Below are 113829 nucleotides of genomic sequence, written 5' to 3'. Positions count from 1 at the left end.
TTAAACCAGCAGGTGGCCAGGCCGGCATTCACGCCGCCGCGAATATCAGATTCCGCCGTATCACCCACCATCAGCACCCGTGAACGATCGGGGTTGCCCGCCTGCGCCAGGGCATAATCAAAGATGCGCGCATCCGGTTTAGCGACCCCAACCTCTTCAGAAATAATCAGTAAATCAAAATGATCGCGTAACCCGGTACGTTCAAGACGCGTCTGCTGTAGCGAGGTAAAACCGTTGGTGATGATGCCCATTTTCACCTTACCCTGCAGCGAATCCAGCAGCGACACCGCGCCCGGCAGCGGCGAGCAGATCTCCGCCATCGCGTTCATAAACGCGGCGTTCAGCTCACCAGGAGGGACGTTCAGGCGCTCCGCCCAACCGTCAAAGCGCTGATGCTGCAGTTGAAGAGAAGTGATAGCGCCGTTCTGATAATCCACCCACAGCGGCTTATTCACGGCCTGATAGTCCTGAAAATCCTCTGCGGAGAAGGTCACGCTATAGTCGAGAAACATCCGCTGTAGGCCGCTAAACGAGTCAAACGTAAATAACGTTTCATCGGCATCAAAGAAAATCCAGTCCCACTTCATCGTATCACCTTGTCTTACATACTGATTGGCAGTGCCATAATAATGGCGTCCTCACGTCCGTCGACCGTGGGGTAATAGTTGCGGCGAATCGTCGCCTCGTTAAAGCCTAAGCTTTCATAGAGCGCGATGGCGGCGACGTTAGACGCGCGCACCTCCAGCCACAGCGTGACGACGCCGCGTTTTTCTACTTCATCAATCACCTGCTCCAGCAGCGCTCTGCCCAGACCACGACGCTGAAAAGCGGGATCGACGGCGATATTAAACAACGTCGCCTCGTCGAGCACGATTTGCGTAATAGCAAAGGCCGCCATCTCCCCGTCTACGGACAGCTGAAGATTCAGATAGCGATCGCCCTGATTGCTGGCAAACGTCTGCTCGCTCCAGGGGAAAGCGTGGGCGCGCGTTTCAATTTGCCAGGCCCGAGGCAAATCAGCCGCGTTGAGGGTAGAAATCGTGTTCATGTGCGCAGATCTGTTGCCAGAGCGCCATGCGAGCAGGCGTACTGGTCTGAAGTTCATCGAAAGCGGGCGTGGATAGCTGCGCGCCCGCCAGCATCAGCGGCGTGTCCGTACCCAGCCGCCAGCTATTACAGCGTGCGTCCTGAGGCAACATCGCCACGCGCTCAGGCGTCAACTGCATTACCTGCTCCGGCGTCAGGGACAGCGTGCGCAGAATATCGCGGATAAGCGGTTCGGTCAGCGATGGCGGTTCTTCCGCCACCATCACCAGACGAATGTGTCCAGGAAGCGAGATAGCGATTTCACCCTGTAACGCCCCAGGACGACGCAGCGACCACTGGGTAATACCCAGCTGCTGTAATTGCCAGTCTCGTCGGGATGTCATAGCGAAACACTCCTGTTAATTAAGCGCGCAATATAGCAAATACGTCGTATTTGCGCCAACAAACTACGCGGCGGCCGGAGCGCATCCCGCCGCCAACAAAGAGGCAGGCTGAAAGATAACGTGTATAATCGGCGCCAGTCTTAATGAAGGAGTGTTTCATGTCCGCTTTTACCCCGGCAAGTGAAGTCTTGCTGCGCCACAGTGATGATTTCGAGTCCGCCCGCGTTCTGTTTGCCGGTGACCTGCAGGATGACCTGCCCGCTCGTCTGGATACGGCTGCCAGCCGCGCCCATACCCAGCAGTTTCACCACTGGCAGGTACTGAGCCGCCAGATGGCTGAAAACGCCCGTTTTAGCCTGGTCGCGGAAGCCAGCGATGTTGCCGATTGCGATACGCTGATCTACTACTGGCCAAAAAACAAACCCGAAGCTCAGTTTCAGCTGATGAATCTGCTTTCCCTGCTGCCGGTCGGTATTGATATTTTCGTGGTTGGCGAAAACCGCAGCGGCGTGCGCAGCGCCGAGCAGATGCTGGCGGAATATGCGCCGCTGACTAAAGTCGACAGCGCGCGCCGCTGTGGTCTCTATCACGGTCGTCTGGAAAAACAGCCGGCCTTCGATCCCGAGCAGTTCTGGGGCGAGTATCCGCTGGAAAATCTGTCGATTAAAACGCTGCCGGGCGTCTTCAGCCGCGATGGCCTGGATATTGGTAGCCAGCTGCTGCTTTCAACCCTGACGCCGCACACCAAAGGTAAAGTATTGGACGTCGGCTGCGGCGCCGGCGTACTGGCAACCGTGCTGGCCAGCCACTCGCCTAAAGTCCGCTTATCCTTATGCGACGTCAGCGCCCCGGCAGTTGAAGCCAGCCGCGCAACGCTCGCCGCTAACGGTATCGAAGGGGAAGTATTCGCCAGCAATGTATTTTCCGAAGTGAACGGCCGCTTCGATATGATTATCTCCAATCCGCCTTTCCACGATGGTCTGCAGACCAGCCTGGAAGCCGCTCAGACCCTGATTCGCGGCGCCGTTCGGCATTTGAACAGCGGCGGAGAGCTACGCATCGTCGCCAACGCCTTCTTGCCCTATCCGAATGTGCTGGATGAGATCTTCGGCTTCCATGAAGTGATTGCCCAGACGGGCCGCTTTAAGGTTTACCGGACGGTGATGACGCGTCAGGCCAGGAAATAGTCCCGCATTTTTTCGGCGACAGCAGACGCTCGTCGCCGAACTTTACCCTCTCAGTCGCCCATTTTTGCAACAATCAATCCAACTGATACAATTAACTATTGACGAATAGCTGAAAACCACTAGAATGCGCCTCCGTGGTAACGATACTTTTATAGTGTCGATGGTATGCGAAGGTGGCGGAATTGGTAGACGCGCTAGCTTCAGGTGTTAGTGTCCTTACGGACGTGGGGGTTCAAGTCCCCCCCCTCGCACCATAATCCACGTTGATATTGCTCGCACTGGGCGAAGGTGGCGGAATTGGTAGACGCGCTAGCTTCAGGTGTTAGTGTTCTTACGGACGTGGGGGTTCAAGTCCCCCCCCTCGCACCAACGAGGCGATATCAAAAATTAAGAATACTGTGCGAAGGTGGCGGAATTGGTAGACGCGCTAGCTTCAGGTGTTAGTGTCCTTACGGACGTGGGGGTTCAAGTCCCCCCCCTCGCACCAATATTCTTATCCTTCTGCTTTATCCCATCAGCCTCAAATTCAGCAATATCAGCATTATTCCACCGATCAGCGCCACGCATGATGGCAGCAAAACAAAATGCCGTAGCTGCCGGTGCCAAATCATCATCGCTGACATCAGCATTCCCAAAGTGACCAATCCACGCCAGGCATCTACCGACAAATCGGCAAACCCGAGGGCGGCAAGCACTACGCCAGGGATCAACACGCCCCATCCACTCCCTAAAGTTCGCTGCAACATGATTTCGCCTCTCACAACGATAATGATAACCAATACCATATGATAATTTTTATCATTTGTCATCCAGGGAAAATAGCGCATCCTTATTCTTTACGTTTACGGTAATGACATACATTCATGAAGGTGATAAATTAAACAAAATAATTTATATATTAAATTGTCTGATTATTTCGTAAAAACCTTATTTTACGCACTGTTTTTTATTATTCATTCCAACCTCACATCACTTTGAATTTTAACGATTAATAATGACAACTCCGACATGACTGCACAATCCTGGCGATCCCATTACGAACAGAAATATCAGTATTCCTTACGGCTATTTTTACTGCTTAATTTGGTTTCATCCTTTTTATCGCTGGTCAGCCCCCTCTTTACCGTCATTACATTTACCCCACCCTGCTTTTTGATCGTGGCCTGCAGCGCGGTTCTGCTGCTATGGCACTGGAAATTCGCCCAGCACAAAATAAATATTCCGCTTATTTCACTGATATTTGGTCTGCTGTGGGCATGGCATGTAGCCCTAAAAGCAATGGTGATGGGCCCCCCACATTTTAACTACCTGGTCATCGCGTTATTAAGCGTGTTATTTATCGGCACCATTGCTTTTTCCAGCAATATCATTGCCTTTACGTTGCACTCGTTACCCACCTATGTGACCTGCCTGTTCCTCGGCGGAGGCGAACAGTGGTTGCGCATGTCCTGGTGCTTTGTGTTGCCGATTGCAGGGATCGCCCTGCAAAGCCTGATGCAAAAACGCAGCGATGTTTTCACCCAGGGCCTCATGGATAAACTGTTGAAAGAACGTAATACCCTTAACGATCTCAGCATGTTGGATCCTCTCACCGGCTTGTATAACCGTCGGGGCTTACAAAATCGTCTGGACACCATTCTTTCTTTGGATAGTAGCGAGCATTACGTCCTGCTGCTGGATATTGATCATTTCAAAGCCTATAACGACCACTATGGGCATATGATGGGCGACCAGGCCTTAATTCAGGTCTCCGCAGCCATTCGTAACGCCGTGCGCTCGCGCGATATTGTGGCCCGCTTTGGCGGCGAAGAGTTTATGGTGCTCTTGACCAGCAGTAGTGCGGAAAACGCCCTTCAGGCCGCGGAGCGAATCAGGCAGCGGGTCTACGATCTGAAAATCCCGCATATGTTCAATGAAAGCGTCGCGACCAATGTCACCATTAGTATCGGCATGACGCCGCTCGTAGATGCCGATATCGATAGCGCCCTGAAACGAGCGGATAACGCGCTCTATGAAGCCAAAAATATGGGGCGAAACATTATTCTCGCCAGCTAACCCCTGTATCGCGCAGCGGGTGTCATCAGGCGGACAAATCGCTTGCCAAGCTGGCGCCCCGGCATTAACATCGGAAATCATTATCATTTAGATTTGTATCTGGCGCGCAATGGCTTACCGTTCACTTGCATTCAATAATGACCTCATCTGGCGGGCCCCGCTGCCTTCGGCTGAGCGCGAACTGGCGAATGCATTACATGACAAGATCGCTGCGCTACGTCCCCATCTGCTTGATTTTCTGAGACTAAATGAAGAAGCCCCCCATCATGCGCTGACGCTTACAGAGTGGTCGCAGCCCGCAATGCTAAGTTCCCTGTTGGCGACCTGGTCCGACCATATTTATCGTAACCAGCCGGGGAAACCCCGTGAGCAGAAACCGCTGCTTTCCCTGTGGGCACAGTGGTACATCGGTTTGCTGGTTCCGCCATTAATGCTGGCGCTGTTGAGTGAAGAGCGCGCCCTTAGCCTGGCGCCGGAGCATTTTCGCGTCGAGTTTCACGAAACCGGCCGTGCGGCCCGTTTCTGGATTGAGGTACATTCGGCGGGCGCCTCGCCGGAACAATCTGCGCAATCAAGGATGGAAAAGCTGATCGCTACGGCTCTCCAACCTGTCGTTCAGGCGCTTGAAGCCACGGGTGATATCAATGGCAAACTTATCTGGAGCAATACGGGTTACCTGATCAACTGGTATCTGGGTGAAATGAAAACCCTGCTCGGAGATGAAAAAATTGCCGCTCTGCGTCAGCACTGCTTCTTCGAAAAACAGTTTTCTGATGGCCAGGATAATCCGCTCTGGCGTACGGTCGTTTTGCGGGAAGGGCAGCTCGTCCGTCGAACCTGCTGCCAGCGCTATCGCCTGCCGGATGTTCAGCAGTGCGGGGACTGCACGTTGAAATAAACAATTGTTAAAAACGGGCGGCTAAAATAGCCGCCCGTTTTTTTATGCCGTTTGTTGACTCTCTTCCGCCATGCGCTGTGCCTCTTCGGCCTCCTGCGCCAGCAGCTGTTTCTCATACACCTTGAAGAACGGGAAGTAGATAATCGCGGAAACGCAGGCGAGAACGACGACCAGAATCGCCGCCCGGAAATCCCATCCCAGCGCCCACGCGCCGCCGATCGGCGCCGGAGCCGTCCACGGAACAACCGAAATCACCCGGCCGATAAGATCCAGCTTCATTGCCGCCCACGCCAGTACGGCGTTAACCATCGGCGCCAGCAGAAAGGGAATAAAGAACACCGGGTTCATCACGATAGGGGTGCCAAAGATAACCGGTTCGTTGATATTGAAAAGGCTTGGCACCACGCTAAGACGACCAATTGAACGCAGATGCGCCGAGCGGCTACGCAAATAGCAGAATACTAACCCCATCGTCGCCCCGGAACCGCCAATTACAATGAAGAATGTCCAGAACGCCTCCATAAAAATATGCGGCAGCGGAGCCCCCTGAGCCAGAGCCTGCTGGTTCATTCCAAGGTTAGTCAGCCAGAACATCTGCAGCATACCGGAAACAATAGCGGCACCGTGGATCCCCGCAAACCATAGCAGGTGCCCCACCAGTACCGCCAATAAAATCGCCGGCAGCGAATCCGCTGCGGAAACCAGCGGTTTAAAAATAGCCATAATGGCCTGGGGGATCAGCATATCGAAATGATGCTGAATAAGCAGACTCAAAGGATAAAGCGTCAGGACGACCACCAGTACCGGGATCAACAGATCAAAAGAGTTTTTGATCATCGGCGGCACCTGATCCGGCAGGCGAATACCAATATTATGTGCTTTAAGAAAGCGCATCATCTCAACGCAGTAAACGGCAACCAGAATCGCGGTAAAAATCCCCGTTCCGCCCAGGCTATCTACCGGCAGGTTACCGTTCGTTTTTGGCGCCGCCACCAGCAGGAAGGCCATAATCGACAGCATGGCGCACATGAAGGGATCGAGCTGGTTGCTTTTTTCGTAATGCTTTCCGAGGTTATAGGCGATCGCGGCGCAGATGTAGATAGACATGATGCCCATCGTCATATCGAACGGTGTCAGAATACGCCCTTCAAACTCTTTTGCCAGATCCAGCCAGGCGCGAGCAAATCCCCAGGTGGTATCCGGCGAAAACGGCGGGTAAGCAAATACCAGAAGAAATGAACCAACAATCATAAACGGCATCGCGGAGATGAAACCATCACGAATAGCCATCACGTGACGCTGGGACGAGATGCGTCCGGCGACAGGGCTGATGTAATTCTCTACAAAGCGAAATATCAGATTAAATGCAGCATGGTTAGCAGACATGGCAGCCCTCCTGACAGGCTAGATGAACAGGCCCAACAACGATTATTTTGCCGTTGTGATGAATGCGCTTCTGCGAAGTACCCATCCGTTTGGATAAGCTACCGCCTCTACAGCTCAAGACTTTTCGATTCATCCACGGCTCTTTTGTTATAGGTGAAGCAGGGAAGTTACCTTGTCAGTATTCATATCTAAATGAATAACCGCAACCGGTTACAGTAACCGGTTGCGGCGAATGTGAAGGAGATCCAGAAATTAGAAAGATTCTTGATTATCTATCAGGGATATTTACACTTTGCGAAGCTTGTGACAGATTTTTAACAAGCCTTAATCAGGAGATTCCAATGAGTCTGCAGTCCGTGCGGCAGTTTTTTGCTGACCGCGCCCCCGATATCGAAATCATCGAACTTAATCAGAGTACGGCCACGGTTGCGTTAGCCGCGGCGGCGCATAACGTTGAACCCGGACAAATAGCAAAAACCCTCTCTTTAAAAATAAAGGAAAGGGTCGTACTTGTTGTCGCAAAAGGCGATGCACGCCTGGATAATAAAAAACTCAAGGAAGCATTCGGCGCTAAAGCGCGCATGCTGAGTAGCGATGAGGTCATTACGTTAACCGGACACCCCATTGGCGGCGTTTGCCCTTTTGGCCTGGAAGTTCCGCTGGCAGTGTATTGCGATATTTCATTAAGACAGTATCCGGAAGTGCTTCCTGCAGCGGGATCAATTCATAGCGCCGTTCGCATTTCACCCGAGCGAATGGCGCAGCTGACGGATGCTACATGGGTTGACGTTTGTCTTTAATAGACAATTAGCACTACTGGGCAAGGCGCATTACCCTGGCATCATCATTGTTTGCCGATAAGCGCATTAATATATCAGCCGCGCTCAGTAGTCCCATATCAGAACTGACGCCCAGCTTGGTCATGGCATTAAATTTATGCGCTCGAATCGTTTTAATATTGCGCTCCAGCTGTGTCGCAATCTCAGGCAACGAATAGCCATAAGACATATAGCGCAGGATGGTATGTTCCGTCGGGCTCAGAATTTGACTACACATGCCCTGCTTTTGGTTTAGCGAGCTTTCATTTGCCGGGCCGCTGCGTTCGAGAAGCTGCAGCAGATGTTCCTGCAGCTGTAGCCGACAGGCTGATTTATTCAAAATGCCGTGCAGGCGTGAAGGCGTCAGATGGCTAACCAGACGCATTTCAGCTGCATCATTGGCTAAGACAATTCTTTGCATTTCAGGGCAGTAGCGTGCAATCTCATGAAGAAAGAGTAAGCTTTCAAGCCGGGATCGGCGGTTACCTGAAAGAGAAAAAATAATCGCCGAAAAATCTTTAGACTGGAACTCCCGCTTTAGTGCCTGAGTATCTTTAAAGAATTGAATGCGATAATTCTTACCACTTTCATTAATTAAAATGTGGCGAAGGGCCACTTCCGTCATCGCACATTTCTCTACGATAGCGACATATCGTGCTGTGAGGTCTTTTTCCATTCAGTTTGCTCTCCATAGGCTGAATAAATATTCAGCTCCTTCATTCCCTGTGCACTATTAATCCAGGCATACATCTCTGCATTGCTACGCAAAGACAAGCGGCGCATAGCACTATTTTTCTGCGCACTTATGGTTTTATTGCTCTTCTTCAATAAAGCAGCAATTTGATTAATTCCCCATCCTTTAGCGAGAAGCCGTAACACTTTTCGCTCAGAGAGCGTCAGAATGACCATTTTTTGCTGTTCGTCACCGATGTGTTCCACTTCAGGAGAGAACAATGTCTGGCTGATTCGCTCGGCGGCAAGCCCACCCGCACGAACCACCTCGATGAGACGTTTTACCGGCTCGCTGTCTGAAATTAATGTGCTTTCAGGCCGCATTAATAATTCAACCGCTAATGGGAAACAGGCGCTTCCGACCATAAAGACCCAGTGTATATCCCTGTATTGCGTCATTAAGGAGTAGTAGTGTTCACAAATATTTCTTGGATTCTCTATTTCGCCGGATAAATCTGCAATAACCAGTACTGCGCGCCGCAGTTGCAGCAGGGTGAGCTCATCCTGAGAACGGCAAAAACTCAGTTCATAATCGGGTAGATGCTCCCCAACAATGGCCTTCAAGCCGGACTGCATAACCGGTATTCTGCTGATAATAATGCCGAACTTACCCTGTCCTGGTAACATAAACCCTCCGCTTCCTGTCGAAGATTCACGACCGGCAGAAAAACAATTGGATGAATAACTTAATAGCCATCATATTATTTTGCCAAAATGAATCTTTATCGTCCCTGGCGAACACGCGGTACCGCGCTCTAAAGCCAATTAATATTATAGGGAGTAGCATATTGCTGTTATCCCCGCCAATGATTAACATTAACACAGGTAGTTGTCAGCAATAAATTAGAAATGATTAAAAGCTTCGTTAGATACGCTAACTTAAGATATATTTAACAAAGGTTTTTTCATTTTATTTTGTTCCTAAATACTTTGGGAGATTCACCGTTATAACGGCGAAAGAAACGAGAAAAATAGGCTGCATCAGTAAATCCTAAATAATCAGAAAGTTGTGCAATCGTCATGCTGGTGTATTGCAGATTACGACGCGCCTCAAGCATCAATCTTTGATGTAATACTCCCAGCGCGCTGCAGCCGTAGAATTCATGGCACAAATAATTCAGATGCGTTGCAGAAACGCCCGCCAGCTTTGCATAAGCGGCTAAGGGCATATGTTCGCGATAATGACTTTCTATTAGTCGAGAAAAATGACGCATAACGCTACGCTTGCGCTCAGCTTTGTCTGCCGTTATCGGCTGCGGGCGATGCTGCCGGTTCAACCACACTAGCAGCGCCCCCAGCAGGGAATGCAGCATCATTTCACGCGCGTCATACTCTTCGCGATACTCTTCGCGCAAAGCGGTGAACAGCGCCCGAATATGGCCCCGCGACGCCTTCACCGGCACGCATCGCGGCTGGCCGAGTACATCCAACTGACTGGCAAACTGACTTTCGAGACTTCCGAGCAGCGGCAGCGCCAGCGACAAGACGTAGCCTTCCGTACCCGGGGAAAAACGAAAACCATGAATACACAGCGCCGGAACGATCTGAATACAGGACTCCCTCATCACGGTCGTCGTACCTTCGATTTCAATTTCCGCCTCCCCTTTATGCAGATATAGCAACTGCACCAGCTCTGCGTGCTGATGCAGGCGGATATGCCATTCATAAAGATGGCTTCGCTGGAGTATCGACTCGCAGTGCAGCAGATCGGGCGTCGGCCAGCCCTGCTCTTCGCCATACAGTTTGAAAACGGGAATGCTACTCACTGCCTGCATCGGGACTCCTGAACGGTTTCTCTTTATGCCACTCGCTCCATCGGCAAACCGACATAGTTTTCAGCGATCGTGGTTAATCCGGCGCGTGAGCCAAGATAATAACGCCGATCCGCCGCCTGCATTTTTCTATCGAACTCGCTTTGTTGCGGGAAATCATGCAGCAGACGGGTCATAAACCAGCTGAATCTTTCGCCTTTCCATACCCTATCCAGCGCAAAACGAGAGTAGCTCGCCAGCAGGTCAACGCGACCATGGTGATAATATTCACGAAGGATGCGCCATAAATAGTTCACATCGGACGCCGCGAGATTCAATCCTTTTGCCCCGGTAGGCGGTACGATATGCGCCGCATCCCCCACCAGAAACAATCTGCCGTACTGCATCGGCTCCACCACATAGCTGCGCAGCGGCGCGATGCTCTTCTCGAGTGAGTGACCAGTCACTAACTTGCTGGACAGCTCTTCAGGGAGGCGGCGTTTGAGTTCATTCCAGAAACGCTCATCAGACCATGCCTCAACCTTTTCACTGAGCGGGACCTGGAGGTAATAACGGCTCCGAGTTAGTGAGCGCTGACTACAAAGAACAAACCCGCGTTCGTGGTGCGCGTAAATAAGCTCCGGGTTCACCGGCGGCGTATCGGCCAGCAGCCCCAGCCAGCCAAACGGCCAGACGCTTTCGTACTCTTTCAGCACACCCGGTGGAATACTTTGACGGGACACGCCGTGAAAGCCATCGCAGCCGGCGATAAAGTCGCACTCTAAGCGGCAGTGTTCGCCATTGCTGATAAAAGAGACCGATGGTCGATCGCTCTTTGCCTCATTAATAGTGACTTCGCTGACGCCATAAATCGTCGCCGCCCCGCATTCCGCCCGCGCGGCCATCAAATCCCGCGTCACTTCAGTCTGGCCATAAACCATCACGCTTTTGCCCGCCGTCAGTTCCGTCAGCGCAACCGGTACCCGCTTGCCCTCAAACAAAAATTCGACGCCATGGTGAACCAGGCCTTCAACCTCCATTCGCCGGGCGGCGCCGGCTTCGCGCAGCAGCTCTACCGTTCCGCTTTCCAGAATGCCCGCGCGGATCCTCCCCAGCACGTACTCAGGAGTCTGTCGCTCAAGGATGACGGTTTGAATCCCGGCGTAATGTAACAACTGCCCCAGCAGGAGTCCGGATGGGCCAGCCCCGATAATCGCCACCTGTGTTTTCATAGCATCGCCTCAGCATGGTTAATTATTTGTTTGTTTTTTGTTTATTAAAAGTTTGAATTTGCATTTTTGATAAGTCTGGCGGGAAAAAGAAGGGAGAAATTGGTGCAAAAATTGTACTTTTCACCAATGTTGCGGAAGTGTGGCGGAGTTCAAATTTCAGCGCCCCCCAGGATGCGACGGTTTTTTACACATTGTTTGATCCGGACCGCTCAGATAAAACGCAACTTCAGGTAAAAGTATCGCCAGACACTACGGCATCGGGCATCACGGACAGCAGGTATCTATGCAAGCAGATCGGGCAACTCAGCGCGCAATCACGCGATTGTGCATTCAATGTGGTCTTTTCTTATTACAACACGGAGCGGAAAGCGCGCTGGTAGAGGAGCTTTCAACCCGCCTGGGCCTGGCGCTGGGGATGGATAGCGTGGAAAGCGCCATCTCTTCTAATGCGATTGTTCTCACCACCATCAAAGATGGCGAGTGCCTGACTTCGACGCGGAAAAACAGCGATCGCGGCATCAACATGCACGTCGTCACGGAAGTTCAGCATATTGTGATTATGGCGGAACATAAGCTGCTGGATTATAAAGACGTCGAAAAACGCTTCGCCCAGATCAAGCCGCTGCGCTATCCACGCTGGCTGCTGGTTTTAATGGTCGGCCTCTCCTGCGCCTGCTTTTGCAAGCTTAACAACGGCGGCTGGGACGGCGCGCTGGTCACTTTCTGCGCCAGCACGGTAGCGATGTATATTCGCCAGGTCCTGACTCATCGCTCCATGCATCCGCAAATCAACTTCTGCCTCACCGCCTTTGTCGCAACCACCATCTCCGGGCTGATGCTGCGCCTGCCGGCTTTCGCCAGCACGCCGACGATCGCGATGGCCGCCAGCGTGCTGCTGCTGGTACCCGGCTTTCCGCTGATCAATGCGGTTGCCGACATGTTTAAGGGACATATCAACACCGGCCTGGCGCGCTGGGCAATCGCCAGCCTGTTAACCCTCGCGACCTGTATTGGCGTGGTGATGGCGATGACAATGTGGGGGCTACGCGGATGGGCATAATCATTTATCTCTACGAACTGGCGCTGGATATGGTGCTGGCCGCCATCCCTGCCGTTGGGTTTGCGATGGTATTCAACGTTCCGCAGCGAGCGCTGCGCTGGTGCGCCCTGTTGGGGGCTATCGGCCACGGCTCGCGCATGGTTATGATGACGGCAGGTTTTAATATTGAATGGGCGACGTTTATGGCCGCCCTGGTGGTTGGCAGCATCGGCATCCAGTGGTCGCGCTGGTATCTGGCTCATCCGAAGATTTTCACCGTTGCTGCGGTAATTCCGATGTTCCCGGGTATCTCCGCCTATACCGCGATGATCTCTGCGGTGAAAATCAGCCATTTTGGCTACTCGGAAGAGATGATGATTATGCTGTTAAGCAATTTTCTTAAGGCTTCGTCTATTGTTGGCGCATTATCCATCGGGCTTTCTATTCCGGGACTTTGGCTGTATCGCAAGCGTCCGCGCGTCTAGCTAACCGCGCCGCCGGTTCGCCCGCGGCGCTCCTTCCTGAGCGACCTCTATGCTACTATGTGTGCAGCTACCCCTCTCTTTTTAGTTGTTCAGAGTTGAGATTGATTTATGTCTTCACGAATATTAACTACCGATTTTAGCGGTCTGGATGACTTCATGCAGGATCACGCGGCGGTGCTGGCAAAATCCTCCGCCGGCGCCGTCGCCGTATTTGCCAACAACGCGCCCGCATTCTATGCGCTGACGCCGGAGCGTCTGGCGCAGCTGCTGGAGCTGGAAGCCAAATTATCGCGCCCTAATAGCGATATTGCGCTGGATGCGCAGTTTTTTGACGAGCCGACGGAGGCCCCCGTTGCGGTACCGATAGGTAAATTTCCGATGTATGCCGACTGGCAGCCGGATGCCGATTTTCAGCGTCTGGCCGCGCTGTGGGGCATCGCCCTCAGCCAGCCGGTCACGCCGGAAGAGCTGGCGGCATTTGTCGCTTACTGGCAGGCGGAAGGTAAAGTTTTTCATCATGTCCAGTGGCAGCAGAAGCTGGCACGCAGCGTGCAGATTGGCCGGGCCAGCAACGGCGGCCAGCCGCGACGGGATGTCAACGCGATTAGCGAACCCGATAACCATATTCCACGAGGATTCCGAGGATGAGCATGAAAAATGTCGGCGATTTAATGAAGCGCCTGCAAAAGATGATGCCAGCCCATGTCGAACCCGCGTTCAAGACAGGTGAAGAGCTGCTGGCGTGGCAAAAAGAACAGGGCAAGCTGCGCTCTGAGGCGCTGGAACGCGAAAACCGCGCCATGAAAATGCAGCGTACCTTTAACCGTTCCGGCATCCGCCCGCTGCACCAGAACTGTTCGCTGGATAACTACCGGGTTGAGTGCGAGGGCCAGATGATTGCGCTGTCCAGAGCGCGACAGTACGTTGAGGAGTTCGACGGCAATATCGCCAGCTTTATCTTCTCCGGAAAGCCGGGTACCGGAAAAAACCACCTTGCCGCCGCTATCTGCAACGAGCTGCTGCTGCGGGGGAAATCGGTATTGATTATCACCGTCGCCGATATTATGTCAGCGATGAAAGATACCTTCGGCAACCGGGAAACCAGCGAAGAGCAGCTACTCACCGATTTGAGCAAGGTCGACCTGCTGGTAATAGACGAAATCGGTATGCAAACGGAATCACGCTACGAGAAGGTCATCATTAATCAGATTGTCGATCGCCGCTCTTCGTCAAAGCGCCCAACCGGTATGCTGACGAACAGCACCATGGACGAGATGAACAAACTACTTGGCGAGCGCGTAATGGACCGTATGCGGCTGGGCAATAGCCTGTGGGTCAATTTTAACTGGGAAAGCTACCGCGATCGCGTAACCGGAAAAGAGTATTAAGATATTTCTGAACACCGCCAGCGTTATACTCTTTGCATGTTCAGCCACGGCGAAGAGTACGTCTATGAAATCTGCAAAAACGTTGTTCCGCACGGCGATGGTGGCCGGCGCTTTATTCACCTTCGGCGCCCACGCCACCTCCTGGCAGGATTCGCTCTCCAGCGCCGCAAACCAGCTCAGCAGCCAGAACGGTAGCCAGCAAAGCGGCGGGATGTCCCTCTCTTCGCTGACCGGTTTGCTCAACGGTGGCAACCAGTCGTTGACCTCCAGCAGCATGAATAATGCCGCAGGGATTATGTCTTATTGCGCGAAACAGAAGCTGGCTTCAGTCACCAATACTGAAAACATCAAAAATCAGGTGCTGGATAAACTGGGTCTCAGCACGCCGGAAAAACAAAAAGAAGACACCAGCTATCTTGAGGGTCTTCAGGGTTTGCTGACCAGCAAAGATGGCCAGCAGCTGAATCTGAACAACCTTGGCAGCAGCCCGCTGGCGGAAAAAGTCAAAACCAAAGCCTGCGACCTGGTCTTAAAACAGGGCGTGAGCTTCCTCTCCTGATTTATCCTCTTAATGCCGCGTTTGGCGGGTTACCCTGGCCAACGCGGCGGCAACGTCTGTTTTTTAACATCTTTGCCCGGAATCTCCTGTCTGACAGGATGTGAAGCAGCTCAAAAACGGCGATTTCTAAACCAATTCTGAACCACAGCACAAATTCATGACGTTACAATTGCGGCAATATTGCGCTGCAATTACAGTGTAGCGTGGAAAAAGATCTATCTGGCCAGCAGACAACTGGCGTGAATGAGGATGAGCTGTGTCAGAGTTGTTATCCATCGCCCTGTTTCTTGCTTCGGTGATGATTTATGCATTAAAAGCCGGTCGTAATACCTGGTGGTTCGCCGCCACGCTCACGGTGCTGGGCCTGTTCGTTATTCTGAATATTACCCTCTACGCCAGCAATTACTTCACCGGCGATGGTATCAATGACGCGGTACTTTATACGTTGACCAACAGCCTGACGGGCGCTGGCGTGGGCAAATATATCCTGCCTGGCGTTGGGCTGGTCGTGGCGCTGGTCGCGGTATTTGGCGCACTCGGCTGGGTGCTCCGCCGCCGCCGGCATCACCCTCATCACTTTGGCTACAGCCTCGTGGCGCTGGTTCTGGCGCTGGCTTCAGTGGATGCCAGCCCCGCTTTTCGCCAGATTAGCGAGTTGGTTAAATCCCAGTCCCGCGATGGCGATCCTGACTTCGTGGCTTACTACAAAGAGCCATCAAAAAGCATCACCAATCCGCAACTGAACCTGGTGTACATCTACGGCGAAAGTCTGGAGCGCACTTATTTTGATAACGACGCCTTCCCGGACCTGACGCCGGAGCTCGGTAAACTCAAAAGCGAGGGGCTGGATTTCAGCAATACCGCCCAGCTGCCCGGCACCGACTACACGATTGCCGGAATGGTCGCCTCTCAGTGCGGAATCCCGCTGTTTGCGCCGTTTGAAGGCAACGCCTCGGCCTCAGTTTCCAGCTTTTTCCCGCAGAATATCTGCCTTGGGGATATCCTGAAAAACTCGGGTTATGAGAACTACTTCGTACAGGGCGCGAATCTGCGCTTCGCCGGAAAAGATGTCTTCCTGAAGTCTCACGGCTTCGATCATCTGTACGGCGCGGAAGAGCTAAAAACCACGGTTGCCGATCCGGCCTATCGTAACGACTGGGGCTTCTACGATGATACGGTGCTTGATGAAACCTGGAAAAAATTCGAAGCGCTTTCGCAGTCCGGTAAACGCTTCTCGCTGTTTGCTTTGACGGTCGATACCCATCATCCGGATGGTTTCATCTCCCGAACCTGCCAGCGCAAAAGCTACGACATGGACGGCAAAAAGAACCTTTCCTTTAGCGCCGTCTCCTGCAGTCAGGAGCACATTGCGGCGTTAATCGAGAAGATTAAAGCTTCTCCGTGGTTCAAAAATACGGTCATCGTAGTGTCATCCGATCACCTGGCGATGAAAAACAGCGCCTGGGATTATCTGAATAAGCAGGATCGCAGCAATCTGTTTTTCGTCCTGCGCGGCGATCAACCCCAGCAGGATACGCTGGCCGTCAAACGTAATACCATGGATAACGGCGCGACGGTGCTCGATATTCTCGGCGGCGATAACTTTATTGGCCTTGGCCGCAGCAGCCTTTCCGGAGAATCGCTCTCCACTGTGTTCCTCAATATGAAAGAGAAAGTGCTGGCGTGGAAGCCGGATATCATCCGCCTGTGGAATTTCCCCAAAGAGATGAAGAACTTCACCGTTGATGCGCAGAAAAATATGATCTCCTTCTCCGGCAGCCATTTCCGCCTGCCGCTGCTGCTGCGCATCTCCGACAAACGCGTTGAGCCGCTGCCAGAAAGCGAATACTCCGCACCGTTGCGCTTCCAGCTGGCCGATTTCGCGCCGCGTGATAATTTCGTCTGGGTCGACCGCTGCTACAAGGTGGGTCAGCTGTGGTCGCCGGAAGTGGCGCTCTCCACCGACTGGTGCGTATCGCAGGGCCAGCTGGGAGGCGAACAGAAAGTCCAGCGCGTCGACAAAGCCCAGTGGCAGGGTAAAACCGCGTTCAAAGATACCCTTATCGATATGGAGCGTTATAAGGGCAACGTCGATACGCTGAAGATTGTCGATAACGACATTCGTTATAAAGCCGACAGCTTCCTGTTCAACGTTGCCGGCGCGCCGGAAGAGGTGAAGCAATTTAGCGGTATCTCTCGACCGGAAACATGGGGGCGATGGTCTAACGCTCAGCTCGGCAGCGAAGTGAAAATTGAATATAAGGAGCCGCTGCCGGAGAAATTCGATCTGGTGATTACCGCCAAAGCCTACGGGCCGAATGCCAATAAGCCGATTCCGGTACGGGTAGGCAACAGCGAACAAACGATCGTACTGGCTAATGATGTCACCACCACTACCCTGCATTTCGATAATCCGTCGCGTAGCAGTACGTTGACGATTGCGCCGCCGGACCCGCAGTCCACGAACGAGGGCAATATTCTCGGCCACTCCCCGCGTCAGTTGGGCATCGGTATGGTTGAAATCAAAGTGGTGAAAAACGAAGGGTAACCCCTTCCACCCGGCGACTTTTGCGCCGGGTCGCGGTGACTGGGTGCGGATATTAGCTATGCAGCGGCTTTAACTCATCCGCTGAGAGCCCCGTAATCCGCTGAACCGTCTCGGTATCTAAACCGTTTTGCAGCATACTGCCGGCAATGCGCAACGCTTCCCGCCGGCTACCTTCCTGCAGACCTTCCAGGCGCCCTTCCTGCCGGCCTTCCTGTATCCCTTCCTGCTTGAGTTTTTGAGCGATAGACATCAACCTCTCCTCATATTGTGGCAGACGGCGGGCCAACCGGCGGAGAAACACGCTCGGATCGGCGGTGTTGCCGTACTGCAGCATATAATGAAACAGCACTCTCAACTGCCTGCGGTTAGTGTATCCCAGCATGACAAGGGTCGCCAACGACTCCGTAATCCCGCTGAGATCGCGCTGGCGAATATGCTTTTGCATCAGTTCCAGCAGCGCGACCCGCCGGTGCTGAACAATTTCATCGTCCGGTATCACTGTCACATCAACCAGCGGAAACGGACAGGCATACAGCGTCCTCGCCATCTGCGGGTCGGCAAATTCGTCCAGCCAGTTCAGGGAAAAGGGATAGGGGCTGGTCGCTCCGTGATAAAAAAGCATCGGCACCACCAGCGGTAGCGTTTTGTGCCCGGCGTCGAGATGACGCTGCATGGCGGCAATCGCATAGCGCATCAGGCGAAAAGCCATATGGTTATCCGGCGAGCTCTGATGCTCTATCACCACATACACATATCCCAGGCCGCAGGGGGTTTGTACCGACCATAGTACGTCCGAGTACCAGGCGCGCAGATCTTCATCGACAAAGCTCGCCGGTTCCAGCCGCAGGGTAGAAAAATCACATCGCTGACGGATCGCTTCCGGCAGGTGCAGCGTGAGAAAATCATTCGCCGTTTCCGGGTGGCGAAGAAATCGCTTAAAAACCGCATCATGCGGCGTTGAGGTCATCCGTTTTTTCATGGCCGTCCGCTTGCCAGAAAGAGAAGGAAAGCCGGACTCTACCATCGGTTTTTGACCCGTTGGGTTTGACGATAATTTTCTGGGAAGCGCCTCGGAGAATAGCGCGGCGGCCAGCCGGGCTGGCCGCCATCAGCATAGCTTAGTAATCAAACTGACGATAATAACGACGGATATTAAGGTCGTGTCCGGTATGATGTTCGAAGTGGGCCGCCAGCCGGTCCACCAGCAGAGTAGAAACGACACACGGCGCCATGATCCAGCGGAAAGCATCATCAATACCGTTCAGCGGATAGTCACGCGGGTCGATAACCACCAGGTGGTCGGTGATCTTCTCAGCAAAGCGCTCAACGCGCTCATCCAGCGCCCGACATTTACCCTCGCCTTTCACCAGGAACAGGGGGACCTCTTTTTCCAGTAACTCCAGGGTGCCGTGGAAAAACTCAGCCGAACTCACCGACTTGGTCCGCTTCCACTGCATCTCTTCGAGAATACACATCGAGAACAGATAGACCTCGCCCCACATTTCCGCCCCGCCGATCCACATCATATAGTCGCAGCCGTGATACTGAGCGGCAATTTTATCCGCCTGCGGATCGAACTGGCGTTTGGCCTGCAGAAGATTTTCCGGCAGCAACTCCAGCTGGCTGGCAAAACGATCGTAATGGGCGAAATCGCCGTGACGATAAATGACGCGGAAGAATAACCAGTAGAGCAGCATATATTCATATTCCACACCGTTCTTGTGGCACATCGGAATATGCCAGCTCGCCGCCTCAGCTAATGGCGAATCGGCATTACGGGTAATGGCCACGACGCGAATCCCCTGTGCTTTGCACCATTCGGCAATGGCCACCGACTCTTTGGTATCGCCGGATTTGGATAACGTCACCACCACCGCATCTTTATTTAATTTTTTATGCCCGCGATGGATTAATTCCGCCGCCTGCTCAAGATAAACCGGCACGCCGGTTAATTCTTTAGCAAACTCATTAATTGCCATCATCGGAGCTAAAGAACCGCCTACCGAGGCGAAAAATAAGGCGCTGCAGCCGCTGTGATAAATATCGTCGGCGACGGCTTCCGCCTGTTTGCGCGCAGCGATGATTTCGCGAGCACTGGTCAGGTACTCGTCCTGATTAAAACCCAACATAGTTTTCTCCTGAATAATCAGATTTTACTTTTTAAGACGCGGTCAAAATCGTCAAAAATACGTTTAGCCAGATCGATGCCTTTCAGTCCGGCGGTATGCCAGGCCAGCATCTGGACGGGAACAATCAGCAGCAGCGGCGCCAGGTGATGTTCACACGGGCAGTTTAGCGCCAGCGTCTGCGCATCCTCTTCGTCGCTCAGCGTCAGCGTAAAGGCGCGGGCAATGGACGGCGCCATATAGTCCCGCAGCGCCCGGGTCCGCCCATCCGGTGCATCTTCAATAAACAGCATCACATGGCGGCAATTCGCCTCCAGATAGGGACCATGCATATAAGCTTCCAGCTCAAAGCCGCTGGAAGGCACGCGCACCGTTTCGGTAAATTTAGTTTCAAACTCTTTCGCGACCCCAACCAGAGCGCCATAGCCGGTGGCGACAAAGCGCTCGCCGCCCCGCAGCGCTTCGCCATGCCTGTCGATAAACCGCGAGGTGCGGTCAATGACATCCGGGATCGCCGCCGCCAGCCGCTGCAGTTCGGCAAGATAGCGCTGCTCCTCGGCCTCGCTGGCTTTTCCCTGGCTACGGGCGATGGTCAGCGCCATCAGCAGCAAATTCAGCACCGTCGCGCTAAACCCTCTGGTGACAAACCCCACGCTTTCAATCCCGGTGTTGATATCCAGTATCCCGTCGCAGGCCCGGGCTATCGGGCTTTGCGGATCGGAGGTCAGAGCAAAAACCGGCAGGCTCAATGCCTGCACCTTACGCATCGCCTCCAGCGTTGAGGCGCTTTTACCGCTCTGCGAAATCGCCACCACCAGATCGGTATGCGGATCGACCGCCTCGTAGTGCGTAAAGTTGTACGGCTCTTTAATCTCAACCAGGACGCCGAAGCGCTGCTCAAAGAAATAGCGCGCGCACAGGGCGGCATTCAGCGACGACCCGGTCGCCAACAGCAGAATGCGGCGCACCGGGTGCTGGCGGGCAAAAGTCTCAATCGCCGCCAGCTTTTGCCGGTAGTCGCGCAGGATCTGCGTCAGACAGGCCGACTCCTCACTGATATAGGTCATCATCGTTGCTACCATTTTCGACTCCTGTTAAAACAAGCCAATCCACGAACCCAGAATGCCCACCAGCGCCATCCCCCCGATAATAGAGAGCGGTTTAACCTTGCGCCCCAGCAGCCAGTAAACGATGCCGAAACTTACCAGCGGCAGCATGCAGGGCAGAATGTCGTTGATAATGTCCTGCACCTGGGTTTTCGCCTCTCCGGCGCCGAATGCGATGGGGATGGTGATATCAATCATTGAAGCGGTCATCGCCCCGACCACCATCAGGCCGATAATCGACGCGCCGTAGGTCAGACTCTCCATCATTCCGCTCTTCTGGATGCGCTGCAGTACCCCGGTGCCCAGCACATAGCCCCAGCGGGTAAAGAACCAGCGCACCAGGATGTGCGGCACGTTAAACACCAGCAGAAACAGGATGGGACCGAGAATGTTGCCTTTCAGGGCCAGGCTGGTGCCGATGCCGGTGGCGATCAGGCGCAGCGTGCCCCAGAAGAAGGAGTCCCCCAGCCCGGCCAGCGGCCCCATCAGCGACGCTTTGACGTTATCAATCGCGTTGGCGTCCATGTTCTTCTGCTGGCTATTCTTCTCCTCCATCGCCGCGGTGATCCCCAGCAGCAGGGTGACGATATGCGGCGTGGTATTGAAAAACACCAGATGTCGCTTTAACGCCCCGGCCAGCTCCTCTTTGCGCGGATAGAGCTTTTTCAGCACCGGAATCAAGGCGTAAACAAAGGCAAGATTCATCTGCCGCTCATAGTTCCAGGAGAACTCCATCTGGAAGGAGCGCCAGAAGACCCGGCGTAGATCGCGCGGCGTAATACGGGCCTCTTCCTGCGCCTGCGGCTGCAGAGTTTCTTCAGAAATCATCTTCGTCGTCATCGCTGACTCCTTGTTCTGTCGTCGTACGAGGTGAGCTCAACGCGGTGACGTTAACCATGACCACCGCCACAATAGCGCCGAGAATGGCGATGCCGGTTACCGGAATTTTCAGGTAGGCCATCAGCACGAAACCGAGGAAAAAGTACGGCGCAACTTTCTTATTAATCAGTAGCCTGGCGAGCATTGCGAAGCCGAGGGCCGGAATGATGCCGGTGGCGACGCTGAGCCCGTGTTTGATAAATTCCGGGATCGTGTCAAGCAGGGATTTCACCGCATTGCTGCCGACCAGGAATGACACGGTGACCACCGTGGCGAGCATCAGCGACAGCCCGAAGCCAGCAATCAAATGCATACGTTCAATGCCGCGGGTATCCGCCCGCTCCGCATAGCCGTCAGCCTTCTGGCTGAGCATCGGAATAAACATCCCCAGATAGACGTTTTTCAGGATCAGCGTCAGGGTGGCGATGGGCAGGCCAAGCAGCAGCGCCGTTTCCGTTCCCGCGCCGGAGGTAATGGCGAACGCCACGCCGAGAATACCGCCGGTTACTACATCAGGCGGAATCGATGCGCCGACCGAGAAAGAGCCAATAAAGGCCAGCTCAAGCGTCGCGCCCATGATGACGCCGGTTTGTACATCCCCCAGCACCAGCCCGGTCAGCAGCCCGGTCACGATAGGCCGCGAAATCAGCGACGTTCCTAATGCATATTCCGATTGCGCGATAAACGCCACCAGCCCCAGTAAGAGAGCCTCTACCATAATCTGTCCTCCGCGGAATTAAACGCATTCCGCAAAAAGCTGTTTGCGGTCGTTAGGGACCTGGCGAATCTCAACTTCGACGCCTTTCCCAACCAGTTGCTGCAGTTGCTCTATTTCTTCCGGGAGTAAATTAATCGCCTTAGAGATATTTTTACTGCCCTCTTTGGCTTTAATTCCGCCGAGATTAATACTTTTAATTTCCTCGACGGCGCTGGCAATCCGCCAGGCATCATTTACCGATTCCACGACGATAAACAGATTATATTTGTCGGTCACGCCGCTTTTTATCGATTCAATAGAGTCGTTAATATTTTTAATCACCAGTTTGACTGAAGGGGGTTTAGCGAGCTTAATCGTCGTTTTCCGTAGCTCATCATCAGGGACATTATCGTTGGCAATTAAAATGCAATCAGCGCCGACATACTGCGTCCAGGAAAAGGCAACCTGGCCGTGAAGTAATCGATGGTCAACCCTTAATAGCGTAATCATAGTGTTCCCTCATTTCAGAAGTCTTTATCAATAGTCATCGCACTGGCAATCGTCTGATTGCAGTACTGAATGCTCTCTTTGGCGCTTATTAATGCTTCAGAAATTAATTTTTCGGTATTCTCTTCGCCAGCTGAAATGAGCAAATCAATAATCAGCGGCAGATTTAAGCCGGACAATAAATGAAAGTGCGGGCGCGATAGAAAGCGCACAAATTCATTATTGACGCTACCGGCGAAAATATCCGTAATCACAATCAGCTCATCCTGGGCGGGAAAACGCGCCAGCAGCGTCTCCACCTGCTGCGTGAGGTCGGCCTCCTCCTCGACGTAGGCGCACAGGGTATGAATATCCGGCTGTTTACCGAGGATCAGCTCCACGGAGTTCAGCAAACCGTTAGCAAAGGTGCCATGGCTGGCAAAAATATAGTGTCGTTTCATCCTTACCTCGAAAGCGCATTCCACTGCTTTCTTGATTGCAACCGGCGTGCCAGAAACAGTGGCGCGCCGGCTAGCGCAAGGATCAACTAATGAAGGGGATTAAAACTCTTGATCTTCCTGAATAAATTCCGTTTCCCGCGTCAGAATATCGTGAATGTAGTACAGCTCTACGGCGGGGATTTTGACACTATATCCACTCTCTATGACACTAAAAGCCTCGCGGAGCGTCGCCAGCTCGCTCTGCGGACACTGCCTTCCGGAATAATGGGATGGCGAGGCGTTGCGGATCAGGCGCTCTATCAGACAGCTGATATGCACATACAGCGCTACCTTGCGATCGTTAGGCACATCGCAGCCGGCCAGATGCTCATAGCGCAGTAAAAACTGCTCAACCTGATTGATCACTTTACCGGTATCGAGGATCGTCACCGACTCGATCACCCGGCGCAGCGAGAAATTCTTCAGGATCAGGTTATTGATTTCGCTGACCTGCTCAGCGGTGGCCAGCTCGCCGAAGATGCGCATCAGCGGGCGGCTCCCTTCGCCGGAGATTAACGAATCCAGCGAAATCCACGGCAGATCGGCAAGCTGCGGGTCCAGGGTTCCGACGATCGCCAGCACCTCATAGCGGCTCAGCATCGGCTGCCGCCGCGCGGGATCGGCGAGCGTCTCCACATCGCATGCCACAATATCGATCCCCAGTGCTTCAGGGATGCTGGCTTTTAACAGCGCCGACAGATTCGCCGCCGCTCCCAGGCCGGTGGCGCAGGTCGTAAGAATCGCCCGCGGTTTGTCCGTTTGCGGGTAATAGAGCTGATGCTCGATCGCGAGGTCACCGCGGATCTCCCGGACGATATCTTCCAGCATGTCGCCCTGCAAAATTCGCTCGCCGACGTACATCGCCATCCCGGTCGAGACGTTATTAATTATCGCCATCGGCGTCGTCAGCCGACGGTTAAAATGGCTATGAATGGCGTTCAGCGAACCCATATCGACCAGGATGACCAGTCCGGAGGCCAGCGCGTGACTCTCAATATAGGCCATCACCTGGTTAGCAATAGCCTCCGGCGTGACATCAAGCGGCATATCGAATGACTCAAACAGCTGGCTTTTCAGCAACCGGTTCGCCACGTTAGCGATACTGCTGGCGGTGGCGTAACCGTGGGCGAGGATAATTGCCCGGGTCACCTGCTGCTGGCTAATGGCGCCATTTTTCTGTAACCACAGCACCAGCAACAGCAGGTCAATACGCCGGGGTTCAATGTCCAGCTTCAGCGCCAGCGCGGCGAGGATCTCTTCACAAAAGCGATACAGCAACGGATATTTTTGCGCCAGGAAATCCTCCAGCTGGCGGCTTTTCTCGTTGCTCATCGTCGACTGCGCCTGGCGGGAACGATGAATCAGGTAGTGGCTTAGAGCATAAATACAGTTGCCGTTAAACTGGATATTGAAGCGCTTTTCAAGGCGATAAAATTCCTCCCGCACCTGATGCGTTATCAGCAGCAGCATATGCGAACTCTGGGTATCGTGATTATCAAATATCAGCCGATCGAAGAGGGTTTCAATCTCCTCGCCCATGCTTTTTTGCGCTTCTTCCCAGAGCCTTTTTTTGCTCAGCACCGCCTCATACAGCGCGAGAACGCGGCACTGAGTATCATAAATCAGCCCCTGAACCGGGTCGCGCGCGCGCAGCAGCCAGACCAGGCTGGTTTGCGGTTCGATAAGCAGCGGCTCTTCATGGCCCATCGGTTCACTAAGCGCCGGCGTCGCGGCCATGATATTTTCCGGCAGATCGTGCAGCGTGACGTTCAGCTTCTCGCTGCCCGGAGCCCTGGCCCAGGCTGACGCAACGGCGTACTTAATCACGTTTTTTAGCTCACCGACGTTACCGCGATATACGTAGTGCGTCAGCACCTGCAAAAGCCGGGGCGTCAGCTGCAGCCGGGCGGCGAGCGTGCGCGCCTCCTGCCAGAAAAACTGCAGCGTGAGCGCTTCTTTCTCGTGGCGGCTGCGGGTCTGTAAATCAGGCAGGCTAACGAGGATCGGGATACGACGAATAAAGGTGGTCAGAAACGTGCTGTGAATATCTTCGGTGGTGGCAAACACCAGCCGCAGGGATATCGGCATCCCCTGCGCCGTTTCTCCCACCCGATAGATCTCTTTGCGATCCAGCCAGGTGAAGAGCTTCTCCTGTCCCTGCGCATCCAGACGGTGGACTTCATCGAGAAACAGCACGCCGCCGTTTGCCGCTTCAAACGCCCCGGCTTTATCGCCCTGCGCGCCGGTAAACGCGCCTTTCACGTAGCCAAACAGGTTGGCGGCCAGCAGCTCCGGGTTGCTGGCATACTGGGCGCAGTTGAAGCTGACAAAGGGCGCATCGGGCGGCAGCAGTCCCTGGGCGATGGCAAACTCATGCATCAGCTCCGCCATATAGCTTTTGCCAGTTCCGCTGTCGCCGACGATCAGTAGCGGCAGGCCACCGTTGGGATAAAACAGCGCGGTTTTCATCTGTTCGATCGGCTTGCGCAGGCTACCGTCATGGCCGGTAAGCAATGAAAAATGATCCGCCTGCTCCGGCTGTCGATCGCTCTCCGCGAGCAGCTCCGCCATGCTGGTGTACTCGCTGCGGGAAAGGGGGAAAAACTGCTGGCAGAAGGCGGCCTTATGCAGAAAATAGACCGGACGGGTATTAATCTTCACCAGCACATCCTGGGCCACCAGCTGATTCAGATAGTGGCTGGCGGTATTTCTTTGCATGGCAAAACGCCGGGCCAGGTAGCCGGCGGTGAAGACCTCGCTCAGGTTATCCGGATCAAAAAAATCGGTCTGATTTTGCAGAAAAGCCAATAGTTCCGTTTTACGCATCGCATCCCCCATCAATGCCATCATAGGTACTTAGAGCCTCTTCCAGTAGGCGTTATTGGCGCAGGCAGTTTGAACACGGCCAGCGCGGAAGAACCGGAGCGTACACGTAGTACGTGAGGATTCTGAGCACTGTCCAGGTTCAAAATGGCAAGCAAAATAGCCCTAATGGGATAGGCTCTTATGATGCGGGAAATCTGCCAACCATTGGCGCTTAATTTATTTTTTGCGGTTCAGAGCACAAAAAAAACGGCGTCCAAATCCGCGGACGCCGCACAACAAACCGACTACAGCCGCCTCAGGGCCTCCCGCATCCCCGCGCTCAAAATCATTTCCAGATACCGCGTGACCTGATCGGCAAGCCCCGGTATTGCCGTCAGATCTTCACCCCAGTGCGCTGCATCCTGCAGGACTTCCGTGACCAGTTCATGCAGCGGGCGGCCGCGCGCCACCTGCGCCCATCCTTCGGCAAAACGGGTTAGCCAGACGTCATCATCCTGCAACGGATAGGTCTGTCCGTCGCGCTGGCCGCGATAGAAGGCGATGAGCGCCGCCAGGGCAAACGTTAGCCGCGGCGGGATCGTGCCGTGCCGGCGAATATTCGTCAGCAGCTGCGGCAGGATCCGGGTACGAAACTTAGTCATGCCGTTCAGGGCGATGGAGAGTAGCTGATGGCGAATCCAGGGATTAAGAAAGCGCCCGGTCACGGCATCGGCAAACTGCCGTAGCTCATCGGCGGGTAAATCCAGCGCCGGGATAATCTCCTCGTCGATAGTTTGCTGCACATAATGGCGTATGGCCTGATCATGCATCGCTTCGCCAACGGTATCGACACCGCACAGCCACGCCACCGGCACCAGCGCGGTATGCGCGCCGTTAAGAATGGCAACCTTGCGCTCTTTGTAGGGCCGGATATCCTCTACGATACGGATATTGAGCGGGTAGCGATCTAGCCGCAGCGTCTCCGCCAGCGCCTGCGATCCCTGGATGACGAATAACCAATAGTATTCGGCGGTATCCAGGAAAGCATCATGGTAGCCCAGTTCCGCCTCCAGCTTTGCCGCTTCCTCGCGCGGATAACCGGTGACGATACGGTCAACCAGCGTTGAACAAAATGTATTGGCGGTCTCAACCCAGTCGCGAAAAGCCGCGGGCAGTTGCCACTCGTCGGCGTAGCGTAGCACCAGCGCCTTCAGCGCTTCGCCGTTGTAGTCGATCAGCTCACAGGGGATAATCGTCCACCCCTTATCCGCTGCGCCGTTGAAATGGCGGAAACGTTCGAGCAGCAGCTGGGTCAGCTTCGCCGGAAAGCTGACCGGCGGCTTATCGTCAGGCCGGTCCCCGGCATGATAGCTAATACCCGCTTCAGTGGTATTTGAAAATACGAACTCAATCGCCGGATTACGAGCCAGCGCCAGATAGCCAGCAAAATCATGCCAGGGGTTGATCTCGTTATTAACGGAGCGAATAATCCGCGCTTCGCTGACCGCCTCGCCACGTTCGTCCAGCCCGCGGATCACCGTGGTGTAAAGTCCATCCTGGGTATTGAGCGACGGCGGAAACTCGGTGTTGATCGGGCGAATAATGGTCACCCCTGCCGCCAGATCGGTTTGCTCATTCAGCCGATCCAGCTGCCAGTCGATAAACGCCCGCAGGAAGTTGCCCTCGCCGAACTGAATCACGCGCGTCGGGTAGTGCGGCCCGGGAAAATCTTGTCTGTTTAACGATTTCATAGCCTTTCCTGCTAAAAATGAATGACGCCTTTAATAAGCTGGCGATTGTTAATCACTTCGCTTTCGTAAATCTCGGCCAGCGACCTGAAATCGTAACGGTGGGTCAGCATCATTCTGGCGGTCACTTTTCCCTCAGCCATTAGACGTCCGACTTTGGCGAAATCCTCTTCCGTCGCATTACGGCTGCCCATCATGGTTGTCTCTTTCTTATGAAACTCCGGGTCCGGGAACTGCAGTTCACCTTTAAACAGGCCAACAAAAATGATGCTGCCGCCGTGACGGATTAAATTTACCGTGTTGTTCATCGCCTGCTGATTCCCCGTGGCGTCGATCACCTTCTGCGCCAGCGAACCACCAAACATGTCACACAGCTGCTCGGTGAATTGCGGGTCAGAAGGGTCGAGCGTGGCCAGACCAAGGTGCTGCGCCACATGGTCGCGCCGCGCCGGGCTGGTATCCGCCACCACCACCTGCGCCCCGTCGGCTTTAGCGATAGCCGCCGCCCCGAGACCAATGGGTCCCGCGCCGACCACCAGCACCTGCTCTCCCGGCTGGATAGCGGCGCGACGCACCGCGTGGGCGCTGATGGCGAAAGGCTCAATCAGCGCTGCGGCTTCCGGCTCGACGTCATCCACCACCAGCAGATTTTTTACCGGCACGCAGAGGTACTCGCTAAACCCGCCGTCCCGATGCACGCCGATCACCGAAATTTTCTCGCAGCAATTAGTCCTGCCGCTCAAACAGGCCGGACACTGACGGCAGGCAACGTAAGGTATGACGACTACCTGCTGTCCGCTTTTCAAGTTAAGAATATTTTTACCGAGACCGATAATCTCGCCGCATATTTCATGTCCGAGCACGCGTGGATAACTAAAAAAAGGTTGATTCCCTCCCCAGGCGTGAATATCCGTACCACAAATCCCCACCGTTTTTATTTTAATGAGCACTTCATCATCACCGGGAATGGGAATCTGGCGTTTTTCCCAGCGCAATATTTTAGGTTCCTGACAAACTAATGTATTCATCGACGTCATAATAATTGCCTCCGTATTTGTTGGCTTAGATATCGATGAAAAACAGAGGTGAGAATAAATTCATTGCAAAAATTGTGAAATCTCACGCACAAAACTGTTTTAAATCCGGCTTTAATAGCTAAAAAATGGAGATGTATAATGAGCCGCTCGCAAAACCTTCGTCACAACGTCATTAACCAGGTCATTAACGATATGGCGCGCGGCTTTCTTCCGTCGCCGCTGCCCTCACAAAGCGCGCTGGCGGAGATGTACAACATCAGCCGCACCACCGTGCGCCATATCCTCAGCCACCTGTGCGAGCGGGGCGTATTGCGTCAGAACGCTCGGGATTATCAGATCCTTCGCCAGCCGGAGATGCAGGACGGCTTCGATGGCTCCAGCGCCTCGCTGGCCGAGCAGAACCGTCTCTTTGAGCAGGCGTTTTTCACCATGATTAACCAGCGTCAGCTGCGCGCCGGAGAGATGTTTTCCGAGCTGCAGCTGGCGCGTGCTGCCGGCGTCAGTCCGGTCGTAGTGAGGGAATTTTTGTTGAAATTCAGCCGCTACAACCTGATTGAAAGCGAAAAGCGCGGCCAGTGGAACATGAAGAAATTTGAGCAATCCTGGGCTGAGCAGCTGTTCGAGCTGCGGGAAATGCTGGAAACCCACGCGCTTCAGCATTTTCTCAATCTCCCGGACAACGACGCCCGTTGGCTGCAGGCGAAAACCCTGCTTGAGCGCCATCGCGCACTGCGTGACAGCATCGGCGACAGCTTTCGTATGTTTTCCCAGCTCGATCGCGACTTTCACTCGCTGCTCCTGTCCGCGGCTGAGAATATATTTTTCAATCAATCGCTTGAGATTATTTCCGTGATTTTCCACTTTCACTATCAGTGGGATGAGAGTGACCTTAAACAGCGTAATATCATCGCCATTGATGAACATATGACCATCCTGAGCGCGCTTATCTGCCGCAGCGATCTGGACGCCAATCTGGCGCTGCGTAACCACCTGAACTCGGCGAAGCAATCGATGATTAACTCGCTCAGGCAGAGCGAATCCCTGGCTCATTAAGTACCGATTAAAAACAGAAAATGATTATCAGCAGCACAGTTCTCAAAACATAATCCAGTGCCAGAAAAAAGGTTATTTATGCTGAAAACAAGTCGACTTACTTTACTGTGAAATAGGTGGGTGGGTTTAAACCATTCGATGTCACTTGTCGTTCAAATAGAATAACCAGGAGTCAGGCGTGGAATCACGAAATATAACTATCGACCCGCAGACAACCTTTGATAAAGGAAAGGCGGAGACTGCCAGCGTTCCGTTAAATAATACGTTAACGCGCAGCGCGCGCATTAAAAAAATTCAGACAACGGCAATGATCCTGTTATTTCTGGCGGCGGTGATTAACTACCTCGACAGAAGTTCATTGTCCGTCGCGAACTTAACGATTCGCGAAGAGCTGGGGCTCAGCGCCACCGAAATCGGCGCATTGCTGTCCGTTTTCTCGTTGGCCTACGGCATCGCCCAGCTCCCCTGCGGGCCGCTGCTGGACCGTAAAGGCCCGCGCATCATGCTGGGGCTGGGCATGTTTTTCTGGTCGCTGTTCCAGGCGGTCTCCGGGATGGTACATAGCTTTACCCAGTTCGTGCTGGTGCGTATCGGCATGGGGATCGGCGAAGCGCCGATGAACCCGTGCGGCGTCAAGGTGATCAACGACTGGTTTAATATTAAAGAGCGCGGCCGCCCGATGGGCTTCTTTAACGCCGCCTCGACGATTGGCGTCGCGATCAGCCCGCCGATCCTTGCCGCGATGATGCTGATGATGGGCTGGCGCTGGATGTTCATTACCATCGGCGTGCTGGGGATCTTCGTCGCTATCGGCTGGTATATGCTCTATCGCAACCGGGAGGATATCCCCCTCACCGCCGATGAGCAGGCCTACCTTAATGCCGGAAGCGTCAACGTTCGCCGTGACCCGCTGAGCTTTGCCGAATGGCGCAGCCTGTTTAAAAACAAAACCATGTGGGGAATGATGCTGGGCTTCAGCGGCATCAACTATACCGCCTGGCTGTATCTGGCCTGGCTGCCGGGCTACCTGCAAACGGCGTATAACCTCGATCTGAAAAGTACCGGGTTTATGGCCGCCATTCCTTTTCTGTTCGGCGCCGCCGGTATGCTCATCAACGGTTACGTTACCGACTGGCTGGTTAAAGGCGGCATGGCGCCGATCAAAAGCCGTAAAATTTGTATTATTGCCGGGATGTTCTGCTCCGCCGCGTTTACGCTGATCGTGCCGCATGCCACCACCTCTATCGCTGCGGTGCTGTTAATCGGCATGGCGCTGTTCTGCATCCACTTTGCCGGTACTTCCTGCTGGGGTTTAATTCACGTCGCGGTGGCATCAAGAATGACCGCGTCCGTCGGCAGCATCCAGAACTTCGCCAGCTTTATCTGCGCCTCCTTCGCGCCGGTAGTGACCGGGTTTATTGTCGATACCACCCACTCATTCCAGCTGGCGCTGGTGATCTGCGGCTGCGTCACCGCCCTCGGCGCGCTGGCCTATATTTTCCTGGTCCGTCAGCCGATTAGCGACCCGCGTAACGGCTGAATCTTAACGCCCTGCTGATGGCAGGGCGCTCAGCGTTGCGCTCATTTCATACTGTTTTAATACCCCAGGCGTATAGCCGGCGGCCTGGAACAGGGGGGTAAAGCGTTCCGGGATGGTCACCGAGGTCCCGAGCCCCGGAAAGCGTTGGGCAAGCGCTATCAGCATTTCCCGCCCTAGCCCGCGCCCGCGTGCGGCGGGCTCGACCCATAAAAACTGCAGCTGCGGCCTGCTGGATAAGGTGGCCAGCACGGCGAAAGCCTGGTGATGGAAACTCATGGCCCGACACGGCAGGGTGCTGAAGGTAAACGGGTCCATGAGCCAGGGCAGCTGGCCATTAATCTCGGCGCCGGCCCTGCGCGCCAGCGCCAGTACATCATCATCCTGTAATACGGAGGGCCCGTCGCTCCCAGCCTGCGCGCTGAAATAGCCGCACAGCCCGCGCCGGATCTCAAAGCCCAGCGATCGATACAGCGCTACCGCAGCGTGGTTATCGCGAATAACCTCCAGCCACATCCGCCGTACGCCCTGCTCGCGCAATGCATCCAGCAGCGACCCCATCAGCCGGCGTCCGACGCCCTTTCCGCGATACGCGGGTCGCATCGCAAATGCCGCCAGCCTGGCTTCATCGCCGCGCCGGGCGACAACGGCCATCGCCGCAGGGACATCACCATCCAGCCAGACGCAGGAATCCAGCAGGCTCAGCCCTTCGGCGTTAAAACGCTGGACAAAAACCTCTACCGACAGCGTGACGGGAACCAGGTAATCTTCGAAACAGTCGCAAAGGATCGTCGTCAGCTGCGCGACGCTAAACTGAGTGGCGGAAACGGCGGTAAGCTCCATACATTTCTCCCGGAGGCTGCTATGCTGAGGTGATGAAAACTAACACTATAACCGCCGCCGCGACGTTACGCCTGACTGAGGAGAGAGACATCCCTCTTCTGCCCGCCATTGAGCGCTCGGCGGCCCAGGCTTTTCGCCAGATTCCGGCGCTGGCCTGGCTGGCGGAAAGCGAAGTGATAAGCCCCGAGCGCCACCGGCTGTTCCTTGAAACTGACCACAGCCTGCTGGCCGTGGCCGATGACCAACCGATAGGCTTCCTGCTGAGCGAACCGCTGGATGATGCGCTGTTTATCGTCGAGATCGCCGTTCATCAGGCATGGCAGGGGCGAGGCATTGGCCGCATGATGCTGGAGCAGGTCATTGAGACAGCCCGCCAGGCGGCTTATCCGGCGGTCACGCTCACCACCTTCCGCGATGTGCCCTGGAACGCGCCGTTTTACACGCGACTGGGGTTTTCAATGTTAAGTGAGCGAAGACTACTGGCGGGACTGGCGGCGAAAAGGGAGCTGGAAACGGAACACGGTCTGCCGCCGGAGACGCGCTGCGCCATGCGCCTAACGCTGTAGCCTCCGGCGCTGATTTCAGCGGCGGAATATGGTACAAAGTATCATTGATAACTTACCTGTTGATACCCGTATGTCCTGGTCAATCGATATCATTTCCTGCATAACCGATCGCTTTGTGGAACTCACGGCGACCGAAAAGCGCATCGCGCAGTTCATTCTCGATGATGTCGCGGCGGCGGCGGAGCTGCCCATCGCGGAGATGGCGCGTCTGACCCACACCAGCCAGGCCTCCGTTACCCGCTTTGCCCGGGCGCTCGGCTGTAAAGACGTCCGTGAGCTGAAGATGAGGCTCGCGCAATCTCTGGCGGTCGGACAGCGATTTATCCTCGATGTCCCGGACCTTGAGGGCGTACAGGGGATCTACGAGTCGATCATCGGCGTGCTGGAAACCAACCGCCGGGCGCTGGACATTGAAGCGCTGAAGCGTGCGGTGAGCTGGCTGAGCGACGCGCGGCAGATCCTGGCGCTCGGGATGGGCGGCGGCTCTACCATCTGCGCTCAGGAGATCCAGTATCGCCTGTTTCGCCTCGGCCTCCCGGTTGTCAGCCAGAACGACGGTCTGCTGGTGCGCATGATGAGCTCGGCGGTGACGCCAAAGGATGTGGTTATCGTGTTGTCGTTGGGCGGCTATACCCAGGAAATCATCGAGAGCGCGGCGATTGCCAGGCAGTACGGCGCAAAGGTCATTGCCATCACCCCCGGCGGAACGCCGCTGGCGGAGCAGGCGGATCTGGTGCTGCCGCTGCTGGTGCGCGAAAACGACTACATTTTCAAGCCCAGCACTTCACGCTATGCGATGCTGGCGATGGTTGACGTGCTGGCCACCGAACTGGCGATGGCCAACAAAACTCAGGCAAAAGGCAGATTGCGCCGGATTAAGCTGGCGCTCGACAGCCACCGCGGCGGCGTCGATCGCCAGCCGCTGGGCGATTAACCGCAGCGGGCGGCGGCGATAAACCTCTCCGCCTGCTGACGGGTACGTTCCACGGCCTGCCCGGCGCGATACAGATCGTTTCCCAGGCCAGCGCCGGCGCACCCGGCCTCTACCCAGCTTGCCAGATTCTCCGGCGTCACGCCGCCGACCGCCAGCACCGGCACCTCCGACGGCAGCACCGCTTTCAGCGCCCGAATGTAGTCCGGGCCAAAAGTGGAAGACGGGAAAATTTTCAACCACTGCGCCCCGGCATCCAGCGCGTTAAACGCCTCGGTCGCGGTGGCGCACCCGGCGCAAACCCGCATTCCGCGCGCCACCGCCCGGCGGATCGTCGTCGGCTCAGTATTCGGCGTCACGATAAGCTTCGCTCCGGCATCGGCCAGAAAATCGACCTGTTCCACCTTAAGTACCGTTCCCGCGCCAATCACCGCCTGCTCGCCAAAGCGCGCGACCATCTGCGGAATACTCTGCTGCCAGTCCGGCGAATTGAGCGGAATTTCGATATAGCGAAATCCTGCCTCTATCAGCGTCTCAATATGCTCCGCTGCCTCAGCGGGGCGAATACCGCGTAAAATCGCCACCAGTTTAATCTTGTCCATGCATTATCCTCGCCATGCCGCTCAGCAGCGCCTCATCGCCGCTGCAGCTGTTAACCGTCATTCCGCGCGCCTTCATCGCCCGACTGTAGCGGGTATTCAGCGCCGGGTCGCCAACCAGCGTGACGCCAGAGATACGGTAACGCTCCCCCAGGGTCGCCACTTCCGCGCCAATCAGCAGCCCGGAGAGATAGTCACTGACCGAGGTCGCGGCCAGACCTCCCAGCACCCGGGCGGCCCTGGCGACAAACAGTTCGCTAATCAGCGACGGCTGCGCCAGTCCTTTTTCCAGCCCCCGTTCAAACGCCGTCTCATCCGGCTGCTGGACCGGCAGCCCTTTGCCGATCAGCGATTGCGTCATCAGCAGATGATGCAGTTCACCGGTCATCGCCGTGGCAAAATGACGCACCGCGCCGTTCGCCACCTGTACCCATTTGCAGTGGGTGCCCGGCAGCACGTAACACTCCGCCGGCGCCAGCTGCCAGGCCCCCAGCAGCTGTGTCTCTTCGCCGCGCATCACGTTGAAATCCCCGTCCTGTTCAATCTTGAGGCCGGGAATAATCCACACGCCTTCAGCAACGGCGCATAGCTGCTGCCCTGGCGCGTCGATCGCTGCCGGACAGTCCAGATACGGTACCGCTTGCCAGCCCGCATCGCTGCCGATCATCCCGGCCATCAGCACCGGCAGCGCCTCCGCGCCGCGCCAGGGGGCCAAATGCTCCACGAATACGTCGGCAGGCGCTCGTCCGTTCAGGCGGGTGATACCCAGCGGCAGCTGCTTTGTTTCGACGCACTGGCCATTGCGAATCAGCCAGCCGCGCAGCTGGGTAGAGCCCCAGTCGACGGCAATATAGTCCTTCATTGTGCTTCTCCTGAGACCTGCACCGTCGTCTTCGCCGGCATCGCCTGACCTTCACGCTCCTGCGTGATCATTTCCAGCGCCTGCTCACGGCTAACTTTGCTGGCTGGCGTCAAGAGGGTGACAAAAATCGCGAAAACAAAGCTGCCGACGACCGACGGAATGCACGGGTTCCCCCAGTAAGCCAGCCAGTCGGCTTTCATCAGAACCACAAGAGAAACCAGCATGCCGCTCAGTAGCGCGGTAAACGCGCCCTGCCAGTTGAAGCGCAGCCAGAAGCGACCGAGAATCGAACAGACGAACAGACCGGACATCAGCATGGAGATCATTTTGGTGATATAGCTGATGATATCGTTCGAGGTCAGGGCGAAAATCATCGCCAGGCCGATAACGAACGCCAGCATCCAGCGGGAGAGCGTTATCGCTTTATCCGCAGGGGGCATTTTCCCGGTGATGAGGGTATAAACATCACGCATCATGATGGCCACGGCGGCTATCGCGTCAGAGCTGGCCGAGGACATGGTGGCCGAAAGCCCGGCAATCAGCACCACCAGCCCGAGGATCGCCGGTAAGAAGCTGGTGGCGAACAGGAAGGCGTAATTACTGTTCTCGAGATTGGGGTTCATGGTCCATGCCGCCATGCCGATAATCGCCGGCAGCACCGAGAAAAACAGATACAGCACGCCGGTATAGACAAACGAGCGGCGCACCGAAGAGACATCTTTCCCCGAGTAAATACGCTGGCGATAGGAAGGGGTCGCCAGCACGCCGACGCCGATGACCATCGCCAGCGATAGCGCCGGAATGGCCCCCAGTTTATCGACCGCAAACAGGCTCATCGCCTTGGGATCCATCGCCTGGACGATGGCATCCCATCCCCCGACGTGAACCACCGCCAGAATTGCCATCAGGATAAAACCGAAAAACAGAATTAATGCCTGAATGGTATCCGTCCACACCACCGCAGAATAACCGCCGATGATGACGTAAATCGCAAAGGCCAGAGCGATAATAATTTTCGCTAGCGTCAGATTTATTCCCGTCGCCCAGGATAAATACATGCTGCCGCCAAGAATATGCGCCCCCAGCCAGCCAATAGAGGCCACAAATATCATTATGCCGACGATATTTTTAATTAAATGACTACCGCCAGTATAATAAGAGAGCTCTTCGCTCATGGTCATAAAGCGCAGCTTGCGCACCGGGGCGAACAGCCAGGCGACCAGCAAAATACCGATGGCCCCGCCCACGCCGTACAGCATCCCGGCCCAGCCGTTGCTGTAGCCGAAGCCAACCGCGCCCATGCTTGAACCGGTGCCCACCATGGTCGCCACGGTAGAGCCCAGGGTCAGAAACAGCGGTAAGGAACGGCCGCCGAGTAAAAAATCTTCTCCGCTTTTTTGATTACGCGACACGTACCAGCCAAGCCAAATCATGGCCAGCGCGTAAATAATAAAGCCGACTAAAAAGATATGACTATTCATAATTCACATCCTGCCAGTTGAGTAGGTAAAAGGCTACGAAGCGCTGAATGAATTCAGCGCTCAAAAATCCTGTTTATATTTCTGGTTAATAAATTTTTATACGCGAGCCGCGTTATAACAGGTCACATCCACTTCAACTTTACAATCCACTACCAGGTCCGCTACGCAGCAGATACGGGCAGGCGGATTGTCGCCAAAGAACTCGCGGAATACTTTATTGAAAGACTGAAAATAGCGCGCATCGGTGAGGATCACCTTGACGTGCACCACGTCGGCCAGGGTGTAGCCCGCTTCGGTCATGATATCCACACAGTTCTGAATCGCCAGACGCGCCTGGTCAACGATGCCCCCTTCCACCACTTCACCCTCCTTCATCGGCGTCTGGCCGGAAACGTACAGCCAGCCCCCCGCCTCCACCGCGCGCGCGAACGGCAGATGCTGCCCACCGGTCCCGGTACCGCCCTCAACGCCATAACGTTTAATGCTCATTTTTCTCTCCTTAGTTCATTCGGCGGCGCAGGAAACGCCCTGCGCGCCCGGTAATCTTTTTATCGCTGCCGTAGCTCATCACGCCGTTAACCATCACTGCCTCGATACCGTCCGCCGGTTGTTTCGGGTCGGAGAAGCTGGCGACATCGCGCACCGTCTGCGGATCAAACAGCACCAGATCGGCAAAATAGCCCACTTTCACCAGCCCACGCTCTGCCAGCTGGAAACGCGCCGCCGACAGACCGGTCATTTTGTGGATAGCGGTGGTCAGCGGAAACAGCCGTTCATCTCGGCAGTAGTGGCCCAGGACCCGCGGGAACGCGCCCCATAGCCGCGGGTGCGGCATCGGGTCGTTCGGCAGACCGTCTGAGCCGATCATGGTCACCGGATAACGCAGTACCCGCCGCACGTCCTGCTCGTCCATGTTGTAGTAGATGGCACCTGCGGGCATCAGCCGCGCCGCCGCCTCGTGCAGGCTAACCTGCCAGCCGTCAGCAATCTGCTGCAGGGTTTTTCCGGCCTGCTCGGGCTGCGCCTCCGACCAGGTAATGACGATATCGAACTCATCGGTGACCTGCTTCATATCCAGCGTCGACGAGCTGGCAGAATAGGGGTAGCAGTCGCAGGCGATCTCCTGGCGCTGGCGCATCTCATCGAAGAAAGCCAGCGTCTCCTTCGTGCGACCCCAGTTTTTCGCGCCGGCGCACTTATGGTGCGATACCACCACCGGTACGTTACCGTGGCGGCCAATGCGGAACGCCTCGTCGAGCGCCTCCAGAATCGGTTCGAACTCCGAACGCAGGTGGGTGGTATAAATTCCCCCTTCTGCCGCCAGCTCCTCGGCCAGCGCCATCACCTCTTCAGTGGTGGACTGAAACGCGCTGGCGTAGGCCAGCCCGCTACTCAGCCCCAGCGCGCCCTGACGCAGCGCGTCGCGCAGCTGCACCCGCATTCCGGCAATCTCGATCTCCGTCGCCGGGCGGAACAGATCGTCCATATGGTTATTACGCAGCGCGGTATGGCCAATCAGCGTGCCGACGTTTAATGACGGCTTCGCAGCCGCCACCGCGTGGGCATAAACGTCAACGGTGGGATAAACAAAGTGCTCCGCCTCACCCAGAAGATTCATCGGGTCCGGTACGCCGTCGTGCATGGTCGCCGTCGCCGCGCTGATCCCGCAGTTGCCGACAATCACCGTCGTCACCCCCTGGCTCAGCTTCGGTAAATACTCCGGCATACGGATGACGTTGATATCGTCATGGGTATGCACATCGATAAATCCGGGAGCCAGCACGCGCCCCTGCCCGTCAATCACCTGCTCCGCCGCCAGGTTCAGCGCCGGGGCCATATCCACAATTCGATCGCCCTTCACCGCCACGTCGCCGCGAAACTGTGGTCCGCCGCTGCCGTCAATGACCGTGACGTTTTTGAAAAGCCAGTTAACTTTCATCGCAATTACTCCCTTTCAACTCTGCCGACAAGTAAACCATTTACAAGGCGGAAAAACAGTGGAAAACTACGCAAAAACCAGATCAAATTGTGATACTTTTATTCACAAAAAACAAAAACAAATTATATATTTCATATATTTCAATATATTAAGCTTGATACTTAGCTTTAATCCGATCATAAACCCTAAAAGGATAGTGTTATGAAATACCATTCCGATACGCTTATTCCGCACAAAGCCGCCATAATGTCCGCACCGGCCAATCTGCTGGCGGAGGAGGTTTGCCTTCCGGCCGCGCTGCTGAAAAAAACGGCGCTGGAAAATAACATCGCCTGGATGCAGCGTTACGCCGACGCGCGCGGCGTCTCGCTGGCCCCGCACGGTAAAACAACGATGACCCCGTGGATTTTTCAGGCGCAGCAGCGGGCGGGCGCATGGGGAATCGGCGTGGGCAGCGCCTGGCAGGCCAGCGCGGCGATGGCCAGCGGCGTTGAGCGCGTCCTGATGGTCAATCAGCTGGTCGGCAGGGCGAATATGCAGGCGGTATCGCGCCTGAAAGCGCATTACCGTACGGCGGAGTTTATCTGCTGCATCGATAGCCTTGCCAACGCCCGCGCGCTGTCGACTTTCTTCGACGAACGGCGGCAAACGCTGGACGTGCTGATTGAACTGGGCGTGGCCGGTGGGCGCTGCGGCTGCCGCAGCGTTGAGGATGCGCTGGCGCTGGCGCAGGCCGCGGCGGAACTTCCGGGCCTCAGGCTGCGCGGTCTCGAACTGTATGAAGGGGTGTTACACGGCGACGATCCGCAGCCGCAGGTGGAGGCTCTGCTGCGCCAGGCCGCCGATTTGGCCTGCCGGATGGAACATCTGGTTGAGGGGGAGTTTGTGCTGACCGGAGCCGGTACCGTCTGGTATGACGTGGTGTGCAATATCTGGCTGGCGGCGAAGAAACCGGCGCGCTGCCGAATCGTTATCCGCCCCGGGTGCTATATCACCCACGACCGTGGGATCTACGATATCGCGCAGAAAGCACTGGTGGCCCGCGATCCGATCGCCTGCGATCTGAGCGGTGATTTAACCTCAGCGCTGGAGCTGATGGCGATGGTCCAGTCGGTGCCGGAAGCCGATCGCGCGGTGGTGAACTTCGGCAAGCGCGACTGCGCCTTTGACGCCGGCCTGCCGCAGCCTGTGGCCCGCTATCGCAACGGCGCGCAGCTATCCGCGGAGGGGATCGAGAGCGTGGGGATTATGGACCAGCACTGTATGCTGCGCCTCGCGCCCGGCAGCGACGTGCAGGTCGGCGATATTCTGGTATTCGGTACCTCGCATCCGTGCCTGACGTTTGATAAATGGAAAACCCTGCTGCTGGTGGACGAGCAGTATAACGTGCTGGAAGAGCTCGATACCTTGTTCTGAAGGACGCTTTCTCCCGGAGGCGGCGCGCTGCGCCTGTCCGGGCTACCGTGCTGTGAACCCGTAGCCCGGACAGGTGCGCCAGCACCGCCTCCGGGATGTTTTTCGCGCGGACAATGTATTATTCCTCTCCCTCTCCCTGCGCTCCATTCCCCAGGGCGATAAACTCCTCCAGCAGCGCGGTAAGCTGACGCATTTTTTCGACGGTAAATTGGGCTTCGATCTGGCGATAGGCTTCTTCTACCTGGGCCTGGGCGCTTTCATAAAGCGTCGAACCCGCCGGCGTCAGCGAAACGTAGAGCTTGCGCTGGTCATTTACCGGTTTTAAACGCAGCACCAGGCCGTCGCGTTCCATACGGGTCAGGATGCCGGTCAGGCTCGGACGTAAAATACAGGCGCGAAAGGCCAGATCGTGAAAATCCATCGACGGATGTTCGGCGAGGATACGCACGATACGCCACTGCTGCTCGGTCAGATTGTGGCGTTTAACGATGGGCCGAAAGTGGGCCATCGCCGCTTCCCGCGCCTGCAGCAGCGCGATAGTTAACGAATCATGCATCACATACCTCTGAAGTAAATCCCCAATCTGTTAATAAGTTAATAATTAGCGCTAATTCCCTCCGAAGGCAACCGGTTTCTGCCTCTGAAAAGTACCAGATGGTACAACTGCTTTTGTTATCTAATTGATTAATAATAATTAAAATACAAATCTGTAAATTTATTGTTAATCCGATCACAAAACATTCACTTCTGTTTGCCAAACATTCCCGCAAAGCATAAAAGATGATCATTAACATATTAATGAATTAACTGACTTCCCAAATCCGTAGCAGAGGAGTGGTAAATGAAAGGTACCATCTTCGCCGTGGCGCTTAACCACCGCAGCCAGCTCGACGCCTGGCGCGAAGCGTTTCAACAGGCCCCCTATAAAACGCCGCCGAAGACCGCGGTCTGGTTTATCAAACCGCGCAACACCGTTATCGGCGATGGCGAGAGCATTCCCTACCCGCAAGGCGAAACCGTGCAGAGTGGCGCCACCGTGGCGCTGATCGTCGGTAAAACCGCGCGCAAAGTCGCTGCAGAAGACGCCGCGGCTTATATCGCCGGGTACGCGCTGGCGAACGACATCAGCCTGCCGGAAGAGAGCTTCTATCGTCCGGCCATAAAAGCCAAATGCCGCGACGGCTTCTGTCCGCTTGGCGCACTCGCGCCGCTCAGCGATGTCGATAACCTGACCATCATCACCGAAATCAACGGTCGCGAGGCGGACAGCTGGACTACCGCCGATCTCCAGCGCTCCGCCGCCGAGCTGCTGAGCGCCCTGAGCGAATTCGCCACCCTCAATCCCGGCGATGCGATTCTGATCGGTACGCCCCACTCCCGCGTTACGCTGCGCCCCGGCGATCGCGTACGTATTCTCGCCGAGGGCTTCCCGGCGCTGGAAAACCCGGTGATTGATGAAGGAGAGCTGGTATGAGGCAAGCACGTATTGAGTGGCAGGGACAGCGGCACGATGTCCAGGTGAATGAACGTGGTCAGGTCCAGCTCGCCAACGGCAGTCTGCTTAAGGAAGGCGAGTTTCGTTGGCTGCCGCCCGCCGACGGCACCCTATTCGCGCTGGGCCTGAACTACGCCGATCACGCCAGCGAGCTGGCGTTTACGCCGCCAACCGAACCGCTGGTGTTTATCAAAGCGCCCAACACCTTTATCGGCCATAGGCAAGAGTCGGTGCGCCCGGATAACGTCGAGTACATGCACTACGAGGCTGAACTGGTGGTGGTGATCGGCAAAACCGCGCGTAAGGTCGCCGAAGCCGACGCCATGGAGTACGTAGCCGGGTACACCGTCTGCAACGACTACGCCATCCGCGACTACCTGGAAAACTACTATCGCCCCAACCTGCGGGTCAAAAGCCGCGACACCCTGACGCCGATAGGCCCGTGGATCGTCAGCAAAGAGGCGATCCCCGATCCGCACAACCTGGCGCTGTGCACCTGGGTCAACGGCGAGCTGCGCCAGCAGGGCACTACCGCCGATCTGATCTTCAGCATTCCGTTCCTGATCGCTTACCTCAGCGAATTTATGACCCTGCAGCCGGGCGACATGATCGCCACCGGTACGCCGAAGGGGCTGTCGGACGTGGTGCCGGGCGATGAAGTGATCGTCGAAGTGGAAGGCGTCGGCCGTCTGGTCAACCACATCATTAGCCAGCAGGCATATGAGGAGAAGCTGTCATGAAAAAAATTAACCACTGGATCAACGGCAAAAACGTCGCCGCCGCGGAGTATTTCCATACCACTAACCCGGCCACCGGCGAAGTGCTGGCGGAGGTCGCCTCCGGCGGGGCTGACGAGGTGAATCAGGCGGTGGCGGCGGCAAAAGAGGCATTTCCGAAATGGGCCAATCTGCCGATGAAAGAGCGCGCGCGTCTGATGCGCCGGCTGGGCGATCTGATCGACCAGAACGTCCCGGAGATCGCCGCCATGGAGACCGCCGACACCGGCCTGCCGATCCACCAGACCAAAAACGTGCTGATCCCGCGCGCTTCGCACAACTTCGAGTTCTTTGCCGAGGTGTGCCAGCAAATGAACGGTAAGACCTATCCGGTTGATGACAAGATGCTCAACTACACCCTCGTGCAGCCGGTCGGCGTCTGCGCGCTGGTGTCGCCGTGGAACGTGCCGTTTATGACCGCGACCTGGAAGGTGGCGCCGTGCCTGGCCTTGGGGAATACCGCGGTGCTGAAAATGTCCGAACTGTCGCCGCTAACCGCTGACCGTCTTGGCGAACTGGCGCTGGAAGCGGGCATTCCAGCGGGGGTGCTGAACGTGGTTCAGGGCTATGGCGGGACGGCGGGCGATGCGCTGGTACGCCACCATGACGTACGCGCGGTATCGTTTACCGGCGGTACCGCCACCGGGCGCAACATCATGAAAAACGCCGGGCTGAAAAAGTACTCCATGGAGCTGGGCGGCAAATCGCCGGTGTTGATTTTCGAAGACGCCGATATTGAGCGCGCTCTCGACGCCGCGCTGTTCACCATTTTCTCGATCAACGGCGAACGCTGCACCGCCGGCTCGCGCATCTTCATTCAGCAGAGCATCTACCCCGAGTTCGTTAAACGCTTTGCCGAACGCGCGAATCGCCTGCGCGTCGGCGACCCTACCGACCCGAACACTCAGGTGGGCGCGCTGATTAGCCAGCAGCACTGGGAGAAAGTCTCCGGCTATATCCGCCTCGGCATTGAAGAAGGAGCGACCCTGCTGGCCGGCGGCGCGGATAAGCCCGCCGATCTGCCTGCCCATCTGAGAAACGGCAACTTCCTGCGGCCAACGGTGCTGGCGGACGTCGATAACCGCATGCGCGTGGCGCAGGAAGAGATTTTTGGCCCGGTAGCCTGTCTGCTGCCGTTTAAAGACGAGGCGGAAGGTCTGCGCCTGGCCAACGATGTGGAGTACGGCCTCGCCTCTTATATCTGGACCCAGGACGTCAGCAAAGTGCTGCGCCTGGCGCGCGGCATCGAAGCCGGAATGGTGTTCGTCAACACCCAGAACGTCCGCGACCTGCGTCAGCCGTTCGGCGGCGTGAAGGCCTCCGGTACCGGCCGTGAAGGCGGCGAATACAGCTTTGAAGTGTTCGCTGAAATGAAAAACGTCTGCATCTCGATGGGCGACCATCCGATCCCAAAATGGGGAGTCTGATATGGGAAAGTTAGCGTTAGCAGCAAAAATTACTCACGTACCGTCGATGTATCTCTCTGAACTGCCGGGTAAAAACCACGGCTGCCGCCAGGGAGCCATCGATGGGCATAAAGAAATCGGCAAGCGGTGCCGCGAGCTGGGTGTGGATACCATCATCGTCTTTGATACCCACTGGCTGGTCAACAGCGCCTACCACATCAACTGTGCCGACCATTTCCAGGGCGTCTACACCAGCAACGAGCTGCCGCATTTTATTCGCGACATGACCTATGACTATGACGGTAATCCGGAGCTCGGCCACCTGATCGCCGACGAAGCGGTCAAACTCGGGGTCCGCGCCAAAGCGCACAACATTCCAAGCCTGAAGCTGGAGTACGGCACCCTGGTGCCGATGCGCTACATGAACAGCGATAAGCATTTCAAAGTGGTCTCTATCTCGGCGTTCTGTACCGTCCATGACTTTGCCGACAGCCGCAAGCTGGGCGAAGCCATTCTTAAAGCGATTGAGAAATATGACGGCACCGTGGCGGTCTTTGCCAGCGGCTCGCTGTCGCACCGTTTTATCGACGACCAGCGCGCCGAAGAGGGAATGAACAGCTATACCCGCGAGTTCGATCACCAGATGGACGAACGGGTCGTGAAGCTGTGGCGCGAAGGCAAATTCAAAGAGTTCTGCACCATGCTGCCAGAGTACGCCGACTACTGCTTCGGTGAAGGCAATATGCACGACACGGTGATGCTGCTGGGCCTGCTGGGCTGGGACAAATATGACGGCAAAGTAGAGTTTATTACCGAACTCTTTGCCAGCTCCGGCACCGGTCAGGTCAACGCCGTCTTCCCGCTGCCGGAAACGGCGTAAGGAGCACGCAGAATGCCGCATTTTATCGCTGAATGTACCAACAACATCCGTGAGCAGGCTGATTTACCGGGTCTGTTCAGCAAAGTGAACGCCGCGCTGGCGGCAACCGGCATCTTTCCTATTGGCGGCATTCGCAGTCGCGCCATCTGGCTGGATACCTGGCAGATGGCCGATGGCCAGCATGACTACGCCTTCGTGCATATGACGCTAAAGATTGGTACCGGACGCAGCCTGGAGAGCCGTCAGGACGTGGGCGATATGCTGTTCACGCTGATCAAAGCCCATTTCGCCGCGCTGATGGAGAGCCGCTATCTGGCGCTGTCGTTTGAGATCGATGAACTGCACCCGACGCTGAACTACAAGCAGAACAACGTACACGCGTTGTTTAAATAGGTGCGGCCCACCCCTCTCCCGGTGGGAGAGGGTGAAAACAAGTACTGCCACAAACCCCAGGCCGGCTAAGACGCCTACGCGTCGCCACCCGGCGCAGCAGCACCGAATGACGTAACAGGAAGCAACTATGCTCGATAAACATACCCATAGCCTGATCGCCCAGCGGCTGAACCAGGCGGAAAAACAGCGTGAACAGATCCGCGCTATTTCGCTGGATCACCCGACGATCACCATCGAAGACGCCTACGCGGTACAGCGCGAATGGGTAAATATGAAGATCGCCGAAGGCCGCGTGCTGAAAGGGCATAAAATCGGCCTGACCTCGAAAGCGATGCAGGCCAGTTCGCAAATCAGCGAACCGGATTATGGCGCGCTGCTGGACGATATGTTTTTCCACGACGGCGGCGATATTCCTACCGACCGCTTTATCGTCCCGCGTATCGAAGTAGAGCTGGCTTTCGTGCTGGCCAAACCGCTGCGCGGCCCCAACTGCACCCTGTTCGACGTCTACAACGCCACCGACTACGTGATCCCGGCGCTGGAGCTGATTGACGCCCGCTGCCACAACATCGACCCGGAAACCCAGCGCCCGCGCAAAGTCTTCGACACCATTTCCGATAACGCCGCCAACGCCGGGGTGATCCTCGGCGGCCGTCCGATTAAACCCGACGAGCTGGATCTGCGCTGGATCTCCGCCCTGCTCTATCGCAACGGCGTGATTGAAGAGACCGGCGTCGCCGCAGGGGTGCTGAATCACCCGGCCAACGGCGTGGCCTGGCTGGCGAACAAGCTGGCGCCTTACGACGTCCAGCTGGAAGCCGGGCAGATTATTCTCGGCGGCTCCTTTACGCGTCCGGTACCGGCGCGCAAAGGCGACACCTTCCACGTTGATTACGGCACCATGGGCGCGATTAGCTGCCGGTTCGTCTAGGAGGAATATGATGAATAACGCCTTTAAAGACGCCATAAAAGCGGGTCGACCGCAGATTGGCCTGTGGCTGGGACTGACCAGCAGCTACAGCGCTGAGCTGCTGGCCGGGGCCGGGTTCGACTGGCTGCTGATCGACGGCGAGCACGCGCCAAACAGCGTGCAGACGATACTGACCCAGCTGCAGGCGATCGCCCCTTATCCCAGCCAGCCGGTGGTGCGCCCCTCGTGGAACGACCCGGTGCAGATTAAACAGCTGCTGGATATCGGCGCGCAAACCCTGCTGGTACCCATGGTGCAGAACGCCGACGAAGCGCGGCTGGCGGTGAAAGCCACCCGCTATCCGCCCGCGGGTATTCGCGGCGTCGGCAGCGCCCTCGCCCGGGCCTCGCGCTGGAACCGCGTCCCGGATTATCTCCATCAGGCTAACGACGCGATGTGCGTGCTGGTGCAAATCGAAACTCGCGAAGCGCTCAACAATCTGCCGCAGATCCTCGATGTCGAGGGCGTGGACGGCGTGTTTATCGGCCCGGCGGATCTGAGCGCCGACATGGGCTTCAGCGGCAACCCGCAGCACCCGGAAGTACAGGCCGCCATTGAGCACGCCATCGGGCAAATTCGCGCAGCGGGCAAAGCGCCAGGGATCCTGATGGCCAACGAACAGCTGGCGAAGCGTTACCTGCAGCTCGGCGCGCTGTTTGTCGCCGTCGGGGTCGATACCACCCTGCTGGCCCGCGGTGCGGAAGCGCTGGCGGCACGATTTGGCGCAGAAAAAACCGCCGAGGGTTCGTCAGGCGTCTATTAACGCCAGGTGGCGCAGCGCCACCCGGCAACCCGCAGTACCCTACAAAATTCCCATTAGAGGAAAATGATAATGAGCGATACATCATCTGCCATCCCGGAAAAGTTCGATCCGGCTAATCAGCACAAGCAGCTGACGGCGCAGCAGCAGTCGGTTATCAACAAGCTCTTTCGTCGCCTGATCGTATTTTTGTTCGTGCTGTTTATCTTTTCGTTTTTAGATCGCATCAATATCGGCTTTGCCGGGCTGACCATGGGGCAGGATCTGGGCCTTAACGCTACCATGTTCGGCCTTGCCACCACCCTGTTTTACGCGACCTACGTCATTTTCGGCATTCCGAGCAACGTGATGCTCAGCATCGTCGGCGCCCGCCGCTGGATCGCCACCATCATGGTGCTGTGGGGCATCGCCTCCACCGCCACCATGTTCGCGACCGGGCCGAATAGCCTCTATATCCTGCGCATGCTGGTGGGGATCACCGAGGCCGGTTTTCTGCCCGGCATTCTGCTCTATCTGACCTACTGGTTCCCGGCCTTTTTCCGCGCCCGCGCCAACGCGCTGTTTATGATCGCGATGCCGGTGACCACCGCGCTGGGGTCAATTGTTTCAGGCTATATCTTATCGATGGACGGCCTGTTGAATCTGCACGGCTGGCAGTGGCTGTTCCTGCTGGAAGGCTTCCCGTCGGTGCTGCTCGGTATTATGGTCTGGTTCTGGCTGGATGATTCGCCGTCGAAGGCCAAATGGCTGACCGCAGAAGATAAAAAATGCCTGCAAGAGATGATGGACAACGACCGCCTGACGCTGGTCCAGCCGGAAGGGGCGATCAGCCATCACGCCATGCAGCAGCGCAGCCTGTGGCGGGAAGTGTTCACGCCGATCGTGCTGATGTACACCCTGGCCTACTTCTGCCTGACCAATACGCTCAGCGCGATCAGCATCTGGACGCCGCAGATCCTCAAAAGCTTTAACGAAAGCAGCAGCAATATCACCATCGGCCTGCTGGCGGCGATCCCGCAGATTTGCACCATTCTGGGAATGATCTACTGGAGCCGGCACTCCGATAAGCACCAGGAGCGTAAGCACCACACCGCCCTGCCGTTCCTGTTCGCCGCCGCAGGCTGGCTGCTGGCGTCGGCGACCGATCATAACCTGATCCAGTTGCTCGGGATCGTGATGGCTTCGACCGGATCGTTTAGCGCGATGGCCATTTTCTGGACCACGCCGGATCAGTCGATCAGCCTGCGCGCCAGAGCGATTGGTATCGCGGTGATCAACGCGACCGGCAATATCGGATCGGCGCTCAGCCCCTTTATGATCGGCTGGCTGAAGGATATTACCGGCAGCTTCAGCAGCGGTCTTTGGTTCGTCGCCGCCCTGCTGATCATTGGCGCAGTCATTATCTGGGCGATTCCGATGAAAGGATCGCGTCCGCGCGCGACGCCGTAAGGAGCCGCTATGTGCCAGAGTCCTGTTGCCAATATCGATATTAATAAAGAGTACGATGAGAGTCTGGGAACGGAGGAGGTACATTACCAATCCTTTGCCCGGATGGCGGAGTTTTTTGGCCGCGATATGCAGGCGCACCGTCACGACCAGTATTTTCAGATGCACTTTCTCGATACCGGGCAGATTGAGCTGCAGCTCGACGATCATCGCTATTCGGTGCAGGCGCCGCTGTTTGTCCTGACGCCGCCCTCGGTGCCGCACGCTTTTATCACCGAGTCCGATAGCGACGGTCATGTGCTGACGGTGCGCGAGGATCTGGTCTGGCCGCTGCTGGAGGTGCTCTATCCCGGCACGCGGGAGGCTTTCGGTCTGCCGGGCATCTGCCTGTCGCTGGCCGATAAGCCCGAGGAGTTGGTGGCGCTGGCGCATTACTGGCGGCTGATTGAACGGGAATCGACGTCGCAGCTGCCGGGGCGGGAACATACCCTGACGCTGCTGGCGCAGGCGGTGTTCACCCTGCTGCTGCGCAACGCGAAACTTGACGATCATGCGGCCAGCGGAATACGCGGCGAGCTCAAGCTGTTCCAGCGGTTTAACCAGTTGATCGATAGCCACTATCACCAGCACTGGACGGTGCCGGATTACGCCAGCGAGCTGCATCTGACCGAATCAAGGCTAACCGATATCTGCCGCCGCTTCGCCAACCGGCCGCCCAAGCGGCTGATTTTCGACAGGCAGCTGCGCGAGGCCAAACGGCTGCTGCTATTTTCCGACAACGCGGTTAGCGAAATAGCCTGGCAGCTGGGCTTTAAAGATCCGGCCTATTTTGCCCGCTTTTTTAACCGCTTAGTCGGCTGCTCGCCGAGTGCCTATCGGGCGCAGAAAGTACCGGTGTCGTAAGATCTTTCCGGCGACGGCGCGGCGAGTTCGCAGCCGTCTGAGAGGCGGTAGCCCGGGCAAGGCGCGTCAAGCGCCGCCCCCGGGAGCAGAGCGTAGAGTCGCTGAATTTCCCGGAGGCGATGCTGCGCATCTGTCCGGGCTACAAATTCAAAACCCGCCCTGGCTTGTCGTCGGTTCACCGGAGAGCCAGGCCGGAAAATAGAAAAACCAACCCCCGATCACATAACCCAACCCCGCCTGAAAAGTACCGACCATTGACCTAAAAGTCTCTTCACGAAAGCCGCGTTAACCGCTTCAATTGAACAACAAAAACAAAACATAAATTTAACATCGCATTCCGATTAATACTGAAGAGGTCACCTATGAAACCTGAAAATTTCCGTGCAGACGCTAAACGCCCGTTAACTGGCGAAGAGTACCTGAAGAGCCTGCAGGACGGCCGCGAAATCTATATCTACGGCGAACGCGTTAAGGACGTGACCACCCACCCGGCGTTCCGCAACGCCGCCGCCTCCGTCGCCCAGATGTACGATGCGCTGCATAAACCCGAGCTGCAGGATACCCTGTGCTGGGGCACCGATACCGGCAGCGGCGGCTATACCCACAAGTTCTTCCGCGTCGCGAAAAGCGCCGACGATCTGCGCCAGCAGCGCGACGCCATCGCTGAATGGTCGCGCCTGAGCTACGGCTGGATGGGTCGTACCCCGGACTACAAAGCCGCATTCGGCTGCGCGCTCGGCGCAAACCCGGCGTTTTATGGTCAGTTTGAACAGAACGCCCGTAACTGGTACACCCGCATCCAGGAAACCGGCCTCTACTTTAACCACGCCATCGTCAACCCGCCGATCGACCGCCATAAGCCGGCCGACGAAGTGAAAGACGTCTATATCAAGCTGGAGAAAGAGACCGATGCCGGGATCATCGTCAGCGGCGCGAAAGTGGTGGCCACCAACTCGGCGCTGACCCACTACAATATGATTGGCTTCGGGTCGGCGCAGGTGATGGGCGAAAACCCGGACTTCGCGCTGATGTTTGTCGCGCCGATGGACGCCGAAGGGGTCAAGCTTATCTCCCGCGCCTCCTATGAACTGGTCGCCGGAGCAACCGGATCGCCCTACGACTATCCGCTCTCCAGCCGCTTCGACGAAAACGATGCGATCCTGGTGATGGATAATGTGCTGATCCCATGGGAAAACGTGCTGATCTATCGCGACTTCGATCGCTGCCGCCGCTGGACGATGGAAGGCGGTTTCGCCCGCATGTATCCGCTGCAGGCCTGCGTGCGTCTGGCCGTGAAGCTCGACTTTATCACCGCCCTGCTCAAGCGCTCGCTGGAGTGCACCGGCACCCTGGAGTTCCGCGGCGTACAGGCGGATCTCGGCGAAGTGGTAGCCTGGCGCAATATGTTCTGGGCGCTGAGCGACTCGATGTGCGCCGAAGCCACGCCGTGGGTTAACGGCGCGTATCTGCCGGATCACGCCGCGCTGCAAACCTATCGCGTGATGGCGCCGATGGCCTACGCCAAAATCAAAAACATTATTGAACGCAACGTCACCAGCGGCCTGATCTATCTGCCGTCCAGCGCCCGCGATCTCAACAATCCGCAGATCAACGAATATCTGGCGAAATACGTGCGCGGATCGAACGGCATGGATCACGTCGAGCGTATCAAGATCCTCAAATTGATGTGGGACGCCATCGGCAGCGAGTTTGGTGGGCGTCACGAACTGTATGAAATCAACTACTCAGGTAGCCAGGATGAAATTCGCCTGCAGTGCCTGCGTCAGGCGCAGAGCTCCGGCAACATGGACAAAATGATGGCGATGGTGGATCGCTGCCTGTCCGAGTACGACCAGAACGGCTGGACGGTGCCGCATCTGCACAACAATACCGATATCAACATGCTGGATAAGCTGCTGAAGTAAGCGGCAGCGGGAGGTCACAATGCAATTAGATGAACAACGTCTGCGTTTTCGCGATGCCATGGCCAGCCTGTCGGCCGCCGTTAACGTCATCACCACCGAAGGCGAGGCGGGCCGCTGCGGTATCACCGCCACCGCGGTCTGTTCGGTGACCGATACGCCGCCGTCGGTGATGGTCTGCATCAACGCTAACAGCGCGATGAATCCGGTGTTTCAGGGCAACGGCAAGCTATGCATCAACGTGCTGAACCACGAGCAAGAGGAGATGGCGCGCCACTTCGCCGGCATGACCGGGATGACGATGGACGACCGTTTCGGCCTCAGCTGCTGGCAAAAAGGCGAGCTCGGCCAGCCGGTGCTAAAAGGCTCACTGGCGAGTCTCGAAGGCGAGATTAGCCAGGTACAGACCATCGGCAGCCACCTGGTCTATCTGGTAGAAATCAGGAATATAACCCTGAGCCAGCAGGGCCACGGGCTGATCTACTTTAAGCGCCGCTTCCATCCGGTGATGATGGAGATGGAGGTCGTGGCGTAGTTTTCTATATTTATTCGCCCCCTGATGATCTCGTCAGGGGGTTCATGCCATCTGCTGCGTTGGTTGACAACATAATTTCGCTACGCAATTTTTATTTGATTTGGCGAAAGGGATTTTCTCCACGTTTTACGATGTCAAAAAATTTTCCTACGGAAAACACGGTGTCGCCATCGTTCTCTATAAATACCGCATTGGTAAGCAACCGGGCGGCATCATCAAAATAATTCCAGTTCCAACCCCATCCGCTACCATAGCTTTCACCGATACGTATATTCTTAGTTTCAGATAAGTCACCAACTTCTATATAAATAGATTCTCCAACGTCAGACTTCCTGGGCATGCAATGATCGTAGGCCAGTAAATAGGGTGTAGTAAGTATCCCCTTTACCTCCAGCGAACCATCATTATACGCACCGTAAATTCCGTATTTAATATACGCATCCCCCTGTATTAATGTATGGCCATCACCGGAATACAGACAATCGCAGGTGACATCGTTGACGACTGAAAGAATACATCGGTCGAGGGCGATATCGCCTTCTACAGTGAGATTGCCATCAATCAGGATGCCGAATAGATCATTTTGCCATGTGATATCTTCAAGCTGTTTTTCATACCATTCTTCATCGAGGTTTTGTTTAATATGCAGGTTACCCTTGTACAATAAAAAGCAATCATCATCGTCGTAAAAATTTTCGGTAAATGCGTATTTACCTCTTGCCTCCTTGATAAGAACGATTTGCTTTTCGGGGATCGACTCTTCCTTCAAGGGGGACTTTAACGGTTCTTTCGAAGTCAGTGATTTAAAATGAGTGGTAATTCTGGCTGCTTTTTGTAGAAACGCCATTTCCTGCTCAGAATATTCAATAGTTCCTGTATCGAAGTTATTTTTCCAGTCCTGATACTCCTTTTGTTTCTTGATATCAGAAAAATCAGAGAAGTCGGGAAATTGCTGCAGACAAGTAAAAACGATTTTAAAAGCTTCTTCTTTTCGGCCCAATTTAAGTAAGATACGGACTTTAGTATCGAAAGCGTAAAAGTAATCAGGGCTGTCAATATAATTACAGCCAAGAGATATGGTTTCCAGCGCGCGTTCTAGTTCATCGGTACTATCGGAGTGTTCGTATGCATACCATGCTATATTGTTTGTCGCATAGCGGATCACTTCCTCATAAAACCGCCCCATATCAGTATAATGAAATATCGCACCCGCACTTATGGTATCAGCCATCAACGCCATACACTGTTTAGCCAGAGGCAGCGCTTTTCCCGACTCACCTAAATTAGAGTAAATCCACATCGCCTGATAATTTGCATACAGAAAGTCGTATTCCTGATCTTGATTTAGATTATATGAATTTATCCCTGCCAAATATTTCTTCAGTGCTTCATCCGAAGCATCCCCTTCTTCCTGCTGTATAGCAAGCGCTTCTTTGATATAATTCTTTAACATTTTCGCATCCGTTCAAAGTTTTTGATCGTCCAGGAATCTCATATTACAAACTCACTGCAAGCCATGCACTTATTATTTAATTTACAGCATTTTTTGTTATAACCTATTGACGTGTCATATTATAAATCGCGATAAATAACCGAATCAATTAGGTTATATATTTGTATCGTTCTGTCTTATATTTTCAGTGTTTATATTCAAGAAATTAACTTCCCCCCCCGGGGGTGAATATCATTGAATGAAACCATGATGCAGACTGGAGAAAACGGTGCAGCATTGCTTATCCGTGAAGAATCCAATCTACTCCATCTTTTCCTGTGATCTCAATCACATAATTATCCCCTGTTAACTTCCCTCCCAACCGCTTACCCCGGCAAGTGACCGCTTAATCCCGAATATAACCACTCACAGATTTACCCAACTTTACGCGCGCGAAGTTCTGGCAAGATCGTCTCCAGCATAGCTAATCAATACCTCCACCAACCCTGACTCAAAACTAAACGGCTTCGGCCCATTATTCATCTCATTAACGCCAGGTTTTACTATGGATACTAAAAAGTTATTCAAGCACATACCCTGGGTGATTCTTGGAATCATCGGGGCATTTTGCCTCTCGGTCGTCGCTCTGCGCCGCGGTGAGCACGTCAGTGCGCTGTGGATCGTGGTGGCGTCGGTTTCCGTCTACCTCGTTGCCTACCGTTATTACAGCCTGTACATTGCGCAAAAGGTGATGAAGCTCGATCCTACGCGTTCGACGCCGGCGGTAATTAACAACGATGGCCTGAACTACGTTCCGACCAACCGCTACGTGCTGTTTGGCCACCACTTTGCCGCGATTGCCGGCGCCGGTCCGCTGGTGGGCCCGGTGCTCGCCGCGCAGATGGGCTACCTGCCGGGTACCCTGTGGCTGCTGGCGGGCGTCGTGCTGGCAGGCGCGGTACAGGACTTTATGGTGCTGTTTATCTCCTCGCGTCGTAACGGCGCCTCGCTGGGTGAGATGATCAAGCAGGAGATGGGGCCAGTACCGGGCTCCATCGCGCTGTTCGGCTGCTTCCTGATAATGATCATCATCCTCGCAGTGCTGGCGTTAATCGTGGTTAAAGCGCTGGCGGAAAGCCCATGGGGCGTGTTCACCGTCTGCTCGACCGTGCCAATTGCCCTGTTTATGGGGATCTACATGCGCTTCCTGCGCCCGGGTCGGGTAGGCGAAGTGTCGGTTATCGGCATCGTTCTGCTGGTGGCGTCTATTTACTTCGGCGGCGTGATTGCCCACGACCCTTACTGGGGCCCGGCGCTGACCTTTAAAGACACCACTATTACCTTTACCCTGATTGGCTACGCGTTTATCTCGGCTCTGCTGCCGGTATGGTTGATTCTGGCGCCGCGCGACTACCTGGCGACCTTCCTGAAAATCGGCGTAATCGTTGGCCTGGCGCTGGGTATCGTGATCCTTAACCCGGACCTGAAAATGCCGGCTGTGACCCAGTACATTGACGGTACCGGTCCGCTGTGGAAAGGCGCGCTGTTCCCGTTCCTGTTTATCACTATTGCCTGCGGCGCGGTCTCCGGCTTCCACGCCCTGATCGCTTCCGGCACCACGCCGAAGCTGCTGGCTAACGAAACCGACGCCCGTTTTATCGGCTACGGCGCGATGCTGATGGAGTCCTTCGTGGCGGTGATGGCGCTGGTGGCGGCATCAATTATCGAACCGGGTCTCTACTTCGCGATGAACACTCCGCCGGCGGGTCTGGGCATCACCATGCCGAACCTGCACGAAATGGGCGGTGAAAACGCCGCGCTGATTGCCGCCCAGCTGAGGGATGTCACCGCTCACGCGGCAGCGACCGTCAGCTCCTGGGGCTTCGTGATCTCTCCTGAACAAATCCTGCAAACCGCGAAAGATATCGGCGAACCGTCGGTCCTGAACCGCGCAGGCGGCGCGCCGACGCTGGCCGTGGGTATCGCTCACGTGTTCCACAAAATCATCCCGATGGCGGATATGGGCTTCTGGTACCACTTCGGTATTCTGTTTGAAGCGCTGTTTATCCTCACCGCACTGGATGCCGGTACCCGCGCAGGCCGCTTTATGCTGCAGGACCTGCTGGGCAACTTTGTACCGTTCCTCAAGAAAACCGACTCGCTGGTAGCAGGCATTATCGGTACTGCGGGCTGCGTTGGTCTGTGGGGCTACCTGCTGTATCAGGGCGTGGTCGACCCGCTGGGCGGCGTGAAGAGCCTGTGGCCGCTGTTCGGCATCTCTAACCAGATGCTGGCCGCCGTGGCGCTGGTGCTCGGTACCGTGGTGCTGGTCAAAATGCAGCGCACCAAATATATCTGGGTCACCGTGATCCCGGCTGCATGGCTGCTGCTGTGCACCACCTGGGCGTTGGGTCTGAAACTGTTTAGCACCAACCCGCAGATGGAAGGCTTCTTCTTCATGGCTCAGCAGTACAAAGAGAAGATCGCTTCCGGCGGAGAACTGACCGCACAGCAGATTGCCAATATGAACCATATCGTGGTGAATAACTACACCAACGCCGGTCTGAGCATTCTGTTCCTTGTCGTGGTCTACAGCATCATTTTCTACGGCATCAAAACCTGGCTCAACGTACGCAACAATAAAGTGCGTACCGACAAAGAGACACCGTACGTACCGGTACCGGAAGGCGGCGTGAAGACCTCTTCACATCACTAACCCCTAATGCCGGATGGCGCTACGCTTACCCGGCCTACACAAGCGAATGTTTGTAGGCCGGATAAGGCGCTAGCCGCCATCCGGCTTTATTCGTTCTCTGGAAAGCATAATGTTTGGTAACTTAGGTCAGGCAAAAAAATATCTCGGTCAGGCAGCGAAAATGCTGATTGGCATTCCGGATTACGATAATTACGTCGAGCATATGCAGACCAATCATCCGGACCAGCCGTACATGACCTATGATGAATTCTTTCGCGAACGCCAGCAGGCCCGCTACGGCGGCGACGGCAAAGGCGGCGTGCGCTGCTGCTAATGGAGGCAAATATGGCACCGATTGCAGTTACCCTATTAACCGGTTTTCTTGGCGCCGGTAAAACTACCCTACTGCGCCATATCCTGAACGAACGGCACGGCTTTAAAATTGCCGTTATCGAAAACGAATTTGGCGAAGTCGCCGTCGATGACCAGCTTATCGGCGACCGCGCGACGCAGATTAAAACCCTGACCAACGGCTGTATCTGCTGTACCCGCTCCAACGAACTGGAAGACGCTCTGCTCGATCTTCTCGACAGCCGCGATCGCGGAGAAATTGATTTTGACCGACTGGTCATTGAGTGTACCGGCATGGCCGATCCCGGCCCGATTATTCAGACCTTCTTCTCTCATGATGTACTGTGCGAACGTTACCTGCTGGATGGGGTGATTGCGCTGGTTGATGCGGCGCATGCTGACCAGCAGATGAACCAGTTCACCATTGCCCAGTCGCAGGTGGGGTACGCCGATCGTATCCTGCTCACCAAAACCGACGTGGCGGGCGACAGCGACAAGCTCCGCGAGCGGCTGACGCGCATCAACGTCCGCGCGCCCATTTACCGCGTCATCCACGGCGATATCGACCTGAATCTGCTGTTTAACACCAGCGGTTTTATGCTGGAGGAGAACGTGGTTAGCAGCAAACCGCGCTTCCACTTTATGGCCGACAAGCAGAACGACGTATCGTCAATCGTAGTGGAGCTGGATTATCCGGTAGATATCAGCGAAGTCTCCAGGGTGATGGAAAATCTGCTGCTCACTTTTGCCGAACAGCTGATGCGCTATAAAGGGATGCTGTGGATCGACGGCGAACCGAATCGCCTGCTGTTTCAGGGCGTTCAGCGCCTCTACAGCGCCGACTGGGACCGACCATGGGGCGATGAGCGGCCGCACAGTACCCTCGTCTTTATCGGCATCAATCTACCGGAAAAAGAAATTCGCGCGGCGTTTGCCAGCTTGCGCAAATAGCCGCATGGACGGTTCCCTCTCCCCTTGGGGGAGAGGGTCAGGATGAGCGAAGGAGGCGCAAAATTACCCTTCCCCTCCCTCTTCCTGAGGAAGAAACCCTCGCCAATCGATGTCTTCCGGGAGGGCCATTAGTCCGGTGGGGGAGTCAGAGCATCTGCGCGCTCGGTTGCTTAGCGGCGAACCACCACCAGCTTCTGATTCACAAACTCTTTAATCCCAAGATCGGAAAGCTCGCGGCCGAACCCGGAGCGCTTAACGCCGCCAAACGGCAGCTCCGGCGCGGTATCGGTTAACCAGTTGATATAGACCATCCCGGTTTCAATCCGCGAAGCCATGCGTTTCGCCCTGTCGATATCCTGGCTGAACACGGCTCCGCCGAGGCCGTAATGCGAATCGTTGGCCAGTTTCACCGCCTCATCGTCATCTTTCACCACGTAGATTTGCGCGACCGGACCGAAGAACTCTTCAAAATAAGCCGGATTATCGCGGGTAATGCCGGTCAGTATGGTGGGCTCGAAAAAGCTGCCTTCTCGCTGCGCAGGTTTGCCGCCCAGATGCAGTTTCGCGCCATTTTTCACCGCCTCGTCCACCTGTTTGGTCAACGTTTCCAGCGCGTCTTTTGAGGAGAGCGGGCCCAGCGTGGTACTTTCGTCCAGCGGATCGCCAATTTTCACCTCGCGGAAGGCTTGCGTAAACTGGCTGAGGAAAGCGTCGGCAATTTTTTCATGCAGGATAAAACGTTTCGCCGCGGTGCACACCTGCCCGGCATTATTGAGCCGCGCCTGCACGCCGGTCTTCACCGCTTTCTCCAGATCGGCATCGTCGAGAACGACAAATACATCGTTGCCGCCTAGTTCAAGCGTCGCTTTCTTAATGTGTTTAGCCGCCTGCGCCGCTACCACGCCACCGGCTTTTTCCGAGCCGGTCAGGGCCGCACCCTGTACGCGATCGTCGGCGATAATCTTCGCTACCTGATCCTGAGAAATGAACAGGTTAGTCCATGCGCCCTCTGGCGCGCCGGCCTCACGAACCAGCTGAGCGAAGGTTTCCGCACAGTGCGGGACGATGCTGGCATGTTTGGCGATCACCGGGTTCCCTGCCGCCAGGTTCGGCGCCAGCACGCGCATCAGCTGATAATAAGGGAAGTTCCACGGCTCTACCGCCATCAGTACGCCGATGGGATGGTGTTCGACCCAGGCTTCACCCAGTTCTGACGGATATTTTACCGGCGCCAGAAACTGTTTTGCGTTATCGGCGTAGTAGCGGGCAATTTGCGCGCACAGTTTGACCTCACCGCGGCTTTGCTCGATAAGCTTACCCATCTCCTGGCTGGCGATTTTGGCCAGCTCTTCAACCCGGCTGTCGATCAGGTCCGCCAGCTTGTGCAGGATCGGTAGCCGTTGGTCAATATTTCCCTTGGCCCACTGCGAATGATAAAGCGCATCCGCCTTTTGCAGCGCCGCTTCCACGTCAGCATCGCTGTGTGCCGGATACGCTTTGATAAGCTGATTATTGGCAGGATTCACCGTCTGATAAGCCATATCGCATGTCTCCTTGTTATCGCTGTTAACGCAGTCATAAATACCGCACAGGTTATTAAGGGTAGTCGAGATAGCTGAGGATGCGCTCCGGATCAGGTAGATACGGAATTTTCCAGGAATGAAATGGTGAACACCTGGAGGGCTAAACGGCTCCAGCTGCCCCCCGGCGCATCAGGGGCCTAATGATGCCTGACCGCAAGCGCCGCCTCCGGCAAACCGGTAATTCTTAGCACCGTCTCCAACGCCATACCTTCGGCGAGCATCGTTTGGGCGATACGCAGCGCTTCGGCGCGCTGCCCCTCTTCAACCCCCTCCAGACGACCTTTCTCAAGGCCTTCCCGCTTCCCCTGCCTGCGCCCTACTTCACGTAACCTTTCGGCGATAGTCATTAGCTTCTCCTTGTGCTGCGGTACCCGCTGGGCCACTTCGCGGATGAACTTACCTAATCGAAGCGCTTTGCCCGAGTGAATCAGATAATTAAACAGCGTTTTCAGCTGCCTGTCATTAGCGTATCCATTAAGCAAAATGGCCGTCAGATGCTCCACAATACCCAGCAGATCGCGCTGACGAATATGTTTTGCATCAGCTCCAGCAGGGCGACTCTTCGATGCTGCACAATTTCGTCATCAGGTACGACGGTAATATCCACCAGCGGAAATGGTCCGGTATAAAGCTGTTTTGCCAGGGCTGGGTCGGCGAACATGTCGAGCCAGGATAACGACCAGGGGTATGGCGTGGCGACGCCATGATAAAACAGTATCGGGATCACCAGCGGCAGCGTTTTATGCCCGTTATCCAGATGGCGCTGCATCGCGGCAATAGCATAACGCATGAGTCTGAAGGCCATAAACGCATCCGGGGAGCTTTGATGTTCGATGACCACATAGATATAGCCTTCTCCCGCGGCAGTTTTCAGCGCCCACAGAACATCGGAGTAGTATGCCCGCAGGTTCTCTTCAATAAAGCTACCGGACGCAAGCGTTAACGTATCCAGGTCGCACATTTTTCGTAGCGCTGGCGGCAGATGGATATCAAGGAAGTCCCGCGCGGTGTCAGCATGACGTAGAAACTGTTTGAATACCGCATCGTGCGGCGTGGACGTAGTACCCTTTTCCATGGCTATCCGCCTGCGTAAGAAATCCTGCCGCCACTCTACTGCGCCCTGTTTCTCACCACACGCCCTGCTGTTGGTCTTTACGAGCCGCGACGAAAGCTATTTTTCTTCGGCTGCAAGCAAAACATTTTTGTCCAACGCGACTCGCAGTTTTCCCACCGGCTGATGGCATGTTATAAACAGCTATTCCCTTCAGCTCAGGAGCCAGCCGTGAGCCATACGCGCGACATTCAGCAAACTTTCTGGCGTGACGAACAGCTTCCCTGGCTGGAGCTGCGCAGCACATGGCTTAGCCGCCAGGCCTATAAACGGCATCGTCATCCGCAGCTCTCCATTGGGGCGATTATCGAGGGGGAAACGCGCTGTATCTGCAGCGGGCAGGAGTATCTGCTGCGCCCTGGCGACCTGATTGTTATCCCCGCGCAGGCACCCCACAGCTGTAATCCGCGCGACGGCCAGCCGCGCAGCTACCATATGCTCTATCTCGAGCTAAGCTGGTGCTGGCAACAGCTGACAGAGGGTGTGCATCAGGCAAGGTTGATCACATCATCGCCCGTCATTCGCGATGCCGGGCTCTTTGCGCATTATCTGCAGATCGTGGAGCAGATGAGGCAGCAGCAGACCATGCAGCTCCCTGCAAGCGTCGCTCGTCTGGTTCATACTCTACCGCTGCGCCCGCATGCGCCTCAGGCGCTAAGCGAGACCAGCGCCCGTCTTTTCAGCCGCCTGGCAACCGATCTGCAGGCTCCGCCGACGCTGGATAGCCTCGCCGACGAGTTTGCTCTACGTAAAGAGACGCTGATCCGCACCTTCAAGCAGGAGACCGGCCTGACGCCCGCCAGTTTTATCAATATCGCGCGTATTGAATTCGCTAAAACGCGCCTGCGCGCAGGGGATAATATTGCCGATGTGGGCTACCAGGCCGGGTTTGCCGATCAGAGTCACTTTCATAAAACCTTTGTCAGCTATACCGCTGCCACGCCGCGCCAGTATGCGCAGTCCCGATCAATAACAGACAATAATTAGCGTTCACGCTGGCGTAGGGTGACCTCAGGTTACTACTGAGGTTGCTATGGACATACTCGCTACGCTCTTTCCCTCCGCCTTCCCCGCGCTGGCGCTTTCTCATTTTGTCGCCCTGCTGAGCCCCGGGCCGGATTTTTTTCTGCTGGTGGGCTACGCCATCCGCTATCGCCTGCGCGGCAGCGTCGGCCTGTGTATCGGCATTGCCGCCGGAAACGGTCTGTATATTATTCTGGCGGTAATCGGCTGGGGGATCCTGCGCCACGCGCCGCTGCTGTTTACGGTGATTGAGCTGCTGGGCGCGGCGTATTTACTGTGGATTGGCAGCCTGCTGATAAGAAGCCGTCCGACTACGCTGGCGCTGGATGGCGCCTCGGCTTCGCGCCCGTCGCTGGTGAAACAGCTTTTTCTCGGGCTGGGTTCTTCGCTGCTCAATCCGAAAAACGCCCTGTTCTACCTCGCGCTGATGACATCCCTGTTGGGACCGAACGTCACGCTGGTGCAGCAGGCCGTCAGCGGGGCATGGATGACCAGCGTGGTGTTGATATGGGATCTGTTGCTGGTTACGCTGATTGCGCTACCGTCGGTGCAGCGCCGCCTTTCCGCCGTCGTCTGGCGAGTCGAGCGCACGGCCGGCGCCATACTGATGGCTTTTGGCGGCTGGATTGTCTGGCAATTTTTGCACGAGGCCGTGTAAGTATTCTGCTTCAAGTAATATTGTCATAAGCGGCTTCTTCACGGGTTTCAACCAATAATATCGGTACATACCAATTGTCCACTTTCACCGCAACTTGATAATCCTCTGCTGTTAGTGTTTTGCTGCGCTGTAGCATGGCAAGCACTTCAATTTTGCGGATCCCGGAAAGAGAAAATTGCCACTGGCTCTTTCCGGCACTTGAAAGCTGCGCAATTGCCGATTGATTAGCATTCACCTTGATGGTATTCCCGACAGAGACCAGTTGGACGCTATCCCCAACCTGCATATCGGTAAGTAACGAATGAATGGGATGACCAGCCGGATGTCCACCTGCAAAACTGATATAGAGCTGGCGCAATCCGATGATCGAGAAACGACGTAAGATCCCAGGCGCAACGGCTTGTGCAGCAGTATGGCTGATGACCGCTGGATCTAACTGTTCGATATAGGGATTTGGCGCACGATCATCATGCATAATAACAAGTCGGGATATCGCTCGCGTCATGCCAACATAAAAGAGCCTTCGTTCTTCTTCGTTATTTTCAGGTTGCAGAGAGTGCGAACTACGCCAACCTCCATCTAATATAATGACATGCTCAAACTCTTCACCTTTTACGCCATGTACGGTGCTCAGCAAAACCCCCAGGCCAAAGCGAACCTGGCTGTGCTGGGCATGTAAATATTCCAGTATGAAATGTTCAAAATAAGCGGCAGGTAATGGCTCGCCTCCCTGGCTTAGCTCCCATTGCTCAATTAATTCATAAATAATATCGTGCCAACGGTTCGCCTGGTCTCGCCCCGGTAGTTGCTGACACAGCTCTGCTGGCGTCAGCGACTCGAGCGCTCTTTCTCGTAGCCATAGCAGATAATTGGCGATCTCCCGACAGTGGCGAATGGGGAAACCATAATCTTTCTCCAGCGCAAAGCGGCAAGGAATACCTGCATCCGCAAGGGCTGAACGGACCCAAATAAGCTCCTTTTTGTCGAGCCCATTGCGTGCAATAACCGCAATTTTCTCAAGAGGGCATTCCGGCTGCAGCCGTTGAATATACTGAATTTGGCGCACGACCTCTGCCGCCTGCTGAGCCGCGCCGGTACAATGCTGGATAACAACTTTGCCTTCCGAAGGTTCAAGTGCGCTCCACTCTCCACCTGGCGGAAGCATCTGGCGAGCGCGATCGATTACGATCGGATGCTCGCATTTCATTCTCCCCTGATTATGACTGATAAGATAATTTGAACATGCAATAATATTGGCCGTAGAGCGGTAATTCCACGTTAAAAAATGAGTACGGGCGGAGTAATCGCTTTCAAACAAACGAATAAATCGCACGCTGGCATCACGGAAACCATAAATAGATTGATCGTCATCACCCACCGCCATGAGATTAAGACGAGCATCATCTTCACTTTCATTTTTACCTGCCAGCGCGGCAATCAGCTGATACTGTGGCTCATCAATATCCTGATATTCATCCACTAGTAAATACTCAAGCCCGCCGAGGAGGTATTCACGTTGTTCTTCAACTTCTAACCCGAGCTGCGTTTCATCGCCTTTGAGTAAAGCTATTGCTTTCCAGAGCAGGTTATCAAAATCGATTTCGTCATTATCTTTCCGCTCAATCTGGTATCCCGTAAGGCTCAATGCTAATCCGTGGAAGGTTTGTACCATTATGCTGGCACCATCTTTACCAAGCAACGACTTCAATCTGCGTCTTAAGGAAATCGCTGCGTTACGGTTATAGCAGAGCAACAGGATTTTACGCGGGTCGACCTGCTTCACGCGTAAAAGATAGGCGCATCGATGGATAATAACTTTACTTTTCCCTGAGCCTGGTCCGGCAAGAACTAACGTATTTTGTTCAAGGTTCGCCTGCACAATTTGCTCCTGATCGGGATTGTGCAAATTTTCAACAATGCGTTTCCATGAGCTTTCGCTGGTGGCCAGATCGAGAATTTTTCGCCGCCCTTTAAAATAAAGTGGAACAAATGACTCGGCATCCATAGCAAAGTAATCCTGTACGAGCCGTTGGGCATAGTTAGGTTTTTCAAGACCAAGCCTGGCGTATTCATTCATCACATGGATCTGAAGCGTCTTTTGCTGATAATGGAGAGCCAGTGGTTCATAATCAGCTTTGACATACCGTTGCGATTTTTCAGCCTGCAATTTCAAGCTCATCGCTGTCCGGAAAACAGCCAGCCCATTTTGCAGCACAATGGCATGTTGTTCATGAAGATAAAGTAGAGCACGTTCTGCACCAGCCATCAGCCACTGCTGCTCATCCCCCCCCTGTCTCTGTTGGATCATTGGAATAATATCAACATCTTTTCTTAAATAATCGATAACCTGTTCCAGTGAGAAAGAAAGCATCACTTTTTTGATACTGCTTTCATCACTATCCAATGCCAATTGATAAATAAAATTCAGTACGGAGCTTGTCACACGATGACGTTGTAAAATGGCTCTTTCGATATATGCCCAGTCACGATACATAATAATCTGGTAGCTGTTCCTTGTACCATAACGAAAATCAATAAGCCCTTTATGACCGTTTGCTCGAGCATCCTGAGACCAGCTAAATAATATATTTTGTAGTAACGTGGTATTACTTCTATCATAGCCTTGCTGAATAATCTCTTGATTCATAACCGCAATCTGGAGAGGCCATGGCATCCCCAGTTCAATATCAGGATGAGCTTCGCGCAGCAGCCCTAACATGGCGATTTCAATATTGTGAATTAACTCAGTTGTGATCCTCGCATTATCTTTCCCTTTGGGGCGCATACGTACGGTCAGCAGCATTCCCCTGGTGACCAGGCCAACATCAGCCATCTGTGTCAATACGCGCATAACATCTTTTGCTTCAATTCCTGACGTATTATTTTCTTTATGCGGAAGAAATTGGGCAACCTCATCAGCAATGCTGTCGGCACTAAGTCCGTCATCGTCATTAGCATTTAATAGCGCCTGTAAAACAGCATTCCAGAGAACCATCGCCGCAGGATTCAAGTGCAGCGCTGCCATCTTACTTTGCGCTTCTTCCAGAGAAGAAAAGGCCACTTTTCCCTGAAAAACCTGAGTTATATTATCAAGTCGCTCCACATAACCAACACGTTCCAGCCACGCTATCCCCGTTTTAACTTTAGTATCCGCATTGTTATCATCGATAGAGAAACTGGTTTTAACCATAGGATGATTAATTAGCTCAATACTTGTGGCAACGACTTCATTATTTTCATTAACTTTCTTTTTGATTCCCTTAAATATTGCATAAATATCTTTAAAGCTTACTTCACTAATAGCCTGAAGGCGAAACTGTTTTTCAATATCCTGCTCATCAAATAATAGCACACAATGCGCGTCCAGCGTATCCCGCCCAGCACGCCCTGCCTCCTGGAGATAATTTTCCAGAGAACCGGGGATCTCCGCATGTATTACTAAACGTACATTTTCTTTGTCTATTCCCATGCCAAAGGCATTAGTAGCACAAATAACTCGATAACGGTTAGCAATAAACCCTTCAAGGATTTCTTTCTTTTCACTATTTTCAAGCCGGGCATAAAAACGAGCAACCGGTAAAGGTTGCTGTTGGGTCAACACATCGCTGATTTCATCTACCGAACGGCGGGTCGCGCAATAGATAATGCATGCACCTTCATCATCATTAGAAAAAAATTTATCGAGCAAATTCAAAATCTGACTAATTTTGCTCAAGCCATTACTTGCAATGATTTCATAGTGAAGATTAATTCTTTCTACTCCCCCTGAAAAACGAGCTAATGGGTGCGATAATTTTTTGTCAAAATACCGACAAATATCATTAATCACATCCAACTTCGCCGTTGCGGTATAGCAAAATACCGGAGGAATCTGCACAGACTGCTCCTGCGCCAAAGATTCAATAACCTTGCCACAATACAGATAGTCAGGACGAAAATCATGGCCCCACTTTGATAAACAGTGAGCCTCATCAAAAACCCATCCACTAATCTGACGTTGCTTGATAGCTTGTTTTACCGCGCGGTTACGTAATTGCTCAGGAGAGAGGTAAAGAATCGCAATATCCCCCTTACGGACCTGCTCAAGAATAGCGCCGCGCTCAGGTAAAGTTAGCATCCCTGAAATAGCCTCAACGCCTTTAATACCTGCCTTATGACGTAAATTATCCACTTGATCTTTCATCAGCGCTTGTAAAGGCGAAATAACAATGGTTAAAGAACCATTTCGCAGATTCCTGACAATCGCAGGAAGTTGATAACATAAAGACTTCCCTCCGCTAGTCGGTAATATCCCAAGCAGTGAACGACTAGCTAATCCGTACTCAACGATATTGCGCTGTAACGGCGAGCCATCAGGAAGTTTACGAAAATCGTTCAGCTCGAAAATTTTCTGTAAATGCCGACGAGCATCATGGTTTTCACAGCAGTAGCGGCAAGTTTCAGACTGGCATTTTTGCTCACGCAATTCGCGGATGATATCAGCGGTGACGGGAAAACGGCGCCATATCCAGGGCGGTAAAACAGAATTCCCTCCCGATACGGGGAGCCAGGCACAGGCAAAAGCCAATGGTAGTAAGCGCAAAGGCTGTTTAAGAGCATCGCCAATAACCCGATTAAGCTGGTTAGGGCATGCTTTATTCTGAGCAACCGATTTAACTAGCGTAGGTAAAACTACGGCGGATATGGACGCCTGACCCGTCAGTGCGGAAAAAATGCTGGCCATCCCACGTGTACTGAAATGGCTGGCAACGCCGTGCTCAAAAAGATACTGATATAGCTGCAACTGAGCCAGCGGCTTTTCTTGCAGCGCACATATTTGCTCGGTGAATACCTGAAGCGATAATTTAGCGTCATTCACTGGATCGTTAATGCTATCTCTTACCAGTTTATAGTCTTTAATCAGCCGATGGTATGGATTTGCGGGAAAAGCTAGCGGTGATAAATAAAGGGTATCAATGATTGGTTTATCTAATAATATTTGAGCACGTACGCGTTGTTTGGCAATCCAGGGTAAATCATGATCCAGTATGTTATGACCGAGGATTAAATCTGCATCGCCTGCCATTTCATCCAATTGATGAATCGCTTCATCCTGATTTATCTTCAAACTCAACGTGCGTTCCGCCAGCACGGCCCCCATATGCCTTAACTTTTCATCACGCGTAAGCTCTAAATCGAAAGACAGAATTTTATTAAAATCAACAGAATGTTTATCCGTTTTCATCAAATATAGCACCAGGAAATTTCAGGAATGATTTTGATACACATTGAAATATAAAACGTATTTAATTTCCTATTGAATCACTAATTTCTGGTGAAATCCAGACGGTTAAATTGCTATACCGTCATTTCATATCATCAATGGTGCTCACGATGCCCACTCTTAGCTAGCTAAGCGCCACGGGAAATAAGTCTCAGGCAAATAAAGTCCCACCCCTCCCGCTCAATCAGTTTTTGCACGAGTTCGCCGTCAGGCTATATGCTTAGACCTATGGAAAAACTCGCTGAACTGAAACGTGCCAAGCTGCTGGCGCTCTCGCTGCTGTTGATTGCAGTCGCCATTTTTATCACTACCCTCGTGCTGCCGCCGACGCCATGGGTCGGTGCGCTAAAGGCTATTTCCGAAGCGGCGATGGTGGGCGCGCTGGCGGACTGGTTCGCGGTGGTTGCGCTGTTTCGCCGCATTCCGCTGCCGTTCGTGTCGCGACATACGGCAATTATCCCGCGTAATAAAGACCGAATTGCCGACAATCTCGGCTATTTCGTGCAAGAAAAATTTCTCGACACGCCCTCGCTGGTCGCGCTGATCCGCCGCTACGAACCGGCGCTGATGCTCGGCAACTGGTTCAGCCAGCCGGAAAACGCGCGTCGGGTCGGCCAGCATCTGCTGCAGGTGATGAGCGGCTTTCTGGAGCTTACCGACGACGCGCGCATTCAGCGCCTGCTGCGTCGGGCGGTGCATAAAGCGATTGATAAGGTCGATTTAACCCAAACCAGCGCCATGATGCTGGAAGGATTGACGCGCGATAACCGCCATCAGAAGCTGCTGGATTCGCTAATTAGCCAGCTGATCGCCCTGCTCCAGCGCGACAGCTCGCGGGCGTTTATTGCCCGCGGTATCGTGCACTGGCTGGAGACCGAGCATCCGCTTAAAGCCAGGCTACTGCCTACCGAATGGCTGGGCGAGCACAGCGCTGAAATGGTTACCGATGCGGTTAACACGCTGCTCGACGAAGTCAGTCAGGATCGCGCTCATCAGATCCGTCAGGCCTTCGATCGCGCGGCGCTTAAGCTGATCGATAACCTGAAGTCCGATCCGCAGATGGCGGAAAAAGCGGACAGTATCAAAGCGTATCTGAAAAACGATGAGACGTTTAACCGCTATCTGGGCGAAGTGTGGGCCGACCTGCGCGGTTGGGTCAAAAACGACGTCAATAGCGAGGATTCACGCATTAAACAGCGCATTGCCGAAGCCGGGCAGTGGTTTGGCGAAACGCTGCTCCACGATGAGGCGCTGCGCGAATCGCTGAACGAACATCTCGAACAGGCGGCGCACCGGGTGGCACCGGAGTTTGCCACCTTCCTGACGCGCCATATCAGCGATACGGTCAAAAGCTGGGATTCCCGCGATATGTCGCGGCAAATCGAACTGAATATCGGGAAGGATCTGCAGTTTATCCGTATTAACGGCACGCTGGTTGGCGGCACCATCGGTCTGCTGCTGTGGCTGTTTTCACAAATTCCGTCGCTGCTGCATTTACATATTTAATTCAACTTTCTGTTTTAAAAGTATTTCTTCCATAAATACATATTAACCACTAAAAAAACAGGGATTTTTAAGTTGACCCTAAATTTATTGCAGTGTGAAGTGCTGAAACAGCGGGCACCGGCTAAGCGCGTACCGCTGTTTTAACACGCAAGCTCAGGATAGATTCGCCCCTTTCCGATCGTCGTTGCGTAGAGACTCAACAAGGAGCCCACCGATGTTGCAATGGATGACCCGTTTTTTCGCCCGCCATTCCGCCACGCTGTTCTTCCCGGCGGCGCTGATCCTGTATGACTTTGCCGCCTATCTGACCACCGACCTTATTCAACCGGGGATTATCCACGTTGTGCGCGATTTTGACGCCGACGTGGCGCTGGCTCCCGCCTCGGTCAGTCTGTATATGGCCGGTGGCATGGCGCTACAGTGGCTGCTCGGGCCGCTCTCCGATCGTATCGGCCGCCGTCCGGTGCTGCTCACCGGCGCGCTGATCTTTACCCTGGCCTGCGTAGCGACCCTGTTCACCACCTCAATGGAGCAGTTCCTCGCGGCGCGCTTTGTTCAGGGCACCAGCATCTGCTTTATCGCCACGGTCGGCTACGTCACCGTGCAGGAGGCATTTGGCCAGACAAAAGCCATTAAGCTGATGGCGATTATTACCTCGATCGTGCTGATCGCGCCGATCATTGGTCCGCTTTCCGGCGCCGCGTTGATGCATTTCGTGCACTGGAAGGTGCTGTTCGGGATCATTGCGGCGATGGGGTTTATTGCCTGGCTGGGTCTGCTGCTGAACATGCCGGAAACCGTCCGGCGCGGCGACGTTCCCTTCAGCGCCAGCGGCGTACTGCGCGATTTTCGCGATGTCTTCCGCAACCGCATTTTCCTGTTCGGCGCCGCCACGCTCTCGCTCAGCTATATACCGCTGATGAGCTGGGTTGCGGTCTCGCCGGTTATCCTGATTGACGACGGCGGACTGACCACCGCCGAGTTTGCCTGGACCCAGGTACCGGTCTTCAGCGCAGTGATTATTGCCAACCTGTCGGTAGCGCGCTGGGTCAAAGACCCTACCCGCCCGCGCTTTATCTGGCGCGCGGTGCCCATCCAGATGACCGGGCTGGCGATCCTGATCCTCGGCAACCTGCTGTGGCCGCACGTCTGGCTGTGGTCGGTGATCGGCACCTGCTTTTACGCTTTCGGCATTGGCCTGATCTTCCCGACGCTGTTCCGCTTTACCCTGTTTTCCAACGATCTGCCAAAGGGCACCGTTTCCGCGTCGCTGAATATCGTGATCCTCAGCGTCAGCGCACTTTCTATCGAAGCGGCGCGCTGGCTGTGGTTTAACGGCGGCAGGCTGCCGTTCCATCTGCTGGGGGTAACGGCAGGGATCGCGGCCGCGTGCTGTCTGGCGGGGCTGTTAAGCCGGATACGCCAGCGTCCCGAAGCCATGCTGGCACAGCAGGAGTAGCGAAAGGCGCTACTCCACGGTCCAGGCTTCGCTAAAGCTCTCGTCGGCGAACAGCTCCGTCAGGCCGCTGATCTGTTTCAGACGCAGCACCTCATCAGCATCCATACCGAGCTCTTCGCCGATGCGCCGATCGTCCCAGCCCTGACGATGTAAATCGCGGACGATATCGGACATCGCCGCGATCTGGTGTTTACCCCTGGCGCGATTATGGCGAATAGTGGCGGCGATACGCTCTTTCTGCCCCTCGCGCTCGGCATTGATAAGCGTCACCGGGAGATAACCATGCAGACGCCGGCTCAGCTCCGGGCGGCTCTTCCCAATCAGGTGGCGATGAAAACCATCCACCACCAGGTGCCGTCGCTGCTGGCGAGCCACCACTACCGGTTGGGTAAAACCATCCAGTTCGATAGATCGTTCCAGAAGCTTTTTTTCCACCGTCGCCATCACGTTAGGATTGTAGTCATTCGCCTCAACCGTTTTGGCTTCAACCCACAGCACGCAGTCCACCGGCTCGCGGCAGAACGGGCTGTGCTGGTGGATCAGGCTCTTCAGCTCGTTAATCGCTTTGATTTTCAGGTCAACATCGTCAAACGACTCGAGATATTCAATCACTGTCTTAGCCACATCCGGTGACATCAGAGCGTCCTCCACTCTTTACGTTTGTTACTCATCAGTCGACAGTAGCGCTCATAGTGCTTAGGCTGCGTCGGGCTGAACGACAGCATCCGGCACCAGAAATCGTTTTTCAGCAGCGTCTTACAGATGCGGCGCCATGAAGGGATATCGCGATAGCCGAGATCTTTTTCCTGCTCATCGGGGATATCGTCGGGAAACCCGCGGGTCTGGTACCAGTGCAGATAAATAGCGATTTTATTACGGTAATGCTCGGCGGTTTTTTCCGGCATGCTGTCGAGCAGAAAGAGCGCGTACTCGCGCCAGCTAAAATGCGCCGGTTTGCGGATTTTGGTCTTCAGCGCAAAGTAGTCGCCGCTGGCGTTGGCATAAATCGCACCGCTGTGCGCGCCGCATACGCGTCGGCACATCCGCTCCCAGGTCTCCGGCTCAAGAATGTGATACAGCCACAGCCCGCGCCGCTGCTCGGGGCCGAAGGGTTCGCAGACGCGCATATTTTTTAGCGGCACCCCGGCGCGATACATCAGGTCATAAAGCGGGTTGTAGGGGAGTCGTGACTTATGATTAAAGATCCAGATGTCGCGGGTCCGCCAGTCATAAAGGGGATAGCAGGTATAGCTAAATCCCTCCGGCGAGGCGGTCGTCCACGGCTTATCTTCCTCAAAGCGCAGTTTGGTCTGCGAGGTAAGCGCCATGTAGCGATGCAGCGACTCGTCGGTGCGGATGCCGATAAGCGAAGCAAGACTTCTACCCCCGGCCAGCCAGTGGGAAAAGGCCGGAATAAACGCTTCAAAGGTCATTTCCGGCTGATAAAAAGGAAAAAAACCGGCATCGGTGATGGCATCCTCGGGCGGCTGCCTCACCCATTCAACCCCGGCCCGCCAGGCGACCCATTCCGGCTCATGCTGCGATACGCCGCTCACCGTCGTCATCGGCAGCGCCACCCAATAGAAGCGGCTCACCACATCCTGATAGCGCTCTTTCATATTTTGCACGTGCTGGATGGTTAATAAATACTGCGCCTCCCAGTCCACGAACAGCACCGCAAATTTTTTCCCTTTTTTACGCGCAACGGCTGCCGCCAGATGAAATAATACCGTCGAATCTTTACCGCCGGAAAAAGATAAACAGACCTGCTCGAAGGTATCAAATACCCAATCCAGGCGCATCAGAGCAGCGTCAAAAACATTCATATCCAGTTTTACGCGTTTCATCCTTCACCCCTGATAAATGAATCGCCGTCAGAATGTACTTATAGAAAAAATCCGTAAGCCAGATAACCTGAAAACAGGTCTATAGATTATTCATCCAGATACCGCATGCTGAAAAAAGGCGAGCGCGACTAAATTATTCACACCATGAAAAACATGTTATCTCATTTAAATTCATGAAGTTATGAGAATCGCTCTTATTGTCTTCATTTTAACGAGAATACTGTGATCTCAGTCACAATTAGCTCCTGAGCGATTTAATCAACCTCCTTCGTTGTGGCCAAAAACATCACGCCATATCACAACTGACTCCCCGCGATCGGATATAATCAGCAGCCCTGTTTAACCGTAACAATATTGATTAAGGAACGCTATGAGCGATATAGATCTCAGCCCGCCGCAACGCGATCTGCTACGCGAAAAGCTGTATAAATACTGCCAGGAGAATTTTGAACTGGAACTGGAGCAATTTGACGCGGAATTTTTTGTCGACTTTATCGCGAAAGAGCTGGGTCCAATGTTTTATAACGCCGGGATTGATGCGGCCATCGCCACCCACCTTGCATGGAGCGATCGAATTCAGGAAGAGATGGATCTGAAAAAAGTCTATTAGCGGAAGATCAATAAATACCCATACAAAATGTGGCTATAATGCGACCTCTTTCATCATCTCCCGTGTACGGGGAAGGAAAACCATGTCGCTTATCACCGATCTACCCGCCATTTTTGACCACTTCTCTTCAGCCCGCCAGCAGGGTTTCCTCACGGTCATGGAGCTTAAAGAGCAAAATATTCCGCTGGTTGGCACCTACTGCACCTTTATGCCGCAGGAGATCCCGTTGGCCGCGGGCGCGGTGGTGGTGTCGCTGTGTTCCACCTCCGACGAGACGATTGAAGAGGCCGAAAAGGATCTGCCGCGCAACCTCTGCCCGCTGATAAAAAGCAGCTACGGTTTTGGCAAGACCGACAAATGCCCCTACTTCTACTTTTCCGACCTCGTGGTGGGCGAAACCACCTGCGATGGCAAAAAGAAAATGTATGAATACATGGCTGAATTCAAAGCCGTGCACGTGATGCAGCTGCCGAACAGCGCCAGCGATGATGCCTCGCGAGCGCTGTGGAAAGCGGAAATCCTGCGCCTGCAAAAGGCGGTGGAAGATCGCTTTGGTACGCCGATCACCGAAGCCGCCCTGCGCGACGCGATTATCCTCAAGAACCGCGAAAGGCGGGCGCTGGCGAACTTTTATCGCGTCGGCCAGCTCAATCCGCCCGCGCTCAGCGGTAGCGATATTTTAAAAGTGGTCTACGGTGCGACCTTTCGCTTCGATAAAGCGGCGCTAATCGATGAACTCAACGGCATGGCCGATCGGGTGCGTCTGCAGTGGCAAGAGGGGAAACGGCTGGAGGCGCGGCCGCGTATTCTGATCACCGGCTGCCCGATCGGCGGGGCGGCGGAAAAAGTGGTGAAGGCCATTGAAGACAACGGCGGCTGGGTGGTCGGTTTTGAAAACTGCACCGGCGCGAAAGCCACCGAGCGCTGCGTGGAGGAGACTGGCGACGTTTACGACGCCCTGACCGATAAGTATCTCGCTATCGGCTGCTCCTGCATCTCGCCGAACGACCAGCGCCTGGATCTGCTCAGCCAGATGGTGGACGAGTATCAGGCAGACGGCGTGGTGGATGTTATTTTGCAGGCCTGCCATACCTATGCGGTGGAATCGCTGGCGATAAAACGCCACGTGCGCCAGCAGCACAACATCCCCTACATCGCCATTGAGACCGACTATTCGACGGCGGATATCGGTCAGCTCAGCACCCGCGTGGCGGCCTTCATTGAGATGCTTTAGGAGCGCGCGTGACAGTTACCGTAGGGATTGATTCCGGATCGACCGCCACCAAAGGCATCCTGCTCGACGACGGCGTGATTCAGCGCCGCTTTCTCTGCCCGACGCCGTTTCGCCCCGCCGACGCCATCGTTGAGGCGTGGGAAACGCTCCGCGCTGGGCTAAGCGAGCCCCCCTTTTTAACCTTAACCGGCTACGGACGCCAGCTGGTGGATTTCGCCGATAAGCAGGTCACCGAGATCTCGTGCCACGGACTCGGCGCACGCCTGCTGGCCCCGCAGACTCGCACAGTCATCGATATCGGCGGCCAGGACAGTAAGGTTATCCAGCTGGACGAGGCGGGTAATCTGACTGATTTCCTGATGAATGATAAATGCGCGGCGGGCACCGGGCGCTTTCTGGAGGTGATTTCGCGTACGCTGGGGGCCAGCGTCGAGCAGCTCGACAGCATCACCGATGGTATTGAGCCCCATGCGATTACCAGCATGTGTACGGTATTTGCCGAATCGGAGGTCATTAGCCTGCGTTCGGCCGGGGTGCCGCCGGAGGCGATCCTCGCCGGGGTGATCAACGCCATGGCCCGACGCAGCGCCAATTTTATCGGCCGTCTGTCGGCGCAGGGCCCGCTGCTGTTTACCGGCGGCGTCAGCCACTGTGCGGCCTTCGCGCGGAGGCTGGAGGGGCACGTGGGTATGGAGGTACAGACGCATCCCGACGCACAGTTTGCCGGGGCGATCGGCGCGGCGCTGATCGGTTTACGTCAGAGGAGCCGCCGGTGACGGAATATCTGTTTTTATTTCACTCAACGGTGGGGGTGGTGCGAATGCGCAAAGCCCTGCAGGCGGCGGGCATGACCTTCCGGGTGAAGGACATTCCGCGCCAGCTGCGCGGCGGCTGCGGGCTTTGCATCTATCTGAGCTGTGAGCCGGGCGAAGAGCAGAGGTGGATTCTCCCCGGCCAGACGGAAGCTCTGTTTCGCGTGGCCGGGGATGATTATCAGCTGCTGGCTCAGTTTCCGCAGTAGGCGTAACCAGGGCGTGAATCATCGCCCGGCGGCGTACAGCGAGCGCAATCACCGTTTGTATGCCGGGTACTGCCCGGCGTGAAACGAGCGCAAGGTCGGGATTTATCCTCTCATCCCAGCAGCTGGCGAATGCAGGATTTAAACACCCGCACGCCATCCGCCAGCGCGGCGCGATCGAAGTGCATCTCCGGATGATGCAGCCCCGGCAGCAGGTCGCAGCCCAGCCCCCAGAACCCGCCCTTCACCTGTGGACGCAGGCGCAGGTAGTGGAAAAAGTCCTCGCTGCCCGGCGTACTCTTCGCTGCCGTTAAGCCGGCTTCGCCAAACGTTTCCCGAATCGCCTGGCTGACGATAGCCGTGGCCTGTTCATCGATAATCGCGGCAGGCATCTCCTTGACGATCTGGATATCGACGGTGGCGCCGTAAGCGGCCGCGCTACTCTCTATCGCCCGTACCACCCGCTCTTTCAGCATCGCCATACCGTCATTTTCCGCGCTACGCAGATCCCAGCACACGTGCGCTTTCGCCGGCACCGAGTTGGTTACCCCCGCATCGCACAGGAAGCGAGTCGCTTTTGCGCTCCAGGTCAGCGAAGGCGCCAGATGAATGCCGTTTACCGCCTGCACCGCGTGCGACGCGGCATCCAGCGCGTTAACGCCCAGATGAGGCCGGGCGGCATGCGCGGCTTTGCCGTGAAAGTCGGCCATCACCGTCGCCGAGGCGGAGTAGTACATCGCCGGCGCCGCCTTGCCCTTCGGACACTCCTCCAGCGGCCTGAGGTGGAAGCCGAACAGCATCTCCACGTCGTCCAGCACACCCGCTTCCGTCAGCGCGATCGCCCCTGTACCCAGCTCTTCGGCAGGCTGAAAGAGTATTTTCAGCTTCCCGCGTTTTACCAGCCCCTCGGCGAGGATCTCTTCCGCGGCGGTCAACACCACCGAAGAGTGCCCGTCATGGCCACAGGTATGGCGAGCCTCCAGGCGGCCATCAATCATATGGCCCAGCGCATCCATATCCGCCCGCAGCGCCACGACCGGCCCCGGCTTACCGCTATCCAGCAGCGCAACAATGCCGGTGGTACCGCCGACGTTGCGCTGCACCTGAAACCCCGCGGCTTCTAATGCATCGCCGATGTATGCCGACGTTTTGTACTCCTCAAAGCCCAGTTCAGGAATTTGGTGCAGATAATTGAAATGCTCTAAAGTTCGCGACACGTTTGACTCCTTGCCTTCTATTATGCAATCACGCGCATGACCAGCATGGCGATGACGGCATTGATAATGCTCACCGCCATCAGCAGCGGCCAATATTTTTTCGGGACATCCGCCACGCCGAGCAGGCGCCCCATGTACTGAAGCTGCGACCCCATAAGGAAAATCGCCGGGATCAGAATCGTGATATCCGCCACGTTGAGGGTGCCTTTGCTCAACAGGCTCACCGCCACGCCGGTTCCCGCCGAGGCGGAAAGCCAGGAGGTCAGCAGCACGGTAATCGCTTCGCCCGGCAGGCCGAACAGGCCCATCAGCGGCGCGCAGACGTGGCCGATTATCTGCATCACGCCGAGCAAATTCAGCATCTCGGCGATCACGTAAGCCATTAATACATTCGGCATCAGATTGTTGATGGCGATATTAAATCCTTTACGCGCGCCGATAACGAAAATATCGAACGGGTTACTGGAGACTTTTGCCGAATTATTCATTTTCAAAATCGCCTTTATAAGCAGTATTCAGTACCAGACGGGTGATTGCCGCGCCGACGAATTTCAGCACAAACATTAATAGCAGCGGAATAATGATAGGAATGGTTAACGAAGCGAAAAGCGCTGAACCAATCGAGAAATAGTTATTTATCAGACCGGCGCCGGAATATTGCCAGGCCCCCATAATGACCAGATCCTTACGATTTATTTTCTTGCTGTCATACAGCTCTTTGGTTAGCGCAGCACCAGCATCGGTACTCTGTAAATCGGTAATCAGCGCCAGTCCGGTATAACCCGGGATCCCGAGCAGCGGGCGCAGCAGCGGCGTCAGCAGTTTGTGCGCGGCGCGAATCGCGCCGTAATGGGTAAATATCTCCAGCAGCCCCAGCGCCAGCATCACCGTGGGCACCAGCGATAGCGCAAACAGAAAACCGGCCTTGGCGCTGATGCCGCCGCTGCCGATAAAGGTGTTGGTTTCCGGCGTTTTCATGGTGCCGAACGCACCGCCGAGAGTGGTAAAGTCAAATGCCCCCAGCCAGGCCATCCCCTCCACTTTAAACAGCAGCCCGGAGAAAACTAATAATACGATGACCAGTGAAATCCAGGCCCCGGGCCCGACTTTCCACTCATTTGTCGTTTCGTCGGAGGAACATTCCAACGTTTTATTTTCACTCATACCCTGTCCTCACATAATGAAATGTTAGTGCGATTGTTTGCAATTTGAAATTATGTCAATTTATTGTTATTCAAATTTATTATTTCGGCTGATAAACTTTTCCATATTCCCTCAGTCAGTACCATCACGATTTCTTATTCTTCGACTTCCTGAGCCTTGCAAACTTAATAGCAAGCCGGGAATAAGCGCTGAGATTTTTCCTCCCTGCCAGTTTTTGTCCGAATTACGATTATCTATAACTCGTCGGGATGATAAATACCTGTGAAAGGGTGTTATTGTTGACCTGAGGTCAACAAAGGAGTGAGAAACGATGTTGCATGAGAGGCCTATGAGCTATCTGTATGAAGTCGGGATTCAGGGAGGCATTCGCCGGGCCGCCGATATGCTGGGGATTAATCCGTCAGTCATCAGCCGCCAGATAGCGCAGCTGGAACGGGCGCTGGAGCTACCTCTGCTGGAGCGGCAGGGACGAAACGTGGTGCTCACCGAAGCAGGGCGTCTGCTGGCGGAGGACTACTACGAAAGCCGTCAGCGCCGGGAAAAGCTGGAAAGTCACCTGAAGGATTTACGCCATATGCGCGGCGGGACTATCTCGGTGAGGATTGGCGGCGGGCTGGTCACCACCTTTATTGAATCAGTGATGAGCACCTTTTCTCAGTCCTGGCCTAACGTGTTCGTGGATATTATTGTCGGCAGCATGCAGGAGATGCTCAACGATATCGCCAGCGGCGAAGCGGATATGGCGGTCGCCTTCGGCCCCATCGGCAACCCTGAGCTTAAACGCCACAGCTTTCAGTGGGGCCCCATCTGCGCGGTGGTCTCTCCTGAGCATCCCATCGCTGCCCTGCCCGCCGTCACTATCGATGAGCTCACGCACTATCGCCTGATCGCGCTCACCGACAGCTTTGGCCTGCAGCGCCATATGAACGCCATGTTTAAAACTGCAGGACGGCAGTTTCACCCGGCCTATCGCTGCAACCTCTTTTCGACCGCTATGAGCCTGAGCCAGGCGGGATTAGGCGTCTCTTTTATGACCGCATACGCCGCCCGGGAGGCGATCGCCCACGGTATTCTGCGGGCGGTTCCTATCGACCATCCTATTGCCAGCAGCGCCCAGTGCCATCTGCTACGCAACTCCGATCGCCGCTTTTCCCCGGCGGCGCATCATATGTGGCGGCTGTTGCATAACGCTTTTCGCGATGCGCAGCGGGCGCTGGCGGCCTGAGCTTATTCGGTCACCACGAACCGGGTTGGCGCAAAGCAGTTCAGCAGCCGATGCATAAGAAAGACCATGGTCAGCGTAACGATCAGCGCCACGGTCACGGAGGTAATGCGGTACAGATCGCTGAACACCAGGTCCTGGTCCGGATGCAGGTTCTGGCCGAACATGATGCCGATAGTGGTGATGCTGGCGAAGCCAACGCCTGCCCCCACTTTCTCCATCACGTGCAGCCGGGCGCTAAACGCCAGCCCCAGCCCAATCAACGGCATCATCAGCACCATATGGTTGCTGAAGTCGTAGATAATCAGCTGCACCACCAGGATATAAAGGCAGGCCAGCACCACCCCCACCACGCGCCAGATCGAGCTGATCACCGCGCCGCGATAGTGCATCGGGAACAGAATTAAGATGCCCGCCATTAGCGCCGACAGCGAGTCGCTCAGATCGCAGACCTGAAAAATCACAAAGATCATCGTCGCCACGCTGCCGGAAAGCAGTGATTCATGGCGGATACGCGCGGCATCTTTTTCAATGCGCGGCGGCGGCTTGCGCGGTTCAACGTCCGGAATGAAGTAGTTCAGCAGCGCGCTGAGCGCCACCGCCATCACGCAGGCCTCCATATTGGAGAACATCAGCGTGTGCCAGTTGCTGGTGGGATAGCTCATAAAGTTGAGCATCGTGCTTTGACACACCACGCCCATCGACCCCAGCAGAAACAGCGGCCCCTGGCTCATAAAGCGAAAGCGCATCACGTACAGGCCAAACACCACCAGCGTCATGATGACCGGCCACTGCGACAAATAGCCGACGATTAACACCATTTCGACGCAGTTCACCGCCGCACTGAACACAAACTGCCGCGCCACGTGGCGGTTAAACACCGGCACCAGCGACAGCAGCATCAGCGGATAAACCACAAAGAAGACGCCGTACTGCACGTCATAAAAAGTTGAAATGCTCAGCGCGATAGTGCCGGCCACGGCGATACGCAAGGTCTGGCGAAAATCGTTCGCCGTGTAGACGATGTTGCCGTGCGGGGTGAAGACCCGCGCCAGGGTATTAATAGACATAGTGCAGGAAGCTCACCAGATGGATCTGCGCGCCGGCGAAGGTACGGGCGAACGGGCCATCGCTGTTATAGAGCTGTACCGTGGCGCGGGCGCCGGTGGGCAGCGGCTTATCCAGCGGCTCGTCCAGAGCGACGTGAATGCGCATGCGCTGCGCGTCGCGCACCCAGCGGGTGGATTGCTCCGGCTGCGATAGCTGGCCGTTAACTTCTTCTTGTCCAGCCAGAATACCGGCATCGCTGCTGGTGACGTGCGCCGGGAAGACTTTGCCCGGCAGCGCATCGAACACCACCGCGGCATCGGTATTCACGCCGGTGTGGCGCAGGCTCTTCTCGCGGAAATCGGCGACGATATCGGTCTGGTTGCTCACCAGCGCCAGCAGCGGCGTGGCCGCAGTGGCGTACAGACCTGGGTTAAGCTGCAGGTTGCTCACCATCCCGTCAGTCTCCGCGCGGACCTTCGTCCAGCCGAGATTAAGCTGCGCTTCTTCCAGCGCATTGCGATACTTTTGCAGCGTCACGTTGCGCCCATCATCGCGCTCGCCGCGCTGGATCAGCAGATTCTGGATACTGGCATTAAGCGCGCTCACCGACTGTTCGCTGGTCTGCCAGGTGGTGCGCACTTTATCCAGATCCGACTGGGAAACGTTCTGCATGGTGCTCAGGCGCTGATAGCGATCGAACGTGACCTTATCGTTACGCGCGGTGTACTGGGCGGTACGCAGGTTGGCGCGGGCAGAGGCGATCTGCGCGTCCAGCTGCTGGTTACTGAGTTTCGCCTGTTCAAGCGCGATCTGCGCCGCTTCCACTTTATTGATAAACGGCGTTGGATCCAGTTCATAGAGCAGATCGCCCTTCTTCACCTGGCTGTTGTTATGCACATAGACATGGGAGACATAGCCGGAGACGCGCGACGAGACCGGCGTGACCACGCGCATCACGGTGGAATCCGGCGTGAGCGGGATCCAGATATCGGCAACGATAAACCAGGCGAATATGACCAGGAAGGCGGCAATACTCACCCTTACCCAGCGGGCAAATTTCTGTTCAGGGGTCATCATAGTGTTTTAGATCTTGTTATCTTCTTCGCGGATAGTCCGCAGATTGCAGGCGATTTGATTTAACGTGGCGCTAAAGGCGGCGAGCTGCGCTTCAGGGAGGGTTTCGGTGACGCGCTGTTGATAGGCCTCAATCACGCGGTTCAGCTTCTCCAGAATAGCGCGGCCTTCCGCCGTCAGCGTCAGCAGGCGTATGCGTTTGTCATAAGGCGATGTTGAACGCAGCAGATAGCCCTGCTTTTCCAGCTGCGTGAGGGTGCGCATCAGCGGCGGCAGTTCTATGCCCTGCACCTCCGCCAGCTCGCTGACCGAGACGTTATCACCCAACTGGTGCAGCTGCATCAGCACCGTCCAGCTTGACTGGGTCAGGCCGGTGTCGGTAATGGCAGAATCAATAATCGCGCGCCACTGGCGCACCACCATCGCCATGCGCATGCCCATCGGGCGGCGGGCAAACAGGTCGTCTTCGGTCATTTTACTTTCCTCACTTAGCTGTGAAGAAAATAATACTTATCACGATAAGTATCAAGAAACGAAGAGTGGATAAGCATGAATTGATAAATTATGTGAATGTATCATCCCCGGTCGCGCTCACGCTTACCGGGGCCACAGCTCTGCGCGGTCTGGTAGCCCGGACAAGGCGCGTCAAGCGCCGCCTACGGGAAACCCACCGTCCGCACTCATGCTCCCGGGGCTACAGCTCTGCACGGTCTGGTCGCCCGGACAGGCGCGTCAAGCACCGCCTCCGGGGAAATCCACCGTCCGCACTCACGCTCCCGGGGCTACAGCTCCGCGCGGTCTGGTAGCCCGGACAGGCGCGTCAAGCGCCGCCTCCGGGGAAATCCACCGTCCGAACTCACGCTCCCGGGGCTACAGCTCTGCGCGGTCTGCTCGCCCGGACAGGCGCGTCAAGCGCCGCCTCCGGGAAAATGCCGGGTAACAAATCGCACTTTTTAATTGATCTGATCCCGGCGCAGCCCGACATCTTTTAGCTGTTCGTCGCTCATACGCTGCAATGTTCTGCGCGTTTGTTCGCGAAGCCACCATTTTTTGATTATCCGCGCCAGAAATACGAAGCCGATAAACGGCTGTCTTGCCCGATTTTCGTGAAATTCCATCCTCTACCTCCTCACCTTGCCAGAGGCTTTATCTTCACGGATCCGCGGCCAAACAATACAGATTCACAAAATACTTTTCTTTAACATACAGATTCGCTAAAACGTACAACAGACCTCACTTTTACCGCCAATCTGTACTGGTTTATTGATCTGTATGGCGACGATCAAGGATACAGCATGACCCGCTATCAACATCTGGCCAGCCTGCTGGCAGAACGCATCGAACAGGGGCTGTATCGCCCCGGCGAAAAGCTGCCGTCGGTGCGCAGCCTGAGCCAGGAGCACGGCGTCAGCATCAGCACCGTTCAGCAAGCCTACCAGACGCTGGAACAGCAGCAGCTGATCGTACCGCAGCCGCGTTCCGGCTATTTTGTAGCCCCGCGTAAAGCTCAGCCGCCGGTGCCGCCGATGTCGCGGCCGGTCCAGCGCCCGGTAGAGATCACTCAGTGGGATCAGGTGCTGACCATGCTCGACGCCCGCCACGATAAATCGATTATCCCCTTCGGCGGCGGCTCGCCGGACGTCACCCAGCCAAGCCTGAAGCCTATCTGGCGCGAGCTGAGCCGGGCCATTCAGCACAACCTTAGCGAAGTGCTGAACTACGACGAGCTGGCCGGGCGTCGCGAGCTGCGCGAACAGATCGCCCGCCTGATGCTCGACGGCGGATCGGTGGTCACCGCCAACGATCTGGTACTTACCAGCGGCTGCCACAGCGCGCTGTCGCTGGCGCTGCTGTCGGTGTGTCAGCCTGGCGATATCGTCGCCGTCGAATCCCCTTGCTACTACGGCACCATGCAGATGCTGCGCGGATTAGGGCTAAAAACCATCGAGATCCCCACCGATCCGGAAACCGGGATCAGCATCGAGGCGTTAGAGCTGGCGCTCGATCAATGGCCGATCAAAGGGGTGATCCTGGTCCCCAACTGCAATAATCCGCTGGGATTTATCATGCCGGATGCCCGCAAGCGGGCGGCGCTGTGCCTCGCCCAGCGCCACGATATCGTTATCTTTGAGGATGATATCTACGGCGAACTGGCGACCGAATACCCGCGCCCGCGCACGATCCATTCCTGGGATATCGACGGCCGGGTGATGCTCTGCAGTTCGTTTACCAAAACCATCGCTCCCGGCCTGCGCATCGGCTGGATTGCCCCCGGCCGTTATTACGATCGCCTGCTGCAGATGAAATATGCCGCCAGCGGCACCAACGTTCCCTCCACCCAACTGGCGGCCTGTAACTTTATTCGCGAAGGCCACTATCACCGCCACGTGCGAAGAATGCGGCAGATCTACCAGCGCAATATGGAGATCTACACCTGCTGGCTGCGGGAGTTTTTCCCCTGCGGGATCTGCGTTACCCGCCCGAAAGGCGGCTTTATGCTGTGGGTCGAGCTGCCGGAGCAGGTGGACATGGTCTGCGTCGCGAAGCAGCTGTGCCGGCTGAAAATCCAGGTCGCGCCGGGATCGCTGTTTTCCGCATCCGGGAAATACCGCAACTGCTTAAGGATCAACTGCGCTCTGCCGCCGATAGATAAACATAAAGAGGTGATGGTGCAGCTGGGCATGGCGGTGAAGGTGGCGATGGAGTGGGCGCCGGAGTGAGGTTATAGGGTGGTCCCGGTGGCGCTGCGTATGACCGGGCTACAGGTTCACCGCCGCCTGCGGGCCTGTAGCCCGCTCGGGTGCGCCAGCACCGCCTCCGGTTTTCCCTCTTTGAGAGCCCAAATCCCTTGGTATTATCATCAATGCTCCCCCGGCATATTGCGCTAAATGACCAGCACGTAAATTTTCGCAGAGTAATCTGCTATATAAACGATTAATATCAGTAAATAATGAAAAAATGACAACCAGTAATAAAACATTGAACAGCCAAACAACTTAATAACCAGCATATAAAAATATTAGAATAAAATATTTAACCGCATGATTCATCAGCAAATATATATCATTTATTTTTGGAAAACCTGACCTGATTGCCTTCCTGTAATAATCCCGATAAATTCACTCCTTCCCCCTGCGGGAAACTCTAAATATAAAAAACGCAACAATATAACCGGGATGAATGTCATGAAAATAACCAAAGACCAGGTGGTCTACGCCATGTCGCGCGATAACGCACCTGTCGCTACCGTCAGCAGCGGAAGCGAAGTGCTGTTTGAAACCTGCGACTGCTTCTCCGACCAAATCACCTCCGCCGATGCCGTGTTCAACGAACTGGACTGGCAGCGTATCAACCCGGCGACCGGGCCGGTCTACGTCGAGGGCGCCGAGCCGGGCGATGCGCTCAAGGTCACCATCAAGCGCATTACCCTGACGAGCAATCAGGCGGTGATGGTCACCGCGCCGCAGCTCGGAGTGATTGGCGATGAGCTTGATGCCCCGAAGGTCACTATCGTCCCGATTGAAAACGACCATGCCGTGCTGCCCGGCAACGTGCGCGTCCCGCTCAACCCGATGGTCGGCGTGATCGGCGTCGCGCCTGCCGGGGAAGCCATCTCCTGCGGCACGCCGGATAGCCACGGCGGCAATATGGACTGCAAAATGATTACCGCCGGCAGCACCCTGTGGCTGCCGGTCAACGTTCCCGGCGCGCTGTTCGGGCTGGGCGATTTACACGCCGCGATGGGCGATGGTGAAGTTTCGGTTTGCGGTCTGGAAATCCCCGGCGAAGTGCTGGTCGAACTGACGGTGGTTAAAAACCGCCGCCTGCCGCTGCCGATGCTCGAAAACAGCGAGACCCTGTTTACCCTCGCTTCGGCACAGACGCTTGATGATGCCGCCGCCCTGGCCACCCGTAATATGGCGCATTTTATCGCCGACAATACCTCCCTGACGCTGGCTGAAGCGATCAGTATTCTGAGCATCGCCGGCGACCTGCAAATCTGTCAGGTAGTCGACCCGCTGAAAACCTGCCGCTATGCGTTACCCAAATCGGTGGCGCAGCAGCTCTCCCTGAGCATCGAAGGGGAGCAGGCATGAGCGTTGAACAATTTGGCTATAAGCAGGAGCTGCATCGGGCGCTGACCTTCCGCGATCTGCTGGTCTACGGCATGATATTTATGGTACCCATCGCGCCGTTTGGCGTCTTTGGCTACGTCTGGGACGGCGCGCAGGGCATGGTGGCGCTGGCCTATCTCATCGGCATGGTGGCGATGTTCTTTACCGCCATGAGCTACTGGTCGATGTCGCGCGCGTTCCCGGTCTCCGGATCGGTATACGCGTATGCCCAGCGCGGCATTCACCCCATTGTCGGCTTTTTTGCCGGCTGGCTAATCCTGCTGGACTATATTCTGGTGCCCTCGCTGCTCTACATCGTCAGCGCGGCGGCGCTGGCGCCTATGCTGCCTGGCGTGCCGGGCTGGCTGTGGATTGTCGGCTTTATTGCGATTAACAGCCTGATTAACCTGCGCGGCATTACCTTTACCGCGCGCGCCAATAACACGATTCTGATCGCGGAGATCGTGGTGCTATCGGTGTTCATCGTTCTCGGGCTGATTGCGCTCTACTCCGGCGCCGGGGCGGGCCATCTGACCCTCGACCCGCTCTATAACGCCGATAAGTTCAGCCTGCCGCTGGTGATGGGCGCGGTCTCCATCGCCGTGCTCTCTTTCCTCGGCTTCGACGGGATCTCCACGCTGTCGGAGGAAACGAAAGGCGGCGTAGATACCGTGGGTAAGGCGTCGCTGGGCGCGCTGATGCTGGTCGGTTCGCTGTTTATCCTGCAGACGTGGATTGCCGCCGATCTGGCGCAGGGCATGACGTTTAGCAGCCTCGATACCGCCTTCTACGATACCGCGAATCTGGCGGGCGGCGGCTGGCTGAAGTATGTCACCATGTGGTCGACGGTGATCTCCTGGGGGATTGCCAACGCCCTGGTGGCGCAGGCCGCCGTGTCGCGCATTCTGTTTGCGATGGCGCGCGACAAGCAGCTGCCGCAGCTGCTGGCAAAAGTGCACCCGCGGCTGAAAACGCCTTACGTTAGCACCCTGTTTGTGGCGCTGATTTCGCTAGCTTCCGGCCTCTGGTTCTATGGTGATATTGATAACCTCAGCCGTCTGGTGAACTTCGGCGCGCTGATGGGCTTCCTGGTGCTGCATATTGCGGTCATCAACCACTATCTGATCCGCAATAAGTCACGCAATCTGTTGATGCACCTGCTGTTCCCGGTGATTGGCCTGTGCATTATCGGCTTTGTGATTTATGAGATGGACGTGCAGGCCAAGGTGCTTGGGCTGAGCTGGCTGGCGGTTGGCGTGGTCTATTACCTGCTGATGCGCCTGGTGCTCAAGCGCAATGTGGAACTGAAGCTGGAAGGCTAGCGCGATTTATCTCCCCGGCTCGCGCTGCGCTTAGCCGGGCTACGGGTTCCCGGCCGCCTGTTCGTCCTTGCCAAAAAACACCATACCTTTATAGGGCTTCGCCCGGCACGCCGCCAGGCGCTGGGCGAGGTTGCCAACATGCAGCTCCAGCTTGTGGCCGTCCGGGTCGAGAAAATAGTGCGACGCGCCTTCGCTTTTGTTGGTTTTCCAAACCGGCACGCCAGCCGCATTCAGCCGCCCGACAAAAAGCGCGAAATCCTCTTCCGCAATGCTGAACGCGTAGTGGGTGTAGTCGCTCTCCTCCGGCGGGGTAACGCGCCGCTGCGGGTCCAGCGACAGGCACAGCCAGAGGTCGCCGCAGGAAAAATACGCGCCGTTATCCCAGCGGGCGTGCAGCGTCATCCCCGGCAGCTGCTGATAAAACGCCACGCTCGGTACCAACTGGCTGACCGCCAGGGTCAGGTGATTTAATCCGCTTAACATGGTTTATCCTCTAATGACGTTACGATTTGCTGGCGCAGCCACCGGTGCGCCGGATCGCGGTGCCAGCGCTCGTGCCACAGCATCAACATCTCAAACCCGGCGACCGCCAGCGGCGGTTCGACCACCGTCAGCCCCTCTGCTCCGCGCACCAGCCGCTCCGGCAGCACCGCCACCAGCTCGCTATTGCGCAGCGTCTCCAGCATAAACAGGAAATGTGGCACGGAAAGGACAACTCGCCGCGCCAGACCGAGATTCGCCAGCGCGCTATCGGTTGCGGCGCTGAATCCTCCGCCGTCCGGCGAGACAATCACCTGTTCCAGCTGGCAGAACTGCGCCAGAGTTAACGCCGACTGCAGCGCCGGGTGCCCGGCCCGCCCGGCAAGCACGTAGCGTTCGTGGAACAACAAACGCTGATGCAGCGCGGGCGGTGCACCATCGCGCGTGTGAAAAAACAGATCCACTTCGTCGCGATCCGCCTGCTGAACCAGCCGCGAGGGCTGCAGCTCAAACAGCGCCAGACGGCTGGCCGGAGAGGCGATGCGCAGCGCGTTGAGCGCTGGCAGCAAAATCGCCGACGCCATATAGTCGGTCGCCGCCACCCGCCAGGTCTGCGCCGCCGTGGCCGGGTCAAAAGGCTGAACCGGCGCCACCGCCAGCTCCAGCGCCAGCAGCGCATCGCGCAGCGGCCCGCGCAGCTCATCGGCGCGGGCGGTGGGCTGCATTCCGCGCGGCCCCGGCAGCAGCAGCGGGTCGGCGAAAATTTCCCGCAGTCTCGCCAGTTGGACGCTAACCGACGGCTGCGACAGGTTGAGGCGCTGCGCCGCCCGGGTGACGTTATTTTCGCTAAGCAGGACGTGAAGCGTGCGTAGCAGATTGAGATCCAGACGCTGGAGATTAACCATGACTATACCTGTCATTAAAGTAATTCATTTCTACTATAGCGCCGCCAACTCTACTCTGCAGCTCTCCCTTATGCTGAGATGATTTCAATGAAAATATTACTGGTTTACGCCCATCCTGAACCGCGTTCGCTTAACGGCGCGCTGAAAGATTTTACCGTGCAACATCTACAAAACGCCGGTCACGACGTGCAGGTGTCCGATCTCTACGCCATGCGCTGGAAGGCGGGATTTGATGCCGACGACAGCAGCGCCCCGCCGGTGGGTGCAAGCTGGCGGGCGACGCGAGATTCGCAATATGCCTTCGCTCACGGCACGCAGAGCGCGGATATCGTGGGCGAACAGGAGAAGCTGCTGTGGGCCGATACGGTGATTTTCCAGTTCCCGCTGTGGTGGTTTTCACTGCCCGCCATCATGAAAGGCTGGATTGATCGGGTTTACGCTTACGGGTTTGCCTACGGCGTCGGCGAGCATAGCGATACGCACTGGGGCGATCGCTACGGCGAAGGCACGTTCGCGGGTAAACGGGCGATGCTGGTCGTTACCGCCGGCGGATGGGCGGAGCACTATGCTCCGCGTGGAATTAACGGGTCTATCGACGACATTCTGTTCCCCATTCAGCACGGGATGCTGTTCTATCCCGGATTTGAGGTGCTGCCGCCGGTGGTGTTCTACCGCACCGACAAACTCGATGAACAGCGCTTCGCCATCCTGCGCGAGGAGCTGGCCCGGCGGCTGGATACCCTCTCTGAAACGCCGCCCATTCCTTTCCGCCGTCAGAATCACGGCGACTATTTGATCCCCTCTCTGAACCTGCGTCCGGAGCTGGCGCCTGGAGAAAATGGCCTCGCTATCCACGTGAAGCCTATGTGAATCTCGGTGGGTGATATTCGCGGCGCGGCGAATATCACCACAATTCATAAGGTGAACTGTGAGCCTCCACGCAATAACGGCATCACGCCCCGCTACGCCCCTTCGCATATTGATAGCGATCAAGAATAATCATACCGTCTGGTCGGTATGATTCGGGCCATGAATATGGAAGCCCAACATCGTAAAAAAGATCCTGTCCGCCTGCATAAGCAGCTGCTGGAATCCGCAGCCACTATCGCCGGTCGGGACGGTATCGCCTCGCTGTCGCTGAACGCCGTCGCGCGCGAAGCGGGCGTCAGCAAAGGCGGCTTACTGCACCATTTCCCCAACAAGCAGGCGCTGATTTTCGCCCTCTTTGCCCGCCTGCTGGCGATTATGGAAGAGGCGATTGCAGAGCTTATGGCCGCGGATAACGTCTCTTATGGCCGCTTTACCCGCGCCTATCTGCGCTATCTATCGGCGCCGGAACTCACGGATACCCAGGAGAGCCGCCAGCTGATGGTGCTGTCGCTGGCCATGCCGGATGAACCGGTGCTGCGAAAATGCTGGCGCGACTGGATGCTGGACCATCTGGCGAAAGGGGATGAACTGGACAATAGCCATACCGGCACGCTGGTGCGCTATGCAGCGGACGGCATCTGGCTATCGGAATTAACCGAGGGGCGCACCATGAGCCCCAGGCACCGGCAGTCGCTGGTCAGCGATTTGACGAAGATGACGCTTCCTGCGTGAAGCATGTTGAGGCCACGATGCGCTATAACATCCATGGCCGTCTTATTTATGATGCAATGGACGGCACGCTAACGTTACCGGGAAGCGATGAGGCGGACAGCCAGCTGTCCATCACCGCCAACGCGCTGCTGTGGTTCTTCCTGCGCCACACCGAGGTGGTCAACCGCGACGAAGTGCTTAAAAAAGTCTGGGATGACAATGGGTTAACCTCATCCAACAGCAATCTCAATCAATATCTGAGCATGCTGCGCAAAACCTTTCGCCACTACGATATCGACAACATTATCGTCACCGTATCGCGCGGATTGCTGCAGCTCAATCCGGACCTCGCTATCGAGATGCTCGACGCCAGCCCGGAGCCGGAACCGGCGCCTGCGGCAGAAGCTGAGCCAGATCTGGCCACCGCCCCGGCAGAACAGAAGACCGTTTCCAGTCGCCACGCGCGCGGCACCTGCTGGTATCTGGCCGGCGGCTGCCTGCTCACCATCGCCCTGCTGCTGGTGGTATGCAGTTTTCTCGGCGGCAGCACAGCGCACCCCATTACCCTGACGCAAATACGCCACAGCCAGTGCGAACTGCTGGCCAGCGATGAGATGCTGCGATCCGTTGCCGAAAGCGCCTACGGCAAGAATTTTGATGCTGTACGCCAGCGCCTGAAGCTGGAGTGCAAGCCCGGCGAACGCTTCGTCTTCTTCTATGGCGACCGGCTGGAAACCAACGGTCTGGGCCGGGTGTTCCTCGCCCACTGCGCGATGCATGAAGATAACCCGTTCAGCTACTGCGATAACTATTTTTATTATTCATGGAAGCCGCAATGAGAATCGCCCCGCGCCCCTTTTTCGCCCTCTCCAGCCTGGTGTTTATTGCCGCCGCCGGGTTCTGCGCCTGGAAGCTGCTGCCGGTCGAAAACGGCGGGGTAATGAGCTGTTCGACAAAAGCGATTATGCGCTTTGAGAACATGGAGAAGGAGAACGTTAACGGCAATATCCATTTCAACTTTGCCGCCAACGGCAAAGGGTCAATGGTCGTTGAAGGCTACACCGATTCCGCCGCCGGCTGGCTTTACCTCCAGCGCTACGTCAAATTCAGCTACACCAGCAAGCGCATCTCCACCACCGAGCGCCACTATCGCATCAGCAAGTGGGAATCCAGCGCCTCGTCCATCGATGAGTCGCCGGACGTGATCTTCGACTACTTTATGCGCGAGATGTCCGACAGCCACGATGGCCTGTTCCTGAACGCACAGAAGCTCAATGAGAAAGCCATTCTTCTCAGCTCTATCAACTCCCCACTCTACGTCTGCACGCTGAAGTCCGGCAGCAAGCTTGACTAAGCTCACACCCGCTTTTTCTTCCTCGCTTTCCCGTTAGTAAAACCGCACGTTTTGCATTTAGCCTGCCGAAGAAAACACGATCCTCCCCACACTTAGCATGGGAATAAATTACCCCCGATCTGCAATAAATTAGCAACTTATTAACATCAATCCGCCTCAGGCTAAATGGTGAAAAAAGCGCCACAAATCGTCACTCAATCCGCCCTGCCATCACAGCACAAATGCATAAATAAGCGCCTTAACCAATCTAAATCACAGAGTAAAAGACTAAAAATACCACGTCAGCAGATTTAAATTTCACTTCATTCACCATTCCCTATAGTGAACCCCGAACGCCGCATCCGCGTCCTGACGCCGTTACGCGGTCGGTTTTCCGAATCACAAAACCTGTTCTGGAGGAGAAACCATGGGTGATGCATTAGGGCTTATCGAAACCAAAGGTCTGGTGGCCTGCATTGAAGCCGCGGATGCGATGTGTAAAGCCGCCAACGTCGAGCTGATTAGCTATGAAAACATCGGCTCGGGGCTGGTGACCGTCATGGTGAAGGGCGACGTCGGCGCAGTGAAAGCGGCTGTGGATTCCGGCGTGGAATCCGCGCAGCGCATCGGTGAAGTGGTGACCTCGCTGGTTATCGCTCGTCCGCATAACGACATCAACAAAATCGTCATTAAACACAAGGCCTGATGGCCAGGAGAACGCAAATGGGTGATGCATTAGGTCTGATCGAAACCAAAGGTCTGGTGGCCTGTATCGAAGCGGCGGACGCCATGTGTAAAGCCGCCAACGTTGAACTGATTGGCTATGAAAACGTCGGCTCCGGCCTCGTCACCGCGATGGTGAAGGGCGACGTCGGCGCGGTGAAAGCGGCGGTGGATTCCGGCGTCGAATCCGCGCAGCGCATCGGCGAAGTGGTGACTTCTCTGGTTATCGCCCGCCCGCATAACGACATCAACAAAATCGTCTCGCATTACAAAATCATAGATTAACCGGAGAAAAACCTGATGAAAGAAGCGCTAGGGCTTATCGAAACCAAAGGTCTGGTGGCCTGTATTGAAGCGGCGGATGCGATGTGCAAAGCCGCTAACGTTGAGCTGATTGGCTATGAAAACGTCGGCTCCGGCCTGGTCACCGCGATGGTGAAGGGCGACGTCGGCGCGGTGAATGCCGCGGTAGATTCCGGCGTGGAAGCGGCAAAACGCATCGGCGAAGTCGTCACCTCTCGCGTCATCGCGCGTCCGCATAACGACATCGAAAAAATCGCGGCGCAGCACAAAGCATGACCTGACAGGGCGCGCCCCGTCTCCACTCTTTTAGTCTGATGAAGGATAGACTCATGATTGAACTGGATAACGATTTGCAGTCCCGGCAGAACGCCCGGGAACTGGTGCGCAATGCCAAAAAGGCGCAGGCGATTCTGGCCACCTTTTCGCAGCAGCAAATCGACGCCATCGTGAAGAACGTGGCCCAGGAAGCAGCGCATCATGCCGAAGCGCTGGCGAAAATGGCCGCGGAAGAAACCGGTTTTGGCAACTGGCAGGACAAAGTGCTGAAGAACCGCTTCGCCTCGCTGCGCGTCTACGACGCCATCAAAGATATGAAGACCGTCGGCATCATTCATGACGATCCGCTACAAAAAGTGATGGACGTGGGCGTGCCGCTGGGGGTGATTTGTGCGCTGGTACCGTCGACCAACCCGACCTCCACGGTCATCTACAAAACGCTGATTGCCCTGAAGGCCGGCAACGCGATTATCTTCTCCCCGCATCCCGGCGCCCGCCAGTGCAGCTGGAAAGCGATTGAAATCGTGAAGCGCGCGGCGGAAGCGGCAGGGGCGCCTGCCGGTAGCGTCGACGCCATTAGCCAACTGACCCTCGAAGCCACCTCAGAGCTGATGCACAGCAAAGACGTGTCGCTGATCCTGGCGACCGGCGGCGAAGGCATGGTGCGCGCCGCCTACGCGTCCGGCACGCCGACCATTAGCGGCGGTCCGGGTAACGGCCCGGCGTTTATCGAGCGCAGCGCCGATATCCCCCACGCAGTGAAAGATATCATCACCAGTAAAACCTTCGATAACGGCGTGATCTGCGCCTCCGAGCAGTCGATTATCGTCGAACGCTGCATCTACGACGAAGTGCATCGCGAACTGGAAGCGCAGGGCGCGTACTTCATGAACGAAAACGAAGCGGCGAAAATGGCGGCCCTGCTGCTGCGTCCCAACGGCACCATCAACCCTAAAGTGGTGGGTAAAACCGCGCTCTATCTGAGCCAGATGGCCGGTTTCTGCGTCCCGGCCAGCACCCGAGTGCTGATTGCCGAGCAGACCACGGTATCGCATTCCAACCCCTACTCGCGGGAAAAACTGTGCCCGGTACTCGGCCTGTACGTCGAAGAGGACTGGAAAGCCGCCTGTCACCGCGTCGTGGAACTGTTGACCAACGAAGGCCTCGGCCACACGCTGGTGATCCACACCCGCAATCAGGACGTCATCCGCCAGTTCTGCCTGGAAAAACCGGTTAACCGCATTCTGATCAACACCCCGGCGGCGCTGGGTGGCATCGGCGCGACCACCAATATCACTCCGGCCCTGACCCTCGGCTGCGGCGCAGTCGGCGGCGGCTCCAGCTCAGATAACGTCGGACCGATGAACCTGCTCAACATCCGCAAAGTGGGCTACGGCGTTCGCTCCATCGATGAACTGCGCGCGCCGGGTAGCCGCCCGGAACCGCAGCCGACCATCGTCAGCCCGGCGTCCGGCCCGAACCGCAGCATCTTCGACGATGAACGTTTTAACGCCCCAGCGACCGCCGCCACCGCAGCCCATCCGGCCAGCGCCGACGATCGCTTTGCGGCTGCCGCCGCCATCGGCGCGGAAAGCGAGATTAATGAGCAAAACGTGGAACGCGTCATCCGCCAGGTGCTGGAACGCCTCGGTAAGTAACACATTGATATAAGGCGATAAAAACAATGATTCTCGCAAAGGTAGTCGGACATGTCGTCGCCACGCAGAAGTGCGATGAGCTACGGGGCAGCAACCTGCTGCTGATCGTCAAATTGGATGATGACCAGCAGCCGATGAAAGACCAGACCTGGGTTGCCGTTGATAGCGTCGGCGCCGGTATGCACGACATCGTGCTGGCCGAAGAGTACCTGGCGCTCAACAAAGAGCGCTACAAGGCCATGTCGGTGGTCGCCATTGTCGAGAACGTGTTTCGGGACGCTTAAGGAGTCAATAACCCAATGAGTGAATTTTTGCTGAAACCCCGGATTCGCTTTGGTCAGGATGCGCTTGCCATCCTGAACGAGCTGCCCGCCCGCAACGTGCTGCTGGTCACCGACCAGGCGATGGTTAAGTTTGGCCTCGCCGATCGCGTCACGCAGATCCTCCATGCGCGCGGCATCGCTTTCCAGGTCTGGGACGACGTGGTGGCCGACCCGGATATCGCCACCGTGGTGCGCGGTATGAAGCGGATGGATACCCGCTATCCGGATCTGGTTATCGCGCTGGGCGGCGGTTCGGTGATTGATGCAGCCAAAGCGGTTATTTTCGCCCTGGCGCAAACCCGTCCGGACGCTCACCGCGAGCCGCCCTGCTTTGTGGCGATCCCCACCACCAGCGGCACCGGCTCTGAAGTCACCGCCTTTTCAGTGGTAAAAGCACACGCCGAGAAGCTGGTACTGGTGGACCCGTCGCTGCTGCCGGATATCGCCATTCTTGACCCGGCGCTGGTGGCCTCGGTGCCGCCGGCGATCACCGCCGATACCGGTATGGACGTGCTGTGTCACGCGCTGGAAGCCTATGTCTCCCTCGCCGCCAGCGACTTTTCCGATGCGCTGGCGGAGAAAGTGGTGCAGCAGGTATTTCGCTTTCTGCCGACCTGCTGGCGCAACGGTGCCGACCTGCTGGCGCGGGAAAAGATGCACAACGCTTCCTGCATGGCGGGCATGGCCTTCACCAACGCCTCGCTGGGCATTACCCACAGCCTTGCCCACGCGCTCGGCGGCGTGTTTCGCGTCCCCCACGGTCGCGCCAACGCCCTGCTGATGGCGGACGTGGTGGCCTGGAACGCCGATTATCACGGGCTGTGCGATACCGATGCCGCCCGCAAATATGCCCGATTAGCCCATCTGCTGGATCTGCCTGCGGCCACTACCCGCCAGGGCGTCGCCAGTCTGCTGGTCGCCATTCAGGCGCTTAAAGACGAAATGAGCATGCCGGCCGGCATCCGCGATACCGGCGTCCTTGCAGACGAGTTTGAACAACGGCTGGCGGAGATGGTCGGCCAGGCGTTACGCGACAGCTGTACCCCGACGAACCCACGCGCGCCGGATGCTCACGCACTGACCGAACTCTATCGCCGGGCATGGACCGGCAACGCCGTTCAGGGCCACTGATAACAAGATTTGGAGAACCTTACCCATGGCACACTACAGCTTAACGCCGCGCGTCAAAGTGTTGGCAGAACGTTTACTCTCACAAAAAAGCACCCTGTGCACCGAATATGCCACCACGCTCAACGCCCTTGATGGCGATATCGCCGGGGTTCCCGCCGCCGTCAAACCGGCGCGCCGTTTCTATGAACTGATGCGCCAGCTGCCGCTGTGCATCAGCGCCGACGAGCTGATCGTCGGCAACCAGACCCGCAAACCGCACGGGGCGATTTTCCACGACGAGAGCGCCGCCCGTCGCCCGTCCGCGTTCCAGTTTCTCAATCTGAATAGCGATCTCGACTCCCCGGATTACAAGCTGGTGGTCGAAAAAGGCGTACTGGCGATAAAACATCAGCTGGAAGAGAAAACCCGCGCGCTGGGCAGCGCCGTCAGCCGCAGCGGCATGGACGAAGTCAACGGCTGCCGTGCGGCCATCTACGCCTGCGATGCCCTGCTGGCGCTGGCGCAAAACCTGGCCAACAGCGCGGAACAGCTGGCCGCCGCGGAAACCAACGCTTACCGCCGGGCGGAACTGCTGGACAGCGCCGCCATTCTGCACCATGTTCCGGCGCATCCGGCGCGCAGCTTCAAAGAGGCGTGCCAGGCCTTTTATCTGTTCCAGCTGGCGCTCCAGCTGGATAACGGCAGCTACGCCGTCAACCCGGAAGGCGCCGACAAAGCCCTGCTGCCTTACTACCAGCACGATATCAACAACGGCGCGCTCTCCCCGCAGCAGGCGTATGAAATCGTCGAATCGCTGTGGTTCAAGCTGGCGGAACTGTGCGAAGTGCGCGCCGCCTGCGCGATCGACGGTTATCCGATGTTTGACGCCATGCTGCACGGCGCAAGCCTTGAGAATGCGCGCATCAACGAACTCTCCGACATGTTCCTCAGCGCGCAGCAAAACCTGAGCGCCCTGAATCTGCCGGTGCGTCTGTTCAAGGGAGTACAACACGTTTCCGCCGCCCCGTTTGCCGCCGCCGGCGATACGCCGGCAGCAGAAGGGCTGACTCCGCGCATGCAGCGCCTGCGCAACCACTACCTGACCGTGCGCCCGAGCGTCTCTATCTATCGCGCGCTGGCCTTTACCGAAGTGGTCAAAGCCAACCCCGGCATGCCGACAATTCTGCTGCGCGCCAAAGCCTTCCGCCACGCCTGCGAAACCGCGCCAATTCTGATTCAGGATGATGAGCTGATCGTCGGTCATCCATGCGGCAAGCCGCGCGCGGGCGCCTTCTCGCCGGATATCGCCTGGCGCTGGGTGCGCGATGAACTCGATACCATGAGCACCCGTCCGCAGGATCCGTTTGAGATCAGCGAAGCAGATAAGAAAACCATCCGCGAAGAGATCGTACCGTTCTGGGAAGGCCGCTCGCTGGACGAAATCTGCGAAGCCCAGTACCGCGAAGCGGGCGTATGGGCATTCAGCGGCGAAACCTTCGTCAGCGACCTCTCCTACCACCAGATCAACGGCGGCGGCGACACCTGCCCGGGCTACGATGTGCTGCTGTTTACCAAAGGGATGAACGGCATTAAAGCCGACGCCGAGGCGCATCTTGCCAGCCTGAGCATGGAAAACCCGGAAGATATCGACCGTATTTACTACTACAAGGCGGCCATTGAAACCTGCGAAGGGGTGATTAACTACGCACACCGCATCGCCGCCCGCGCCCGCGAACTGGCCGCCGTTGAACAGAACGCCCAGCGCCGCGCCGAGCTGCTGACCATCGCTGAGGTGAACCAGAACGTGCCGGCGAACCCGCCGAAAACCCTGCAGGAGGCACTGCAGAGCATCTGGACCGTGGAGTCGCTGTTTGAAATTGAAGAGAACCAGACCGGGCTATCGCTGGGCCGCGTAGACCAGTACTGCTACCCGATGTTTGAAGCCGATATCCGCGAAGGCCGCCTGACTCACGACACCGCGCTGGAGCTGCTGCAGGCGTTTATCATCAAATGCGCCGAGCTGATGTGGATGTCCAGCGAGCTGGGGGCGAAATATTTCGCTGGCTATCAGCCGTTTATCAACCTGACCGTCGGCGGTCAGAAGCGCTCCGGCGGCGATGCCTGTAACGACCTGACTTATCTGATCATGGACGCCGTGCGCTTCGTGAAGGTTTACCAGCCGTCGCTGGCCTGCCGTATTCACAACCAGTCGCCGCAGAAGTATATGGAAAAAATCGTCGACGTCGTCAAAGCGGGGATGGGCTTCCCGGCCTGCCACTTCGACGACTCCCATATCAAGATGATGCTGCGAAAAGGCTTCGATTTCGAAGACGCCCGCGATTACTGCCTGATGGGCTGCGTCGAACCGCAGAAATCCGGCCGCATCTACCAGTGGACCTCCACCGGCTACACCCAGTGGCCCATCGCCATTGAGTTCGTTTTAAACCGCGGTCGGATGGTGCTGTTTGACAGCTATCAGGGGCTGGATACCGGCGACCTGCGCGACCTGCACACCTTCGAAGCGTTCGACGCGGCGGTGAAAAAACAGATTGCCCATATCGTACGCCTGTCGGCGATCGGTACGGTCATCAGCCAGCGCGTGCACCGCGACGTGGCGCCGAAGCCGCTGATGTCGCTGCTGGTAGAAGGCTGCATGGAAAAAGGGAAAGACGTTGCCGCCGGCGGCGCGATGATCAACCACGGCCCGGGGCTGATCTTCTCCGGTCTGGCGACCTACGTCGATTCCATGGCGGCGATTCGTAAACTGGTGTTTGAAGATAAGAAATACACCCTTGAGCAGATGCGCGACGCGCTGCTGGCGAACTTCGAGGGCTTTGAAGGCCTGCGTCGCGATTGCCTCAACGCGCCGAAATACGGCAACGATGATAACTACGTTGACCAGTATGCACTGGATATCACCGAGTGGACCGAGCGCGAGTGCCGTAAGTACAAGATGCTCTACTCCACCCTGAGCCACGGCACACTATCCATCTCCAACAACACGCCGATCGGTGAGCTGACCAACGCCACGCCGAACGGTCGCCTGGCGTGGATGCCGCTCTCCGACGGCATCAGCCCAACCCAGGGCGCGGATAAACAGGGTCCAACGGCGATCATCAAGTCGGTGAGCAAGATGAACGTCGAAACCATGAATATCGGCATGGTGCACAACTTCAAGTTCCTCAAAGGGCTGCTGGATACCCCGGAAGGTCGTCACGGCCTGATTACCCTGCTGCGCACCGCGTCGATTCTCGGCAATGGCCAGATGCAGTTCAGCTATGTCGATAACGAAGTGCTGAAAAAAGCCCAGCAGGAGCCGGAAAAATACCGCGATCTGATCGTCCGCGTCGCGGGCTACAGCGCCTACTTCGTTGAGCTGTGCAAAGAAGTTCAGGACGAGATTATCAGCCGTACGGTAATTGAGAAGTTCTGATAAAAACACGGACGTTTTTGGACACGGATGTCCCGATCGTATTTCTGGAGGTAAATGTGAGCGCAAAACAAGAATTAACCGGGCGAATATTCAATATTCAGAAATATTCGATCTATGACGGCGATGGGATCCGCACGCTGGTTTTTTTCAAAGGCTGCAATATTCGCTGCCCGTGGTGCGCTAACCCGGAAGGGCTGAATAGCCAGTTTCAGGTGATGTTCTCCCAGGATAAATGCATTAACTGCGGCGACTGCGTCAACGTCTGCCCGGCGGGAATTCATTATCGGGCGGAAGAAAACGGCGAAATGAAGCACTTCGTCAACCGCAATAAAGACTGTATCGGCTGCCGCAAGTGCGAAGAGATCTGCACGCAGAACGCGCTGGATATTATGGGTAAAGATGTCACCGTCAGCGAACTGATGGAGATCATCATGCAGGACTACGACTTTTATATCTCCTCCGGCGGCGGCGTCACCATCGGCGGCGGAGAAATGAGCCTGCAGACCGATTTTGCCGTCGCGCTATTTAGCGAATGCAAAAAGATGATGCTCAATACCGCCGTGGAAACGCAGGGCACTACGCCGCTGGCTAATTATCAAAAGCTGGCGCCGGTGACCGACACCTTCTTATTCGATATTAAGCAAATTAATAGCGAGCACCATAAAGCGTTATTTGGCATTGGTAACGAAGGCATTCGCCGCAACCTGGAGTGGCTGGTGGATTCCGGCGCTAACGTCATTATCCGCATGCCGCTGGTTCGCGGCTATAACGACTCGTTCGATGCCATTACCGGGGCCATTGATTATGTCCAAAAGCTGGCGAAGCGCGGAAATATCCGCCGCATCGATATGCTGCCGTACCACCAGCTCGGGCGCAAAAAATATGAGCGCCTCGATATGCCCTACCCCATCGCCCGGGACCCGACATATTCCGCCGAAGAGTTAGACCGGCTGGAAACGTTCTTCACGCAGTTTGATTTTGATATTCGCTTAGTCCGCCATTAACAGGAGCCGACAATGAAAAGTTTAGGCGTAATTGAAACGCGAGGGTTAGTTGCCGCCGTTCAGGCCGTAGATGCCGCCTGTAAAAGCGCAGGAGTGACCTGCTTTGGCTACCGCAAAGTCGGATCGGGGCTGGTTAGCGTCTGCTTTGAGGGGGAGATCAGCGCGATTCACACCGCCATCGAACGCGGCGTGGCCGTCGCTGAGCTTATCGACCCGCAGGTGAAATCCCTGACGATCGCTCGTCCGGAACGCAGCGTCGTGGAAGCCCTCAGCACCCTCAAAGGCCATCCGCCGCGTGCGGAAGCTGCCGCTGCAGCCCCGCTTGAGGCTGAAATCGTCGCACCCGCCGCTGTGGAAACAAGGGAACCCACTGAGCCCGCCGCCGCGCCCGCGGCGACGGAAGATAAAAACGCGGCGATGAGGAAAGGGAAGAAGGCATGATCGACACCCTGCTCCATGAAAAAATCGCCGCCCGCCTGAGCCACGTTGCGCCGGCTATCCCGGTCGGCATCTCTAACCGTCACGTCCATCTGGCGCAGCAGGACGTCGAAGCGTTGTTTGGCAAGGGCTATGTCCTGACGCCGTTTAAGCCGCTGCGTCAGCCGGGACAGTTCGCCGCCCAGGAGTGCGTCACTGTGGTCGGTCCGAAGGGCTCGCTCACCCACGTGCGCGTCCTCGGCCCAACCCGCCCGGTATCGCAGCTGGAAATCTCCCGCGCCGACTGCTTTACCCTCGGCATCAAAGCACCGGTTCGCGAATCCGGCCAGCTGGAGAATGCGGGCAGCGCGCTGCTGATCGGCCCGGCAGGCCACGTTGAACTGCGGTCTCAGGTGATCTGCGCCTGGCGGCATATCCATATGTCGCCGCAGGACGCCCGCCAGCTGAACGTCACCAACGGTCAGAAGGTTAGCGTCCGCAGCAACGGTGAACGCCAGCTGACCTTCGATGAAGTAGTCGTGCGGGTACGCGAAGACTTCGCGCTGGAGTTTCATATTGATACCGAAGAGGCCAACGCCGCCGGCTTGAAAAACGGCGCGCAGGTCGCGCTCATCGGCTAACGGAGGCTCGCCATGACCAACCAACAGATGGAAGCGCTGGTTGAACGCATTGTCCAGCGTCTGCGGCCGCCGGTACTGGTAATGGTGACCGCCGCGGCGGGCTACCGGCACGCTATTCGCCAGCGGCTGGCCGGCTGCGGCGAGAGCCTGCACCTGGCGCTGGATAGCGGCATTGACGACGGCGAGCAGTGGCAGAGTATCGGTAAAACGCTACCGGCGGCTGACTGGCAATATGGGCTGCCGTCCGCTGCGTATAAAGCGCTGCTGCTGCCATTTCTCGACTACCCGCTGGCGGCGGATCTGGTGAATGGTTCTCTGCACAGTCCCCTTGCCCGCCGCGTGCACGATGCTCTGCTGAGCGGTCTGCCGGTGCTGGCGCTGCGCTATCACTGCGATCCCGCCAGCGAGCTTAACCAGCTGCGGGGCGCGCAGCCTGATACCGCTTACGCCGGGCATATGCAGGCCACGCTTTCCCGCCTGGCCGAATGCGGCGTCACGCTGTGCACCATGAACGAATTGCTGGAGAAGCTGGCGTCGGGTCGCGAAGCAACGGTGGCGCCGGCGAGCGGTCCGCGCCGTTATCTCACTGTCACAGACGTGGTGAATAATCCGGCGCTGGCCGGTGCGCCTCAAGCGCAGTTAACCGATGCCGCTATCGATTTTATAAAAAGCAGAAAAAAAGAACCTTACCTTAAATAGTAAACCCGGAGTTTAACTTATGTCTTCAAAAACAAAGTGTTGGCTATGGATGCTGCTGGTTATCGTTTCCGAAACCTCAGCCACCTCCACCCTCAAAATGTTCGGCAGCAGTGAAGGGATAACCAAAATGCTGCTGCTCGGGCTGCTGGTGCTGCTGTACTGCACCTGCTACTACTCGCTGTCCCGCGCGGTGAAAGATATTCCCGTCGGTCTGGCCTACGCCACCTGGTCCGGTACCGGCATCCTCGTGGTATCGACGCTGGGAATGGCGTTTTACGGCCAGCACCCGGATACCGCCGCCATTATCGGCATGGCGGTTATCGCCAGCGGTATCGTGATCATGAATCTGTTTTCCAAAATGGGTAGCGAAGAGAGCGAGGAAGCGCCCGCAGAACCCTCGGCTGCTTCATCGCTGGACAAAAAAGTCGCCAACTAACTGAAAAGGAATCGCATATGTTTAACCTCGGATTTTTATGGCTGGCGCTGTCTATCGGCTCCGAAATCACCGGCACGTCGATGATCAAAAAGACCAACGGCTTCAGTAAACTGGCGCCGTCGGTGCTGGTGGTCTGCGCCTACGGCCTGTGCTACTTCGCCCTCACCCGCGCGATGAGCACTATTCCGGTCGGCGTCGCCTACTCGTTATGGTGCGGCTTTGGTATCGTCGGCGTCACGATTTGCTCGATGATCCTCTATAAGCAGAAACCGGATATTCCGGCCATCCTCGCCATGGTGCTGATCATCTCCGGCGGCATCATTATGAACGTCTTTTCCAGCATGTAAGTCACTCCTGCGCCTTCATTTATTGCGGTGAAGGCGCTAAATACCCCTACTAAATAAGCCGTCATTGGCACAATTAAAAAAACAAAAAACCATCGCCTGCTAACCAAATAATCAATAACGCTAAAAATACGACGAGCGTCAAATTTTTATACTCCACTTATCAATAACTAATTTTTTGTGATTTTAATCGTGGTTATTTTCTCATATTACCTTATTTTTATGGCATCCCTTCAACCACAGAGGACGATGTCATGACGCAAAAATCGATTTATCGCCTCATCGCCCAGGGCGGCCTGGACGACTGGTATAATTTAGATCACCGCATCTCCAACGACTTCCCTCGTTAATTCTCCGCTGCTGTTTACTCCCTAAAAAAATTAATTCAGCACTGCGTTTAGTCGCTATTTGTTGCGCCCATTACTTGTCGCCAAATAGCCAGACGCGGCACAGCATTCCCATGGAGAAAATAAATGAAACGTATCCCTGAGCCGTTCCGCATTAAAATGGTCGAAAATATTCGTATGACCACCTTTGACGATCGCGTCAAAGCGCTGAAAGAGGCGGGCTATAACCCGTTTTTGCTCAATAGCCAGGACGTGTATATCGACCTGCTGACCGACTCCGGCACCGGCGCGATGAGCGACCATCAATGGGCCGGGCTGATGATGGGCGACGAAGCCTACGCCGGGTCGCGTAACTATCAGCATCTGTGTGAAAAGGTCAAAGAGATTATCGGCTATCCGTATACCATTCCCACCCACCAGGGGCGCGGCGCGGAGCAGATTCTGTTCCCAAGCCTGATTGCTCGCCGCAAGTCGGCGCATCCGGTGTTTATTTCCAACTTCCACTTCGATACTACCGCCGCTCACGTGGAGCTTAACGGCGCAAAAGCCATTAACGTGGTGACGCCGAAAGCCTTCGACACGACCTCGTGGTACGACTGGAAAGGCAACTTTGATATTGATTTACTGAAAGCGACCATCGCCGAGCACGGCGCGGAAAACGTGGCGGCGATTATTACTACCGTCACCTGTAACAGTTCCGGCGGCCAGCCGGTATCGCTGGCGAATATGCGCGAGGTGTATCAAATTGCGCGCCAGAACAATATTCCGGTGGTAATCGACTCCGCCCGCTTCTGCGAAAACGCCTGGTTTATTAAACAGCGCGAAGAGGGCTATGCCGATAAATCGGTGAAAGAGATTATTCTCGAGATGTACCAGTATGGCGATATGCTGACCATGTCCGCCAAGAAAGACCCGATGGTGAATATTGGCGGACTGTGCTGCTTCCGCGATGACGAAGAGCTCTTCAACGAAGTACGCATTCGCTGCGTGCCGATGGAAGGCTTTGTCACCTACGGCGGCCTGGCGGGGCGCGATATGGAGGCGCTGGCTATCGGTCTGGAAGAAGGGACCAACGAGGATTACCTCGCTTATCGCATCAATCAGGTGGAGTACCTCGGTGAACGCCTGCGCGAAGGCGGCATTCCGATTCAGTATCCGACCGGCGGCCATGCGGTGTTCGTCGATGCTAAGCTGCTGCTGCCGCATATTCCGCCGGAGCAGTTCCCGGCGCACGCGCTAAACAACGAGCTGTATCTGGAAGCGGGCATTCGCAGCGTGGAAATCGGCTCCCTGCTGCTGGGACGCGACCCGGAAACCGGTAAGCAGAAGGCGTCGCCGATGGAGCTGCTGCGCCTGACCATTCCGCGTCGGGTTTATACCAACGATCATATGGACTATATCGCTGATGCGCTGATCGCCGTTAAGGCGCGCGCCGCCACGATTAAGGGCCTGACCTTTACCTATGAACCGCCGGTACTGCGCCACTTCGTCGCCAGACTGAAACCGGTGAAATAAACCCTATCAGGGCGCTCTCGCAATAAGAGCGCCATTAATTTAACTCCATCTTTTTAAGCTCAATTATTCTGGTTGCGCCGGGTAGCCGTTTGCCCGCAGCCCGTTATTTACTATATAGCCACGTGAGGAATGCACCTTATGGCTACATTATCAGTCTCAAAAGCGGTCTCAACTAATACACCATCGCTGATTGGCGGAGCGATGATTATCGGCGGCACGATTATTGGCGCAGGCATGTTTTCTTTACCGGTGGTGATGTCCGGTGCCTGGTTTTTCTGGTCGCTGCTGGCGCTTATCTTTACCTGGTTTTGCATGCTGCATTCCGGGCTAATGATCCTCGAAGCCAATCTCAATTATCATATTGGCGCCAGCTTCGACACGATTACGAAAGATTTACTGGGAAACGGCTGGAATATTATCAACGGTCTGACCGTCGCCTTTGTATTATATATCCTGACCTACGCCTATATTTCCGCCAGCGGTTCGGTTATTCAGCATACTTTTGCGCAGATGAACCTCGCGGTTCCCGCACGCCTGGGCGGGCTGGCGTTCGCGCTGATCGTCGCCTTTATCGTCTGGCTGAGTACGAAAGCGGTAAGCCGGATGACGACTATCGTGCTGGGCGCCAAAATTCTCACCTTCTTTATGACCTTTGGCGGTCTGATGTGGCACGTGGAGCCCGCGATTCTGTTTAACCGCGCGGAGGTCAATGCGTCCTATCTGCCCTACGTTCTGATGACGCTGCCGTTCTGCCTGGCCTCCTTTGGCTATCACGGCAACGTCCCCAGCCTGATGAAGTACTACGGTAAAGACCCGCTTATCATTCGCCGCTGCCTGCTGCTCGGCACGCTGATGGCGCTGGTGCTATATATCATCTGGCTGGTCGGCACAATGGGCAATATTCCGCGCCCGGCGTTTATCGCTATCGCCGAAAAAGGCGGCAACATCGACGTGCTGGTGCAGACCTTAAGCGGCCTGCTGAACAGTTCGACTCTCGATTTATTGCTGACCGTCTTTTCCAACTTCGCCGTCGCCAGCTCATTCCTGGGCGTAACACTCGGCCTGTTCGATTACCTGGCGGATCTGTTTAAGTTTGACGATAGCCGGCTGGGGCGGTTTAAAACCGCGCTGGTGACCTTTCTGCCGCCGATCGCCGGCGGTCTGCTGTGGCCTGACGGTTTTATCTACGCCATTGGCTTCGCCGGTCTCGCCGCTACCGTCTGGGCCGCTATCGTCCCCGCCCTGCTGGCGCGCGCCTCGCGCAGGCGTTTCGGCAGCCCGAACTATCGGGTCTGGGGCGGCAATGCCATGATTATCCTGATTTTATGCTTCGGCGGCGCCAACGCGATAATTCATGTTTTATCCAGTTTTAACCTGCTGCCAGTTTATCGCTAAATGAAAAAAGGGCTTACACTCGCGCCACTTTTCGTGGCAGGATAAAAAGATGAACAGAAACGTTGTCATCTCTCACTTCCGCCGTTGGTGGCTGCCTGCATAACAGGCGGCAAGATTTCACGTTTCCTCTAATCAAAGCCGCCGGAAGGCGGCTTTGTTGTTTCTGAGTGTCGCCCTTCGGCCTGATAGCATCCTAAGGAGTCACTCATGAACACCAGCCAAACGATCCTGACCGGCGACCGTCCTACCGGCCAGCTGCACCTCGGCCACTACGTTGGTTCCCTGCGCCAGCGCGTGCTGCTCCAGCACGACCATCAGCAGTTTATCCTCGTCGCGGACCTGCAGGGACTGACCGACAATGGCAGTAACCCACAAAAAATCAGCAGCAATATCCTTGAGGTGATGGCCGATTATCTCGCCGTCGGTATCGATCCGCAGAAGACCACCATTTGCCTGCAATCCGCTCTGCCGGCGCTGGCCGAACTCAGCGCGCTGTATATGAATATCGTCACCGTCGCCCGGGTTGAGCGCAATCCGACGGTGAAAAATGAAATCGCCCAGAAGGGGTTTTCCCGCTCGCTGCCGGTGGGATTTTTAGCCTATCCCATAAGCCAGGCCGCCGATATCACCGCCTTTAAGGCCGAACTGGTGCCGGTTGGCGACGATCAGCTACCGATGATTGAACAGACCAACGAGATCGTGCACAAAATGAATAGCCTGACGACGTCGCCGATCTTACAGCACTGCAAAGCGCTGCTCAGCGACGTCAGCCGCCTGCCGGGCATCGATGGCAACGCCAAAATGTCGAAATCGCTGGGGAACACGCTCCCCCTTTCGGCCAGCGAAGAGGAGATCCATCGTGCGGTCAGCGCTATGTATACCGATCCGAATCACCTGCGGGTCGCCGACCCGGGTCAGACAGAAGGCAACGTGGTCTTTACTTATCTCGACGCCTTTCATGCTGATAAGGCCTTCGTTGCCGAGATGAAAGCCCACTATCGGCGCGGAGGGCTGGGAGACAGGCAGTGCAAAAATGCGCTGGAGACCTGCTTACAGGAGCTGCTGGCGCCGATACGCGAGCGTCGGGCGACTTATATTCAGGATAAAGGCATGCTGCTGGCGCTGCTGCGCCGGGGAAGCGAACGGGCGCACGAACTGACACAACGGACGCTGCATGAAGTAAAACGCGGGCTGGGGCTGCCGGTGCTGTTTTGAGGCGTGGAAATATCTCCGCGTTGAAAGCCGTTGCCATATCTCTCCCGGGGGCGGCGCCTGACGCGCCTTGCCCGGGCTACAGGTTCACAGCCGCCTGCGGTCAGGTAGCCCGGACAGGCTCAGCGTACCGCCTCCGGAAAGGCTCTCCGCGTTGAAAGCCGTTGCCATGTCTCTCCCGGGGGCGGCGCCTGACGCGCCTTGCCCGGGCTACAGTTGCACAGCCGTCTGCGGTCAGGTAGCCCGGACAGGCGCAGCGCGCCGCCTCCGGGAAGGGCTCGGCAGATTGGCAGATTAATTCCCGTCGCCTTCATGCATCTTCACGCAGTTGCGCCCATTGCGCTTGGCGACGTACAGCGCGCTGTCGGCATCGCGCAGCAGCAGATTGTAATCCGGATGACCGGAGTGGACGGCGTAGCCGATGCTGGCGGTAATCGAAATCTCATTGTCAGCGCCAACGCTAAATGCCAGCTGGCTGATTTTTTTACGCAGCCGTTCGAGGATAGTAAAGGCTTCCGCAGCGCCGGTCTCCACCAGCACCAGCAGAAACTCTTCGCCGCCGTAGCGGAAGATATAATCGCTGGAGCGAATATTATCGCTGAGCAGCTCCGCAACGTGCTTAATCGCCCGGTCGCCGACCATATGACCCCAGCTATCATTGATCTCTTTAAAGTGGTCGATATCGATAATCGCCACCGTCATCGGCAGTTCATATTCCATCGCCAGCGTCACTTCATGCTTAAGCACCACCGGCAGATAGCGGCGGTTCAGCAGGCTGGTCAACGTATCTTTACCGCTTTGCATCTGCGACAGGCTGCTAAACAGCACGCCCAGCTGGCTGCCGATCTGCTGGCAATGGATATGGATCCCCTGCAGCAGAGCCTGCGTATTTTTATACTCAGAACCGTCAGATGAGGATTTCCAGGCGGATAACAGCGCATCCACCTTGCTAATTAAATCGGCGATTTCCTGCATTTGCGGATTTTTGTTAAAATAACGCACGCATTTATGGCGGAACCACAGGCCAAATTCCGAATCAGATAATAACGCCCCGTTAATATCCGTCTTATTATCGCTGACAATATTAAAAATAGCGGTATTTTCCCATCCGGAGAGCGAAGCCTGCTGTTTGCCATATTCCAGCGGCACGTTATCCATCAGGCTATACAGGCGGTAGGCCTCTTCATTTTTCGTCGCCCGATAGTGCGACAGGGTATAGGCATGGCACATCATTTCTACCGCCATATTAATGGCCATGATGGCGTAGTAGATGGCGGCGACGCTGGTCTCGCGATCGAAGTGACTATCGCGGATATTTTCAATCAGCCCGGCTTTCAGCTGGCGCGCGCCGCGAAGTACCGCCTCTGCCGGGATTCCGATGCGTGAATGAATGCTGCCGATCAGATACTGCCGCTCCGCCAGCGCCTGCAAATTTTCCTTATCGCACATCAGGATATCTTTCACCCATCCGGCCAGCGAGCTGCTGAGCCGTTCCTGAACTAAGTCATAGCTAAGGTGCCGCGCGATGTCAGGATCCTGGAAAATAAAATCATAAAAACGGGTCGCTAACGCCTCCGCCTGCTGCCCGGCAATATTTTTAAGTACCGCCCTCACTTCCGGCGTCAGGCTGTCGTACAGCGGCAACCACTCCTTAAAAATAATCGAGATATATTTTTGGCTTTCATCTTTCATTGAATAAAGCGCTCGCCCGGCGTGAGTGTATTTTCAGGGCCGCCGATCATACAACAGTTCTCCAGGAGCAACCAGATTAAAAATGCACCAGTCGCCCGGGAATAATATCCTCTGGTTATTAGCGCTGAAAAATAGCTTATATGTACGATGATTTAATGAAGCGCGGAAAGATTATCTGCGCCGGTATCCGGAGCATAAAACCCAATAAGCATAATGGATAATATTGACCCACTGCGCTGCGGACCGTTTTTATGTTAACTCAACGACAAGACCCTGCTTTGTATATGGACATACTCATCGCGGGTGTTAGTATGACATTGACGGTAGCAATAAATATGCGTGTTTCATTTAAGGCGAGGATTGCTGATGATGACCACATTGATCGCACCTCCTTCTGACCGGTTAGCAGCGCTGCTGGAACCCTGCGCCGGTTGGCCTTATCCCCGATTCCTCCCTTTCCTGAAGAGACGAAACTTCGCCATGCGGAGGAGAAGCGCGCACCACTCAGCCAATGGAAAAAAGCGAGTCGCGTATGGACAAAATCAAACGACGTTGGGTTGGATACGTTATTGGTTTAGCAGTGGTGATTGCCGCTGCGGCATGGTGGATGCTGCGCCCGCCGGGGGTTCCGGCAGGATTTGCCAGCAGTAACGGTAGAATCGAAGCCACAGAAGTCGATATTGCCACCAAAACCGCCGGACGTATCGATACCATCCTGGTCAAAGAGGGGCAGTTTGTTCGTCAGGGCGATGTGCTGGCGCGTATGGACACCCGAGTGCTCAACGAACAGCGGCTGGAGGCCGCCGCGCAAATCAAGGAAGCAGAGAGCGCGATTGCCGCCGCGAAAGCCCTGCTCGACCAGCGTCAAAGCGAAATGCGCGCCACGGAAGCGGTGGTGAAGCAGCGGCAGGCGGAGCTGAACTCCTCGGCTAAACGCCACGTCCGCTCCAGCACGCTCTCGCAGCGCGGTGCGGTCTCCGCCCAGCAGCTGGATGACGACCAGGCGGCGGCAGAAAGCGCCAGGGCGGCGCTGGAATCCGCGAAAGCTCAGGTCTCTGCCGCCAGGGCCGCGATTGAGGCGGCGCGAACCAGCATCATTCAGGCGCAAACCCGGGTCGAGGCCGCCCAGGCGACCGAACGGCGGATTATCGCCGACATCGACGATAGCGAGCTGAAAGCGCCGCGCGATGGCCGTATTCAGTACCGCGTTGCCGAACCAGGAGAGGTACTGGCGGCGGGAGGCCGGGTGCTGAATATGGTCGACTTGTCCGACGTTTATATGACCTTCTTCCTGCCGACCGAGCAGGCGGGTCTGCTGGCGCTGGGCAGCGAAGCGCGAATTATCCTTGATGCCGCGCCGAACCTGGTGATTCCCGCCAATATCAGTTTTGTCGCCAGCGTGGCGCAGTTTACGCCCAAAACGGTGGAAACCAGCGATGAACGGCTGAAGCTGATGTTCCGCGTGAAAGCCCGCATTCCGCCAGAGCTGCTGGCAGAGCATCTGGAGTATGTGAAGACCGGCCTGCCCGGTATGGCATGGGTCCGTCTGGATAACCAGCAGGCGTGGCCTGAAGCGCTGAAGGTGAGGTTGCCGCAATGAAAACCGTCGCCCGCCTGGAAAACGTCAGCCAGCACTTTGGCGCAACCGTCGCGCTGAAGGACATTACGCTGAGCATTCCCGCCCGCTGTATGGTGGGCCTGATCGGGCCTGACGGCGTGGGCAAGTCCAGCCTGCTATCGCTGATCTCCGGCGCGCGAGTGATTGAGCACGGTAACGTCATGGTGCTCGGCGGCGATATGAGCGATGTGCGCCATCGCCGGGACGTCTGCCCGAAAATCGCCTGGATGCCGCAGGGGCTAGGAAAGAACCTCTACCATACCCTGTCGGTCTATGAAAATGTCGATTTCTTTGCTCGTTTGTTCGGCCATGATAAAGCCGAACGCGACATCCGCATCAATGAGTTGCTGCAGAGTACCGGCCTGGCGCCGTTTCGCGACCGTCCGGCGGGAAAACTCTCCGGCGGGATGAAGCAAAAGCTCGGCCTGTGCTGCGCGCTTATTCACGACCCGCAGCTGCTGATTCTTGATGAACCTACCACCGGCGTCGATCCCCTCTCGCGAGCCCAGTTTTGGGATCTGATCGACAGCATTCGCCAGCGTCAGCCGGACATGAGCGTGCTGGTCGCCACCGCTTACATGGAGGAGGCGGAACGTTTTGACTGGCTGGTAGCCATGAACGCGGGGGAAGTTCTGGCAACCGGCAGCGCCGATGAGCTTAAAGCGCATACGGCAAGTCAGACGCTGGAACAGGCGTTTATCGCTCTGCTTCCCGAAGCCCAGCGCCTGGCGCATAAAGAAGTGATCATCCCACCGCGCAATGCCGATGAAAGCGAAATTGCGATTGAAGCGCGCGGGCTGACGATGCGCTTCGGTCAATTTGTCGCTGTTGATCACGTCAACTTTCGTATCGCCCGCGGCGAGATTTTCGGCTTCCTCGGATCTAACGGCTGCGGCAAATCAACAACCATGAAAATGCTGACCGGACTGCTACCGGCCAGCGAAGGCGAGGCGTGGCTGTTTGGACAACCGGTCGATCCCAGAGATATCGAAACCCGCCGCCGCGTCGGCTATATGTCGCAGGCCTTCTCTCTCTATAGCGAACTGACCGTACGGCAAAACCTTGAGCTGCATGCCCGCCTGTTCCACATTCCGGATGCGGAGATCCCCGGGCGGATCGCCGAAATAAGCCAGCGCTTTATGCTGGAAGAGGTAGAAGATACCCTGCCCGCTTCGCTACCGTTAGGTATTCGTCAGCGGCTCTCGCTGGCAGTCGCGGTGATTCATCGCCCGGAAATGTTAATTCTTGACGAACCTACCTCCGGCGTCGATCCGGTGGCCAGGGATATGTTCTGGCAGCTAATGGTCGATCTGGCCCGTCAGGATCGAGTGACCATTTTTATCTCCACCCACTTTATGAATGAAGCGGAACGCTGCGATCGCATTTCGCTGATGCATGCCGGAAAAGTCCTGGCCAGCGATACGCCTCAGGCACTGGTCGAACAGCGCGGTTCGGCCACGCTTGAAGAGGCATTTATCGCCTGGCTACAGGAGGCGGCAGAGGCGACGCAGCCGCCAGATGCGCAGGCTACAGCGGTTCCCGCGATGGAACACAAAACCGAAAGCAGTGTGCCGCGTCAGGCGTTCAGCCTGCAGCGCCTGTTTAGCTACAGTCGCCGCGAGGCGCTTGAGCTGCGCCGCGATCCGGTTCGATCGACCCTGGCGCTGCTCGGCACGGTGATCCTGATGTTTATCATGGGTTACGGGATCAGTATGGACGTCGAAGATCTGCGATTTGCAGTGCTCGACCGCGACCAGACCGTCAGCAGCCAGGGATGGTCGCAAAATATCGCCGGCTCGCGCTACTTCATCGAACAACCACCGCTACAAAGCTATAGTGAACTGGACAGAAGAATGCGCAACGGCGAGCTGGCGGTGGCTATCGAGATCCCGCCCAACTTTGGCCGCGATATCGCCCGAGGGACGCCGGTGCAAATTGGCGTCTGGGTGGACGGCGCGATGCCGAACCGCGCGGAAACCGTGCGCGGCTACGTGCAGGCCATGCATCTGGCCTGGCTGCAGGAGATGGCCAGCCGCCAGGCTAGCCCCAATAGCGATACTTCACTGATTTCCATTGAGACCCGCTACCGCTATAACCCGGATGTGAAGAGCCTGCCGGCGATTGTTCCGGCGGTGATCCCGCTACTGTTGATGATGATCCCGGCGATGCTCAGCGCGCTCAGCGTGGTCCGCGAGAAAGAGCTTGGTTCAATCATCAATTTATACGTGACGCCAACCACCCGCAGCGAATTTCTGCTGGGTAAACAGGTGCCGTATATCGTACTGGGGATGTTTAACTTCTTTCTGCTCTGCGCACTGTCGGTCTTTGTCTTTGGCGTACCGCACAAAGGGAGTTTTCTGACGCTCACCCTGGCCGCACTGCTCTACGTCACTATCGCCACCGGACTTGGCCTGCTGATTTCAACCTTTATGAAAAGTCAGATTGCGGCGATTTTCGGCACCGCGATCATTACGCTTATCCCGGCGACGCAGTTTTCCGGGATGATCGACCCCGTCGCCTCGCTGGAAGGGCCTGGGCGCTGGATTGGCCAGATTTATCCAACCAGCCACTTTCTGACGATTGCGCGAGGAACGTTTTCCAAAGCGCTGAATCTGACCGACCTGTGGGGATCCTTTATTCCGCTACTTATCGCGGTTCCGCTGGTGCTGGGCCTGAGCGTGTGGCTGTTGAAAAAACAGGAGGGATAATGCGCGGACTACGCAATATTTATAATTTGGGAATGAAAGAGCTCCGTAGCCTGTTGGGCGATAAAGCGATGCTGACGTTAATTGTCTTCGCTTTTACCGTCTCGGTTTACTCCTCCGCAACCGTCATGCCGGGTTCGCTGCATCTGGCGCCCATCGCTATTGCCGACATGGATAAGTCGCAGCTTTCATCACGTATCATCAATGGTTTTTACCGGCCCTGGTTTTTGCCTCCGGAGCTGATTACAGCTGATGAGATGGACGCCGGACTGGATGCGGGGCGGTATACTTTCGCCATCAATATCCCGCCGGATTTTCAGCGCGACGTTCTGGCCGGACGCCACCCCGAGCTGCAGGTTAACGTGGACGCGACGCGAATGAGCCAGGCGTTTACCGGCAATAGCTATATCCAGAATATTGTCACCGGCGAGGTGAACAGCTTTGTCGCCCGCTACCGGGACAACGGCACGCTGCCGGTTGAGCTGGCCGTCAGAATGCGTTTTAACCCGAATCTGGAGCAGGAGCGTTTCGGCGCCGTCATGGCAATCATTAACAATATCACCATGCTGGCGATCGTGCTGACCGGGTCGGCGCTGATACGCGAGCGGGAACATGGTACCGTGGAGCACCTGCTGGTTATGCCGGTCACGCCGTTCGAAATCATGATGGCAAAGATATGGTCAATGGGGCTGGTGGTGCTGGTGGTTTCCGGGCTCTCGCTGATGCTGATGGTTCAGGGGGTTCTGCAGGTACCGATAGAGGGCTCAATACCGCTATTTATGCTGGGGGTAGCCCTGAGCCTGTTTGCTACCACCTCAATCGGCATTTTTATGGGGACGGTGGCGCGTTCAATGCCGCAGCTGGGGCTGCTGATGATTCTGGTGCTTTTGCCACTGCAGATGCTATCCGGCGGCTCCACGCCTCGCGAAAGTATGCCGCAGGCAGTACAGGACATTATGCTCACCATGCCGACAACCCACTTTGTTAGTCTGGCGCAGGCTATTCTTTATCGAGGCGCTGATTTCTCTATCGTCTGGCCGCAGTTTCTGACGCTGCTGGCTATCGGTGGCGTGTTTTTTACTATCGCGCTACTGCGTTTTCGTAAGACGATCGGGGAAATGGCCTGAGGTCATGCCGGTATCGCCGCTTGTCGCCGTACCGGCTCTATTTCTTACGGTTCATAAAGCGCCGCAGGAGCCAGGTGAATCCCATCGCCATGCTGAACAGGATAAATAGCAGCAGCACCCAGCTGACGGAGATTCGCAGCAGCGTACTTAGCGTCATAAAAGGCTGTAAATTCACGGTAAATGAGTGGTCTACCGACTTGCCCAGCATCGTCATTACACTCTCCGTTAGCCATACGAGCAGCCAACAAACCAGCCAGATAATCGCCGGCCAGCAGAGCAAAACCAGAAAGGTAAAACGCTCCTGGATATAATTTATCAGTTGGCGCAAAGGAGGCCAGTTAATCAGAATTTTCATTACTATTCTCATATTGCCAGCCGGTAACATGCATTATTCGTCAAAAGACGTTACCGGATTAGCTTCCATACAGGCAATGCACCCTATGTTTTTAGCAAATTTGAATTAACTTAAACCAGATCGAGTTAACAAAGTGTTAAGGACACTAAGACATTTCACTGAAAAAGTCCAGCGGTTATGCCCATAGCCCGCCGCGTCGCGAAGCTTTCTCACCTGTTTGTTAATATATTTACATTAGAGTAACTTAAGAATTAGCACAGAAATATTCTTTAAATAATTCACATTAAATATTAAGAAGCAGGTTTATATATATGGTTATTTCTTTGTCAATTGCCAATCAATAGAAAACAACGCCTCAGGATATTATTTCATTCAGAAAGCGAAATTATCGTCGATTATTTTCCAATAAATAATAACGCTGCCATAAATGTATTTTCATTCTTCGTAGCGGCTAGTTGGTATCTTTCGGGGCGGCCTCCACAGAAACAGAGGCGCTCACAAGGATGATGCAGGCAATAAAAGATAAAACGTTATCTGTATCAACAAGATGGGGAGATTCTGCGCATGAGAGCCAGCGATTCCCTCGGACAGCATAAATCCGGCAGGATTCATGAGGGATATTGGATACAGGGAGAACGATGTCCGGCAGTTTCAGACGACAAAAACGCAAAAAGCCCATCCGTCAGG

Annotated in this window: 107 protein-coding genes, 3 tRNA genes and 1 pseudogene (1 of these 111 only partly in view); 68 read left to right on the top strand and 43 right to left on the bottom strand. The window is 55.8% G+C overall.

The window, feature by feature from the left end:
• The 3 genes in view from yjjG to IAE27_RS09055 are tightly spaced (at most 14 nt apart) and all read right to left on the bottom strand, a layout consistent with a single transcriptional unit that may run on beyond the window.
• On the bottom strand, window positions 1-587 hold the 5' portion of the coding sequence (gene yjjG / locus IAE27_RS09065) for a pyrimidine 5'-nucleotidase (RefSeq protein WP_135800797.1). The gene continues 91 nt to the left of window position 1, outside the view; 587 of the gene's 678 nt are visible here — the first part of the coding sequence; it begins with the start codon at window positions 585-587; its stop codon lies beyond the left edge, outside the window.
• A gap of 14 nt (window positions 588-601) precedes the next feature.
• On the bottom strand, window positions 602-1048 hold the full coding sequence (rimI, locus tag IAE27_RS09060) for a ribosomal protein S18-alanine N-acetyltransferase (protein WP_004108475.1): 447 nt from the start codon (window positions 1046-1048) through the stop codon (window positions 602-604).
• The gene (locus IAE27_RS09055) at window positions 1017-1430 is read right to left on the bottom strand and encodes a DNA polymerase III subunit psi (protein ID WP_004108476.1); all 414 of its coding nucleotides are present in this window, start codon (window positions 1428-1430) and stop codon (window positions 1017-1019) included. Before IAE27_RS09055 ends, rimI begins: the two co-directional genes overlap by 32 nt.
• A 158-nt stretch (window positions 1431-1588) precedes the next feature.
• Here IAE27_RS09055 and rsmC point away from each other — a divergent pair, with 158 nt between their 5' ends.
• The 4 genes from rsmC (at window position 1589) to IAE27_RS09035 (ending at window position 3104) form a co-directional block, all read left to right on the top strand.
• On the top strand, window positions 1589-2617 hold the full coding sequence (gene rsmC / locus IAE27_RS09050) for a 16S rRNA (guanine(1207)-N(2))-methyltransferase RsmC (protein WP_154022771.1): 1029 nt from the start codon (window positions 1589-1591) through the stop codon (window positions 2615-2617).
• Window positions 2618-2784: 167 nt separating this feature from the next.
• A tRNA-Leu gene (locus tag IAE27_RS09045) sits at window positions 2785-2871 on the top strand.
• A 28-nt stretch (window positions 2872-2899) separates the two neighbouring features.
• A tRNA-Leu gene (locus IAE27_RS09040) sits at window positions 2900-2986 on the top strand.
• Between the two features lie 31 nt (window positions 2987-3017).
• A tRNA-Leu gene (locus IAE27_RS09035) sits at window positions 3018-3104 on the top strand.
• Between the two features lie 19 nt (window positions 3105-3123).
• Here the strand turns inward: IAE27_RS09035 and IAE27_RS09030 are convergent.
• Window positions 3124-3363, bottom strand: a complete 240-nt coding sequence (locus IAE27_RS09030) for a DUF1435 domain-containing protein (RefSeq protein WP_004110371.1) — start codon at window positions 3361-3363, stop codon at window positions 3124-3126.
• A 262-nt stretch (window positions 3364-3625) separates the two neighbouring features.
• Between IAE27_RS09030 and IAE27_RS09025 the strand changes: the two genes are divergently transcribed.
• Complete coding sequence (locus IAE27_RS09025; protein WP_004110370.1) at window positions 3626-4672, top strand: GGDEF domain-containing protein; 1047 nt, start codon at window positions 3626-3628, stop codon at window positions 4670-4672.
• A 109-nt stretch (window positions 4673-4781) separates the two neighbouring features.
• The gene (fhuF, locus tag IAE27_RS09020; RefSeq protein ID WP_004108480.1) at window positions 4782-5570 is read left to right on the top strand and encodes a siderophore-iron reductase FhuF; all 789 of its coding nucleotides are present in this window, start codon (window positions 4782-4784) and stop codon (window positions 5568-5570) included.
• A gap of 42 nt (window positions 5571-5612) precedes the next feature.
• Here fhuF and IAE27_RS09015 read toward each other — a convergent pair whose 3' ends face one another.
• Window positions 5613-6956, bottom strand: a complete 1344-nt coding sequence (locus tag IAE27_RS09015) for a PTS cellobiose transporter subunit IIC (RefSeq protein ID WP_004108481.1) — start codon at window positions 6954-6956, stop codon at window positions 5613-5615.
• A 341-nt stretch (window positions 6957-7297) separates the two neighbouring features.
• Here IAE27_RS09015 and IAE27_RS09010 point away from each other — a divergent pair, with 341 nt between their 5' ends.
• Window positions 7298-7756, top strand: coding sequence for a YbaK/EbsC family protein (locus tag IAE27_RS09010; protein ID WP_023329216.1), 459 nt, complete (start codon window positions 7298-7300; stop codon window positions 7754-7756).
• Between the two features lie 13 nt (window positions 7757-7769).
• Here IAE27_RS09010 and bglJ read toward each other — a convergent pair whose 3' ends face one another.
• The 4 genes from bglJ to pobA all read right to left on the bottom strand — a co-directional run bounded on the left by bglJ (window position 7770) and on the right by pobA (window position 11489).
• A complete protein-coding gene (bglJ, locus tag IAE27_RS09005) occupies window positions 7770-8450 on the bottom strand; it encodes a DNA-binding transcriptional activator BglJ (protein ID WP_154022772.1) in 681 nt (226 codons plus the stop codon).
• Entirely contained in the window at window positions 8411-9133 is a 723-nt protein-coding gene (locus tag IAE27_RS09000) for a helix-turn-helix transcriptional regulator (RefSeq protein ID WP_023329215.1), read from the bottom strand. Before IAE27_RS09000 ends, bglJ begins: the two co-directional genes overlap by 40 nt.
• Window positions 9134-9411: 278 nt before the next feature.
• Entirely contained in the window at window positions 9412-10281 is an 870-nt protein-coding gene (locus IAE27_RS08995; protein ID WP_023329214.1) for a helix-turn-helix domain-containing protein, read from the bottom strand.
• 23 nt (window positions 10282-10304) lie between these two features.
• Entirely contained in the window at window positions 10305-11489 is a 1185-nt protein-coding gene (gene pobA, locus IAE27_RS08990; protein ID WP_023329213.1) for a 4-hydroxybenzoate 3-monooxygenase, read from the bottom strand.
• Between the two features lie 283 nt (window positions 11490-11772).
• On the opposite strand from pobA, the gene IAE27_RS08985 reads away from it, so the two are divergent.
• From IAE27_RS08985 to opgB, 6 genes are all read left to right on the top strand, one after another.
• Window positions 11773-12549 (top strand): threonine/serine ThrE exporter family protein, encoded by a 777-nt coding sequence (locus tag IAE27_RS08985; protein ID WP_004108487.1) that lies wholly within the window; start codon window positions 11773-11775, stop codon window positions 12547-12549.
• On the top strand, window positions 12540-13013 hold the full coding sequence (locus IAE27_RS08980) for a threonine/serine exporter (protein WP_004108488.1): 474 nt from the start codon (window positions 12540-12542) through the stop codon (window positions 13011-13013). Before IAE27_RS08985 ends, IAE27_RS08980 begins: the two co-directional genes overlap by 10 nt.
• 108 nt (window positions 13014-13121) lie before the next feature.
• A complete protein-coding gene (gene dnaT / locus IAE27_RS08975; protein ID WP_023329212.1) occupies window positions 13122-13661 on the top strand; it encodes a primosomal protein DnaT in 540 nt (179 codons plus the stop codon).
• A gap of 2 nt (window positions 13662-13663) precedes the next feature.
• A complete protein-coding gene (gene dnaC, locus IAE27_RS08970; RefSeq protein ID WP_024273697.1) occupies window positions 13664-14401 on the top strand; it encodes a DNA replication protein DnaC in 738 nt (245 codons plus the stop codon).
• Between the two features lie 64 nt (window positions 14402-14465).
• Entirely contained in the window at window positions 14466-14960 is a 495-nt protein-coding gene (locus tag IAE27_RS08965) for a DUF2501 domain-containing protein (protein ID WP_004110364.1), read from the top strand.
• Between the two features lie 256 nt (window positions 14961-15216).
• Window positions 15217-17508, top strand: coding sequence for a phosphatidylglycerol--membrane-oligosaccharide glycerophosphotransferase (opgB, locus tag IAE27_RS08960; protein ID WP_154022773.1), 2292 nt, complete (start codon window positions 15217-15219; stop codon window positions 17506-17508).
• 52 nt (window positions 17509-17560) lie between these two features.
• Here opgB and IAE27_RS08955 read toward each other — a convergent pair whose 3' ends face one another.
• The 10 genes from IAE27_RS08955 to IAE27_RS08910 all read right to left on the bottom strand — a co-directional run bounded on the left by IAE27_RS08955 (window position 17561) and on the right by IAE27_RS08910 (window position 28892).
• A complete protein-coding gene (locus IAE27_RS08955) occupies window positions 17561-18487 on the bottom strand; it encodes an Rpn family recombination-promoting nuclease/putative transposase (protein ID WP_017145046.1) in 927 nt (308 codons plus the stop codon).
• 139 nt (window positions 18488-18626) lie between these two features.
• Complete coding sequence (locus IAE27_RS08950; protein ID WP_004110359.1) at window positions 18627-19637, bottom strand: SIS domain-containing protein; 1011 nt, start codon at window positions 19635-19637, stop codon at window positions 18627-18629.
• Between the two features lie 17 nt (window positions 19638-19654).
• Complete coding sequence (locus tag IAE27_RS08945; protein WP_004108501.1) at window positions 19655-20716, bottom strand: SIS domain-containing protein; 1062 nt, start codon at window positions 20714-20716, stop codon at window positions 19655-19657.
• A 12-nt stretch (window positions 20717-20728) separates the two neighbouring features.
• Window positions 20729-21580, bottom strand: coding sequence for a PTS system mannose/fructose/sorbose family transporter subunit IID (locus IAE27_RS08940; RefSeq protein WP_004108503.1), 852 nt, complete (start codon window positions 21578-21580; stop codon window positions 20729-20731).
• Entirely contained in the window at window positions 21558-22337 is a 780-nt protein-coding gene (locus IAE27_RS08935; RefSeq protein ID WP_004108505.1) for a PTS mannose/fructose/sorbose/N-acetylgalactosamine transporter subunit IIC, read from the bottom strand. Before IAE27_RS08935 ends, IAE27_RS08940 begins: the two co-directional genes overlap by 23 nt.
• An 18-nt stretch (window positions 22338-22355) precedes the next feature.
• Window positions 22356-22826: a PTS sugar transporter subunit IIB gene (locus IAE27_RS08930; protein ID WP_004108507.1), complete on the bottom strand. Its 471-nt coding sequence runs from the start codon at window positions 22824-22826 to the stop codon at window positions 22356-22358.
• A 14-nt stretch (window positions 22827-22840) separates the two neighbouring features.
• Complete coding sequence (locus IAE27_RS08925) at window positions 22841-23263, bottom strand: PTS sugar transporter subunit IIA (protein ID WP_004108510.1); 423 nt, start codon at window positions 23261-23263, stop codon at window positions 22841-22843.
• 99 nt (window positions 23264-23362) lie between these two features.
• A complete protein-coding gene (locus IAE27_RS08920; RefSeq protein ID WP_032742623.1) occupies window positions 23363-26128 on the bottom strand; it encodes a sigma 54-interacting transcriptional regulator in 2766 nt (921 codons plus the stop codon).
• 284 nt (window positions 26129-26412) lie between these two features.
• Window positions 26413-27858: a tagaturonate reductase gene (locus tag IAE27_RS08915; protein WP_154022880.1), complete on the bottom strand. Its 1446-nt coding sequence runs from the start codon at window positions 27856-27858 to the stop codon at window positions 26413-26415.
• Window positions 27859-27869: 11 nt separating this feature from the next.
• The gene (locus IAE27_RS08910; protein WP_004110354.1) at window positions 27870-28892 is read right to left on the bottom strand and encodes a zinc-binding alcohol dehydrogenase family protein; all 1023 of its coding nucleotides are present in this window, start codon (window positions 28890-28892) and stop codon (window positions 27870-27872) included.
• 138 nt (window positions 28893-29030) lie between these two features.
• Here IAE27_RS08910 and IAE27_RS08905 point away from each other — a divergent pair, with 138 nt between their 5' ends.
• Both IAE27_RS08905 and IAE27_RS08900 read left to right on the top strand, forming a co-directional pair.
• On the top strand, window positions 29031-29945 hold the full coding sequence (locus IAE27_RS08905) for a GntR family transcriptional regulator (RefSeq protein WP_004108518.1): 915 nt from the start codon (window positions 29031-29033) through the stop codon (window positions 29943-29945).
• Window positions 29946-30123: 178 nt separating this feature from the next.
• Complete coding sequence (locus IAE27_RS08900; protein WP_064345415.1) at window positions 30124-31485, top strand: MFS transporter; 1362 nt, start codon at window positions 30124-30126, stop codon at window positions 31483-31485.
• A gap of 3 nt (window positions 31486-31488) precedes the next feature.
• Here the strand turns inward: IAE27_RS08900 and IAE27_RS08895 are convergent, their stop codons facing one another.
• On the bottom strand, window positions 31489-32325 hold the full coding sequence (locus IAE27_RS08895; RefSeq protein WP_154022881.1) for a GNAT family N-acetyltransferase: 837 nt from the start codon (window positions 32323-32325) through the stop codon (window positions 31489-31491).
• A 32-nt stretch (window positions 32326-32357) separates the two neighbouring features.
• Here IAE27_RS08895 and IAE27_RS08890 point away from each other — a divergent pair, with 32 nt between their 5' ends.
• Window positions 32358-32891 carry a GNAT family N-acetyltransferase gene (locus tag IAE27_RS08890; RefSeq protein WP_004110351.1) on the top strand — a complete coding sequence of 178 codons (534 nt, stop codon included), beginning with the start codon at window positions 32358-32360 and terminating at the stop codon, window positions 32889-32891.
• Between the two features lie 70 nt (window positions 32892-32961).
• Window positions 32962-33825, top strand: coding sequence for a MurR/RpiR family transcriptional regulator (locus tag IAE27_RS08885; RefSeq protein WP_024273690.1), 864 nt, complete (start codon window positions 32962-32964; stop codon window positions 33823-33825).
• Here IAE27_RS08885 and IAE27_RS08880 read toward each other — a convergent pair.
• The 5 genes from IAE27_RS08880 to IAE27_RS08860 form a co-directional block, all read right to left on the bottom strand.
• Entirely contained in the window at window positions 33822-34424 is a 603-nt protein-coding gene (locus IAE27_RS08880; protein WP_108704235.1) for a 2-dehydro-3-deoxy-6-phosphogalactonate aldolase, read from the bottom strand. The genes IAE27_RS08885 and IAE27_RS08880 overlap by 4 nt on opposite strands.
• Complete coding sequence (locus IAE27_RS08875; protein ID WP_108704236.1) at window positions 34411-35283, bottom strand: 2-dehydro-3-deoxygalactonokinase; 873 nt, start codon at window positions 35281-35283, stop codon at window positions 34411-34413. Before IAE27_RS08875 ends, IAE27_RS08880 begins: the two co-directional genes overlap by 14 nt.
• Window positions 35280-36764: a sodium:solute symporter family protein gene (locus IAE27_RS08870; protein WP_016809286.1), complete on the bottom strand. Its 1485-nt coding sequence runs from the start codon at window positions 36762-36764 to the stop codon at window positions 35280-35282. The genes IAE27_RS08875 and IAE27_RS08870 overlap by 4 nt, the downstream gene beginning before the upstream one ends.
• A gap of 96 nt (window positions 36765-36860) precedes the next feature.
• Complete coding sequence (locus tag IAE27_RS08865; RefSeq protein WP_004108533.1) at window positions 36861-37253, bottom strand: RidA family protein; 393 nt, start codon at window positions 37251-37253, stop codon at window positions 36861-36863.
• Between the two features lie 10 nt (window positions 37254-37263).
• Window positions 37264-38703: an N-acyl-D-amino-acid deacylase family protein gene (locus tag IAE27_RS08860; RefSeq protein WP_023329203.1), complete on the bottom strand. Its 1440-nt coding sequence runs from the start codon at window positions 38701-38703 to the stop codon at window positions 37264-37266.
• Between the two features lie 201 nt (window positions 38704-38904).
• Here IAE27_RS08860 and IAE27_RS08855 point away from each other — a divergent pair, with 201 nt between their 5' ends.
• Window positions 38905-40119 carry an amino acid deaminase gene (locus IAE27_RS08855; RefSeq protein ID WP_023329202.1) on the top strand — a complete coding sequence of 405 codons (1215 nt, stop codon included), beginning with the start codon at window positions 38905-38907 and terminating at the stop codon, window positions 40117-40119.
• Between the two features lie 118 nt (window positions 40120-40237).
• On the opposite strand, the gene hpaR is transcribed toward IAE27_RS08855, so the two are convergent.
• A complete protein-coding gene (gene hpaR, locus IAE27_RS08850; protein ID WP_004110337.1) occupies window positions 40238-40675 on the bottom strand; it encodes a homoprotocatechuate degradation operon regulator HpaR in 438 nt (145 codons plus the stop codon).
• 285 nt (window positions 40676-40960) lie between these two features.
• Between hpaR and IAE27_RS08845 the strand changes: the two genes are divergently transcribed.
• The 11 genes from IAE27_RS08845 to IAE27_RS08795 all read left to right on the top strand — a co-directional run bounded on the left by IAE27_RS08845 (window position 40961) and on the right by IAE27_RS08795 (window position 51605).
• A complete protein-coding gene (locus tag IAE27_RS08845; protein ID WP_070556374.1) occupies window positions 40961-41593 on the top strand; it encodes a fumarylacetoacetate hydrolase family protein in 633 nt (210 codons plus the stop codon).
• The gene (locus tag IAE27_RS08840) at window positions 41590-42354 is read left to right on the top strand and encodes a fumarylacetoacetate hydrolase family protein (RefSeq protein WP_004108544.1); all 765 of its coding nucleotides are present in this window, start codon (window positions 41590-41592) and stop codon (window positions 42352-42354) included. The genes IAE27_RS08845 and IAE27_RS08840 overlap by 4 nt, the downstream gene beginning before the upstream one ends.
• Window positions 42351-43817 (top strand): 5-carboxymethyl-2-hydroxymuconate semialdehyde dehydrogenase, encoded by a 1467-nt coding sequence (gene hpaE / locus IAE27_RS08835; RefSeq protein ID WP_108704239.1) that lies wholly within the window; start codon window positions 42351-42353, stop codon window positions 43815-43817. The genes IAE27_RS08840 and hpaE overlap by 4 nt, the downstream gene beginning before the upstream one ends.
• A 1-nt stretch (window position 43818) precedes the next feature.
• Complete coding sequence (gene hpaD, locus IAE27_RS08830) at window positions 43819-44676, top strand: 3,4-dihydroxyphenylacetate 2,3-dioxygenase (protein ID WP_004110330.1); 858 nt, start codon at window positions 43819-43821, stop codon at window positions 44674-44676.
• Between the two features lie 12 nt (window positions 44677-44688).
• Window positions 44689-45069 carry a 5-carboxymethyl-2-hydroxymuconate Delta-isomerase gene (locus tag IAE27_RS08825; protein ID WP_016809284.1) on the top strand — a complete coding sequence of 127 codons (381 nt, stop codon included), beginning with the start codon at window positions 44689-44691 and terminating at the stop codon, window positions 45067-45069.
• A 127-nt stretch (window positions 45070-45196) separates the two neighbouring features.
• Entirely contained in the window at window positions 45197-46000 is an 804-nt protein-coding gene (gene hpaH / locus IAE27_RS08820) for a 2-oxo-hept-4-ene-1,7-dioate hydratase (RefSeq protein WP_004110326.1), read from the top strand.
• 10 nt (window positions 46001-46010) lie between these two features.
• Window positions 46011-46802, top strand: a complete 792-nt coding sequence (gene hpaI / locus IAE27_RS08815; RefSeq protein ID WP_016809283.1) for a 4-hydroxy-2-oxoheptanedioate aldolase — start codon at window positions 46011-46013, stop codon at window positions 46800-46802.
• A gap of 69 nt (window positions 46803-46871) precedes the next feature.
• A complete protein-coding gene (gene hpaX, locus IAE27_RS08810; protein WP_004108554.1) occupies window positions 46872-48248 on the top strand; it encodes a 4-hydroxyphenylacetate permease in 1377 nt (458 codons plus the stop codon).
• Window positions 48249-48257: 9 nt separating this feature from the next.
• Window positions 48258-49148, top strand: a complete 891-nt coding sequence (hpaA, locus tag IAE27_RS08805) for a 4-hydroxyphenylacetate catabolism regulatory protein HpaA (protein WP_154022883.1) — start codon at window positions 48258-48260, stop codon at window positions 49146-49148.
• Between the two features lie 362 nt (window positions 49149-49510).
• Window positions 49511-51073: a 4-hydroxyphenylacetate 3-monooxygenase, oxygenase component gene (hpaB, locus tag IAE27_RS08800; protein WP_004128599.1), complete on the top strand. Its 1563-nt coding sequence runs from the start codon at window positions 49511-49513 to the stop codon at window positions 51071-51073.
• Window positions 51074-51092: 19 nt separating this feature from the next.
• Window positions 51093-51605 (top strand): 4-hydroxyphenylacetate 3-monooxygenase reductase subunit, encoded by a 513-nt coding sequence (locus tag IAE27_RS08795; RefSeq protein ID WP_004110317.1) that lies wholly within the window; start codon window positions 51093-51095, stop codon window positions 51603-51605.
• A gap of 91 nt (window positions 51606-51696) precedes the next feature.
• On the opposite strand, the gene IAE27_RS08790 is transcribed toward IAE27_RS08795, so the two are convergent.
• On the bottom strand, window positions 51697-53058 hold the full coding sequence (locus IAE27_RS08790) for a hypothetical protein (protein ID WP_070556380.1): 1362 nt from the start codon (window positions 53056-53058) through the stop codon (window positions 51697-51699).
• A gap of 544 nt (window positions 53059-53602) precedes the next feature.
• Here IAE27_RS08790 and btsT point away from each other — a divergent pair.
• The 3 genes from btsT to yjiA all read left to right on the top strand — a co-directional run bounded on the left by btsT (window position 53603) and on the right by yjiA (window position 57034).
• A complete protein-coding gene (btsT, locus tag IAE27_RS08785; protein WP_004108575.1) occupies window positions 53603-55753 on the top strand; it encodes a pyruvate/proton symporter BtsT in 2151 nt (716 codons plus the stop codon).
• 109 nt (window positions 55754-55862) lie between these two features.
• Window positions 55863-56066, top strand: coding sequence for a YbdD/YjiX family protein (locus tag IAE27_RS08780; RefSeq protein WP_004108577.1), 204 nt, complete (start codon window positions 55863-55865; stop codon window positions 56064-56066).
• An 11-nt stretch (window positions 56067-56077) separates the two neighbouring features.
• Entirely contained in the window at window positions 56078-57034 is a 957-nt protein-coding gene (gene yjiA, locus IAE27_RS08775) for a GTPase (protein WP_004108579.1), read from the top strand.
• 170 nt (window positions 57035-57204) lie between these two features.
• Here yjiA and IAE27_RS08770 read toward each other — a convergent pair whose 3' ends face one another.
• Complete coding sequence (locus tag IAE27_RS08770; protein ID WP_004108581.1) at window positions 57205-58575, bottom strand: NAD-dependent succinate-semialdehyde dehydrogenase; 1371 nt, start codon at window positions 58573-58575, stop codon at window positions 57205-57207.
• A 179-nt stretch (window positions 58576-58754) separates the two neighbouring features.
• Window positions 58755-59692: pseudogene (locus IAE27_RS08765) on the bottom strand (Rpn family recombination-promoting nuclease/putative transposase).
• Between the two features lie 207 nt (window positions 59693-59899).
• Here IAE27_RS08765 and IAE27_RS08760 point away from each other — a divergent pair.
• Both IAE27_RS08760 and IAE27_RS08755 read left to right on the top strand, forming a co-directional pair.
• Window positions 59900-60715, top strand: a complete 816-nt coding sequence (locus tag IAE27_RS08760) for an AraC family transcriptional regulator (protein ID WP_154022080.1) — start codon at window positions 59900-59902, stop codon at window positions 60713-60715.
• 46 nt (window positions 60716-60761) lie between these two features.
• On the top strand, window positions 60762-61409 hold the full coding sequence (locus IAE27_RS08755) for a LysE family translocator (protein WP_070556382.1): 648 nt from the start codon (window positions 60762-60764) through the stop codon (window positions 61407-61409).
• 10 nt (window positions 61410-61419) lie between these two features.
• Here IAE27_RS08755 and IAE27_RS08750 read toward each other — a convergent pair whose 3' ends face one another.
• On the bottom strand, window positions 61420-66633 hold the full coding sequence (locus tag IAE27_RS08750; RefSeq protein ID WP_070556385.1) for a RecQ family ATP-dependent DNA helicase: 5214 nt from the start codon (window positions 66631-66633) through the stop codon (window positions 61420-61422).
• 255 nt (window positions 66634-66888) lie between these two features.
• Here IAE27_RS08750 and IAE27_RS08745 point away from each other — a divergent pair, with 255 nt between their 5' ends.
• Together IAE27_RS08745 and mdtM are read left to right on the top strand one after the other, a co-directional pair.
• Entirely contained in the window at window positions 66889-68178 is a 1290-nt protein-coding gene (locus IAE27_RS08745; protein ID WP_004108595.1) for a DUF445 domain-containing protein, read from the top strand.
• 214 nt (window positions 68179-68392) lie between these two features.
• Window positions 68393-69637: a multidrug efflux MFS transporter MdtM gene (gene mdtM / locus IAE27_RS08740; RefSeq protein ID WP_004108596.1), complete on the top strand. Its 1245-nt coding sequence runs from the start codon at window positions 68393-68395 to the stop codon at window positions 69635-69637.
• Window positions 69638-69646: 9 nt separating this feature from the next.
• Here mdtM and IAE27_RS08735 read toward each other — a convergent pair whose 3' ends face one another.
• Both IAE27_RS08735 and IAE27_RS08730 read right to left on the bottom strand, forming a co-directional pair.
• Window positions 69647-70273: an IbrB-like domain-containing protein gene (locus IAE27_RS08735; RefSeq protein WP_004108598.1), complete on the bottom strand. Its 627-nt coding sequence runs from the start codon at window positions 70271-70273 to the stop codon at window positions 69647-69649.
• Window positions 70273-71484 carry a phosphoadenosine phosphosulfate reductase gene (locus IAE27_RS08730; RefSeq protein ID WP_154022081.1) on the bottom strand — a complete coding sequence of 404 codons (1212 nt, stop codon included), beginning with the start codon at window positions 71482-71484 and terminating at the stop codon, window positions 70273-70275. The genes IAE27_RS08735 and IAE27_RS08730 overlap by 1 nt, the downstream gene beginning before the upstream one ends.
• Window positions 71485-71854: 370 nt before the next feature.
• Between IAE27_RS08730 and IAE27_RS08725 the strand changes: the two genes are divergently transcribed.
• From IAE27_RS08725 to IAE27_RS08710, 4 genes are all read left to right on the top strand, one after another.
• A complete protein-coding gene (locus IAE27_RS08725; RefSeq protein WP_004108602.1) occupies window positions 71855-72094 on the top strand; it encodes a DUF2164 domain-containing protein in 240 nt (79 codons plus the stop codon).
• Between the two features lie 82 nt (window positions 72095-72176).
• Window positions 72177-73328 (top strand): double-cubane-cluster-containing anaerobic reductase, encoded by a 1152-nt coding sequence (locus IAE27_RS08720; RefSeq protein ID WP_004108604.1) that lies wholly within the window; start codon window positions 72177-72179, stop codon window positions 73326-73328.
• A gap of 8 nt (window positions 73329-73336) precedes the next feature.
• Window positions 73337-74104 (top strand): putative 2-hydroxyacyl-CoA dehydratase activator YjiL, encoded by a 768-nt coding sequence (gene yjiL, locus IAE27_RS08715; RefSeq protein WP_004110300.1) that lies wholly within the window; start codon window positions 73337-73339, stop codon window positions 74102-74104.
• On the top strand, window positions 74101-74349 hold the full coding sequence (locus tag IAE27_RS08710; RefSeq protein WP_064398551.1) for a DUF3343 domain-containing protein: 249 nt from the start codon (window positions 74101-74103) through the stop codon (window positions 74347-74349). Before yjiL ends, IAE27_RS08710 begins: the two co-directional genes overlap by 4 nt.
• Window positions 74350-74459: 110 nt before the next feature.
• On the opposite strand, the gene IAE27_RS08705 is transcribed toward IAE27_RS08710, so the two are convergent.
• Genes IAE27_RS08705 through IAE27_RS08695 form a run of 3 tightly spaced genes read right to left on the bottom strand, consistent with a single transcriptional unit; the run spans window position 74460 to window position 76727 of the window.
• Window positions 74460-75563, bottom strand: coding sequence for a M20 peptidase aminoacylase family protein (locus tag IAE27_RS08705; protein ID WP_004108610.1), 1104 nt, complete (start codon window positions 75561-75563; stop codon window positions 74460-74462).
• A 20-nt stretch (window positions 75564-75583) separates the two neighbouring features.
• Complete coding sequence (locus tag IAE27_RS08700; RefSeq protein ID WP_004108612.1) at window positions 75584-76051, bottom strand: YjiG family protein; 468 nt, start codon at window positions 76049-76051, stop codon at window positions 75584-75586.
• On the bottom strand, window positions 76044-76727 hold the full coding sequence (locus IAE27_RS08695) for a nucleoside recognition domain-containing protein (RefSeq protein ID WP_004108614.1): 684 nt from the start codon (window positions 76725-76727) through the stop codon (window positions 76044-76046). The genes IAE27_RS08700 and IAE27_RS08695 overlap by 8 nt, the downstream gene beginning before the upstream one ends.
• 310 nt (window positions 76728-77037) lie before the next feature.
• Here IAE27_RS08695 and IAE27_RS08690 point away from each other — a divergent pair, with 310 nt between their 5' ends.
• Complete coding sequence (locus tag IAE27_RS08690; protein ID WP_004108616.1) at window positions 77038-77952, top strand: LysR substrate-binding domain-containing protein; 915 nt, start codon at window positions 77038-77040, stop codon at window positions 77950-77952.
• A 2-nt stretch (window positions 77953-77954) separates the two neighbouring features.
• Here the strand turns inward: IAE27_RS08690 and IAE27_RS08685 are convergent, their stop codons facing one another.
• The 4 genes from IAE27_RS08685 to IAE27_RS08670 form a co-directional block, all read right to left on the bottom strand.
• Entirely contained in the window at window positions 77955-79019 is a 1065-nt protein-coding gene (locus tag IAE27_RS08685; protein ID WP_004098265.1) for a DUF2955 domain-containing protein, read from the bottom strand.
• Complete coding sequence (locus tag IAE27_RS08680; protein WP_004110295.1) at window positions 79009-80076, bottom strand: HlyD family secretion protein; 1068 nt, start codon at window positions 80074-80076, stop codon at window positions 79009-79011. The genes IAE27_RS08685 and IAE27_RS08680 overlap by 11 nt, the downstream gene beginning before the upstream one ends.
• A gap of 6 nt (window positions 80077-80082) precedes the next feature.
• Window positions 80083-80547, bottom strand: a complete 465-nt coding sequence (locus tag IAE27_RS08675) for a MarR family winged helix-turn-helix transcriptional regulator (protein ID WP_004110293.1) — start codon at window positions 80545-80547, stop codon at window positions 80083-80085.
• A gap of 479 nt (window positions 80548-81026) precedes the next feature.
• Entirely contained in the window at window positions 81027-81191 is a 165-nt protein-coding gene (locus tag IAE27_RS08670) for a DUF1127 domain-containing protein (protein ID WP_004098259.1), read from the bottom strand.
• Between the two features lie 177 nt (window positions 81192-81368).
• Here IAE27_RS08670 and IAE27_RS08665 point away from each other — a divergent pair, with 177 nt between their 5' ends.
• From IAE27_RS08665 to IAE27_RS08655, 3 genes are all read left to right on the top strand, one after another.
• Window positions 81369-82793 (top strand): PLP-dependent aminotransferase family protein, encoded by a 1425-nt coding sequence (locus tag IAE27_RS08665; RefSeq protein ID WP_004110291.1) that lies wholly within the window; start codon window positions 81369-81371, stop codon window positions 82791-82793.
• Between the two features lie 465 nt (window positions 82794-83258).
• Window positions 83259-84170, top strand: coding sequence for an acetamidase/formamidase family protein (locus IAE27_RS08660; RefSeq protein ID WP_064398555.1), 912 nt, complete (start codon window positions 83259-83261; stop codon window positions 84168-84170).
• Window positions 84167-85510: an APC family permease gene (locus IAE27_RS08655; RefSeq protein WP_154022269.1), complete on the top strand. Its 1344-nt coding sequence runs from the start codon at window positions 84167-84169 to the stop codon at window positions 85508-85510. Before IAE27_RS08660 ends, IAE27_RS08655 begins: the two co-directional genes overlap by 4 nt.
• 39 nt (window positions 85511-85549) lie before the next feature.
• On the opposite strand, the gene IAE27_RS08650 is transcribed toward IAE27_RS08655, so the two are convergent.
• Together IAE27_RS08650 and IAE27_RS08645 are read right to left on the bottom strand one after the other, a co-directional pair.
• The gene (locus IAE27_RS08650) at window positions 85550-85993 is read right to left on the bottom strand and encodes a FosA family fosfomycin resistance glutathione transferase (RefSeq protein ID WP_070555191.1); all 444 of its coding nucleotides are present in this window, start codon (window positions 85991-85993) and stop codon (window positions 85550-85552) included.
• Window positions 85987-86895, bottom strand: coding sequence for a LysR family transcriptional regulator (locus IAE27_RS08645; RefSeq protein ID WP_154022270.1), 909 nt, complete (start codon window positions 86893-86895; stop codon window positions 85987-85989). The genes IAE27_RS08650 and IAE27_RS08645 overlap by 7 nt, the downstream gene beginning before the upstream one ends.
• 87 nt (window positions 86896-86982) lie before the next feature.
• On the opposite strand from IAE27_RS08645, the gene IAE27_RS08640 reads away from it, so the two are divergent.
• From IAE27_RS08640 to trpS, 21 genes are all read left to right on the top strand, one after another.
• Window positions 86983-87765: an NAD(P)H-dependent oxidoreductase gene (locus IAE27_RS08640; RefSeq protein WP_004108645.1), complete on the top strand. Its 783-nt coding sequence runs from the start codon at window positions 86983-86985 to the stop codon at window positions 87763-87765.
• Between the two features lie 147 nt (window positions 87766-87912).
• Window positions 87913-88497 carry a TetR/AcrR family transcriptional regulator gene (locus IAE27_RS08635; protein WP_154022268.1) on the top strand — a complete coding sequence of 195 codons (585 nt, stop codon included), beginning with the start codon at window positions 87913-87915 and terminating at the stop codon, window positions 88495-88497.
• A 17-nt stretch (window positions 88498-88514) separates the two neighbouring features.
• A complete protein-coding gene (locus IAE27_RS08630) occupies window positions 88515-89315 on the top strand; it encodes a winged helix-turn-helix domain-containing protein (RefSeq protein WP_154022267.1) in 801 nt (266 codons plus the stop codon).
• Window positions 89312-89830: a FidL-like protein gene (locus IAE27_RS08625; RefSeq protein ID WP_004108661.1), complete on the top strand. Its 519-nt coding sequence runs from the start codon at window positions 89312-89314 to the stop codon at window positions 89828-89830. The genes IAE27_RS08630 and IAE27_RS08625 overlap by 4 nt, the downstream gene beginning before the upstream one ends.
• 406 nt (window positions 89831-90236) lie before the next feature.
• Entirely contained in the window at window positions 90237-90515 is a 279-nt protein-coding gene (locus tag IAE27_RS08620) for a BMC domain-containing protein (protein ID WP_004098239.1), read from the top strand.
• A gap of 17 nt (window positions 90516-90532) precedes the next feature.
• Complete coding sequence (locus IAE27_RS08615; protein WP_004108664.1) at window positions 90533-90817, top strand: BMC domain-containing protein; 285 nt, start codon at window positions 90533-90535, stop codon at window positions 90815-90817.
• A gap of 15 nt (window positions 90818-90832) precedes the next feature.
• On the top strand, window positions 90833-91111 hold the full coding sequence (locus IAE27_RS08610; protein WP_002442217.1) for a BMC domain-containing protein: 279 nt from the start codon (window positions 90833-90835) through the stop codon (window positions 91109-91111).
• Between the two features lie 53 nt (window positions 91112-91164).
• Window positions 91165-92769 (top strand): acetaldehyde dehydrogenase (acetylating), encoded by a 1605-nt coding sequence (locus IAE27_RS08605; RefSeq protein WP_064351891.1) that lies wholly within the window; start codon window positions 91165-91167, stop codon window positions 92767-92769.
• Window positions 92770-92795: 26 nt separating this feature from the next.
• Window positions 92796-93053 carry a EutN/CcmL family microcompartment protein gene (locus IAE27_RS08600; RefSeq protein WP_004098229.1) on the top strand — a complete coding sequence of 86 codons (258 nt, stop codon included), beginning with the start codon at window positions 92796-92798 and terminating at the stop codon, window positions 93051-93053.
• 15 nt (window positions 93054-93068) lie between these two features.
• Window positions 93069-94223, top strand: a complete 1155-nt coding sequence (locus IAE27_RS08595; protein WP_004110276.1) for a 1-propanol dehydrogenase PduQ — start codon at window positions 93069-93071, stop codon at window positions 94221-94223.
• A gap of 25 nt (window positions 94224-94248) precedes the next feature.
• Window positions 94249-97635 (top strand): choline trimethylamine-lyase, encoded by a 3387-nt coding sequence (gene cutC / locus IAE27_RS08590; protein WP_070555196.1) that lies wholly within the window; start codon window positions 94249-94251, stop codon window positions 97633-97635.
• Window positions 97636-97691: 56 nt separating this feature from the next.
• Window positions 97692-98639, top strand: a complete 948-nt coding sequence (gene cutD, locus IAE27_RS08585) for a choline TMA-lyase-activating enzyme (RefSeq protein WP_016807794.1) — start codon at window positions 97692-97694, stop codon at window positions 98637-98639.
• Window positions 98640-98651: 12 nt separating this feature from the next.
• Window positions 98652-99080, top strand: a complete 429-nt coding sequence (locus IAE27_RS08580) for a BMC domain-containing protein (protein WP_016807793.1) — start codon at window positions 98652-98654, stop codon at window positions 99078-99080.
• Complete coding sequence (locus IAE27_RS08575) at window positions 99077-99697, top strand: phosphate propanoyltransferase (RefSeq protein WP_004108682.1); 621 nt, start codon at window positions 99077-99079, stop codon at window positions 99695-99697. Before IAE27_RS08580 ends, IAE27_RS08575 begins: the two co-directional genes overlap by 4 nt.
• 12 nt (window positions 99698-99709) lie before the next feature.
• A complete protein-coding gene (locus IAE27_RS08570) occupies window positions 99710-100396 on the top strand; it encodes a hypothetical protein (protein WP_064351889.1) in 687 nt (228 codons plus the stop codon).
• Between the two features lie 19 nt (window positions 100397-100415).
• Complete coding sequence (locus IAE27_RS08565) at window positions 100416-100832, top strand: DMT family transporter (RefSeq protein WP_004110265.1); 417 nt, start codon at window positions 100416-100418, stop codon at window positions 100830-100832.
• A gap of 17 nt (window positions 100833-100849) precedes the next feature.
• Window positions 100850-101179 (top strand): DMT family transporter, encoded by a 330-nt coding sequence (locus tag IAE27_RS08560; RefSeq protein ID WP_004108688.1) that lies wholly within the window; start codon window positions 100850-100852, stop codon window positions 101177-101179.
• Between the two features lie 251 nt (window positions 101180-101430).
• Window positions 101431-101526: a tryptophanase leader peptide gene (gene tnaC, locus IAE27_RS08555; RefSeq protein WP_004098218.1), complete on the top strand. Its 96-nt coding sequence runs from the start codon at window positions 101431-101433 to the stop codon at window positions 101524-101526.
• A gap of 123 nt (window positions 101527-101649) precedes the next feature.
• Window positions 101650-103038: a tryptophanase gene (gene tnaA, locus IAE27_RS08550; protein ID WP_070555212.1), complete on the top strand. Its 1389-nt coding sequence runs from the start codon at window positions 101650-101652 to the stop codon at window positions 103036-103038.
• Between the two features lie 138 nt (window positions 103039-103176).
• Complete coding sequence (mtr, locus tag IAE27_RS08545) at window positions 103177-104433, top strand: tryptophan permease (RefSeq protein ID WP_004108693.1); 1257 nt, start codon at window positions 103177-103179, stop codon at window positions 104431-104433.
• Window positions 104434-104640: 207 nt separating this feature from the next.
• Window positions 104641-105648, top strand: a complete 1008-nt coding sequence (gene trpS, locus IAE27_RS08540) for a tryptophan--tRNA ligase (RefSeq protein WP_154022914.1) — start codon at window positions 104641-104643, stop codon at window positions 105646-105648.
• A gap of 291 nt (window positions 105649-105939) precedes the next feature.
• On the opposite strand, the gene IAE27_RS08535 is transcribed toward trpS, so the two are convergent.
• Window positions 105940-107337, bottom strand: coding sequence for a diguanylate cyclase (locus IAE27_RS08535; protein ID WP_004108697.1), 1398 nt, complete (start codon window positions 107335-107337; stop codon window positions 105940-105942).
• A 532-nt stretch (window positions 107338-107869) separates the two neighbouring features.
• Between IAE27_RS08535 and IAE27_RS08530 the strand changes: the two genes are divergently transcribed.
• From IAE27_RS08530 to IAE27_RS08520, 3 genes are read left to right on the top strand one after another with little or no spacing between them, the layout of a single operon-like run.
• Window positions 107870-108937, top strand: a complete 1068-nt coding sequence (locus IAE27_RS08530; RefSeq protein ID WP_023329190.1) for an HlyD family secretion protein — start codon at window positions 107870-107872, stop codon at window positions 108935-108937.
• Window positions 108934-111663: a ribosome-associated ATPase/putative transporter RbbA gene (gene rbbA, locus IAE27_RS08525; RefSeq protein ID WP_154022912.1), complete on the top strand. Its 2730-nt coding sequence runs from the start codon at window positions 108934-108936 to the stop codon at window positions 111661-111663. Before IAE27_RS08530 ends, rbbA begins: the two co-directional genes overlap by 4 nt.
• Window positions 111663-112787, top strand: coding sequence for an ABC transporter permease (locus IAE27_RS08520; protein WP_004108704.1), 1125 nt, complete (start codon window positions 111663-111665; stop codon window positions 112785-112787). Before rbbA ends, IAE27_RS08520 begins: the two co-directional genes overlap by 1 nt.
• Before the next feature lie 37 nt (window positions 112788-112824).
• On the opposite strand, the gene IAE27_RS08515 is transcribed toward IAE27_RS08520, so the two are convergent.
• Complete coding sequence (locus IAE27_RS08515; protein WP_004108706.1) at window positions 112825-113142, bottom strand: hypothetical protein; 318 nt, start codon at window positions 113140-113142, stop codon at window positions 112825-112827.
• Between the last annotated feature and the right edge of the window lie 687 nt (window positions 113143-113829).

It is taken from the genome of Klebsiella sp. S69 (genome assembly GCF_016516145.1).
GTDB lineage: Bacteria > Pseudomonadota > Gammaproteobacteria > Enterobacterales > Enterobacteriaceae > Klebsiella > Klebsiella oxytoca.
Note: the sequence above shows the minus strand (reverse complement) of the source record. Positions and strands in the feature narration are given on the sequence as shown.

What these genes read in the sequence shown, in the direction of transcription:
- rimI (WP_004108475.1), bottom strand. Translation starts at nt 1,048, where the DNA reads ATGAACACGATTTCTACCCTCAACGCGGCTGATTTGCCTCGGGCCTGG.
- IAE27_RS09055 (WP_004108476.1), bottom strand. Translation starts at nt 1,430, where the DNA reads ATGACATCCCGACGAGACTGGCAATTACAGCAGCTGGGTATTACCCAG.
- rsmC (WP_154022771.1), top strand. Translation starts at nt 1,589, where the DNA reads ATGTCCGCTTTTACCCCGGCAAGTGAAGTCTTGCTGCGCCACAGTGAT.
- IAE27_RS09030 (WP_004110371.1), bottom strand. Translation starts at nt 3,363, where the DNA reads ATGTTGCAGCGAACTTTAGGGAGTGGATGGGGCGTGTTGATCCCTGGC.
- IAE27_RS09025 (WP_004110370.1), top strand. Translation starts at nt 3,626, where the DNA reads ATGACTGCACAATCCTGGCGATCCCATTACGAACAGAAATATCAGTAT.
- fhuF (WP_004108480.1), top strand. Translation starts at nt 4,782, where the DNA reads ATGGCTTACCGTTCACTTGCATTCAATAATGACCTCATCTGGCGGGCC.
- IAE27_RS09015 (WP_004108481.1), bottom strand. Translation starts at nt 6,956, where the DNA reads ATGTCTGCTAACCATGCTGCATTTAATCTGATATTTCGCTTTGTAGAG.
- IAE27_RS09010 (WP_023329216.1), top strand. Translation starts at nt 7,298, where the DNA reads ATGAGTCTGCAGTCCGTGCGGCAGTTTTTTGCTGACCGCGCCCCCGAT.
- bglJ (WP_154022772.1), bottom strand. Translation starts at nt 8,450, where the DNA reads ATGGAAAAAGACCTCACAGCACGATATGTCGCTATCGTAGAGAAATGT.
- IAE27_RS09000 (WP_023329215.1), bottom strand. Translation starts at nt 9,133, where the DNA reads ATGTTACCAGGACAGGGTAAGTTCGGCATTATTATCAGCAGAATACCG.
- IAE27_RS08995 (WP_023329214.1), bottom strand. Translation starts at nt 10,281, where the DNA reads ATGCAGGCAGTGAGTAGCATTCCCGTTTTCAAACTGTATGGCGAAGAG.
- pobA (WP_023329213.1), bottom strand. Translation starts at nt 11,489, where the DNA reads ATGAAAACACAGGTGGCGATTATCGGGGCTGGCCCATCCGGACTCCTG.
- IAE27_RS08985 (WP_004108487.1), top strand. Translation starts at nt 11,773, where the DNA reads ATGCAAGCAGATCGGGCAACTCAGCGCGCAATCACGCGATTGTGCATT.
- IAE27_RS08980 (WP_004108488.1), top strand. Translation starts at nt 12,540, where the DNA reads ATGGGCATAATCATTTATCTCTACGAACTGGCGCTGGATATGGTGCTG.
- dnaT (WP_023329212.1), top strand. Translation starts at nt 13,122, where the DNA reads ATGTCTTCACGAATATTAACTACCGATTTTAGCGGTCTGGATGACTTC.
- dnaC (WP_024273697.1), top strand. Translation starts at nt 13,664, where the DNA reads ATGAAAAATGTCGGCGATTTAATGAAGCGCCTGCAAAAGATGATGCCA.
- IAE27_RS08965 (WP_004110364.1), top strand. Translation starts at nt 14,466, where the DNA reads ATGAAATCTGCAAAAACGTTGTTCCGCACGGCGATGGTGGCCGGCGCT.
- IAE27_RS08955 (WP_017145046.1), bottom strand. Translation starts at nt 18,487, where the DNA reads ATGAAAAAACGGATGACCTCAACGCCGCATGATGCGGTTTTTAAGCGA.
- IAE27_RS08950 (WP_004110359.1), bottom strand. Translation starts at nt 19,637, where the DNA reads ATGTTGGGTTTTAATCAGGACGAGTACCTGACCAGTGCTCGCGAAATC.
- IAE27_RS08945 (WP_004108501.1), bottom strand. Translation starts at nt 20,716, where the DNA reads ATGGTAGCAACGATGATGACCTATATCAGTGAGGAGTCGGCCTGTCTG.
- IAE27_RS08940 (WP_004108503.1), bottom strand. Translation starts at nt 21,580, where the DNA reads ATGACGACGAAGATGATTTCTGAAGAAACTCTGCAGCCGCAGGCGCAG.
- IAE27_RS08935 (WP_004108505.1), bottom strand. Translation starts at nt 22,337, where the DNA reads ATGGTAGAGGCTCTCTTACTGGGGCTGGTGGCGTTTATCGCGCAATCG.
- IAE27_RS08930 (WP_004108507.1), bottom strand. Translation starts at nt 22,826, where the DNA reads ATGATTACGCTATTAAGGGTTGACCATCGATTACTTCACGGCCAGGTT.
- IAE27_RS08925 (WP_004108510.1), bottom strand. Translation starts at nt 23,263, where the DNA reads ATGAAACGACACTATATTTTTGCCAGCCATGGCACCTTTGCTAACGGT.
- IAE27_RS08920 (WP_032742623.1), bottom strand. Translation starts at nt 26,128, where the DNA reads ATGCGTAAAACGGAACTATTGGCTTTTCTGCAAAATCAGACCGATTTT.
- IAE27_RS08915 (WP_154022880.1), bottom strand. Translation starts at nt 27,858, where the DNA reads ATGAAATCGTTAAACAGACAAGATTTTCCCGGGCCGCACTACCCGACG.
- IAE27_RS08910 (WP_004110354.1), bottom strand. Translation starts at nt 28,892, where the DNA reads ATGACGTCGATGAATACATTAGTTTGTCAGGAACCTAAAATATTGCGC.
- IAE27_RS08905 (WP_004108518.1), top strand. Translation starts at nt 29,031, where the DNA reads ATGAGCCGCTCGCAAAACCTTCGTCACAACGTCATTAACCAGGTCATT.
- IAE27_RS08895 (WP_154022881.1), bottom strand. Translation starts at nt 32,325, where the DNA reads ATGGAGCTTACCGCCGTTTCCGCCACTCAGTTTAGCGTCGCGCAGCTG.
- IAE27_RS08890 (WP_004110351.1), top strand. Translation starts at nt 32,358, where the DNA reads ATGAAAACTAACACTATAACCGCCGCCGCGACGTTACGCCTGACTGAG.
- IAE27_RS08885 (WP_024273690.1), top strand. Translation starts at nt 32,962, where the DNA reads ATGTCCTGGTCAATCGATATCATTTCCTGCATAACCGATCGCTTTGTG.
- IAE27_RS08880 (WP_108704235.1), bottom strand. Translation starts at nt 34,424, where the DNA reads ATGGACAAGATTAAACTGGTGGCGATTTTACGCGGTATTCGCCCCGCT.
- IAE27_RS08875 (WP_108704236.1), bottom strand. Translation starts at nt 35,283, where the DNA reads ATGAAGGACTATATTGCCGTCGACTGGGGCTCTACCCAGCTGCGCGGC.
- IAE27_RS08870 (WP_016809286.1), bottom strand. Translation starts at nt 36,764, where the DNA reads ATGAATAGTCATATCTTTTTAGTCGGCTTTATTATTTACGCGCTGGCC.
- IAE27_RS08865 (WP_004108533.1), bottom strand. Translation starts at nt 37,253, where the DNA reads ATGAGCATTAAACGTTATGGCGTTGAGGGCGGTACCGGGACCGGTGGG.
- IAE27_RS08860 (WP_023329203.1), bottom strand. Translation starts at nt 38,703, where the DNA reads ATGAAAGTTAACTGGCTTTTCAAAAACGTCACGGTCATTGACGGCAGC.
- IAE27_RS08855 (WP_023329202.1), top strand. Translation starts at nt 38,905, where the DNA reads ATGAAATACCATTCCGATACGCTTATTCCGCACAAAGCCGCCATAATG.
- hpaR (WP_004110337.1), bottom strand. Translation starts at nt 40,675, where the DNA reads ATGCATGATTCGTTAACTATCGCGCTGCTGCAGGCGCGGGAAGCGGCG.
- IAE27_RS08845 (WP_070556374.1), top strand. Translation starts at nt 40,961, where the DNA reads ATGAAAGGTACCATCTTCGCCGTGGCGCTTAACCACCGCAGCCAGCTC.
- IAE27_RS08840 (WP_004108544.1), top strand. Translation starts at nt 41,590, where the DNA reads ATGAGGCAAGCACGTATTGAGTGGCAGGGACAGCGGCACGATGTCCAG.
- hpaE (WP_108704239.1), top strand. Translation starts at nt 42,351, where the DNA reads ATGAAAAAAATTAACCACTGGATCAACGGCAAAAACGTCGCCGCCGCG.
- hpaD (WP_004110330.1), top strand. Translation starts at nt 43,819, where the DNA reads ATGGGAAAGTTAGCGTTAGCAGCAAAAATTACTCACGTACCGTCGATG.
- IAE27_RS08825 (WP_016809284.1), top strand. Translation starts at nt 44,689, where the DNA reads ATGCCGCATTTTATCGCTGAATGTACCAACAACATCCGTGAGCAGGCT.
- hpaH (WP_004110326.1), top strand. Translation starts at nt 45,197, where the DNA reads ATGCTCGATAAACATACCCATAGCCTGATCGCCCAGCGGCTGAACCAG.
- hpaI (WP_016809283.1), top strand. Translation starts at nt 46,011, where the DNA reads ATGAATAACGCCTTTAAAGACGCCATAAAAGCGGGTCGACCGCAGATT.
- hpaX (WP_004108554.1), top strand. Translation starts at nt 46,872, where the DNA reads ATGAGCGATACATCATCTGCCATCCCGGAAAAGTTCGATCCGGCTAAT.
- hpaA (WP_154022883.1), top strand. Translation starts at nt 48,258, where the DNA reads ATGTGCCAGAGTCCTGTTGCCAATATCGATATTAATAAAGAGTACGAT.
- hpaB (WP_004128599.1), top strand. Translation starts at nt 49,511, where the DNA reads ATGAAACCTGAAAATTTCCGTGCAGACGCTAAACGCCCGTTAACTGGC.
- IAE27_RS08795 (WP_004110317.1), top strand. Translation starts at nt 51,093, where the DNA reads ATGCAATTAGATGAACAACGTCTGCGTTTTCGCGATGCCATGGCCAGC.
- IAE27_RS08790 (WP_070556380.1), bottom strand. Translation starts at nt 53,058, where the DNA reads ATGTTAAAGAATTATATCAAAGAAGCGCTTGCTATACAGCAGGAAGAA.
- btsT (WP_004108575.1), top strand. Translation starts at nt 53,603, where the DNA reads ATGGATACTAAAAAGTTATTCAAGCACATACCCTGGGTGATTCTTGGA.
- IAE27_RS08780 (WP_004108577.1), top strand. Translation starts at nt 55,863, where the DNA reads ATGTTTGGTAACTTAGGTCAGGCAAAAAAATATCTCGGTCAGGCAGCG.
- yjiA (WP_004108579.1), top strand. Translation starts at nt 56,078, where the DNA reads ATGGCACCGATTGCAGTTACCCTATTAACCGGTTTTCTTGGCGCCGGT.
- IAE27_RS08770 (WP_004108581.1), bottom strand. Translation starts at nt 58,575, where the DNA reads ATGGCTTATCAGACGGTGAATCCTGCCAATAATCAGCTTATCAAAGCG.
- IAE27_RS08755 (WP_070556382.1), top strand. Translation starts at nt 60,762, where the DNA reads ATGGACATACTCGCTACGCTCTTTCCCTCCGCCTTCCCCGCGCTGGCG.
- IAE27_RS08750 (WP_070556385.1), bottom strand. Translation starts at nt 66,633, where the DNA reads ATGAAAACGGATAAACATTCTGTTGATTTTAATAAAATTCTGTCTTTC.
- IAE27_RS08745 (WP_004108595.1), top strand. Translation starts at nt 66,889, where the DNA reads ATGCTTAGACCTATGGAAAAACTCGCTGAACTGAAACGTGCCAAGCTG.
- mdtM (WP_004108596.1), top strand. Translation starts at nt 68,393, where the DNA reads ATGTTGCAATGGATGACCCGTTTTTTCGCCCGCCATTCCGCCACGCTG.
- IAE27_RS08735 (WP_004108598.1), bottom strand. Translation starts at nt 70,273, where the DNA reads ATGTCACCGGATGTGGCTAAGACAGTGATTGAATATCTCGAGTCGTTT.
- IAE27_RS08730 (WP_154022081.1), bottom strand. Translation starts at nt 71,484, where the DNA reads ATGAAACGCGTAAAACTGGATATGAATGTTTTTGACGCTGCTCTGATG.
- IAE27_RS08725 (WP_004108602.1), top strand. Translation starts at nt 71,855, where the DNA reads ATGAGCGATATAGATCTCAGCCCGCCGCAACGCGATCTGCTACGCGAA.
- IAE27_RS08720 (WP_004108604.1), top strand. Translation starts at nt 72,177, where the DNA reads ATGTCGCTTATCACCGATCTACCCGCCATTTTTGACCACTTCTCTTCA.
- IAE27_RS08700 (WP_004108612.1), bottom strand. Translation starts at nt 76,051, where the DNA reads ATGAATAATTCGGCAAAAGTCTCCAGTAACCCGTTCGATATTTTCGTT.
- IAE27_RS08695 (WP_004108614.1), bottom strand. Translation starts at nt 76,727, where the DNA reads ATGAGTGAAAATAAAACGTTGGAATGTTCCTCCGACGAAACGACAAAT.
- IAE27_RS08690 (WP_004108616.1), top strand. Translation starts at nt 77,038, where the DNA reads ATGTTGCATGAGAGGCCTATGAGCTATCTGTATGAAGTCGGGATTCAG.
- IAE27_RS08685 (WP_004098265.1), bottom strand. Translation starts at nt 79,019, where the DNA reads ATGTCTATTAATACCCTGGCGCGGGTCTTCACCCCGCACGGCAACATC.
- IAE27_RS08680 (WP_004110295.1), bottom strand. Translation starts at nt 80,076, where the DNA reads ATGATGACCCCTGAACAGAAATTTGCCCGCTGGGTAAGGGTGAGTATT.
- IAE27_RS08675 (WP_004110293.1), bottom strand. Translation starts at nt 80,547, where the DNA reads ATGACCGAAGACGACCTGTTTGCCCGCCGCCCGATGGGCATGCGCATG.
- IAE27_RS08670 (WP_004098259.1), bottom strand. Translation starts at nt 81,191, where the DNA reads ATGGAATTTCACGAAAATCGGGCAAGACAGCCGTTTATCGGCTTCGTA.
- IAE27_RS08665 (WP_004110291.1), top strand. Translation starts at nt 81,369, where the DNA reads ATGACCCGCTATCAACATCTGGCCAGCCTGCTGGCAGAACGCATCGAA.
- IAE27_RS08660 (WP_064398555.1), top strand. Translation starts at nt 83,259, where the DNA reads ATGAAAATAACCAAAGACCAGGTGGTCTACGCCATGTCGCGCGATAAC.
- IAE27_RS08655 (WP_154022269.1), top strand. Translation starts at nt 84,167, where the DNA reads ATGAGCGTTGAACAATTTGGCTATAAGCAGGAGCTGCATCGGGCGCTG.
- IAE27_RS08650 (WP_070555191.1), bottom strand. Translation starts at nt 85,993, where the DNA reads ATGTTAAGCGGATTAAATCACCTGACCCTGGCGGTCAGCCAGTTGGTA.
- IAE27_RS08645 (WP_154022270.1), bottom strand. Translation starts at nt 86,895, where the DNA reads ATGGTTAATCTCCAGCGTCTGGATCTCAATCTGCTACGCACGCTTCAC.
- IAE27_RS08640 (WP_004108645.1), top strand. Translation starts at nt 86,983, where the DNA reads ATGAAAATATTACTGGTTTACGCCCATCCTGAACCGCGTTCGCTTAAC.
- IAE27_RS08635 (WP_154022268.1), top strand. Translation starts at nt 87,913, where the DNA reads ATGATTCGGGCCATGAATATGGAAGCCCAACATCGTAAAAAAGATCCT.
- IAE27_RS08630 (WP_154022267.1), top strand. Translation starts at nt 88,515, where the DNA reads ATGCGCTATAACATCCATGGCCGTCTTATTTATGATGCAATGGACGGC.
- IAE27_RS08625 (WP_004108661.1), top strand. Translation starts at nt 89,312, where the DNA reads ATGAGAATCGCCCCGCGCCCCTTTTTCGCCCTCTCCAGCCTGGTGTTT.
- IAE27_RS08620 (WP_004098239.1), top strand. Translation starts at nt 90,237, where the DNA reads ATGGGTGATGCATTAGGGCTTATCGAAACCAAAGGTCTGGTGGCCTGC.
- IAE27_RS08615 (WP_004108664.1), top strand. Translation starts at nt 90,533, where the DNA reads ATGGGTGATGCATTAGGTCTGATCGAAACCAAAGGTCTGGTGGCCTGT.
- IAE27_RS08610 (WP_002442217.1), top strand. Translation starts at nt 90,833, where the DNA reads ATGAAAGAAGCGCTAGGGCTTATCGAAACCAAAGGTCTGGTGGCCTGT.
- IAE27_RS08605 (WP_064351891.1), top strand. Translation starts at nt 91,165, where the DNA reads ATGATTGAACTGGATAACGATTTGCAGTCCCGGCAGAACGCCCGGGAA.
- IAE27_RS08600 (WP_004098229.1), top strand. Translation starts at nt 92,796, where the DNA reads ATGATTCTCGCAAAGGTAGTCGGACATGTCGTCGCCACGCAGAAGTGC.
- IAE27_RS08595 (WP_004110276.1), top strand. Translation starts at nt 93,069, where the DNA reads ATGAGTGAATTTTTGCTGAAACCCCGGATTCGCTTTGGTCAGGATGCG.
- cutC (WP_070555196.1), top strand. Translation starts at nt 94,249, where the DNA reads ATGGCACACTACAGCTTAACGCCGCGCGTCAAAGTGTTGGCAGAACGT.
- IAE27_RS08580 (WP_016807793.1), top strand. Translation starts at nt 98,652, where the DNA reads ATGAAAAGTTTAGGCGTAATTGAAACGCGAGGGTTAGTTGCCGCCGTT.
- IAE27_RS08575 (WP_004108682.1), top strand. Translation starts at nt 99,077, where the DNA reads ATGATCGACACCCTGCTCCATGAAAAAATCGCCGCCCGCCTGAGCCAC.
- IAE27_RS08570 (WP_064351889.1), top strand. Translation starts at nt 99,710, where the DNA reads ATGACCAACCAACAGATGGAAGCGCTGGTTGAACGCATTGTCCAGCGT.
- IAE27_RS08565 (WP_004110265.1), top strand. Translation starts at nt 100,416, where the DNA reads ATGTCTTCAAAAACAAAGTGTTGGCTATGGATGCTGCTGGTTATCGTT.
- IAE27_RS08560 (WP_004108688.1), top strand. Translation starts at nt 100,850, where the DNA reads ATGTTTAACCTCGGATTTTTATGGCTGGCGCTGTCTATCGGCTCCGAA.
- tnaC (WP_004098218.1), top strand. Translation starts at nt 101,431, where the DNA reads ATGACGCAAAAATCGATTTATCGCCTCATCGCCCAGGGCGGCCTGGAC.
- tnaA (WP_070555212.1), top strand. Translation starts at nt 101,650, where the DNA reads ATGAAACGTATCCCTGAGCCGTTCCGCATTAAAATGGTCGAAAATATT.
- mtr (WP_004108693.1), top strand. Translation starts at nt 103,177, where the DNA reads ATGGCTACATTATCAGTCTCAAAAGCGGTCTCAACTAATACACCATCG.
- trpS (WP_154022914.1), top strand. Translation starts at nt 104,641, where the DNA reads ATGAACACCAGCCAAACGATCCTGACCGGCGACCGTCCTACCGGCCAG.
- IAE27_RS08535 (WP_004108697.1), bottom strand. Translation starts at nt 107,337, where the DNA reads ATGAAAGATGAAAGCCAAAAATATATCTCGATTATTTTTAAGGAGTGG.
- IAE27_RS08530 (WP_023329190.1), top strand. Translation starts at nt 107,870, where the DNA reads ATGGACAAAATCAAACGACGTTGGGTTGGATACGTTATTGGTTTAGCA.
- rbbA (WP_154022912.1), top strand. Translation starts at nt 108,934, where the DNA reads ATGAAAACCGTCGCCCGCCTGGAAAACGTCAGCCAGCACTTTGGCGCA.
- IAE27_RS08520 (WP_004108704.1), top strand. Translation starts at nt 111,663, where the DNA reads ATGCGCGGACTACGCAATATTTATAATTTGGGAATGAAAGAGCTCCGT.
- IAE27_RS08515 (WP_004108706.1), bottom strand. Translation starts at nt 113,142, where the DNA reads ATGAAAATTCTGATTAACTGGCCTCCTTTGCGCCAACTGATAAATTAT.